The sequence below is a fragment of the Thalassobaculum sp. genome (assembly GCF_040219215.1).
Classification (GTDB): Bacteria; Pseudomonadota; Alphaproteobacteria; order Thalassobaculales; family Thalassobaculaceae; genus Thalassobaculum_A.
Genome location: NZ_JAVJSX010000031.1, coordinates 56,957 through 172,299 on the forward strand (window position 1 = coordinate 56,957; position 115,343 = coordinate 172,299).

At 62.6% G+C, this 115,343-nt stretch carries 98 protein-coding genes and 1 pseudogene (1 of these 99 cut by a window edge); 67 read left to right on the forward strand and 32 right to left on the reverse strand.

Annotated elements, in window-relative coordinates; all coding sequences use genetic code 11:
• The first annotated feature begins 206 nt into the window (after positions 1–206).
• The 20 genes from RIC54_RS20095 (at position 207) to RIC54_RS20190 (ending at position 23,522) form a co-directional block, all read left to right on the forward strand.
• Complete coding sequence (locus tag RIC54_RS20095) at positions 207–1,469, forward strand: ABC transporter substrate-binding protein (RefSeq protein ID WP_350091448.1); 1,263 nt, start codon at positions 207–209, stop codon at positions 1,467–1,469.
• Between the two features lie 105 nt (positions 1,470–1,574).
• The gene (locus tag RIC54_RS20100; RefSeq protein ID WP_350091445.1) at positions 1,575–2,705 is read left to right on the forward strand and encodes an iron-containing alcohol dehydrogenase; all 1,131 of its coding nucleotides are present in this window, start codon (positions 1,575–1,577) and stop codon (positions 2,703–2,705) included.
• A gap of 239 nt (positions 2,706–2,944) precedes the next feature.
• Positions 2,945–3,772, forward strand: a complete 828-nt coding sequence (locus RIC54_RS20105; RefSeq protein ID WP_350091442.1) for a helix-turn-helix domain-containing protein — start codon at positions 2,945–2,947, stop codon at positions 3,770–3,772.
• Positions 3,773–4,016: 244 nt separating this feature from the next.
• The gene (locus RIC54_RS20110; protein ID WP_350091438.1) at positions 4,017–5,030 is read left to right on the forward strand and encodes a branched-chain amino acid ABC transporter permease; all 1,014 of its coding nucleotides are present in this window, start codon (positions 4,017–4,019) and stop codon (positions 5,028–5,030) included.
• Positions 5,031–5,116: 86 nt separating this feature from the next.
• Positions 5,117–6,085, forward strand: coding sequence for a branched-chain amino acid ABC transporter permease (locus RIC54_RS20115; RefSeq protein ID WP_350091435.1), 969 nt, complete (start codon positions 5,117–5,119; stop codon positions 6,083–6,085).
• The gene (locus RIC54_RS20120) at positions 6,082–6,873 is read left to right on the forward strand and encodes an ABC transporter ATP-binding protein (RefSeq protein ID WP_350091432.1); all 792 of its coding nucleotides are present in this window, start codon (positions 6,082–6,084) and stop codon (positions 6,871–6,873) included. The genes RIC54_RS20115 and RIC54_RS20120 overlap by 4 nt, the downstream gene beginning before the upstream one ends.
• 61 nt (positions 6,874–6,934) lie before the next feature.
• Positions 6,935–9,040 (forward strand): ABC transporter permease, encoded by a 2,106-nt coding sequence (locus RIC54_RS20125; protein WP_350091429.1) that lies wholly within the window; start codon positions 6,935–6,937, stop codon positions 9,038–9,040.
• Between the two features lie 3 nt (positions 9,041–9,043).
• Positions 9,044–9,871 carry a phosphoenolpyruvate hydrolase family protein gene (locus RIC54_RS20130; RefSeq protein ID WP_350091426.1) on the forward strand — a complete coding sequence of 276 codons (828 nt, stop codon included), beginning with the start codon at positions 9,044–9,046 and terminating at the stop codon, positions 9,869–9,871.
• Positions 9,872–9,893: 22 nt separating this feature from the next.
• On the forward strand, positions 9,894–13,013 hold the full coding sequence (locus tag RIC54_RS20135; protein ID WP_350151366.1) for a flotillin domain-containing protein: 3,120 nt from the start codon (positions 9,894–9,896) through the stop codon (positions 13,011–13,013).
• Positions 13,014–13,451 (forward strand): SRPBCC family protein, encoded by a 438-nt coding sequence (locus tag RIC54_RS20140; protein ID WP_350091420.1) that lies wholly within the window; start codon positions 13,014–13,016, stop codon positions 13,449–13,451.
• A gap of 3 nt (positions 13,452–13,454) precedes the next feature.
• Positions 13,455–13,898, forward strand: coding sequence for an SRPBCC family protein (locus RIC54_RS20145; RefSeq protein ID WP_350091417.1), 444 nt, complete (start codon positions 13,455–13,457; stop codon positions 13,896–13,898).
• Between the two features lies 1 nt (position 13,899).
• Positions 13,900–14,703: an FAD binding domain-containing protein gene (locus RIC54_RS20150; protein WP_350091414.1), complete on the forward strand. Its 804-nt coding sequence runs from the start codon at positions 13,900–13,902 to the stop codon at positions 14,701–14,703.
• Positions 14,700–15,182, forward strand: a complete 483-nt coding sequence (locus RIC54_RS20155) for a (2Fe-2S)-binding protein (protein ID WP_350091411.1) — start codon at positions 14,700–14,702, stop codon at positions 15,180–15,182. Before RIC54_RS20150 ends, RIC54_RS20155 begins: the two co-directional genes overlap by 4 nt.
• Positions 15,182–17,116 (forward strand): xanthine dehydrogenase family protein molybdopterin-binding subunit, encoded by a 1,935-nt coding sequence (locus RIC54_RS20160; protein WP_350091408.1) that lies wholly within the window; start codon positions 15,182–15,184, stop codon positions 17,114–17,116. The genes RIC54_RS20155 and RIC54_RS20160 overlap by 1 nt, the downstream gene beginning before the upstream one ends.
• Before the next feature lie 2 nt (positions 17,117–17,118).
• The gene (locus RIC54_RS20165) at positions 17,119–18,141 is read left to right on the forward strand and encodes a xanthine dehydrogenase family protein molybdopterin-binding subunit (protein WP_350091405.1); all 1,023 of its coding nucleotides are present in this window, start codon (positions 17,119–17,121) and stop codon (positions 18,139–18,141) included.
• On the forward strand, positions 18,141–19,022 hold the full coding sequence (locus RIC54_RS20170) for an AAA family ATPase (protein WP_350091402.1): 882 nt from the start codon (positions 18,141–18,143) through the stop codon (positions 19,020–19,022). Before RIC54_RS20165 ends, RIC54_RS20170 begins: the two co-directional genes overlap by 1 nt.
• Positions 19,019–20,119, forward strand: coding sequence for a vWA domain-containing protein (locus RIC54_RS20175; protein ID WP_350091399.1), 1,101 nt, complete (start codon positions 19,019–19,021; stop codon positions 20,117–20,119). The genes RIC54_RS20170 and RIC54_RS20175 overlap by 4 nt, the downstream gene beginning before the upstream one ends.
• Entirely contained in the window at positions 20,116–20,991 is an 876-nt protein-coding gene (locus RIC54_RS20180; RefSeq protein ID WP_350091396.1) for an amidohydrolase family protein, read from the forward strand. The genes RIC54_RS20175 and RIC54_RS20180 overlap by 4 nt, the downstream gene beginning before the upstream one ends.
• A gap of 38 nt (positions 20,992–21,029) precedes the next feature.
• On the forward strand, positions 21,030–21,878 hold the full coding sequence (locus tag RIC54_RS20185; RefSeq protein ID WP_350091393.1) for an N-acyl homoserine lactonase family protein: 849 nt from the start codon (positions 21,030–21,032) through the stop codon (positions 21,876–21,878).
• A gap of 42 nt (positions 21,879–21,920) precedes the next feature.
• Complete coding sequence (locus RIC54_RS20190; protein ID WP_350091389.1) at positions 21,921–23,522, forward strand: isochorismatase family protein; 1,602 nt, start codon at positions 21,921–21,923, stop codon at positions 23,520–23,522.
• 474 nt (positions 23,523–23,996) lie between these two features.
• Here the strand turns inward: RIC54_RS20190 and RIC54_RS20195 are convergent, their stop codons facing one another.
• From RIC54_RS20195 to RIC54_RS20230, 8 genes and pseudogenes are all read right to left on the reverse strand, one after another.
• Positions 23,997–25,568 carry a sulfotransferase family protein gene (locus tag RIC54_RS20195; RefSeq protein ID WP_350091386.1) on the reverse strand — a complete coding sequence of 524 codons (1,572 nt, stop codon included), beginning with the start codon at positions 25,566–25,568 and terminating at the stop codon, positions 23,997–23,999.
• Positions 25,569–25,716: 148 nt separating this feature from the next.
• Positions 25,717–26,751 (reverse strand): FkbM family methyltransferase, encoded by a 1,035-nt coding sequence (locus RIC54_RS20200; RefSeq protein ID WP_350091383.1) that lies wholly within the window; start codon positions 26,749–26,751, stop codon positions 25,717–25,719.
• Between the two features lie 35 nt (positions 26,752–26,786).
• Entirely contained in the window at positions 26,787–27,521 is a 735-nt protein-coding gene (locus RIC54_RS20205) for a phytanoyl-CoA dioxygenase family protein (protein ID WP_350091380.1), read from the reverse strand.
• Positions 27,522–27,534: 13 nt separating this feature from the next.
• Positions 27,535–28,299 (reverse strand): TylF/MycF/NovP-related O-methyltransferase, encoded by a 765-nt coding sequence (locus RIC54_RS20210; protein ID WP_350091377.1) that lies wholly within the window; start codon positions 28,297–28,299, stop codon positions 27,535–27,537.
• A complete protein-coding gene (locus RIC54_RS20215; protein ID WP_350091375.1) occupies positions 28,296–29,051 on the reverse strand; it encodes a phytanoyl-CoA dioxygenase family protein in 756 nt (251 codons plus the stop codon). The genes RIC54_RS20210 and RIC54_RS20215 overlap by 4 nt, the downstream gene beginning before the upstream one ends.
• Positions 29,052–29,141: 90 nt before the next feature.
• Positions 29,142–29,525 (reverse strand): annotated as a pseudogene (locus tag RIC54_RS20220) (DDE-type integrase/transposase/recombinase); the annotation flags it as partial.
• 93 nt (positions 29,526–29,618) lie between these two features.
• Positions 29,619–30,785: a TIGR00180 family glycosyltransferase gene (locus RIC54_RS20225; protein WP_350091372.1), complete on the reverse strand. Its 1,167-nt coding sequence runs from the start codon at positions 30,783–30,785 to the stop codon at positions 29,619–29,621.
• Positions 30,786–30,868: 83 nt separating this feature from the next.
• The gene (locus RIC54_RS20230) at positions 30,869–31,858 is read right to left on the reverse strand and encodes a GDP-L-fucose synthase family protein (RefSeq protein WP_350091369.1); all 990 of its coding nucleotides are present in this window, start codon (positions 31,856–31,858) and stop codon (positions 30,869–30,871) included.
• A 97-nt stretch (positions 31,859–31,955) separates the two neighbouring features.
• On the opposite strand from RIC54_RS20230, the gene RIC54_RS20235 reads away from it, so the two are divergent.
• The 10 genes from RIC54_RS20235 to RIC54_RS20280 all read left to right on the forward strand — a co-directional run bounded on the left by RIC54_RS20235 (position 31,956) and on the right by RIC54_RS20280 (position 43,029).
• A complete protein-coding gene (locus tag RIC54_RS20235; protein ID WP_350091366.1) occupies positions 31,956–33,032 on the forward strand; it encodes a GHMP family kinase ATP-binding protein in 1,077 nt (358 codons plus the stop codon).
• Between the two features lie 4 nt (positions 33,033–33,036).
• Positions 33,037–33,972, forward strand: coding sequence for a thiamine pyrophosphate-dependent dehydrogenase E1 component subunit alpha (locus RIC54_RS20240; protein WP_350091363.1), 936 nt, complete (start codon positions 33,037–33,039; stop codon positions 33,970–33,972).
• A complete protein-coding gene (locus RIC54_RS20245) occupies positions 33,959–35,023 on the forward strand; it encodes an alpha-ketoacid dehydrogenase subunit beta (RefSeq protein WP_350091360.1) in 1,065 nt (354 codons plus the stop codon). Before RIC54_RS20240 ends, RIC54_RS20245 begins: the two co-directional genes overlap by 14 nt.
• A 25-nt stretch (positions 35,024–35,048) precedes the next feature.
• Positions 35,049–36,332, forward strand: a complete 1,284-nt coding sequence (locus tag RIC54_RS20250) for a DegT/DnrJ/EryC1/StrS family aminotransferase (RefSeq protein WP_350091357.1) — start codon at positions 35,049–35,051, stop codon at positions 36,330–36,332.
• 12 nt (positions 36,333–36,344) lie between these two features.
• Positions 36,345–37,364 (forward strand): GDP-mannose 4,6-dehydratase, encoded by a 1,020-nt coding sequence (locus RIC54_RS20255; RefSeq protein WP_350091354.1) that lies wholly within the window; start codon positions 36,345–36,347, stop codon positions 37,362–37,364.
• 22 nt (positions 37,365–37,386) lie between these two features.
• Complete coding sequence (locus RIC54_RS20260) at positions 37,387–38,151, forward strand: sugar phosphate nucleotidyltransferase (RefSeq protein WP_350091351.1); 765 nt, start codon at positions 37,387–37,389, stop codon at positions 38,149–38,151.
• 80 nt (positions 38,152–38,231) lie between these two features.
• Entirely contained in the window at positions 38,232–40,229 is a 1,998-nt protein-coding gene (locus tag RIC54_RS20265; RefSeq protein WP_350091348.1) for a B12-binding domain-containing radical SAM protein, read from the forward strand.
• Entirely contained in the window at positions 40,213–41,241 is a 1,029-nt protein-coding gene (locus RIC54_RS20270) for an aldo/keto reductase (RefSeq protein WP_350091345.1), read from the forward strand. Before RIC54_RS20265 ends, RIC54_RS20270 begins: the two co-directional genes overlap by 17 nt.
• Positions 41,238–41,987 carry an SDR family NAD(P)-dependent oxidoreductase gene (locus tag RIC54_RS20275; RefSeq protein WP_350091342.1) on the forward strand — a complete coding sequence of 250 codons (750 nt, stop codon included), beginning with the start codon at positions 41,238–41,240 and terminating at the stop codon, positions 41,985–41,987. Before RIC54_RS20270 ends, RIC54_RS20275 begins: the two co-directional genes overlap by 4 nt.
• Positions 41,988–42,075: 88 nt before the next feature.
• Positions 42,076–43,029, forward strand: coding sequence for an NAD-dependent epimerase/dehydratase family protein (locus RIC54_RS20280; RefSeq protein ID WP_350091339.1), 954 nt, complete (start codon positions 42,076–42,078; stop codon positions 43,027–43,029).
• Positions 43,030–43,116: 87 nt separating this feature from the next.
• Here RIC54_RS20280 and RIC54_RS20285 read toward each other — a convergent pair whose 3' ends face one another.
• Genes RIC54_RS20285 through RIC54_RS20305 form a run of 5 tightly spaced genes read right to left on the reverse strand, consistent with a single transcriptional unit; the run spans position 43,117 to position 48,332 of the window.
• Positions 43,117–43,917 carry a class I SAM-dependent methyltransferase gene (locus RIC54_RS20285; RefSeq protein ID WP_350091336.1) on the reverse strand — a complete coding sequence of 267 codons (801 nt, stop codon included), beginning with the start codon at positions 43,915–43,917 and terminating at the stop codon, positions 43,117–43,119.
• Positions 43,881–44,672: a phosphocholine cytidylyltransferase family protein gene (locus RIC54_RS20290; protein ID WP_350091333.1), complete on the reverse strand. Its 792-nt coding sequence runs from the start codon at positions 44,670–44,672 to the stop codon at positions 43,881–43,883. Before RIC54_RS20290 ends, RIC54_RS20285 begins: the two co-directional genes overlap by 37 nt.
• Positions 44,669–45,298 carry a gamma-glutamyl-gamma-aminobutyrate hydrolase family protein gene (locus tag RIC54_RS20295; RefSeq protein WP_350091330.1) on the reverse strand — a complete coding sequence of 210 codons (630 nt, stop codon included), beginning with the start codon at positions 45,296–45,298 and terminating at the stop codon, positions 44,669–44,671. The genes RIC54_RS20290 and RIC54_RS20295 overlap by 4 nt, the downstream gene beginning before the upstream one ends.
• Positions 45,295–47,706 carry a PEP/pyruvate-binding domain-containing protein gene (locus RIC54_RS20300; RefSeq protein ID WP_350091327.1) on the reverse strand — a complete coding sequence of 804 codons (2,412 nt, stop codon included), beginning with the start codon at positions 47,704–47,706 and terminating at the stop codon, positions 45,295–45,297. The genes RIC54_RS20295 and RIC54_RS20300 overlap by 4 nt, the downstream gene beginning before the upstream one ends.
• Positions 47,703–48,332 (reverse strand): adenylyl-sulfate kinase, encoded by a 630-nt coding sequence (locus RIC54_RS20305; RefSeq protein WP_350091324.1) that lies wholly within the window; start codon positions 48,330–48,332, stop codon positions 47,703–47,705. Before RIC54_RS20305 ends, RIC54_RS20300 begins: the two co-directional genes overlap by 4 nt.
• Before the next feature lie 349 nt (positions 48,333–48,681).
• Between RIC54_RS20305 and RIC54_RS20310 the strand changes: the two genes are divergently transcribed.
• From RIC54_RS20310 to RIC54_RS20385, 16 genes are all read left to right on the forward strand, one after another.
• On the forward strand, positions 48,682–49,488 hold the full coding sequence (locus tag RIC54_RS20310; protein ID WP_350091321.1) for an amidohydrolase family protein: 807 nt from the start codon (positions 48,682–48,684) through the stop codon (positions 49,486–49,488).
• A 12-nt stretch (positions 49,489–49,500) separates the two neighbouring features.
• A complete protein-coding gene (locus tag RIC54_RS20315; protein WP_350091318.1) occupies positions 49,501–49,911 on the forward strand; it encodes a FixH family protein in 411 nt (136 codons plus the stop codon).
• Entirely contained in the window at positions 49,908–51,077 is a 1,170-nt protein-coding gene (locus RIC54_RS20320; protein ID WP_350151369.1) for a cytochrome-c peroxidase, read from the forward strand. Before RIC54_RS20315 ends, RIC54_RS20320 begins: the two co-directional genes overlap by 4 nt.
• A gap of 997 nt (positions 51,078–52,074) precedes the next feature.
• Positions 52,075–52,887, forward strand: a complete 813-nt coding sequence (locus RIC54_RS20325; protein WP_350091312.1) for a peptidoglycan-binding domain-containing protein — start codon at positions 52,075–52,077, stop codon at positions 52,885–52,887.
• A gap of 278 nt (positions 52,888–53,165) precedes the next feature.
• On the forward strand, positions 53,166–54,206 hold the full coding sequence (locus tag RIC54_RS20330; protein WP_350091309.1) for a response regulator transcription factor: 1,041 nt from the start codon (positions 53,166–53,168) through the stop codon (positions 54,204–54,206).
• A 109-nt stretch (positions 54,207–54,315) separates the two neighbouring features.
• On the forward strand, positions 54,316–55,800 hold the full coding sequence (locus tag RIC54_RS20335; RefSeq protein WP_350091306.1) for a mannose-1-phosphate guanylyltransferase/mannose-6-phosphate isomerase: 1,485 nt from the start codon (positions 54,316–54,318) through the stop codon (positions 55,798–55,800).
• Positions 55,801–55,803: 3 nt separating this feature from the next.
• The gene (gene galE / locus RIC54_RS20340) at positions 55,804–56,859 is read left to right on the forward strand and encodes a UDP-glucose 4-epimerase GalE (protein WP_350091303.1); all 1,056 of its coding nucleotides are present in this window, start codon (positions 55,804–55,806) and stop codon (positions 56,857–56,859) included.
• 20 nt (positions 56,860–56,879) lie between these two features.
• The gene (locus RIC54_RS20345; protein WP_350091300.1) at positions 56,880–57,464 is read left to right on the forward strand and encodes a polysaccharide biosynthesis/export family protein; all 585 of its coding nucleotides are present in this window, start codon (positions 56,880–56,882) and stop codon (positions 57,462–57,464) included.
• Positions 57,464–59,734 (forward strand): GumC family protein, encoded by a 2,271-nt coding sequence (locus RIC54_RS20350; RefSeq protein WP_350091297.1) that lies wholly within the window; start codon positions 57,464–57,466, stop codon positions 59,732–59,734. The genes RIC54_RS20345 and RIC54_RS20350 overlap by 1 nt, the downstream gene beginning before the upstream one ends.
• Positions 59,734–60,975, forward strand: coding sequence for a glycosyltransferase (locus RIC54_RS20355; RefSeq protein WP_350091294.1), 1,242 nt, complete (start codon positions 59,734–59,736; stop codon positions 60,973–60,975). Before RIC54_RS20350 ends, RIC54_RS20355 begins: the two co-directional genes overlap by 1 nt.
• On the forward strand, positions 60,972–62,246 hold the full coding sequence (locus RIC54_RS20360) for a glycosyltransferase (RefSeq protein ID WP_350091291.1): 1,275 nt from the start codon (positions 60,972–60,974) through the stop codon (positions 62,244–62,246). Before RIC54_RS20355 ends, RIC54_RS20360 begins: the two co-directional genes overlap by 4 nt.
• Positions 62,247–62,374: 128 nt before the next feature.
• On the forward strand, positions 62,375–63,814 hold the full coding sequence (locus RIC54_RS20365) for an undecaprenyl-phosphate glucose phosphotransferase (RefSeq protein WP_350091288.1): 1,440 nt from the start codon (positions 62,375–62,377) through the stop codon (positions 63,812–63,814).
• 19 nt (positions 63,815–63,833) lie between these two features.
• Positions 63,834–65,024 (forward strand): glycosyltransferase, encoded by a 1,191-nt coding sequence (locus RIC54_RS20370; protein ID WP_350091503.1) that lies wholly within the window; start codon positions 63,834–63,836, stop codon positions 65,022–65,024.
• On the forward strand, positions 65,021–66,394 hold the full coding sequence (locus tag RIC54_RS20375) for a hypothetical protein (RefSeq protein ID WP_350151371.1): 1,374 nt from the start codon (positions 65,021–65,023) through the stop codon (positions 66,392–66,394). The genes RIC54_RS20370 and RIC54_RS20375 overlap by 4 nt, the downstream gene beginning before the upstream one ends.
• Positions 66,391–67,644 (forward strand): glycosyltransferase family 4 protein, encoded by a 1,254-nt coding sequence (locus tag RIC54_RS20380; protein ID WP_350091282.1) that lies wholly within the window; start codon positions 66,391–66,393, stop codon positions 67,642–67,644. The genes RIC54_RS20375 and RIC54_RS20380 overlap by 4 nt, the downstream gene beginning before the upstream one ends.
• Positions 67,641–68,906, forward strand: coding sequence for a glycosyl hydrolase family 28-related protein (locus RIC54_RS20385; protein WP_350091279.1), 1,266 nt, complete (start codon positions 67,641–67,643; stop codon positions 68,904–68,906). The genes RIC54_RS20380 and RIC54_RS20385 overlap by 4 nt, the downstream gene beginning before the upstream one ends.
• 11 nt (positions 68,907–68,917) lie before the next feature.
• On the opposite strand, the gene RIC54_RS20390 is transcribed toward RIC54_RS20385, so the two are convergent.
• A complete protein-coding gene (locus RIC54_RS20390) occupies positions 68,918–70,231 on the reverse strand; it encodes a glycosyltransferase (protein ID WP_350091276.1) in 1,314 nt (437 codons plus the stop codon).
• A gap of 197 nt (positions 70,232–70,428) precedes the next feature.
• On the opposite strand from RIC54_RS20390, the gene RIC54_RS20395 reads away from it, so the two are divergent.
• From RIC54_RS20395 to RIC54_RS20445, 11 genes are all read left to right on the forward strand, one after another.
• Complete coding sequence (locus RIC54_RS20395) at positions 70,429–71,358, forward strand: glycosyltransferase family 2 protein (protein WP_350091273.1); 930 nt, start codon at positions 70,429–70,431, stop codon at positions 71,356–71,358.
• A gap of 76 nt (positions 71,359–71,434) precedes the next feature.
• Positions 71,435–72,823, forward strand: coding sequence for a glycosyltransferase (locus RIC54_RS20400; protein ID WP_350091270.1), 1,389 nt, complete (start codon positions 71,435–71,437; stop codon positions 72,821–72,823).
• Positions 72,820–74,274: a lipopolysaccharide biosynthesis protein gene (locus RIC54_RS20405; protein ID WP_350091267.1), complete on the forward strand. Its 1,455-nt coding sequence runs from the start codon at positions 72,820–72,822 to the stop codon at positions 74,272–74,274. Before RIC54_RS20400 ends, RIC54_RS20405 begins: the two co-directional genes overlap by 4 nt.
• 29 nt (positions 74,275–74,303) lie before the next feature.
• The gene (locus RIC54_RS20410; RefSeq protein WP_350091264.1) at positions 74,304–75,323 is read left to right on the forward strand and encodes a sulfotransferase family protein; all 1,020 of its coding nucleotides are present in this window, start codon (positions 74,304–74,306) and stop codon (positions 75,321–75,323) included.
• A 98-nt stretch (positions 75,324–75,421) separates the two neighbouring features.
• A complete protein-coding gene (locus tag RIC54_RS20415) occupies positions 75,422–76,615 on the forward strand; it encodes a glycosyltransferase family 4 protein (RefSeq protein ID WP_350151373.1) in 1,194 nt (397 codons plus the stop codon).
• 44 nt (positions 76,616–76,659) lie between these two features.
• Positions 76,660–77,721 carry a GDP-mannose 4,6-dehydratase gene (gene gmd, locus RIC54_RS20420; protein ID WP_350091258.1) on the forward strand — a complete coding sequence of 354 codons (1,062 nt, stop codon included), beginning with the start codon at positions 76,660–76,662 and terminating at the stop codon, positions 77,719–77,721.
• A complete protein-coding gene (gene fcl / locus RIC54_RS20425) occupies positions 77,714–78,688 on the forward strand; it encodes a GDP-L-fucose synthase (RefSeq protein ID WP_350091255.1) in 975 nt (324 codons plus the stop codon). The genes gmd and fcl overlap by 8 nt, the downstream gene beginning before the upstream one ends.
• Before the next feature lie 49 nt (positions 78,689–78,737).
• Entirely contained in the window at positions 78,738–79,610 is an 873-nt protein-coding gene (locus RIC54_RS20430) for a class I SAM-dependent methyltransferase (protein WP_350091252.1), read from the forward strand.
• Between the two features lie 210 nt (positions 79,611–79,820).
• On the forward strand, positions 79,821–80,975 hold the full coding sequence (locus RIC54_RS20435; protein ID WP_350091249.1) for an outer membrane beta-barrel protein: 1,155 nt from the start codon (positions 79,821–79,823) through the stop codon (positions 80,973–80,975).
• A 341-nt stretch (positions 80,976–81,316) separates the two neighbouring features.
• A complete protein-coding gene (locus RIC54_RS20440; protein WP_350091246.1) occupies positions 81,317–82,141 on the forward strand; it encodes a UDP-2,3-diacylglucosamine diphosphatase in 825 nt (274 codons plus the stop codon).
• Positions 82,142–82,201: 60 nt separating this feature from the next.
• The gene (locus RIC54_RS20445) at positions 82,202–83,227 is read left to right on the forward strand and encodes a glycosyltransferase family 4 protein (protein WP_350091243.1); all 1,026 of its coding nucleotides are present in this window, start codon (positions 82,202–82,204) and stop codon (positions 83,225–83,227) included.
• 40 nt (positions 83,228–83,267) lie between these two features.
• On the opposite strand, the gene RIC54_RS20450 is transcribed toward RIC54_RS20445, so the two are convergent.
• Complete coding sequence (locus RIC54_RS20450) at positions 83,268–84,770, reverse strand: B12-binding domain-containing radical SAM protein (RefSeq protein WP_350091240.1); 1,503 nt, start codon at positions 84,768–84,770, stop codon at positions 83,268–83,270.
• A 307-nt stretch (positions 84,771–85,077) separates the two neighbouring features.
• On the opposite strand from RIC54_RS20450, the gene RIC54_RS20455 reads away from it, so the two are divergent.
• Complete coding sequence (locus tag RIC54_RS20455; protein WP_350091237.1) at positions 85,078–86,187, forward strand: cyclic nucleotide-binding domain-containing protein; 1,110 nt, start codon at positions 85,078–85,080, stop codon at positions 86,185–86,187.
• A 64-nt stretch (positions 86,188–86,251) separates the two neighbouring features.
• Here the strand turns inward: RIC54_RS20455 and RIC54_RS20460 are convergent, their stop codons facing one another.
• From RIC54_RS20460 to RIC54_RS20490, 7 genes are all read right to left on the reverse strand, one after another.
• Entirely contained in the window at positions 86,252–87,751 is a 1,500-nt protein-coding gene (locus tag RIC54_RS20460; RefSeq protein WP_350091234.1) for an amidase, read from the reverse strand.
• A gap of 20 nt (positions 87,752–87,771) precedes the next feature.
• Entirely contained in the window at positions 87,772–89,241 is a 1,470-nt protein-coding gene (locus RIC54_RS20465; RefSeq protein ID WP_350091231.1) for a M81 family metallopeptidase, read from the reverse strand.
• Positions 89,242–89,283: 42 nt separating this feature from the next.
• Positions 89,284–90,312 (reverse strand): ABC transporter ATP-binding protein, encoded by a 1,029-nt coding sequence (locus RIC54_RS20470; protein WP_350091228.1) that lies wholly within the window; start codon positions 90,310–90,312, stop codon positions 89,284–89,286.
• Complete coding sequence (locus RIC54_RS20475; RefSeq protein WP_350151375.1) at positions 90,309–91,325, reverse strand: ABC transporter ATP-binding protein; 1,017 nt, start codon at positions 91,323–91,325, stop codon at positions 90,309–90,311. Before RIC54_RS20475 ends, RIC54_RS20470 begins: the two co-directional genes overlap by 4 nt.
• A gap of 39 nt (positions 91,326–91,364) precedes the next feature.
• A complete protein-coding gene (locus tag RIC54_RS20480; RefSeq protein ID WP_350091223.1) occupies positions 91,365–92,228 on the reverse strand; it encodes an ABC transporter permease in 864 nt (287 codons plus the stop codon).
• Between the two features lie 10 nt (positions 92,229–92,238).
• Positions 92,239–93,180 (reverse strand): ABC transporter permease, encoded by a 942-nt coding sequence (locus tag RIC54_RS20485; RefSeq protein WP_350091220.1) that lies wholly within the window; start codon positions 93,178–93,180, stop codon positions 92,239–92,241.
• A 144-nt stretch (positions 93,181–93,324) separates the two neighbouring features.
• The gene (locus RIC54_RS20490) at positions 93,325–94,902 is read right to left on the reverse strand and encodes an ABC transporter substrate-binding protein (RefSeq protein WP_350151377.1); all 1,578 of its coding nucleotides are present in this window, start codon (positions 94,900–94,902) and stop codon (positions 93,325–93,327) included.
• 284 nt (positions 94,903–95,186) lie between these two features.
• Here RIC54_RS20490 and RIC54_RS20495 point away from each other — a divergent pair, with 284 nt between their 5' ends.
• Complete coding sequence (locus tag RIC54_RS20495) at positions 95,187–95,747, forward strand: carboxymuconolactone decarboxylase family protein (protein ID WP_350151379.1); 561 nt, start codon at positions 95,187–95,189, stop codon at positions 95,745–95,747.
• 62 nt (positions 95,748–95,809) lie between these two features.
• Here the strand turns inward: RIC54_RS20495 and RIC54_RS20500 are convergent, their stop codons facing one another.
• Positions 95,810–97,678: a dihydroxy-acid dehydratase domain-containing protein gene (locus RIC54_RS20500; RefSeq protein WP_350091211.1), complete on the reverse strand. Its 1,869-nt coding sequence runs from the start codon at positions 97,676–97,678 to the stop codon at positions 95,810–95,812.
• 267 nt (positions 97,679–97,945) lie between these two features.
• Here RIC54_RS20500 and RIC54_RS20505 point away from each other — a divergent pair, with 267 nt between their 5' ends.
• Both RIC54_RS20505 and RIC54_RS20510 read left to right on the forward strand, forming a co-directional pair.
• A complete protein-coding gene (locus RIC54_RS20505; RefSeq protein WP_350091208.1) occupies positions 97,946–98,491 on the forward strand; it encodes a PAS domain-containing protein in 546 nt (181 codons plus the stop codon).
• A 103-nt stretch (positions 98,492–98,594) separates the two neighbouring features.
• A complete protein-coding gene (locus tag RIC54_RS20510; RefSeq protein ID WP_350091205.1) occupies positions 98,595–99,218 on the forward strand; it encodes a class I SAM-dependent DNA methyltransferase in 624 nt (207 codons plus the stop codon).
• A 40-nt stretch (positions 99,219–99,258) separates the two neighbouring features.
• Here RIC54_RS20510 and RIC54_RS20515 read toward each other — a convergent pair whose 3' ends face one another.
• Together RIC54_RS20515 and RIC54_RS20520 are read right to left on the reverse strand one after the other, a co-directional pair.
• Entirely contained in the window at positions 99,259–100,026 is a 768-nt protein-coding gene (locus RIC54_RS20515) for an aspartate/glutamate racemase family protein (RefSeq protein ID WP_350091202.1), read from the reverse strand.
• 3 nt (positions 100,027–100,029) lie between these two features.
• The gene (locus tag RIC54_RS20520; RefSeq protein ID WP_350091199.1) at positions 100,030–100,794 is read right to left on the reverse strand and encodes an aspartate/glutamate racemase family protein; all 765 of its coding nucleotides are present in this window, start codon (positions 100,792–100,794) and stop codon (positions 100,030–100,032) included.
• Between the two features lie 256 nt (positions 100,795–101,050).
• Between RIC54_RS20520 and RIC54_RS20525 the strand changes: the two genes are divergently transcribed.
• Positions 101,051–101,536: a GFA family protein gene (locus tag RIC54_RS20525; RefSeq protein ID WP_350151381.1), complete on the forward strand. Its 486-nt coding sequence runs from the start codon at positions 101,051–101,053 to the stop codon at positions 101,534–101,536.
• Between the two features lie 114 nt (positions 101,537–101,650).
• On the opposite strand, the gene RIC54_RS20530 is transcribed toward RIC54_RS20525, so the two are convergent.
• Complete coding sequence (locus tag RIC54_RS20530; RefSeq protein ID WP_350091196.1) at positions 101,651–102,658, reverse strand: sensor domain-containing diguanylate cyclase; 1,008 nt, start codon at positions 102,656–102,658, stop codon at positions 101,651–101,653.
• 195 nt (positions 102,659–102,853) lie between these two features.
• Between RIC54_RS20530 and RIC54_RS20535 the strand changes: the two genes are divergently transcribed.
• A complete protein-coding gene (locus tag RIC54_RS20535; protein ID WP_350091193.1) occupies positions 102,854–104,455 on the forward strand; it encodes a TIGR04372 family glycosyltransferase in 1,602 nt (533 codons plus the stop codon).
• Positions 104,456–104,492: 37 nt separating this feature from the next.
• On the opposite strand, the gene RIC54_RS20540 is transcribed toward RIC54_RS20535, so the two are convergent.
• Positions 104,493–105,230 (reverse strand): GntR family transcriptional regulator, encoded by a 738-nt coding sequence (locus tag RIC54_RS20540; protein WP_350091190.1) that lies wholly within the window; start codon positions 105,228–105,230, stop codon positions 104,493–104,495.
• A gap of 154 nt (positions 105,231–105,384) precedes the next feature.
• On the opposite strand from RIC54_RS20540, the gene RIC54_RS20545 reads away from it, so the two are divergent.
• Entirely contained in the window at positions 105,385–106,806 is a 1,422-nt protein-coding gene (locus RIC54_RS20545; protein WP_350091187.1) for an MmgE/PrpD family protein, read from the forward strand.
• A gap of 21 nt (positions 106,807–106,827) precedes the next feature.
• On the opposite strand, the gene lipP1 is transcribed toward RIC54_RS20545, so the two are convergent.
• Positions 106,828–107,763 (reverse strand): LipP1 family hormone-sensitive lipase, encoded by a 936-nt coding sequence (gene lipP1, locus RIC54_RS20550; protein ID WP_350091184.1) that lies wholly within the window; start codon positions 107,761–107,763, stop codon positions 106,828–106,830.
• Positions 107,764–107,994: 231 nt separating this feature from the next.
• On the opposite strand from lipP1, the gene RIC54_RS20555 reads away from it, so the two are divergent.
• The 3 genes from RIC54_RS20555 to RIC54_RS20565 all read left to right on the forward strand — a co-directional run bounded on the left by RIC54_RS20555 (position 107,995) and on the right by RIC54_RS20565 (position 111,694).
• Positions 107,995–109,662 (forward strand): flavin-containing monooxygenase, encoded by a 1,668-nt coding sequence (locus RIC54_RS20555; protein ID WP_350091181.1) that lies wholly within the window; start codon positions 107,995–107,997, stop codon positions 109,660–109,662.
• Between the two features lie 56 nt (positions 109,663–109,718).
• Positions 109,719–110,486 (forward strand): SDR family NAD(P)-dependent oxidoreductase, encoded by a 768-nt coding sequence (locus RIC54_RS20560; RefSeq protein WP_350091178.1) that lies wholly within the window; start codon positions 109,719–109,721, stop codon positions 110,484–110,486.
• A gap of 92 nt (positions 110,487–110,578) precedes the next feature.
• Positions 110,579–111,694 (forward strand): isocitrate/isopropylmalate dehydrogenase family protein, encoded by a 1,116-nt coding sequence (locus RIC54_RS20565; RefSeq protein ID WP_350091175.1) that lies wholly within the window; start codon positions 110,579–110,581, stop codon positions 111,692–111,694.
• Positions 111,695–111,759: 65 nt separating this feature from the next.
• Here RIC54_RS20565 and RIC54_RS20570 read toward each other — a convergent pair whose 3' ends face one another.
• The 4 genes from RIC54_RS20570 to tssM form a co-directional block, all read right to left on the reverse strand.
• Positions 111,760–113,661, reverse strand: coding sequence for a serine/threonine-protein kinase (locus RIC54_RS20570; protein WP_350091172.1), 1,902 nt, complete (start codon positions 113,659–113,661; stop codon positions 111,760–111,762).
• Complete coding sequence (locus RIC54_RS20575) at positions 113,658–114,407, reverse strand: PP2C family protein-serine/threonine phosphatase (protein ID WP_350091169.1); 750 nt, start codon at positions 114,405–114,407, stop codon at positions 113,658–113,660. Before RIC54_RS20575 ends, RIC54_RS20570 begins: the two co-directional genes overlap by 4 nt.
• Positions 114,395–115,108: a type VI secretion system-associated protein TagF gene (tagF, locus tag RIC54_RS20580; protein ID WP_350091166.1), complete on the reverse strand. Its 714-nt coding sequence runs from the start codon at positions 115,106–115,108 to the stop codon at positions 114,395–114,397. Before tagF ends, RIC54_RS20575 begins: the two co-directional genes overlap by 13 nt.
• Before the next feature lie 99 nt (positions 115,109–115,207).
• Positions 115,208–115,343 carry the final stretch of a type VI secretion system membrane subunit TssM gene (tssM, locus tag RIC54_RS20585; RefSeq protein WP_350091163.1) on the reverse strand. The gene runs 3,452 nt beyond the window's last position, so only the last 136 of its 3,588 coding nucleotides appear in the window; its start codon lies off the right edge, out of view — the gene reads right to left on this strand; the stop codon is at positions 115,208–115,210.

Consider the following 115,343-nt stretch of genomic DNA (forward strand, 5'->3'; position numbering starts at 1 on the left):
AATACCCGGAGGAAACCCAGGCTCAGGTCAGGAGCAGACCAGACACCACATCGTCCATCGGGCCGGTACGAAAATCAGACTGGACGTTATGCGAAGCGAACGCCGTGGGATCGGCATCTCTGTGATTGAGCGCAGGATTGGCGGGTTCGATGTCGCGGCTTGGGCGGCGTCGGCCAAGACCAAAAACGATCCCGTGGGAGGGTTTCATGGCTTTGAACTACTTGAAGACGGTCTCGGCCTCGGTCGCGGTGCTGTTGGCCGCAGGCACATGCGCCTTGGCTGCCGAACCATTGAAAGTGGGCGTTCTCGCGACGCTGGAAGGCACGTACACCGTACTGGGTGAAGACGGAGTTCGCGGGCTTAAGACCGCACTTCGGGTGATGGGCAACAAGGGTGGCGGCCGCGAGGTTCAGCTCACCATCGGTTCCACAGATGCCAGCCCTGACAGCGCGGTCCGGGCCGCGCGCAAGCTGGTGGAACAGGACAAGGTGGATATCATCATCGGACCGTTGTCCGGGTCGGAGGGTATCGCGATACGCGACTACTCGAAGACCCAGCCACAGGTCACATTCCTGAACGGCATCTCAGGCGCGCAGGAAACGACCTATGTCACTCCGTCCGAGAACTTCTTCCGCTTCAACACCGACGGCGCACAGTGGTCCGCCGGTCTCGGAGACTACGTCTACAACAAGAAGGGATACAAAACGGTTGCGACGGTCGGAGAGGACTACTCCTTCATCTATACGCAGGTGTTCGGGTTCGTGACCGAGTTCTGCGCGGCCGGCGGCACCGTAACGGAACGCCTCTGGGTGCCTCTGGGGACCAAGGATTTCGGTTCAATCATCGCGTCATTGCCGGACAATGTCGACGCGATCTACCTCGGCCTCGGCGGTGGCGACGCGGTCAACTTCCTCAATCAGTACCAGCAGGCCGGTGGAAGCGCGAACTTGATCGGCGGCTCGATCATGGTCGACGGCACCGTTTTGAATTCCAAGGGCAACGCGAAGAAGGCGCTGATCGGCACGCCGTCGTCGGGCCCGCAGGCCGATACCTGGGACGACCCGAAGTGGCAGGCTTACGTGAAGGCTTACCAGGACAGCTTCCCGGCGGATCAGCGCTTCCCGAGCCCGTCATTGCTGGCGACCGGCTACTATAACGCCACAACCGCGGCGCTGACCTGCATGAACGAGATTGGCGGCGATCTGTCCGACGGTCAGGCCAAGTTCCGCAAGTGCCTGACGAACCTGAAGCTCGATGCGCCGAATGGCACGATCGTGCTCGACAAGAATCGCCAGGCAGTCGGTGCGAACTTCGTCTCGGAAGTCGTGGAACTCGCCGATGGCACCCTCGCGACCAAGCTTGTGTCGATCAAGCAGGGTGTGAACCAGACCCTCGGAATTGACGAGGCGGCTTTCGCGAAGATCGGCCTGCCGAGCCGGGAGACCCCGGCCTGCAAGAAGTCCTACTGAAGACTTGCGGTACTCCGGTGGACCCGGACGACATTCGTCGTCCGGGTCCACTACATCCCACCCTTTGAGCAGACAGCGGCTCGCGCCGTCGGCGGCGGAGATCCGATGACTCTGATCACCTATCTGAACCGCGTGCATTTCGCCGACGGCGTCCTTGAAGAAGCGCTGCGGTCGGAAATAGAGCGGAACCGGCATCATCGCCCGCTCATCATCGCGGAGTGCGGCGATCTTTCGGGCAATCTGGCTGACCGCCTGTTCGCCAGCTTCCCGATACGAACATCCACAGAAACGTTCGCCGACGTCCCATCATTACCAACCGAGGCGGCGGCGCTGCAGATTGCCCGCACGTATCGGGAAACCGGGCGCGATCATCTGGTGGCTTTCGGGAGCAATCGTGCGATCGACCTGGCCAAGGTGGCGCGCATTGCCATTGCCTACGACGAGCCTCTAGCGGCGCTCTCGAGCGCGGAGGGCGGTACCCAACGGATCGGCAACGGCTTGCCCGATCTGTTCGCTGTGCCCGGCATTTCCGGCTTCGCTTCGTCGGTCAGCGATTATGCGAGGGTGAAGGTCAGCGGCGCGCACCAAGTTCTGATGTCATCACGTCACTTGATACCGACGGTTACGATATGCGACCCGACGTTGACCTTGAGCAGCACGGTCGCCGCCAGTGCCAGCGCTGCGTCGGGAGCCGTCTCCCGCGGGATCGACTCGTTCCTGTCCCGTGGCTACAACCCGCCGGCTGACGGACTGGCGCTTGACGGTCTTTCGCGAACTGTCCGGTTTCTCCGCCGAGCGATGGAGGATGACGAACTCGAGGCTCGGCGCGAGATGATGGCGGGCAGCTTGAACAGCGCCTTATCGCTTCAGAAGGGCGTGTGCGTCGTCCACGCGATCACCAACGCGTTGGCATCGGTTTCGCGCGTCCAGATCGATCCAAGCGCCGCCGGTAGGCTTCTGATGCCGGGACTTCTTCGGTTCTATGGCGATCGGATTGATCAAAAGTCCGAAGCACTACGGAACGTTTTCAATCTTCGAGATGATGTCGATCTCGCGGACGGGATCGCGGGATTTCTGGCCGACCTGCCGCTTCCAAATCGGCTGGCCGATATGGGGCTGGACGGTGAGGACATCGATGCTGCGGCTTCGATTGCCGCTCGGGATCGGGCGATTGGCAGAAGCCCGAGAGCAATCGGAATGGCCGACATACGTTCGATCATCGAGGCGGCGCACTGATCGGCGGCAGTCCGTGCTGTCATCTCGGGCCCTATGCGATGTCTGGCTGACCCTCTGGGGTCGAGACCACCGATCGATCCGGCAACCCCGTGCCAACCCCGTGCATGGATCGAGCAACGTAACTTTCCGTCTCATTCTTGGTCCGGTCATCTTGCCTGCGGCGGACCGTCTCACGGATACTGTCGCGTTGAGCGCATATGCCGCCAAGAGCAATGCCTCAAACAGGGGAGGGAAGGCGTATGAGTGGCGCTATTTCCGTTCATCATGGCGATTTTGGCAGGGCTGCGCTGTACGAACTCGACCGGCCAATCGTCACGCACGCCCATCGCGAAGGGCACCTGATTTTCTATGTTGACGGCGGTCATGGCAAAGTGACGGTCGGAGACCAGGTCTTGTCGGCCGATGAAATGTCAGGGGTGGCCATCAGTCCCTGGGAGCCGCACAGCTTTGCTCCGAGCGAGCAACTTGTCCCTTGCTTGTGCCTGGTGCTGTACATCAAGCCGATGTGGTTCCTCGAAGCGAGCCAGTCAGGCGAATTCGTGCTGGGTTTCGGGAACCCGAAAGTCCCGATGACACCGGATGTCGCCCAATGGGTGACGCGGTTGACCTCCCTGTTACTGGACAAACAGGCTTCGACCCGGTTCGACGGATTTCTGTTCGAGACCACTCGGCTGTGTTTTGACGAGTGCTGGCGTGGTGTGGAAGCAAGGTCGAGGCTGCGAAACCGGCATTTCCGGTTCAACGATTACCGGGTGCGCCGGTCACTACGGCTGATGCAGGAGAGCTTCACGGAGGATGTCGAGATCGACAATCTGGCGCGGGACGTTGGGCTCTCGCGGCCACATTTCTACAAACTCTTCAAGATGCAGATGGGGATCACTCCAAACATCTTTCTGAACACTCTGCGCGCCGAGCAAGCCATCGAAGATCTCATGGGGACCAACAAATCCGTGACGGATATCGGCTTTGATCTTGGATTCTCATCTCAGGCCAGCTTCACACGATTCTTCGCGTCAAACGTGGGAATTCCGCCATCTGAGTACCGGCGGGTGGCCCACTTCACCTGATGCGGCGTTTTGGCGATCCGGAGCCAACCGAAGAGACTGAGAGGTACGCGTTTTCCGCCAATGATACGTAGCCTCGTTTACCGAACGGGTTGCCATGTTCCGGCGGATGAAGGACGCGGTCGACATGATCAAATCAAAGTTGTGCAAGGAAGTATTAGAATCCGCCTTGCAATTGTTTGGCATCCCAATGGCCGTCCGATCGGTACTTGTCGATCGATGTATCGATTGCCGATAAGGCTACGCAATGCGATGGTTTGTTAATAAACATCCAGTCTGGGCCGGTTTTATAATCATATTGGCTGCAATAGCTTTGTGGCTGATTTTTGCTGTGTGGCCGGAGTGGTTGGTTGATGCTGTTGGACGAAAGAAAATATTCCTCAACGCATTATTCAATGGAATCACTTTAGGCGGGCTTTATTTTTTAGTTGCCAGTGGATTTACGCTGATATTCGGGTTGATGCGCAATGTGAATCTTGCTCATGGGTCGTTGTACCTTTTGGGCGGATACATCGGGTATGGAGTCGCGGAGTGGACAGGGTACTGGCTCCTGGCTTTCCCTGCGGCGTTCATCGTCGCCGGGGCCTTCGGAATCCTGCTTCAACTCGTCGTCTTCAGGCGCATGGAGGGACAGGATCTACGTCAGACGCTGGTGACGATTGGCGTGTCGATCGTCATGGCCGATCTCATGCTGTGGATATGGGGAGGAGATTTCTACAACATTCGCGCCCCAAGTTGGCTCAGCGGGCCGATGGAGACCTTCTTCGTCACCGACGTGCGAACATCCACGGGCGATCTGATCTTTCTCAAGTACCCGATGGTCCGCGTCGTCATATTCGCCGCATCGGTGGTTGTCGGCATTGGGATGTGGCTGCTTCTCAGCCGGACGCGGGTCGGCATGATGATCCGGGCCGGTGTGGATGACAGCCAGATGCTGGCGGCAACCGGAGCGAGGATCCAACTGGCATTCTTGGGCGTGTTTGCGTTCGGCGCGGGATTGGCCGGGATGGCCGGCGTCGTCGGAGGTACATTCCAGTCGGTGGCGCCGGGCGAGGACATCCGGTTTCTGCTCGCGTCGCTGGTGGTTGTGATCGTTGGTGGGATGGGCTCGATCCCCGGAGCCGCGATCGGCGCTCTTCTGATCGGCCTGGCAGAACAGTTTGGCTCGGTCTACTTCCCCACCTATGCCGTGGTGCTGACGTTCCTGATCATGGTGCTGGTGCTCGCCTTCCGCCCTCAAGGCTTGATGGGTAGGGCGTGATGGCGTTGGTTGAAAGCCGCCCTCGTGAAACGCGCCGGATCGGCTGGCTCGAGCGGCTCCCCGCCTCGTACTGGGCGTTGGGTGCCGTGCTGCTGCTGATGCCGGCTTTCGCAAGCGATTTCGTTATTTTTCAGATCATGGGCTGGACTTTCATCCTGGGCATCATCGCGCTCAGCCTGATGTTCCTTGCTGGTTACGGCGGGATGGTCAGCCTGGTGCAGATGTCGGTCGCCGGAGTGGCCGGCTACATGATTGCGATCTGCGGCGACAGCGCGATCGAGACGATCAGCCAGGGCTGGCCCTGGTACATCGCGATCCCATTGGCTTTGATTATCGCGGTGGCCGCTGGCACGGCGGTCGGCTGGCTGGCGGTCCGTACCGAAGGCATCTACACGATCATGATCACGTTGGCCATTGCGTCGGCGTTCTTCTACTTCGCTCGCCAGAACTACGTCATCTTCAACGGGTTTTCTGGCTTCAACGGAGTGCTTCCTCCCGAACTTTTCGGCGTGGATTGGCGGGCTCCGGGCGCCTTCTACTACCTGACCCTGTTCTGGGCGACGGCTGGCTATCTGGCGGTTCTCTACCTGTCGCGCGCGCCGTTCGGTCTGGCGCTTCAGGGCGTTCGAGATAACCCGCGCCGGATGGCGGCCCTGGGCTTCAACGTTACGGCGCACCGGGTTGCGGCTTACTCTTTCGCGGCTTTGCTGGCCGGGATCGGCGGCATTCTTCTCACGTGGCAATCGGCCCAGATTTCTCCAGGTACCGCGGGTATCGGGCCTGTTATCGACATACTCGTCATCGCTGTGATCGGCGGGCTGCGCCATCCGATCGGCCCGTTCATCGGTGCGTTCATCTACGTCCTGCTCAAGACCTTCGCATTGGACGCGCTGGTTGCCGTCGGCCTTGGCGGGGAGAGGTTTCAACTCCTGATCGGCGTCGGTTTCGTGCTCATCGTGTTCTTCTCGCCCGATGGGGTTCTGGGATTGTGGGAGAAAGTTCGACAGAACCGCGGCCGCGATCTGGTTCGGGACCCGTCCGGAGAGGCCCGATGATCGCCCAGTCCAGCGTCACTCAACGGCTGTCCGCAACCGGTACCGCCAATGCGCTCGAGCTCAGGGGCGTTTCCAAGCTGTTCGGGGCACTGGCTGCATTGTCGGACATCAACATCACCGTGCGGCCTGGGGAACGCCGGGCGGTACTGGGCTCGAACGGGGCTGGCAAGACCACGCTGTTCAATTGCGTGACCGGCGACTTTCCCCTGACGACGGGAGCGATCCGATTCTTCGGTGAGGACATTTCGGCGTTCCCTGCGCACGAGCGTATTCGGCGCGGGCTTCGGCGGACCTACCAGATATCGCTGCTGCTGAACGGGTTAAGCGTGATCGACAATGTCTACTTGGCGTGTCGAGGCGTCTCGCGGGGCCGGTTCTCCTTCCTTCGGCCGCGTCGCGACGATGCGCTGATGGCGAGTGCGGAGACCCTGGTGCGGGTGGTGTCCCTGGACAGCGTGCAGGACGCGTTGGTTTCGACACTGTCCCATGGCCAGCAGCGCCAACTCGAGATCGCCATGGCGCTGGCCGGCGCCCCCAGGTTCATCCTGTTCGACGAACCGGCAGCCGGGTTGAGTCCGACCGAGCGGCGTGACCTGATTCAGATCCTGACCGGGCTGCCCAGCCACATGGGGTTCATCATCATCGAACACGACATGGACGTGGCGCTTCGCGTCGCGGAAAGCGTGACGATGATGCACAACGGTCGCATCTTCAAAGAAGGCAAACCAAGCGAGATCGAGGACGACCCGGAAGTTCAGGCCCTTTATCTGGGAGGCGGTCCTGACTAGTCGATCCGCCCCGGTCCTCGCGATCCGCGATCTGAACGTCCTGTATGGTCAGAGCCATGCATTGCAGGGTGTCGACCTGGAATTGGGAAGTGGTGTGCTGTCGGTCGTCGGCCGGAACGGCATGGGCAAGACAACGCTCTGCAATGCGATCATGGGGATGGTCCCCGTCGCGTCCGGCACCATCGCCGTGTTCGGACAGTCGGTTGTCGGGGCGGCGCCGGCCGACGTAGCCAACCTTGGGGTTGGCTACGTGCCCCAGGGGCGCAGGCTCTGGCGATCGCTGACCGTCGACGAGCATCTGAAGCTGGTCGCGCGGCGGGGCGGCGCGTGGACCCCCGAGCGGATCTACGCAACGTTTCCCAGGCTGGCGGAACGCAAGACCAACGGTGGAGGCCAACTCTCGGGCGGCGAGCAGCAGATGCTGGCGATCGGACGGGCCCTGCTGTTGAACCCTCGGCTTCTGGTGATGGACGAACCCACCGAAGGCCTGGCCCCGGTGATCGTTCAACAGGTCGAGGAGATGCTGGTCCGGCTTGGCCAGGAGGGCGACATCAACGTGCTCGTGATCGAGCAGAATATTGGTGTCGCCTGCACCGTCTCCGAGCGTGTCGCGATCATGGTGAATGGCCGGATCGAGCGGGTGATGGACGCCGGCGTCCTTGCCGCCGATCGGGATCTTCAGCAGGCACTGCTCGGGGTTGGCCGACACGCTCACGACGAGACGCCGGCGACCAGCCCGGCAACACCAGTGGCGATGCATAAGGTCAGGCCAGCTGGGCCGAACCGGATCTACATGTCCAACCCGGGGACCCCGACCCGCTGGTCGCAGCCGGTTCCGGTGCGGATGATCGAAGAGGCTGCACGCACGGTTACGACGCCGGCTGTCTTTGACCGCTCGACAGAGACGGTGGTGAGCCGCGTAAGGTCGAGCGGGAGAAGCGGCACCGTACTGGTCGCCGGCACCCTCGATACCAAGGGACCCGAACTTCGCCTGTTGCGCGACGTCCTGCGGGCGCATGACCTGCCCGTGATCCTTGTCGATCTGTCGACCAGCGGGAAGCTGTCCGGTGCCGACGTCCCGCCGCACGTGGTGGCGGCGTTTCACCCGCGTGGAAGCGCCAGCGTGATGACCGGGGACCGCGGAACCGCTGTGGCCGGCATGACCGTCGCGTTCGAGCGCTGGATGCGAGCGCAGGAAGGCGTGGCCGGCATCATTTCCGCCGGAGGTACCGGAGCTACCGCACTGGCTAGTCCGGCGATGCGGACGCTGCCGATCGGGGTACCCAAGATCATGATTTCAACGGTCGCCAGCGGCAATGTCGGTCAGTACGTCGGACCGTCGGACATGCTGATGCTGCATTCGGTCGCCGACGTCCAGGGGATCAACTCGATTACCCGTCAGGTGCTGACGAACGGCGCCAACGCGCTGGCCGGTATGGTCGAAGGACGACGGGCCGCCCGGCCGGCCGGTCCGTCGGACAAGCCGGCTGTCGGGCTGACCATGTTCGGGGTGACCACGCCGTGCGTCCAGAACGTGGCCGGCCAACTCGAACGCGACTTCGACTGCCTGGTTTTCCACGCGACTGGCACTGGTGGCCGCGCGATGGAGAAGCTGATGGACAGCGGCATGTTGGCCGCGATCGTCGACCTCACCACGACTGAAATATGCGACATGATCGCTGGTGGCGTGTTTCCCGCGGACGACGACCGGTTCGGCGCGTCGATCCGGGCGGGGTTGCCGTACATCGGCGCTTGCGGCGCGCTCGACATGGTCAACTTCAACGCACCCGAAACGGTACCGGAACGGTACCGGTCGCGCACTCTGTACGAGCACAATCCGCAGATCACCCTGATGCGAACCACACCGGAGGAGAACGACCGGATGGGGCGCTGGATCGGCGAGCGTTTGAACCAGATGACCGGACCGGTCCGGTTCTTCCTGCCAGAGGGTGGGGTGTCGCTGCTCGACGCGCCGGGCGGGGCGTTCTGGGATCCCGCGGCCGATCGCGCGCTGTTCGACGCGCTGACGGCAACCGTGCGTCAGACCGGAACGCGGCAGTTGATCCGTTCGCCGCACAACATCAACGACCCCGCGTTCGCGGATCTGGTGGTCAAGACATTCCATTCGCTTCACGACATTCGGCCACGCCGGGCCGCCGGAGGATGATGCATGTTCGAGCGCAGTGAGCTCCTGACGAAGTACCGCGCGATGATCGCGCGCCGGGAGCCGATCATCGGTGGCGGTGCCGGTACCGGCCTCAGTGCCAAGTGCGAGGAGGCCGGCGGGATTGACCTTATCGTCATCTACAATTCCGGCCGCTACCGGATGGCCGGCCGCGGTTCGCTCGCGGGGTTGATGCCCTATGGCGATGCGAACGCCGTCGTGATGGAGATGGCTGGCGAAGTTCTGCCGGTCATCAAGAAAACCCCGGTTCTGGCCGGTGTCTGCGCCTCGGATCCGTTCCGGCTGATGCCCCAGTTCCTCGATCAGGTGAAGGCAGCGGGGTTTTCCGGGATTCAGAACTTTCCGACTGTCGGGCTCATCGACGGGACATTCCGGGCGAACCTGGAGGAGACCGGGATGTCGTACAGCCTGGAAGTCGATCTGGTTCGGATGGCCCGCGACAAGGATATGCTGACCACTCCGTATGTCTTCTCGAGCGACGACGCCAAGGCGATGGCCAAGGCGGGTGCGGATATCATCGTCTGCCATCTAGGCCTGACGACCGGTGGCAGCATCGGCGCTGAGACCGCCCTGACGTTGGACAGGTGTCCGGCGCTGGTCGACGAATGGGCGGACGCGGCCCTGTCGGTCAATCCAGACGCGATCATACTGGTTCACGGTGGTCCTGTGGCGATGCCCGAGGACGCCGCCTTCGTGCTGGCGAACACCAGGAACTGTCACGGCTTCTATGGGGCATCCTCGATGGAGCGCATTCCCGTGGAAGTGGCGCTTACCGAGCAAACCAGAAAATTCAAGGCGATTGGTCGCGGCTGAAGCGGCGGCGGAGGAGGGCATCATGACTGGGCAGCTGATCGGACAATTGATCCTGTGGTTGATCCTGGCGGTCATTGTTATTTTTATCACCTACTGGGTGATGCACTGGCTCTATCGCCGTTCGACCAAGGAAATCGCGTTCGTGCGAACCGGCTTTCTTGGCGAGAAAGTGGTGATCGATGGCGGCGCTTTCGTCTGGCCGATCATCCACGACATCACTCCGGTGAACATGAACTCGCTCCAACTCGCGGTCACCCGCGAGAAGGACGACGCGTTGATCACCAAGGACCGGCTCCGGATCGACGTTGATGCCGAGTTCTATGTTCGGGTCAAACAGAGCCGGGAGTCGGTCAGCCTCGCGGCGTCCACGCTGGGTCGCCGGACCTTGGAGCCGGAGCGGATCCATACGTTGCTGTCGGGCAAGTTCGTTTCTGCGCTGCGGACCGTTGCGTCCGAGATGACCATGGAGGAGTTGCACGAGAACCGGAACGCCTACGTTGCCCGGGTCCTGGAAGCAGCCCAGAGCGGCCTCGACAAGAATGGGCTGGAACTGGAAGGACTGGCGGTCACCGACATCGACCAGACCGACATCCAGTACTTCAACCCGTCGAACCGTTTCGATGCCGAAGGCCTCACCACCGTGATTGAGGCGATCGAGAACCGCCGCAAGCTTCGGAACGACATCGAGCAGGACGCGATGATCAAGATCCGCGCCCGCAACCTCGAGGCGGAAAAGCAGGCGCTGACCATCGAGAAAGAGAGCGAGCACGCGCGGCTCGATCAACAACGTGACATAGAGTTCCGTCGTGCTCAGCAGCGTGCCGAGTTGGCCCGCGAACGTTCCGAGCGGGAGGCGGAGCAGGCGACTCTGTTGAGCCGCGAAGCGATCGAGACCGCCCGGATCAACAACGAGCGTCAGATTTCCGAGGTACGCATCGAGTCCGAGCGCAATGTCAGGCGGTTTGAGATCGAGCATCAGCGCGTGATCGACGAGGCTGAGATCACCACGCGGGAGTCCGTCGAGAAGGCGCGTATCGTTCAGGAGAAGAGCCTCACTGAAGAGCGTATCCGGTCCCGACGCGAGACCGAGGCGGCCGACATTGCGGCGAAGGAGGAGATCGACAGGGCACGGATTGCCCAAGAGCAGACGGTGACCGAGGCGAGGATTGCCTCCGAACGGCTGACCCGGGAACGTGAGATTGCCCGCAATCTGGCGATCCAAGAGGCCGAGATCGCGGCACACGAGGGTGCGGAGAAACTGCGCATTCTCCAGGAGAAGGCGCTCAGCGCCGCTCGGATCGGTTCCGAGCAGGAAGTTCGGGCGATGGAGATCGCCCGCCAACGGGTGCTTGAGGAGGCCGAGATTGCCAGCCATCAGGCGACCGAGGCTGCCCGCATCGCGCGCGAGAAGGCGTTGTCGGCTGACCGGATAGCCGCTGAACAGTACACACGGACCCTGGAAATCGAGCGCCAGCGGGTGCTGGACCACACCCAGATCGCCGCAGCCGAGGAGACATCGAAGGAGCGGATCGCCCAGGGCGAACGGATCCGCGCGCTGGAGATCGATCGCAACCAGGCCATCGACAAGGCCGAGATCGCCTCTCGCGAGGTGATCGAGAAGGCCCGGATTGGGCAGGACCGGCAACTTTCACTGGAGCGGATTGAGGCCCAGGAGACAACGCTGGCGCGCGAGGTCCTGAAGGCGAGGACAATCGAGGAAGCCGAGATTGCCAAGGCGGAAGCGACCGAAGCGGCCCGCATAGCCAAGGAGAAGAAGGTCGCCGCCGAGCGCATTGCCTATGAGCAGGACCTGCGCGAACGAGAGATCGCACGCAACCGATCGGTCGACACCGCCAACATCGAGGCACAGGAAGTCGTCAGTGCCGCCCGGATCTCCGAGGAGGCCAAGACCCGCGCTGCCGAGATTGCCAAGGACGCGGACATTCGCGCGGCCGAGATTGCACGGAACGAGGCGGTAGCGGCGGCGGAGATCGCCTCCCGTCGGACTGTCGAACACCAGCGCATCGAAACCGAAGCGGAAACCGCGGGTGAGCGGATTGCCCGTGACAGGGAGATCAGGGGCCTGGAAATCGCTCGCAACAAGGCGAACGACGAGGCTCAGATCGCCGCGGATGAAGCCATCGAGGCGGCTCGTGTCGCACGCGAGAAGACGATCGAAGCCGAGAAAATCCTGGCCGAACAGGAACTCGACGCCCGCAAGCTCATGCGCAAGAAGACCTTGGAACAGCTCGAGATCCTGCGGGTGCAGGCACTGCGCGAGGCGGAGATCTCAAGTCAGGATGAGGTGGAGCGGGCCCGGATTGCATCCGAGACCGGCCTTGATGAGGTCCGCATCGGTCACCAGACCGGGCGTCGCAAGCTTGAGATCGAGCGCGAGAAGGTCGTCGAGGCCGCTCAGATGGACAAGGCCATCGAGCTCTACAAGAAGTCCCTGGCGGAGAGCGCAGCGGCAACCGAGGCCGATGCTGCGCGGGTCCGGGCTGCCGAGGCTGCCGAGAAGGTCACCACTGCCCGCGAGACGGAGGTCGCCTCCCGTCGCAAGTCCATCGACGTCATTCTGGCCGAGAAGGCGGCATCGGAGAAGAGGATCGCCGCCGAAGCCGAACGGGTGCGCGCAGCGGTCCAGGCCGAAGCTCAGAAACTCATCAACGAGGCGGAGAACATCCTGTCCGACGGGGCGCGCCAGTCGCTCTTCAAGCGGAAGATGCTGGAGCACGTCGAGGGCATTGTGTCGGCGTCCGTCCGACCGCTTGAGAAGATCAACGAGATCAAGATCATGCAACTCGGAGGCAGTGCCGCGTCCGGTATGGGCTGGGCAAACGGCGGCCAGCCCGGTGGAGAAGACGGCGGCTTTGGCGGAGGTGGCTCAAGCCCGACCGACGAGGTCATCAACTCGGCGCTCCGATACCGGGTTCAGGCACCAATGATCGATAGCCTGTTGCGGGATATTGGCATCGACGGGGCCAACATCGCCGGACAGGGCGGATTGATTCGAGAAGCATCCGATCTGACGCGGACCGCCGCTGAGTTGAAACGCCTCAATGCCGGGGACGAGAAGCGCCCGCGTGGCGGTAAGTCCGGCGGACGCGCGAGTGCGGAGAAGTCCGAGGGAAACAAGTAGATGGCCCGCGTATACGTCTCGTCAGTCATTGGCGCCCCGGCGACCAAGGTTTGGGATCGGGTGCGCGACTTCAATGGGTTGCCGAAGTGGCACCCGCGGATTCGCGACAGCCGGATCGAGGACGCGCTGCCGTCGGACAAGGTCGGTTGTATCCGCAACTTCTTCCTGCAGAACGGCGACAACATCCGGGAGCAGCTTCTGGGGCTCAGCGACTACGACATGTTCTGCACCTACACGATCCTCAACAGCCCGATGCCGATTACCGACTACATCGCGACTTTGCGCCTGACCCCGGTAACCGAGGGCGATCGTTGCTTCGTTGAATGGTCCGCCGAGTTTTCCTGCGATCCGGCCGACGAGGCAGACCTTGTGGCGGGGATCGGGATGAACGTGTTCCAGGGCGGGTTCGACGCCCTCAAGCGGCATTTTGGAGGCTGAACTGTGCCGCAGATCAAACGCAGCACCATTCTCAACGCGCCGGTGGATGCCGTGTGGGGGGTGCTTCGCGACTTCAACGGGCACGACCGGTGGCACCCGGCAGTGCTCGAAAGCGCGATCGAACGCGCGCGCAGCGCCGACGAGGTCGGTTGTGTGCGGCGCTTCAAGCTCCAGGACGGAATGCAACTCCGCGAGCGGCTGCTGACGCTGTCAGACCTTGAGCAGTCCTTCAGTTACTGTCTGCTGGATACGCCGATCCCGTTATTCAACTATGTCGCGCATGTCCGGCTGGCCCCAGTGACCGACGGTGACCGCACGTTCTGGGAGTGGGAGAGCCGCTTCGACACGCCAGCGGGGCAGGAGTTGGAGCTTGGGGCGATGGTCGGGGAACAGATCTACAGCGCAGGGTTCGAAGCGATCCGGGCGCATATGGGCTTGGAGGTGTGACGTGCTGACGGTGGAGACCTACCAGACGATTCAGCAGGCGGCCGGCGCGCTGCACGGCCGCTCCCGCTACCTCGGCGGCGGAACGCTGGTCATGCGGGCGGTCAACTATGCGGATCAGGACTTCGATCACCTAGTTCGAACCCGGGATCCCAACCTGCGTGCGATCCAGATCGAGGGCGCGCGGATACGGATCGGCGCCGGATGCACGATGGCCGATATCATCGGCGCGGCCGACACGGCGTTCCTGGCGCCGGTTGCCCGCGCGATTGGCGGGCCGGCCATTCGCAACATGGCGACCGTCGGGGGCAATCTCTTCGCGCCGCATCCGTACGGTGACCTGGCAACGGCGCTTCTGGCGCTGGATGGCATCGCCCGTCTCACCGATGGGTCGGAGCAGCCGGTCGAGGCGCTGTTGGCCACACGAAACCAAATCCGTGGGCTGGCGACGTCGATCACGGTGGTCCGGCCGATGGGAGATGATTTCCGGTTCCTGAAGGTCAGCCGAGTGAAACCCAAAGGAGTGTCGGTGATGTCGATAGCCGTCTGGACCCCACGCTCGGGTGGCCGGATCTCTGGCGCCCGGGTCGCGTACGGCGCCATGGGTCCGACACCGCTTCGTGCCAAGGCGGCTGAACGTGCTTTGGAAGGCGCTACTCGGGATCGATCCGGCATAGCGGCGGCGCTCGCGGTCGCAACCGACGGCTTGTCGCCGGCCGACGACTCCCTCGCTTCCGCCTGGTATCGGCGCGAAGTGGCGCCCGTGCACCTGCGGCGCGTTCTACTCGGTGAGGACGACACCCGATGACCAAGACACCGGTACGCTTTGTCCTGAACGGGACGGATACTGGCGTATTCGTCGACGGCGGCGCCAACCTCCTGGACGTCCTTCGCCGCAGTGTTGGCGATCTGTCGCCCAAATACGGCTGCGGCCAGGGAACATGCGGCGCGTGCACGGTTCTCGTCGACGGTCTGCCGCATCTGTCGTGCCTTGTCCTGGCCGAGGCGATAGACGGGCGGCGGATCGAAACGACCGGTGGATTGAGACAGGGCGCACAACTGCATCCACTCCAGCGCCACTTCATGGACGGTTTTGCCGCCCAGTGCGGCTACTGCACGCCGGGTATGCTGATGTCGGCAAAGGCGCTGCTCGACCGGGTGCCAAATCCCTCGCGCGACGAGGTGATCGAGGCGATCTCGGGCAACCTGTGCCGCTGTACCGGCTACGAGCCCATTGTCGACGCGATCCTGTCTGCGGCTGCTGAACTCAGAGGGAGGGTCGCCTGATGTCCTCGATCGAGTTCCGCAAGGATCTGTTCGCCAACGAACGCGACGACAACCTGAACGAGGTCGGCAAGCCGACGATCCGGCAGGACATCCTCGGGCATGTGACCGGCAGCTCAAAGTACTATGACGACCATCTGTTCGACGGGCTGTTGCACATGCGCTGTGTGCGCTCGCCCCATCATCACGCGCGGATCCGCAGGATAGACACTTCGGCGGTGGAGCGGATGGAAGGCGTTGTTCGCATCGTCCGGCCATCCGATATTCCGCGAAACCTCAACACCTTGCTCTCGCTGATTAATTTCGGTCGAGACGACGAGGAACTGCTGGCAACCAAGAAGGTCGCCTACAAGGGCGAACCGGTACTGGCGATCATCGCGACGTCGGAACGCCTCGCACGTGATGCAGTGTCGGCGGTGCGGGTCGATTGGGAGGTACTACCCCATGTCCTCGACGTCGAGGAAGCGCTGCAGCCCAACGCGCCGGTGGTCAACGACGAGTATCCCAACAACACCTTCGACTATCACGAACGCTACGATCACCAGAAGCTCCGCTTCGGAGATGTGGAAACGGCGTTTGCGAACGCCGACCACATCGTCGAGGGCGAGTACCAGATGTCGCCCATCGAGCAGGCGCCGATGGAAACCTGCGGTGCAATTGCTGCGCCCGAAACCAATGATCGCATCGTCTGCCATACATCCACCCAGGCATTGTTCTTCTCACTCGGGACAACGGCAAAGCTGCTCGACATGCCGTCGTCACGGTTGCACTTCGTAGGCGGTACGGTCGGCGGTGGTTTCGGCGGCAAGGTTGACAGCCTGGTAGAGCCGATGGCGGTCCTCGGAGCCATCCTCACGGGACGTCCCGTCAAGTTCATGTGGGACCGTGCAGAGGAGATGCAGGTCGGTGCCCCCCGAGGCGCCGAACGATGGCGGATCAAGGACGGGGTGATGTCGGACGGCCGGATCGTCGCCCGCTCGTTCACCGGGTTCTTTGACTCCGGCGCCTACACCCGTCTGTCCTCTTACGCGATCATCAAGGGGACCGGCCATCTTCCGGGGCCCTATTCGATCCCGAATGTCGCTGCCAACGTTTACTGCGTCTACACGAACCGGACACCGGCGACCGCTATGCGAGGCTTCGGCATCACCGGGGTGGATTTCTCGATCGAGTGCCAGATGGACAAGGTCGCCGAAGTGGTCGGAATGAATCCGATCGACCTGCGACTGCTGAACGCCTACCGCGATGGGGACATGAAGGCCCATCGTCGAGTGGCGAAGAACACCGCCCTCATCGAGTGTTGTCAGGTTGTCGCCCAGAAGGCCGGCATTGCCATCCGTCCCGATCTGGCCAAGGCGTCGAGCCTGATTGGCGGAGGGGGCGATCGCGCGGTGATTCCGGAGACGGTTACCGACCAAGCCTCGCGCATCGGAGATCGCCGGCGCGGCGCAATTCCGACCGAGCCCTTGGCGGGTGCAACGTCCAAGGGAAGAATCCCGGCTGGAACCTCGGGCGAACCGGTTGTCGCTGCGGAGCCCCAGCGGGAGGACATGCGGATCGATCCGGCCCGTGTCGGCCACGCAGTCTCGACCGTACCGAAGAGCGCTTCGACCTCAGGCCCGGTGACCACGCCATCCGTCGTTTCAGCATCGGCGACGACGCCGGGTCCGTCCGGTGCGGTCCGTCCGGCGCCGGTACCCACGGTCTCGCCGGCCTCCACGACGCCGGCGCGGCCCTCGGCATTCGCAGCGCCGATACCCCCACGGCCGACAACCCCTGGCTCGCCCGCTCCAGCGGCGGCGGTGCCTGCTGATGAAACCCCGCCTCCTTCGCCGTCGACGCCGGGCGGCAGTCCCCACGATCCGGGAAAGCCATTCCAGCAGGGCGTCCGGCGGCCGGGCGTCTCGCGGTTTCTGTCGGGCACCAGGAGGCGCTGATCATGGCAATTCACAAGGGCCGCGGTTTCGCCTGCATCAACTACCCGATCGGCATGAACCTGGGCGGAGACCCCAGCCAGGCACTGGTACACGCCACGCCCGATGGGAAGTTCATGGTGACCTTGAGTGCCATCGATCTGGGCCAAGGCATGAAGTCCGTTACCCGGCAGATTGCGGCGGAAGCCATCGGCGTGCCGATCGCCGATGTCTACGTCGATACGGCCGACAGCGATACCGGCGCTCACGACATGGGCAGCTTCGCGTCACGCGGCACACATCGGGTTGGCAATGCAGTGATCCGGGCGTCGATCGAGGCACGCAACCAGATGCTGGAGGCGGCAGCCGAGGAACTGGAGGTCGACCCAGCCGACCTCGATACCGATGGCAAAGGCAATATTCACGTCAAGGGCGCTCCCGGCCGCTCGATCACGGTGGCGGAAACAGCGATCGCCGCGCAGTTCAAGCAGGGCCGCACGTTGTCCGGCCGTGGCATCTTCCTGATTCCGCCCAGCGGGGCCGACCCGGAGACCGGAGAGATGACGCCGGTGACGTGCTTCGCGCACGCCGCACTCGTCGTGGACCTTCAGGTTGACGACGAGACCGGGGAAGTCACGGTCAACGAGATCAACTCCGCCTATGAAGTGGGCCGGGCACTCAATCCCAAGATGGTCGAACAGCAACTGATCGGCGGGGCGTGGATGGGTGTGAGCCACGCGCTGTATGAGACAACGGAGCCCTACTATCCGGCGCGCGATCATGGTCCGGTGGATTTCAACGCTTACCTCATGCCGGGTCCCGGCGAGATCGTGCCCCATAATATCGCCGTGCTGGAACGCCCGGCCGAGGACGCACCGTATGGCGGGAAAGGTCCCGGCGAGATGTGCGCCAACCCGGTGCTGCCCGCGATCGCGAACGCCGTCTACGATGCTGTCGGCGTGCGGTGCGACACGCTGCCGATCACGCCGGAGAAGGTGCTTCGCGGGATCCGCGCCAACGGTGGCGTCCGTCGACGGGGCGCTCTCTAATGCCGGTTCGGCCGATCATCGGCGGGATCGGGTCACCCGAGGCGCTTCAGGCGGCCTTGGTGGGCGCCCAGTATCTCGCCGACGAAGGGCTCGCCACAGCGGCCTATCTGGCGCTGGCGCTGGGCAAGCCGTTGCTGCTGGAGGGGGCGCCCGGAGTTGGCAAGACCGAAGCGGCAAAGGCGATCGCTGCGGTGCTGTCCCGCCGCGTGATCAGGCTGCAATGCTACGAAGGGATCGACGCGGCGGCGGCACTGTACGAATGGAACTATCCGCGACAGATGCTGGCGATCCGACAGGCGGAGCAGGATCACGTCAATATCTACGCCGACGAGTATCTTCTGGAACGTCCACTGCTCGCGGCACTGCGCGACCCTAACCAGAACCTGCTGCTGATCGACGAGATCGATCGTTCGGACCAGGAGTTCGAGGCATTCCTGCTGGAGTTCCTGTCCGATTTCGCGATTTCGATTCCCGAGATCGGCACCATTCGCGCGAGCCGTCATCCGATCGTCGTGCTGACCTCGAACCGCACGCGGGACCTCCACGAGGCATTGCGTCGGAGGTGCGTCTATCACTGGATCGACTATCCATCGCCCACGCTGGAAGCGGAGATCGTCATGGCGCGCGCCAGCGCGGTCGCCCGGACGACGGCGGATGCGGTCGTCGCGGCGGTCGGCCGGCTCCGGGCCGAGCCATTGGCCAAGCCGCCGGGGGTTGCGGAGACCGTGGAGTGGGCCGAGGCCGCCACCTTGCTGCATTCCCAGGGCGGCAGCTGGCCGGAGGCATTCCGGCGGGCGATTGGGGTGGCGCTCAAGGACCAGGACGACCTCACCTACATGGCGCCGAGGCTGGACACGGTGATCCCGGGGGAGGCGGCATGACAATCCCGAACGCCGCCCGCCCGTTTATCGAGTTCCCGAGCGTTCTGCGCAGGCACGGTTTCTCGGTCGCGCCGGACCAGACGATGGGCTTCATCGAAGCCGTCGGCTTGCTGGGCCCCCGCGGCATGGACGACATCCGCCGTGCGGCCATCGCCATGCTGGCGGTTCCCCGAGAACGAGAGACCGAGTTCGACGCACTGTTCCGGGCGTTCTTCCTTGGCCAGACCATCGCGACGCCGGTTCCGTCGCTGGACGAGGACGAAGTTGAAGCACACGAGCCCGACGGCGCTGTCTCCGAGGTCGAACAGGGCGACGAGCTTTCCGATGTTGGCGTCAGGGCAACGGCTGCGGAGCGTTTGACATCCCGAACACTTGAGGTTGGCGACCGGTCCGATGTGCTCGTCCGGTTCGAACGGCTCGCGCCGGTCAGGCTGCCGCGCCGGCGAAGCTACCGATATGCCCCAACCAAGCGAAGCGGCGTCCTGGATCTGCGCCGCACGTTGCGCGAGGCTGCCCGCCGCGGTGGTGAGGCAACGACCCTGAAGACCCGCCGGCGCAGGACGCGGCAGCGACGGGTGGTGCTCCTGATCGACATCTCGGGTTCGATGCGGGAACGCACCGATGCGTCGCTTCGCTTTGCCCATGCCCTGGTCCAGTCGGCGGAGCGGGTTGACGTGTTCACGCTGGGGACCCGGCTCACCCGGATCACTCGGGATCTTCTCCCCCGAGATCGAGAACGCGCACTCGCCCGCGTGGGTCAACTGGTTGCAGACTTCGATGGCGGCACCCGGATCGGTGAGGCGCTCCGAACGTTCCTCGACGTACCGCGATACGCCGGTTTCGCTCGTGGAGCATTGGTCCTGGTCCTCTCGGACGGTCTCGAACGTGGTGGACCGGAGGCGATGATTGACAGCGTGCATCGCCTTGCTCGTGTGGCCTGGCGGCTCGACTGGTTGAGCCCGCTTGCCGGTGACCCTGGATACCGCCCCGAAACCTCCGCGCTGTCGGCAGTGCTGGGCTCGCTCGACGCGCTTGCCGATGGTTCCGGGCTGGATGCGATTTGCGATCACGTGCTCGGCCTGGGGAGAAGCCGATGATCGATGCGCACCATCACATCTGGCTTCAGAAGGATCTCCCCTGGCTGCTGGGACCGGAGCAGCCTCGGATCTTCGGACCCTACGCAGCGATCAAGCGCGACTACGAAATCGAGGAGTTTCTCGGGGATATCACTGGCCTCGGCATATCGAAATCCGTCTACGTGCAGGCCAACTGGCCCGTGGACCGGTTCGAAGACGAGGTCGCCTGGGTCCAGTCGGTCGCTGATGCCCGAGGGTGGCCACACGCAATTGTCGGCTATGCGGATTTCACCGAGCCGGACATTCGCCCTCAACTCGAGCGGTTGAAGGGTTACCCGCTGATGCGAGGGATACGCCAGCAGTTTCACTGGCACCGGAACCCGCTGTACCGGTTTGCCGCCCGTCCCGATCTCGCGTCCGACCCGACGGTGAGGAAGAACATCGCGCGCCTCGCCGATTATGGCTGGTCGTTCGATCTTCAGGTGTTCGCAGACCAAATGCAGGGGGCCGCGCGGCTTGCCGCCGCATGTCCCGAGGTGACGTTCATTCTCCAGCACGCAGGCATGCTGGAGGACACGACCGAGGCCGGGATCTCGGCCTGGTCCGACGGCATGGCGCGACTGGCGGATTGTCCGAACGTTGTGTCCAAACTGTCCGGCTTCGGCACCTTCATTCACCGGAACGACCCGGGTTTCATCGCCCGGATGATCGCCGAGACGGTCGGGATCTTCGGCGCCGATCGATGCCTGTTCGGGTCTAACTTCCCGATCGAGAAGATCTGGGTGACCTACGACGACCTGCTCTCTGCCTTTCAGGCTGGAGCCGCCAGGCTCACCACCGACCAGCGCAAGGCGATCTTCGAGGAAACCGCACAACGCATTTACCGGATTTGACGATCAAGGGGGCAGACCCCCGGACCAGGGAGAACAACATGGCACTCACCATCCACGTTCTGGACTACGGCGACATCGAGTTGGAGACGAGTTTTCTGGTGCTGGGCCACGAATGCGGACGTGCGCGCCGGGTACCGGTCTATGGCTTCCTGATCCTGGGTGGCCGCTATCCGGTCGTGGTCGACACCGGATACCGCGACAACGCGATCATGGAATCCCTCGGCATGCGTGGGCTGCAGTATCACGACAACATGATCGAGAATCAGTTGTCCCGGCACGGCGTCAAACTGGGAGACGTCCGCTACGTCCTTCACACCCATCTCCACATCGATCACGCCGGCAAGGACGACAAGTTCCCCATGAACACGACCGTGGTCATCAACCGCCGGGAGATGGAGTTCTCGGTCTCCGGGATCATGTATCCGCAGTACCCGAAGCCCGACATTCTCCACTTGGTCGAGCGGATCTACGAGCCGGAAGCGATGCGATTCCTTGATCTTGAGATCACAGGCGCCGAGGAAATCATCCCCGGGGTCTGGTGCGAACCGGCCGGAGCCCACACCGAAGGCTCGATGAACGTGATTGTCGAAACCGCTGAAGGCCTCGCCTGCATCTGCGGCGACGTGATCTACGACTTCACCGATCAGGTCGTGAATCACGTGATGACCAACAACTACATGGAGCCGAGAGTCACCGGGAACCATTCCGGCTCGAAGCGCGAGGAGAAGGGAGCGATCAAGAAGTTGCTGAACAACTATACGTTCCTTCTGCCCGTCCACGATCGGCCGGCCCGGATCGAGAACGCGCAAGTGGTCGGGCGCCTGGGCATGACGGTTCCCGGCCCGATGACCGAGTCCCTGCCGGCTCGCCACTGGTTCCCGGCCTGATCCACTGCGCCCAGCGGCAGGGCCTGAAGGAGAACGCGCGACATGTCCCATACCGCGATCGACGGCCGCTTTGCGGATCTGATCAACCTGAATACGCCGGTCAATCGACTTGGCACCGGCTTTGTGTTCACCGAGGGACCGATCTGGCATCCGACGGAGCGGCATCTGTTGTTCTCCGACATGCCCGGGGATGTCCGCCGCCGGTGGACATCCGACGGAACGGTGCAGGAAGTCATGCGCCCGTCCAACAAGGGCAACGGAATGACCTATGACGCGGACCTCAACCTCCTGGTCTGCGAACACTCTACGTCGTCGGTCGTCCGGTTTCGGCCGGACGGGGGGCGGGAGGTGCTGTGCTCGCATTTCGAGGGCAAGGAGCTCAACTCGCCCAACGACATCTGCGTGCGATCCGACGGTCGAATTTACTTCACGGACCCCACCTATGGACGCCGGGAGCATTTCGGTGTGCCACGCCCGCTCCAGCAGGGATTCCAGGGTGTCTACATGCTCAAGCCGAGGCACCGGCCTGGGGACGAGCCGACGCTGGTTTCCGACCGGTACATGTTCCGACAACCGAACGGGCTCTGCTTCAGTCCGTGCGAGCGATGGATGTGGGTCAACGACACTGAGCAAGCCAACATTCGAATGTTCGATGTGGCGGAGGATGGGCGCCTGATCAACGGCAAGGTCTTCGCGTCGGGCATCAAAGACTCGAACCGGCCGGGTGTGCCGGACGGAATGAAGGCCGATGTCGACGGCAACATCTACGTGACCGCGCCCGGTGGTGTGTGGGTGTACTCGTTCCAGGGCATCAAGCTCGGCGAGATCGAGGTGCCGGAGATGGTCGCCAATCTCCACTGGGGTGAAGACGACTGGCATACGCTTTTCATGTGCGCCTGCACCTCACTCTACTCGGTCCGTCTGAAGACACGTGGCCGGAACGAACCGTTCATGCAGTCAAGGCCGACGGTGTCGCCGAGTGTTGCGACGCCGGCCCCACTGCCGCCGGCCGCCGACCCGTCGGCGTCGCCCGACAGCACCATCCGGATCGACCCGTCGCGAACCGTGCTCATCCTCCAGGACCTGCAGAATGACGTGATGATGGAAGGCGGTGCGTTTGCGTCGACCGGCGCCCCGGATCACGCCCGGGCTCAGAACGTGGTCGAGAACGCCAAGTCCCTGGCCGAAGCCTGTCGTCGGGTGGGGATCACGGTGATTCATGTCTGGATGGTCTGCGAGCCGGGGCATCCGAGGCTGGCCCAGCACGCGCCGCTGTTCCAGGGTCTCAAGGGGGAGAACGCGCTGGTTCGGGGTACATGGGGAGCCCAGCCGGTTCCGGGACTGGAGCCGAAGCCGGGCGACCTGGTGGTCGAGAAGATGTCGATGAGCGCCTGGGAGACCAGTCGTCTCGAGAGCTATCTCCGGCACGGCGGCACGGACACGATCATCAACTGCGGGGCCTGGACGAACATGTCGGTGGAACACACCGCGCGCACCGCAGCGGACAAGGGGTACCGGGTTATCGTTCCGCAAGATGCCTGTTCAACGATGAACGCCCAGTGGCATACCGCATCGGTCGACTACGCGCTGGGCAACGTCGCGACAATAACCTCGGTCCGACATGTGATCGCAGCGCTTGTTTGAGTGGTCTGACGGCCTGTGACACACACAATTAGGATGAGATTGTGTTTCGATCGGTGGGCGAAAGATGTTCTTGGCTCCGCACACGGCGATCGTGATCAATTTCAAGAGATCCATTTTAGAGCAGTTTCTCAGCTGACGGAATCGTAGGGGATTCCCGCTGAGGTAGGTTTGTGATTCAAGATACAGGCTGGTGAAGGAGGCCAGCCTGTATTACGCGACCTCGTTCGATGGGTATCCGCAGTCGGCTGGTCAGAGCAGTTGCGGACGGCATGACGCGGCGCTCGGCAGCCAAGCGCTTTGGGGTAGCGGCCTCTACGGCGGTCCAGAGAATGGTATCGGAGCACAACCGCCGAGGCTCTAATCACAACCGGATGAAAGTTCGGGGGCAGGCCACAGACAACCGGGCCGCCTGCGCCACCGAGACACTCCGGTCTGTTCAGCTGAAAACTGGTAGCTACGAGTGGGAATCTGACTCTATTCCCGGGGAAACGCCAGGGGAGCCACGACCTGTCCTCTCATGGACGCCGCGTGGCGGCGCGAACGCCAGAGTGATGCACGAACGCTCAGATAGGCTATGACATGATTAAATGCGAGCACTGAGCGTATTGCCAAGTCCAGTACTCTCCTTCGCAATAATGGGATTGCCGTGTCGTAGCCGTAATCGTCGGCTAAAATTAATACTTGTCTTTCTGGTCGATCGGAACGACCCACGGGAGCGTAAGCCATGGTGAAATGGGATGGCCTGACGCTCCACCGTCTTTTCCAACCGATCCCCGGGTTCAAGGCTTCCTCGACAAGGCGCACCCGCCAATGCTTTAGCAGCCAGAATCCGTTTCTACGTCGGCGCGTCAACTCGCAAACCCGGTTCACGACATAGATCTTCTCCTGATCGCTGAGGTCAAACCCGAGCGAGTTGATGTCCGCTATTATCTCTTGATTGTTGATCGGTTGCCAAAACTCGGCCTTAAGAGGAATCAGAAAAGTCAGAAAGGCAAGGAAACCGGATCGTATCCACATGCTTGGCCACGCGATCTCTCTATAATCGGCAGCTTTGAGGTGAGCGATCGCTCGCACCCGCGCGACATCGAAACGCCACATGAAGCCCGGTATCTGCGAGGTCGGCTGAGCTTTCTGGAGTCCAGACATCAACGAACTTCCAGGTCGATTCCACCATTGCTTACCATCAAAAGTGCTCTCCAACAGGCAGTTGTGCCAAGGAAGCCCAGTCCAGGCGCACACCGCGCGCATGACAGCTTCTCCATGGGCATGGAGGTCTTCCAGATAGATAGAGCGGCTGTCGTCCCGCTTGAATTCAGATATTGCAACATCAGCACACAAGTGCTGTGGCCCGTCGTTGTAATCCGATGTCCACAAACAATCTTCAAACAGTTGTCCAAGCACTCTCTCTACGCCCGGACGGCTACGCCGTCGCTGTGCTGATAGCTGTCGGCGTGGAGCGATCAGTTCAGGGAACACGTGTCGAATGCCTGAATCAAACAATGCTTCGGGTCTGCGAATCATATGAATAATTTTTGAATCGGGGAAGTCGTCTTGAAAGTACTGACGCTCGACAACACTAGAACTGTGAATGTCCCAAATGAAAAACAGAGTGTTGTTAATTTTTTGATTTGCAGTATATTTATAAGCTAAACATAATAGTAAAATGGCCCATTTTCTGTTAAGATTACTAAAGTTTTCTTTCATTAAATGTGCATAGTTTCTCGCAAACTCACTCTTGTTAACGCCAATGCGCTGAGATCTATTGGGTCCCAATCGATCGAGGGAGTTTTGTTGAATGGATCGATCGTTTATTTCAATATTTAGCTGAGGAAATTGATCGACAAAATTAGATGGGTTCATCTTTCCATCTTTTATGGAACTGTAGAAATTTCTATACAAAAGTCGACTGTACAATCCTGGGAGAGTTAGAATAGATGGATGGCTGTCAAAAAGGCTTCCAAGAAGCATGGTGCCGGAAGAAAGATAATTTTGAATAGCAATTGTCCCGGATAATTCAATTTCTCGGTTAAAGTATTTAATAATCATATCGCACTCAATTTTTACGGCTGCGGTAGTATGCAATGCTAAAATACACTAGCGCTCACTGAGGCGGTAAGTGTGATTACTCTGTTTCTTATCGTTCGTGCAGAATATCAAGGTTTCGCTGAACCGAATTGGTTTCGAGGTAGCGATATTATGTTTCTGGACTGGTCGTTACGGCCCAGGAAACGTCACCGCGCTTGCGTCTGCTGTCGACGAAGGTCCCGATTCCAATCGCCGCGGTCTCGGGCGCCGCCTTTGCTTGAGACAGCACGGCTTCAACATCTCGAACTTCCGAAGCGAGGTCCAGGCGAGAAGCCGTGTCGATCCAACGCCGCAGCAGATCGGCCTCTGTCGGATCGGATTCGAGGGCGTCGACCAGTTCACGCGCAAACTCAAAAAACTCAAACAGCACCGAAGAAGCAATTAACACATCGTGCTGCCGCGCTGACAGCAATGTCTCAGCCGCGGTCATGAGTGGATCCTTGAAGAAGACTGCATCGGCCTGGATCACACGTTCCCGCGACCAATGATTGCGACGGTCCAGTCGGTTGTGTGATCTCAAGCGCATCGTGTCGAAGCCATAAAACGAGAAGCCCAGCGCCCGCAGCCAGCGCTCGACCTCGGAGAACAATCCCTGCCCAGCATACAACTCAGCAAACGATACCTCGCAGATCACAGCGACAGTGCGCTCTCGCAAGGTGCGCTCGCCACCTTGCAGGATCTCAAGCTCAGTGCCCTGGGTATCGATTTTAAGGATTTCCCCATCGGTGTTGGCGCTCCCGTCGAATATCACCGAGTCGAGCTTTCGCACTGGAACAGCCAGCTCACCGACTTTTCGCCATTTCTCCATTCTGTAGCGATCGACGAACTGAGTGTTCGGCGGTCTAAGTGAGTCATTCGTTGGTGCCGTGAACCGGTGCAGTGTCGCCCGTCCATCGAAGCCGGCGAGGCCGATGGACTCAAACCTCAGGGACTGGAACGGAGTACCCTCGCGCTTTACCTGCGCCTGAAGAACCGCGCTTTCATTCGGATCGGGCTCGAAGCAGAGCACGCTTGCATAGGGTGCGAGCGGCAATACCGTCTCGTGCACGCCCCCACGGGCACCTATATCGACGAATCCAATCGGCTGCTCACGAAGCCGGGCTGCGAGGGCGCTTTGCGAAAATGGATTCATCGGTACGGTCATATCTGAGGGCCGATCAGGGAGTGCGGGATTCGGGCCTAGTGCAACGGCACTTCGGTGCGCTTGGAGTAGCTACCAGGGCGGAAACGTTCGCCGGATACGATGTAGGTCGACAGCAGCGCGTTCCGAGTCAAGGTCGTGCGATTCTGGTGTGATCCATGAACCAGATGCCCGTGCAACACCACTACCGCACCGCGAGGCAGCGAGACGTCAATCGGAGTATAGGCGGGAGGCACGACGCACTCTTCGTTGGCTGCGTTCGGATCCTGGTTGTGATCTGCAGTCCTGACCGGCAAGCGTCGCGTCGGCAGGATTGGCTCACGATTGGTACCTGGATAGATCACTAGTCCACCTTTTTCCGGTGACACATCGGTCAGAGCGCTCCAGACCGACGCGAACACTTCCGGTTTGGCCTCGATGTAATAGTTATCTTGGTGCAGGGAGAACCCACTGGTGCCCGGGACACCGAAAAAATACTCGGTCTGGAGGCCCGACAGCGGAGCGCTCATCAACCCCTCCATCAGAGCGACGACCTTGTGGCTACGCAATGCCTCAAGGAAGATCGGATCGGTCCTGTGAGGGTGCATAAGCGGGGTGAAATCGCCCTGCTCAGGGCCCGGAAACGCCAGCGCCGCTGCGTTGAGGCGCTCGCACTCGGCATCCGACCAGACATCGAGTTCGATCAGGAAACCGTGGCGTAGATAGAACGCTCGTGCCTCTTCCGGCTCAATCCCGAACTGGGGCGGTGCTGTCATATCAATGTCGATCGGCATTTCTGTTGAAATCCTAATCTTTGACCAGATAGGCGCCCGGATTGCTGCTCCAATCGAAACGTTGGAGTTTGACCTTCTTGTCCGCAAAAAACTCATCCACCGCCCGGCTTTCGCCCTCCCAGGGTGGTATGCCGTATTCGTCAAACGCAACGATTCCGCCAGGTACCACCAGGGGCCAGAGAATCTCGAGGGCAGAGAGCGTCGGGCGATACAAATCCACGTCGAAATGCAGCAGTGCGATCCGGATGCCCGGATTGTTTTCCACGAAATGTGGAACCGTTTCCTCAATGTTGCCCTTTACCAGTTCGACGCGAGCCTTGTAGGGGATAAACCGGTCGGCATCGAATATTGCGATAGCGTCACGCAGGGCGGTTTCAAAATCCTCACTGTCGAAACCACCGTCCCGCTTGCCGACCTCGGGAACCTCTTTGCCGTCCTTTGCCTCGAGGCTTCCGAAGCCGCGGAAATTATCGAAACCGATGACGCGGCGTTGGCGGTCACCCATGTTGCGGATCTCCATGAAGTTCGCGAACGCCATAAGCGAACCACCGCGATACACCCCGAGCTCGACCACATCACCCGGCAGATCCATGACTTGTCGGTATAGCTCGTAGAGAGCCAGAAAACGCTTCATGAACACGCGACGGGTGTAGATTGCGAAGTTTCGCCAGATCTCACGGTGAGTAATACCGTGCTTCGCGAAATGGTCCTCAAGCATCCGCTCGATTTCATCGTCGGCTGCGAAGTTCTTCCTGCCGTCGAACTGGCGTTCGTTCATGGGTGGTAACGCTCACTTCCATCGAGTCTCACGAATCGACCCCTGTTGAGGTCGAAGTAGTCTTTGCCGTCGAGTCCATCGTCCGGGTGAACAAGCCGAAATTCAAAGGACCGTCGGTCGATCCTGCCGTCTGGCCCGGGTACGGTGCGGTGGATCGCATGATCGCCAAATAGAAGAGCATCGCCCATTGTCAAACTGAATCGTGATGAGGATTGCGGTACAAACTCGGCGATTCTGGCGCCGTGGTCACCCTCTGCTGTGTGGGCGAGACTATCGGTGTTGCTATGACCGTATGCAAACTCGAGGGTAGATGCTGCAGTTGGATCGAACTCCAGGGGAACGAAACAGGTTATCACGCGCAAATGTGCCCGACTGCCAAGAAGCCGCTGATAACCGATGTCCTGGTGCCAGGGGACAAGTTGGTGCGTTTGGGTGATGTGGCGGATCTGAACCGGGAAGATCACCCAAGTGAAGGGGCCAAGCATATCACGGCTGGCAGGTGGCAACTCACGCCAGAGATCGTACCAGAATGGATCGAAGCGAAAAGAGTCCAGACCGGTTCCAAGGCGAACCGCCCGGGCGTCCCGGTCGTTGTCGGGATCTGGACGATGGGAAGCCTCGACGGCGTCAAAATGCCCTCGGACGCGACGTATTGTTGCGACATCGAAGAACGACCGCGCGTGATGAAAGAAGGCTCGATCGAGTGTCTTCGATACGCTCTTCACCTTGTCTCCAGCTTCGGCCTGAATCATCCACGGTGTCGGTTGAGTTTGAATACGGAATAACTGCCGCTAATGGAAGCCCCGGCAGACTGGCCCGCTGCCGGTTCCGTGGACGCGTGGTTAGGCTAACATGACGCGCCTCGCGAACTCGATAGGGCTGAGGCAGCCGATCGTCGAGTGCGTTCGCGTCGTGTTGTAAAACCGCTCGATACAATCGAGCATGTCGCCCCGGGAGGCGTTACGGGTGCGGTAGACCTTCTGGCGGACGCGATCGGTCTTTAGCGACGAGAAGAAGCTCTTCATCGAGGCGTTGTCCCAGACGTTTCCGGACCGGCTCATCGAGCAGGTGACGCCGTATTAGGCCATCAGGCGCCGGAACGGCCCGTTGGTGTATTGGCTGCCCCGGTCGGAATGGTGCAGCAGCGCGCCGTGGCTGCCACGGCGCCAGGTCGCCATGAGGAGGGCGTCGGTGACGAGTTGGGCGGTCATCTCGAACTTCGTCGAGGATAGATTCTGAGGCGCGCAGGTCAGGGCATAAGTGCACTGTAGTGTAAATCTGATCCGCCAGTTATCGTACTTGGATGTTCTTAAATATATTTAAGTTTTACTAATCTTGGAAATAGTGGATAGGAGAAAATTGATCGCGTGTGGTTGTCTTCGACACGCATCGACCCAAGAATCTACATTGGATGCCTGCACTAAAAGGTCCCTGTTTAATGAGCGAAATATCAAGCTCCTGGAATCAGATCCAAGTAATATTGCTTTACAAACGTCGTCGATAATATGCTCGGCAAACTCTGCAGTAATTTTTGAAAATTTTTGTGTCAAAGTTTGTAGCATTTTTGAGCGAAACTTAAGAAAATAAGCGTACTCACTCTCGTCAAAAAGTTTGTAAATCAAGTCTCTCTTCTGATGGTTTTTATTAGTTGAAATGCGAGATTGACCTGTTCGACGTATCATAAACAAGTCGTCAGTCATGTGCGAGTTGCCGTGCATCGCTATATTAAGAGAAAAGGCAATATCAACAAGTTGATCCATCTTTGTTGATTTCAAGTACATTATATTATTCATGCTATTTTTATATACATTTACTCTAGTTAAATTATACCATGTCATAGCTGTTGCCACTGCTAAAATAACTAGGCGATCATGAATTCTAGTTTGATTAAAATCAGGCGTAAAATGGCCTCCAACCAAAATATCACTTTCAGGATCTGGTGAGTTTCTAAATATATTGATGGATGGCCCGTTTACCGATACGATGACATCGTCGTTGTCCATGGTTTGTATTCCAGAATTGATCGCTATAGGATTATAAAAATCATCATCATCCCATTTCAGAAAGTACGGAGTTTTGGCATTTTCTACAATAAATTCAATTGGCTCAAGGCTTAGCGCATTCTCTGGAAATAATTTATGTTGTATGTCTAAATTGGAAAATTTATTACAGTATGTTTGAATCGCTTTCCAGTGTAGTTTCTTGTTTTTTTCATTACTTGAATCGGCAACAATCAATTTTGCTCCTGGAAAATGTTTTGAAATATATTGTATGCAAGACTCAAAATATACTGGCCTGTTAAATAGTGACATGCCAATTGTGAGTTTACTGAAGTCAAAAATCTCATCATACGTAAATTCAACGTCGTATACTTCTGATTGTTTGAACTTCCATCCCTCTCGTTTAATGTAGCTCTTTTGAATCGCCTTGCGAAACTCCACTAAATGGTCTATTGTTAATATTTCTCCAGGTATTATCGGCGTCATTTGATTGCCAATCCGTTGGTTCGAGGTGAGTTTAAGTGAATGTTATATTTCAATAATTTGAACATTCGTGACAATTAGATTGATCAGTGAATTGTATCAATGACACCATCTAGATTTTTCTTCGAATTAAGTGTCGATCGGTACCATTCGTAAGTGCGTTTTAGTCCGTCCTGGATTGAGGTTGTCGGAACCCAGCCAAGATGACGGATTCTTTCGCCATCCAGTGCCTTCTGCATCATTCCGTCCGGCTTCGTAACGTCAAACACAAGGTTTCCTTTGTAGCCAATAGTCGATGCAATTGCTTTGGATAATTCATATATTGATACTGAGTGTCCAGATCCAATGTTGATAGGTTCAATATCAGAGTAGAAATCTAAGGCAGTCAACAACCCAACCGCTAGATCATCGATATAAAGGAATTCTCGTGTCGGTCGACCCGAGCCCCAGACGGTTACCGTCTCTGCGCCGGTCTCGTGAGCGTGATGAATTCTGTTCATTAGGCCGCCGCATACATGGGAAGCGGCCGGATCCATGTGCTGTCCTGGCCCGTAGATGTTTGGCGGGACGACAGAGATGAAGTCTACCCCGTACTGTCGGCGATAGGCGCTGCACAGCTGAATTCCGGCGATCTTGGCGACGGCGTATGGTTGGTTCGTTGGCTCCAGTGGGCCGGTGAGCAAGCTCGATTCTCGGAGCGGTTGTTCCGCATCGCGCGGATAGATGCACGAAGCAGCAAGGTATGCGAGCTTCCTGCATCCGACGCGGCGTGCTGCCTCGATCACCGATGTGGCTATCGCAAGATTGTCGAATATGAAGTCTGCTGGCCGTTCTAGATTTGCCGCAATTCCACCGACGGTGCCCGCCGCGACGATGATTCGGTCGGGCCGGTGTGTGCCAACCCAGGCCAGAACAGCGGCTGCGTCTCGAAGGTCCAGATCCGATCGTGCAACTGTAAGAACGTCAGTCCCGCGTGCCTTCAGATGGCGGGCCACGGCGCTTCCGACCATCCCGTTGTGACCACAAACCCAGACTCGCTCCGCAACTTGGCCGTCAAATTTAGCGCTACCGGACATCTATAACCTACGAGGCTAGCTTGTGCACATAGTGCATGTAGTGGAATGGTCTGCCGCAGCCGTATATATGGCAGGTGACCTTCGCTGGAGGATAACGTTGATTATCACGCGTACGCCATACCGCGTCTCCCTGTTCGGCGGCGGGACCGACTTTCCAGCATGGTACCTGAAGCACGGGGGGAAGGTCGTTGGATTCTCGATATCCAGGTACGCCTACTTAACAGTACGCTTGCTTCCTCCATTCTTCGAGCACAAGCACCGAGTTGTCTATTCTTGCGTAGAGACGGTCAACTCGATCGACGAAATTCAGCACCCCGCTGTACGCGCGGTCCTGTCCGATCAGAGAATCGAGACAGGGCTCGAGATCCATCACGACGGTGACCTGCCGGCGCGTTCTGGCCTCGGCTCCAGTTCATCGTTCACCGTGGGGCTTCTGCACGCCATACACACGCTTCAGGGACGCAAAATTAGCAAGCAGGCGCTTGCCGGCGAGGCAACTCGGATCGAACAGGACATTATTGGCGAGGCTGTTGGCAGCCAGGACCAGTGCTGGGCGGCTCACGGCGGCTTCAACAGCATCACCTTCCAACCTGACGGTCGGGTTGTCGTCAAGCCTGCCACCCTTTCGCGGACTCGATCATCCATACTGCTCAACCATCTGATGCTGTTCTTCACCGGACTCTGCCGATTGGCCCCCGCGATCGAAGCGGAGAAGATAGTCAACATTGAGCGACGAATAGTCGACTTGCGTGAGATCGGTGCCCTTACCGACGAGGCGATTGCTATTCTAGAGGGAAATGGGGATCTTGCCCCGCTGGGGGACCTGCTGCATGAGAGCTGGCGCGTCAAGAAAGGACTTGCAACTCAAGTAACCAGCGTCTCGATTGATGAAATCTATGATCGGGCCAGGTCGGCTGGCGCGACAGGTGGCAAACTGCTCGGTGCTGGCGGCGGCGGCTTCATGCTGCTGTTTGCTCCGCCCGAACGCCAAGCCGCAATCAGAACGGCATTAGAAGGGTTGATTGAGGTTGATTTTGGTATCGACTATTCGGGAAGCTCGGTCATCTTCGATGAGCCTGAGCAGTTGAGCCGTTGCAATGCTCGCACTGTGGACGTGTTGAACGATGTGGGATCGCCTCGGCGTGGATCTGATTCTATTTTAGCGGAAAGATAGTCTCGTGGATTGGGAGGATTTTTACTTCAAAATTTTGAGAATTCGACGTACCGAAGAGAAAATTGTACAATTGTACCCAACGGATGTCGTTAAAAGTCCGGTGCATTTGTCGATTGGACAGGAGTTTATCTCGGTTGCGATCTGCGCGGCGCTGAATGTGGATGATATCGCATTTGGAACCTATCGGTCGCATGCCCTTTTCTTAGCGAAGGGTGGTGATATCCGGGCGATGTGGGCCGAATTGTTCGGCAAGGTAGGGGGAATGGCACGCGGTCGGGCCGGTTCCATGCATTTGGGAGATCCGGCTGTCAACATGGTCGGAACATCCGCGATCGTTGCGACTAGCATTCCGAACGCGGTTGGATACGCGTTGGCGGAGAAGATCCGCGGGTCTGGGCGGATCGTCGTCGCATTCTTCGGAGATGGAGCGACTGATGAGGGCGTGTTTCACGAAAGTTTGAACTTCGCCAGTCTGAAGAAACTCCCCATCCTGTTCGTCTGTGAGAACAACTCATACGCTATCTACTCTCATGTCCACGATCGGATGCCGGCCGCGAACTTTATCGAACGCGCCGCCGGTTACCTGATTCCTGGAACGAAAGTGGATGATGGCACGATCGATGCCGTCTACTTTGCCGCGCGTGATGCGATCGACCGGGTTCGAAGGGGGGCCGGCCCGGCGTTTCTGGAGTGCGCCTGCAGCCGTTGGCTGGACCATGTCGGCCCGGGTTCTGATGTTGAGCTCGGCTACCGTTCATTGGCGGAACTGGAGAGTTGGCAGCGGCGTGACGAAGTGGCGCGAGTGGCGGGAATGCTCGACGAGTCGTCTCGTCGGCAAATCGAACGCGCGGTGGACGATGAACTTGCCGATGCGCTCATTTTCGCTCATGAAAGCCCTTTCCCCGATCCGACGGAAGTGGAACGGCATGTCTTTGCCTGAAGGCGCAGGCCGGTCACTCAACTATGCGCAGGCCATCCTGGAAGGCACGCGCCAGGAGATGGAACGTGACGACAATGTCTTCGTCATGGGGCTGGGCGTTGATGACCCCAAGGGGTTGCACGGCACCACGATAGGGTTGAACCGGCTGTTTGGCGCTGACCGGTGCTTCGACACACCGATTGCCGAAGACGCCATGACGGGAGTTGCCATCGGCGCGGCGCTCAACGGGATGCGGCCGATCCATGTGCACCAGCGCATGGATTTCCTGATGCTGTGCATGAACCAATTGGTCAATGTAGCAGCCAAGCAGCATTACATGTTTGCGGGAGCGTTGAAGGTCCCGATGGTTGTGCGGGCCTCGATCGGGCGCAGTTGGGGCCAGGGCGCGCAGCACAGCCAAGCCTTCCACAGTTTCTTCATGCATGTGCCGGGGCTCCGCGTGGTGTGCCCGACCACCGCGTTCGATGCCAAGGGCGCACTGATCGCCGCCATTCGCGACGACAACCCGGTGATGGTCGTTGAGCATCGCATGCTGTATGCCCTCAAGGGGATCGTTCCGCTGGAACCTTATGCCAGCGTGATCGGCAAAGCGCGGATCTTGCGTCCGGGCACTGACCTGACGATTGTAGGCGTGTCGCATATGCTGGCGGAGTGCTTGCGGGCGGCCAACCGGCTTGAGGACATTGGGCTCTCGGTCGAGGTCATCGACCCGATATGGCTCGCGCCGCTGGACATCGACACCATTGCGGCTTCGGTGGCCCGCACCGGGCGGCTACTGGTGGTAGACAACGGCTGGACGAATTGCGGCGCGAGTGCGGAAATTATATCCCAGGTGCTGGAGTGGCTGCCCGGGGCGGCACCGGTGGTCGGGCGCATGGGGTTCCTGCCGACACCCTGCCCAACCACTCGGGTTCTGGAAGAGGCTTTCTACCCGACCGGACGGACGATCGCGTTGCGCGCCGCTCGACTATGTGGCCACGGACAGGCCGACACGTGGGACCCCGGGCCGGTTCCCGCCAGCGAGGTCACCGAGTTCCGCGGGCCCTTCTGATCACCGCTAATCGAGAGAGCAGACAATGGTGTCGCCGTTTGACGAGGTTCGCGAAAGCGTTCGCCGCTACTGCGAAGCGAATCACGACTTCAGCTTCGATCCCGAACAGCCAATCGTGCGTCTGCACGAACCCACCTTCGGCGCCGACGAGATCAGCGCCGCGCTCGAATGCATGTTGACGACCCAGGTGACAATGGGTCCCAAGGTGAAGGGGTTCGAACGGGAGTTCGCCGGCCACTTCGGCTGGTCAGATGGGATCATGGTGAACTCGGGGTCCTCGGCCAACCTCCTCGCCCTCGCAACCCTGTCAAACCCAGCGTTCGCAGACCGTCTCAAGCGCGGCGACGAGGTGATCGTGCCAGCACTGTCCTGGTCGACTACCGTGTGGCCGGTGGTTCAGATGGGGTTGATCCCGGTAATGGTCGACCTCGATCCGGCAACGCTGAACATTGATCCAGCGCAGATTGAGAGCGCCATCGGACCGCGCACCCGGGCCGTAATGATCGTGCCGGTTTATGGCAACCCCTGCGACATGGACGCCATCACCGACATCTGCGAGCGCCACGGGCTGATCCTGATCGAGGATTGCTGCGAGGCATTAGGCGCCACATATGATCAGCGGCCCGTCGGGCAGTTCGGCGCTGTCGGGACCTTTAGCTTCTACTACTCGCACCATATGACTACCCTCGAAGGCGGGATCTGCGTCACCAACGATCCGGAGTTTGCTGAACTTGGACGGATATTGCGTGCTCATGGCTGGATCCGCGAGACCGAGAACCGCCAGAGCTGGATCGACAAGTATCCCGACATCGACCCGCGCTTCTTGTTCGTCAACACCGGATTCAATCTGCGGGCCACCGAACTGCAGGGGGCCATGGGCTCCGTACAACTCCCGAAACTGGCCGGGTTTGTCGAAACCCGCCGCTCTAATGCCGCTTGGTTCCGCCGCGAGCTCGACAAGTTCGAGCGAGTCCTTGAGTTCCAGGACGAGACGCCGAAAGGCCATCATTCCTGGTTCGGTTTTCCAATCCGCATCCGCCCCAACGCGGACTTCACGGTCGCCGACATCTGCACCCATCTCAACCGCGCTAACATCGAAACCCGGCCGATCATTGCTGGCAATATCGCTCGGCAACCCGCCATGAAGACCATTGAACACCGGGTCTACGGCGACCTGCCTCACGCAGACCATGTCATGCGCAACGGCTTCGCGTTCGGCAACCACCAGGCGATTGACGAGGCGGCGCGCGCGTATATCGTCGACCACATCAGCTCGTTCATGGCGGAGCGCCAAATCGGCGCGGCATAAGGGAACGGCACCATGGCAGCGCCGCGTGCTCTGATAACGGGCATCACCGGAATGGTGGGCTCCCACCTTGCGGAGCGGCTCCTCGAGCACACCGAATGGGATATCCATGGTCTGTACCGGTGGCGCAGCCCCATCGACAACATCCGGGCGTTGATCCCCCGGGCGAACCGCGGTGACCGAGTCTTCCTGCACTATGGCGAATTGAGAGACAGTCAGTCGATCAACCAAGCGGTTGCCGAGGTGAAGCCGGACTACGTCTTTCACTTGGCCGCTCAGAGCTTTCCGCGCACCAGCTTCGACGCACCGCTGGATACGTACGATACCAACATCAATGGGACGACGAGGGTGCTGGAGGCGGTGAGGCTCCATTGCCCTCAAGCAATCGTTCACGTCTGTTCATCGTCGGAAGTGTTCGGTCGTGTTAGCAGGGACAAACTGCCAATCGATGAGGAGTGCTCGTTTCATCCCGCGTCGCCATACGCGATCTCGAAGGTCGGGACGGACATGGTCGGGAGATACTATGCGGAGGCGTTTGGTCTAAGGACGCTGATAACCCGGATGTTCACCCATACCGGTCCGCGTCGTGGTGATGTCTTTGCGGAATCGAGCTTCGCGAAGCAAATCGCGATGATCGAGATGGGATTGATGGATCCGGTGATTCGTGTCGGAAATCTTGACTCTCTGAGAACCATCGCCGATGTGCGTGACGCGGTACGGGCGTACCATTTGCTTGTCACAGTCAATCCGGTTGCTGGATCATACTTCAACATCGGCGGCTCCCATGTCTGCAAGATCGCGGACGTCTTGGACACGCTGTTGTCCATGTCGACCTATGCCGGTCAGATTTCGGTTGAAGTGGACCTGAAGCGGTTGCGGCCCATCGATGCGGATTTGCAGGTACCGGACACGTCGAAGTTCGCCGCCCATACCGGGTGGTCCCCGCAGATACCGTTCCGGAAGACGATGTCCGATTTGCTCGACTTCTGGCGGCGGGAGGTCACGGAGCGGAGCAACGGGCATCTCAATCGGTGACTGGCGTGGATCGCAATCAGATTTGACAGATCGGCCAATCACACAAGTCGCGATCCTGGTCGGAGGCAAAGGGCGCCGTTTAGGCGTTCTGACAGAAACAACTCCCAAGCCACTGCTCACTGTGGGTGACCGACCGTTTCTTGACTACCTTCTGGCACGATGTCGGGTGCATGGACTTTCACGAGTTCTCCTGCTTGCCGGACACTTTTCTGAGGCGGTTCATACCTATGCCGTTGGTGCCCGCGAGAGGTTTCGCGACCTCGATGTCAGTATCGTTACCGAAACGGAACCGATGGGTACCGCCGGAGCGGTCGTGAATGCGCGCGATCATCTGGATGAAATCTTCTATGTTCTGAATGGCGATAGCGTGTTCGATTTCAACTGGCGGCTGTTGGGGGGGCATCTGGCCAAAAGCGATTTGGCGGCGATCGCGCTTCGGAGGCTTGATCATACCGGTCGCTTTGGCACGGTCGACTTACGCCGCGACCGCGTTGTGGCGTTTCGGGAAAAAATGTTCTCAGATGAGTCGGGTCTGGTAAATGCTGGCGTCTACCTGATGCATCGCGCAGCGATTGCCGATTTGCCACGTGCACCGTGCAGCCTTGAAACCGAGATCTTCCCGGTTCTAGCGAAACGTGGGACGCTGGTTGGCGTGGAAGATGAGGGAAATTTTCTGGATATCGGGGTCCCGACGGATTTCCAGGAGGCCAGTATGCGACTACCAGACTGGACTGTTGACTACCTGCGTCGGATGTCCCAAGTCGAGACTGGGAATCGAGACGGTTAGGTGCGAGTTTCTTAGCTAGGGGTGTGGTTTGTGGGAATCGCAATCCTGCGTCTGCCGTGTGCTATCGTCTCCCTGGAGGTATGAACGCGTTCGTTATGCAGACGTATGCAAAAACCCGTGTTGGCATGGTCCAGATAAACAACAGTTTTTCTGGTCAGAGCTATTTGCCGTATTCGGTTGCCGTTTTGGAGTCTTATGCCCGCAAGCACCTTGTTGATCCCGATCGGTTTGAGTTTGTGCTCCCGATTTATGCGCGAGCGCCGATTGCTCAGTCGGTCGACCAACTTGCGGAGTGCGACGTAGTCGGCTTCAGCGTCTATGTGTGGAACTTCGAGATTTCGCTCGAGATCGCGCGTCGCCTCAGGCGGGTCCGGCCTCAGGTGCTGATACTTTTCGGCGGCCCGCACGTTCCTGACGCAGGCCTCACATTCCTGGCAGAGCACAAGTTCATTGACATCGCTGTCCACGGTGAAGGGGAGAAGACCTTCACCGAGATCTTGGATCACGTTGACGACCAGGACTGGAGCTCGATCGCTGGCCTCACTTACCGAGGTGTGGATGGCCAACCCACGCGCAACCGGCCACGTGAACGGTTCCGCAGTTTGAACGATGTCCCGTCGCCATTCTTGGACGGGACGTTTGAACGACTTATGTCGGCACGTCCGGATGAGACTTGGATTGGCTTGTGGGAGACCAACCGCGGCTGTCCGTTCCGATGCACCTTCTGTGATTGGGGCTCGGCGACGGGTGACAAGGTATCGGTCTTTGAGGAGAATCGGTTGCGGCGCGAGATCGACTGGTTCGCCGAACATCAGATCGAGTTCATTTTCTGCTGTGACGCGAACTTCGGGATCAAGAAGCGCGATGTGGATTTGGCTGAATACGTCGCCGAGGTCAAGCGGATGACCGGCTATCCGTCGGCCCTGTCGGTGCAGAATACCAAGAACGCGACGGAAAGAGCGTATCGTACCCAGAAGATACTGTCGGATGCCGGCCTGAACAAAGGCGTCGCTCTGTCCATGCAGAGCCTCGATCAGAACACCCTGAAGCACATCAAGCGGGACAATATTTCGCTTGATACCTACTTCGAGCTGCAAAAGCGCTTCACCGAAGACCGGGTCGAGACCTATTCCGACTTGATCCTTGGGATGCCCGGGGAAACCTACGACAGCTTCGTCGGCGGGACCATCCAACTCATCGAGAACGGGCAGCACAACCGCATTCAGTTCAACAATCTGTCGATCCTTCCGAACGCAGAGATGGCGGATCCGGAGTATCGTGCCCGGCATGGGACTGAGACGGTGCGTTCGCGGATCATCAACATCCACGGTGTTCGCACTAACCTGGAGGATGATGTCCCTGAGTTTCAGGAACTAGTCGTGGCGACCAGCACCATGCCGCCGTACGACTGGCGTCGGACACGAATCTTCTGCTGGACGGTCGCGCTGCTGCACTTCGATAAGCTGTTCCAGATTCCGATCGCCCTGGCCAACGCGCTGGGAGGAGTTGGGTACCGGGAGGTGTTCGAAGCTTTCATGGATGTGGACGCCGGAAAATACCCCATCCTGGCTTCGATTCAGGCTTTCTTTGAGGACGAGGCTCGCTCGATCCAAGGAGGGGGTAACGAGTACCATTTTGCGGAAGAGTGGCTTGGTATCTATTGGCCGCAGGATGAACTCGTGTTCATTCGTCTGGCTACAGATGGTAGAGTTGAAGCTTTTAACAGTGAAGCAAACCAGCTGCTCAAAGAAGTATTGCGCCGACGGGGCACGCGTGTTCCGGACGGCCTTATTGATGATGCGATCGAACTGAACTCGGCGCTTATCAAACGGCCGGGACCGGTGAACGATGTCGTCGTGCGGACACGGTTCGATATTTTGAGTTTCTACGACGAGTGGCGCCTGGGCCGGCCAACCGAGCTTCGATCAGTTCCGACCGATGTCCGCGTGGATCGGGCGACCGCGCAGTATCTTGATCTTCAACAGTGGTGCCGTGAAGTGGTCTGGTGGGGCAATAAGAAGGGTGCTTACCTGTACTCTGGCTCGTCACACGAAAAGCAACTTGCCGGGCATTTCTAGGGCGATGCAGCCGCGCTGCACCATCGGCGCCAGTGGATCGATCGTTGGGTTCGGCGGCTGGTCGATCGGCGGGCGGACGCCAGGTGAAACGTCCTATGGAGACATGGACGAGTCGGTGTCCATTGCCGCCATCGAGGCCGCGCTTGCTCAGGGCATTACGCATTTTGATACGTCACCGGCCTATGGCAATGGTCGCAGCGAGCGTTTGATCGGCGCGACCACGAAGAGCTATCAGGACGACGTAACGGTTGCGACGAAAGTAGGAATCGGCGGATGGGACGAACCCGCCGACTATTCCGAGCGAGCAATCCGGACGTCCATTGACATGAGCCTTAAGCGCCTCAACCGGGACTCGATCGACATTGTTTATGTTCACAGTCCGCCAGCAGCGCTGTTTGACGAGAAACCCGAGGTGCTCTCGACACTAAAGAGCCTCCAAAGGGCGGGCGTGGTGCGGTCGGTCGGCGTATCCTGTCGAGCACCAGAAGATGGTTGCTCAATCCTAGAGCGGCACACGGTGGATGTCTTCCAGGTGAACTTGAACATGCTCGATATCAGGGTGGTAACAAGCGGCTTGTCGCAGCTAGCGGCCGAACGCGGCGTCTCGTTGATCGCGCGCACCCCGCTTTGTTTTGGGTTTCTGAGTGGCTCAGTCACAGCGTCTAGTGTTTTCAGCGAAGGTGACCACCGTCGTCGCTGGTCTCGAGAGCAGATCCGGTTGTGGTCTGAGGGAGCGGCGATGGTCCACCGAATGTTGGAGGTCCAGCCGGGCAGAGAGGCTGTACTGGCATCGTTGCGTTTCTGCCTAGCGATTCAAGGGGTTAGAGTAGTGCTGCCGGGTATATCGTCACCGGACGAGGCGTTGATCAACGCCGAGGCTGGCCACCTTGGACCGCTTGACAAGGCGTCCGTCGAGAGGGTGATCGATATGAACCTGCGCACCTCCTTCTTTAAACCGCATGGGAACCCGTCCTCGCCGAGCGTCGAGCGTCCGATGACGTTAACGGAATGACCGCCCAGATCCAGCACGCTGCGGGAAGCTTGCTCGTGACGGGCGCAGGACGAGGTATCGGCCGTGGAATCGCGTTGCTCGCAGGGAAGCGTGGCTACAGGGTGGCTGTGAACTACGGCACTTCGGCGGAAGCGGCCGAGGATGTGGTCAGTCTGATTCGAGAACACGGTGGTGAAGCCTGCGCCATCCAGGCTGACGTTGCCGACAAGCACGCCGTCGCGGCGCTGTTCGACGAGGTAGAGGGTACTCTTGGCATAGTAACCGCTCTGGTCAACAACGCGGGCACGCTCCCCACCCGACAGACTTTCATGGACACCGCTCCGGAAGACATCGAGCGTTTGTTGATGGTCAATGTGGCGGGCCCGCTGAACTGCATCCGACAGATGGTTCAGCGGTTGCGTTCCCGATCCGACGCGAAACCGATCGGGATAGTGAACATCTCTTCGCAGGCAGCGGTGTTCGGGGGAAGCCTCATCGCGGGATACGCTGCGTCAAAAGCCGCATTGAACACGTTGACGGTTGCGTTGGCCAAGGAACTCGGACCCGAGGGGATTCGGGTGAACGCGATCTCGCCGGGGGTCATCTCCACGAACTCGCGAGGGCCTGCCTCGCAGGAGTTTCTCCAGCAGATCCCTTTGGGGAGGGAGGGGTCGCCCATTGATGTCGCCGAGGCAGTTCTCTGGCTCATGTCGCCGCAAGCGGGCTACATCAATGGCGCTATAATACCGGTTTCCGGAGGAAGATAAGCGCTGTCGGGATGCGGGCCGGACAGGCGTAGCGGCACGGTTGCCCGCTGACAGCATGTAGCGACCCCCTGCACCCAGGAGAAATGGCTTGTCGGCAAGAACTGTTCTGGTCTGCGGGGCGACTGGGTTCATAGGCCGCAACGTTGTCGAGCGGTTTGCGAACCGGCCGGACCTGCGAGTTCGGGCCGTGTGCCACCATCGTCGACCGTTCCATATCAATGGGGTCGATTGGGTATCGGCCGACTTGACGAAGGTTGATGATGTCGAGCGAGTGGTTTGCGGCGTGGACGTCATCGTCCAGATGGCAGCGGTGACGTCCGGTGCCCGGGACATCGTTGAACGCCCGTACATTCACGTAACTGACAACGCGGTGATGAACAGCCTGCTGCTGCGGGCCGCGCACAACCAAGGTGTCGAGCATCTCGTCTTTCCCAGTTGCAGCATCATGTATGCACCCAGAGAGGGCCCCCACGACGAGGAGTCGTTCCACGAAGGTGAGGGGATCGAGGCCCGGTACGAACCGGCGGCGCGTACGAAGCTCTACATCGAGCAAATGTGTCGGTTTTTCGCTGGGCTGGGGCGTACCCGATTTTCGGTGATCCGTCACAGCAACGTTTACGGCCCACACGACAAGTTTGATTTGGAACGTAGCCACGTGACAGGTGCAACGATCACCAAAGTCATGACGGCCCAAGATCATGTTGTGGTCTGGGGTGATGGCACCGAAGGGCGTGATCTGCTGTTCGTGGAGGACATGGTGCGGCTGATCGAACGGCTCATCGACCACCAAGACGTTGCGTTCGAACTGCTCTGTGCCGGAACCGGCAAGGCAGTTCCCGTCAAGACTCTGGTCGATCGGACTATCGCGCTGTCCGGTAAGCCGTTGTCGGTGCGGTTCGATCGCTCGAAGCCAGGTATTAATACGACGGTGTCTCTGAGCAGCGCACGCGCCGAGCGCCTCTACGATTGGCGTCCGGCTGTCGGCCTTGATGATGGGCTCACACAAACGCTCTTGTGGTGGAAAACCAATCACCAAGGGTGATCCATGTGGCCTGTAGCGGTTGAAAGGTGGGCGGCAGTCGAAATTTCTATGCCATCAGAGCAGATGGGCATTTCAGTGCGGCGGAGGTCAAATGGCTCTGAGGATCCAAGCCCGTGTCTGATAGGTTGCGTCGATCCACTCGATGTCTGATGTACGGTTTTCAACATAGGTCATGAACGTCTTGAACTTCTCGGCCCCTGCTTGAACTTGTATGTCATTCACGGAGCGCCAGGCAGTCAGATAACGTTCTCGCGACATTCGCTCGACGTGATATCCTTCTATGTAAAGGAGGCCGTCGAAGCCATCGGTCGTCATCATTCGTTCATTGAGTCCTTCCGTAAAATCAGACCGGCCGGACGATATTCTGTTAAGAGTGGGGACGGAATCTCGAAGGGCTTCCTCGATTTCGTATAGCAAGGGATTTTCTTGCAGATACCGAGTGTTCCAAACTGCTGCGAAGACACCCTTGGGGCGCAGGATTCTACGAAACTCCAACATTGCTGCGTTGTAGTTGGTCCAGTGAAATGACGAAGCCATGGTTACCAGATCAACGCACGAATCCGGTAGACCAGTGTCTTCGCCGCTGCCGGCGAGCCACACGATAGATCGGCTATCATTGCCGGCTTCTCCTTCCGCACGCATGGCGTCGTTGGGCTCCACTGCACGCATGTCGGACATTCCAGCGTCGTACAATTGCCGGGTCCAAATGCCGGTACCAGCTCCGATGTCTGCCGCTGCTGGTTTCCTGTAACGTTGATCGACAAGTGCGAGAATGGTTTCAGCGACGACCGGCGCATAGCCGGGCCGCGATGCCGCGTAGTCTCTCGCGAGACTGGTGAAGTCACCATGCTTCATAAGGTCTTTACTTTCTCTTCGTACCAGCGCCAATCATGTCTCCATGATCGATCGAGATTGGTCAGCATTTGTTCATACACGCTGAGATCGTCCGGCGTGTCGACTTCCACCCAACGCCCGCTACCGGCAACTGTGGTCACCGTGGTTCCCCGGGCGATCAACAAAGCGAGCAAGCTGGTCATATCGATTGACGCCCGAATGGTTGGCTCGAGGTCGTCCAGCGCTGCCGCCATCGCACGCCACCCGTCCGGCAGGATCCGCAGTAACCCCATGTATTGGCCCCTAACGTCGTCGATCGACGACGCTCGCCCTCCGATCTCCAACAGCGTCCCCGCCGCGTCAACTCGGAACGTCTCGGCGTCACTTAACGGATCATCCGAACGCATTTCCCAAAGCCGTCGCCAATCTTTGTCGTAGGTTAAGGTGACGGGCGCGGGCGGTGCTTCAACAAGTCGGCGTACCCAGTCAGGGTGGTACGCGATATCTGAGTACGAGACGATGGCGCCAGTCGTGGCAAGCCACGAGGCGCCACACGCCAGAGTCGCTACCATGTTGGTTCTCTCCCAGTTGGCATTCTCGAATGCAACAGGAATGACTTGCTCCACTTGGTACGCCTGATAGCCGGCAATAGCAGCGATTGGGTCGAGTGACGCAGACGCCAGAGCCAGTCGTTGCCACTCTAGGAGTGGGCGGCCCGCGAGGCGGGTCATTCCCTTCGGACTGTTGGCCGTCAACTCGCCGAGCCGGCTTCCGCGACCGGCCGCTAGAATGAGCGCTGGTAAGGTCATTGGTTGGTCGGCAGGAAATGGCGCCGAAACAGCATGATGTCGTCGTTGCTTGGGGTCGACTCGCGCTCCGGATGCCACATGATACCAACAGTCCGTCCACCATCGGCCGATATGGCCTCGATCGTTCTGTCATTCTGTTCAACAGCCAGAATGTTCCAACTTGCGGGCAAGGGCGGGATGATTGTCATCGTGTGGAAGGAGTTGACGACACTGGGCATCGCGGCGTCGTGGTGCGTGATCTGCAATTTGTGACGGGTGGCAGCATGGCGATCAGGATCGCATACGGCCAATCCGCAACCATTGTGAACAGCGAGCATCTGGAGGCCACGACAAACGCCCAAGATCGGCAGGTCGTAATCCCGCGCAAACTCGATCAACATTGACTCCGTTTTGTCACGGAGAGGCGCCTCACCGGGCGTTTCCCCACCCGACAGAATGAGCCCAGTCAGATTCCAGGAACGAGCGAATTGTACAATGTCCGACCCGAGATTTGGGAGGGGCAGCCAAGGAACATCTGGAAGTGCGGCATTCATGTAATGGGCCCAGTCCTGAGCAAGGGCGTCGCGCGGCTCCAGGTAGGTAGACGCCTGCACGATCCTCTGCGTGATTCCGATCCGCACGCTCATGCCACCACACGAACGCTGCTTAATGCCCCATCGATCTCGGCCTTTCGAGCGTTTGCGATATCGTGGAACAGCAATTCTCCGCATCCAATCGCGGCCGGAATTCCAAATTCCGCACAACGAATTGCCATATGTGAGTTTGCTCCCCCGAACTGCGTGACAAGACCAACAATGCCACGTGTGAAGATCCAATCGAATCCGGGATCGGCATTCTCGATGCACACGATCGATCCGTGGAGGCTGACGCTTGGTCCATCATTGGTGATAACAACGACCGGTCCCTCAACTCGTCGAGTCCCAACGAAGTTCGGTAGGGAGCGGTGCACGGGCACTATGTAGAGTTCGTCAATTGACCGGATTAGATAGCTGAGCCTGAGCGCGTGAGTTTCATTCCACGAAGAGCGCGCTATCTCGATGCGGGCAGCAATAGCCGAGCGATCAACATGGCCGTTTTGCTCGATAAGGTCGGACAAGGCTTCAATCGACAGATGGGACAGATTCTCGCGATCGAAACCATGGAGTTCGCCCCACGCGGCCAAACCTTCCAAGAAATCAGACAGATTCCTCGTGAACACGAACTTCCCGAACTCTCGACCAATGATTCCACGCTGTGCATACTCAAGTAGGGTGCGGGTGTCGATGCCGAGATTAGCTTCTGCCAGCAGCCTATTGAGGGCTGCGGTCTCTCCCGCCGACGCTTCGAACGGCTCGGGCGTGGACGTTTCGGCTGAGGCTGCGCTGTTAAACAGATCCGACCTATCGTCAAGTCGACGTGAAAGAATATCGTAGGACCCGGGGCGGACATGACCAAAGAGATGGAAGAAGTCCTCCGGCGTGCAGCGTCCTCTCGCAACGTCGAATAGCGAATTGGTCAGGTCGCCTGCGATTGTCCGAATTGATTTCTTGAATTGTTCAACACGTTCGGGAGCGACTGCGCCACGAGCCACGGCACTCCGCAATATTGCCTCGGCGCAAAAGCCATGCCGCGCCAGAATCGCAAATGCGAATGTGCCGCGTTGCGCTGTATCCAAAACACCAAGCAAAGTCCGGGGTCTTGCCCAGTTTTCTGAGCTCAACCACGGCTTATGAGGGCCGGCGGATTGTTCAGCGGCGAGGTTCCGGATCATCTGCTCCGCCCGCGCGAGCGTTCCCCCAGCCGCTGGATCCAGCATCGCCCGAGTGAGTCCATGGAGGAAAACAAGGAGCAGATCACGGTCATCTTTGCGTAGTGCATGACCATAATTTGTCGACAACTGAAGGGGGGTCGTGAAGTCGAGGACTGTCGGCGCTACTTCGAACTCGATGCGATCGTGGAGTTCCGGGTGCGCGTCCACCCGCTGGATCTCTGCATCGACAAGGCGCTCGGCAATACCGTCATCAAGGTCGCGTGGGAGGAAGGAGTTCAGTGATGCCCGGATGTCGATGTACGGCCGCCCGGCTAGGCTGGCCATCAACTCAGTATTCGCGGGTAGTTGACGGTAGCCCATCGATCCTCGCGATGATCTCCAGACCTCTTTGGTAACAAGGCGTTGATAGACCGAGAAAGCAAGCGCTCGCGGCGCCATCCCGATCATCTCTGCTGGATTCCAATCTGTCATGTTGCCGAGAATGCTGCGTCGCCCGACGATGCCTGGCTTTGGCTCGAGCCAGCGCTCGGTAACGGGCTCGATCTCACTCAGGATCTCGGTGATCCGCTGGCCGCCAACGCCGTTCCACTTGGACACGGTCGGCATCCGGCGAGCTTGCAGAAGGACGGGCTCACCGTCGGTCGGAATCGCAAACTCAATATCGATGGGGACGCATCCGGTTGCATGCTCGACCGCTCGCACCAACCGCAACATCGACTGTACTCGTGTTGACCGTAGGGCATGCTCGGTTACGCTGTGGTGCAAATACAATGCCTTGTGCGCTCCGAACCCGCCCGTCACAGCATCCGTGCGCTTGCTTTCGTCGTCATAGGCGATGGCATAGTACGGAGCGCCAGTAGACAGGTCGCGCGAGAAGATCACTCCCGCCGCTTCCACATCACGCACCATTGATTGCACCAAGACCTCGTTCGCCGGACTTGGCGACGGACCGTATGAAGAAATCACCCGGTCAATGGCCGCACTGACATCCGAGTCATCTCCCAGACATACATCCAACGCGCTGTCGTACGCGCCAGCCATCGACATGCTCCCGCCGTCTTCATCCAAGGCGCTCGATCGGACTGCAACTGTTGCTCGGTCTTTCAGTACTAAGCGGAGGCGGTCAAGTACAACCGTGCGGGATCTCTCCCAATCGGCAACGGTAAAATAGTCGAAGTCCGGCACTTTGATATGAGGAGCGTAGGTGCGAAGCGCCGAGAGGGTCCCGGCCTTGGTGCCGAACGTAAAGCCGTCATCCACAGTCTCAGTCGGATTGTCGTTCATGAATGAGCAGCCTGATAGCGCGGATCGAGAGATATTATGTCGGTCACGATCTGTTCGATCGAACGTGTTCCATCATTGACGATCTCAATATCGGGACGCTCTGGCCATTCGACCTCAAATTGAACCCCCGCGACATGGCCCGTATTGGTGGTGCCGGCATTGGCGTAGAGACCTTTGCTGTCGCGTTGCCGCAGGACGGCCATCGGAACCTGCAGCACCACCTCTCTATACTGGTGGACATGTTCGCGGTTCCACTCCTGCACCGCGCGAAACAACGAGATCGTCGAGCACACAACGTCCACGCCTTGCGACACAATGAGTTGGCAAAGCCGAGCGTACTGTGTGGCCAAGGCTCGACGTTCATCGGGGAGAAGCCGGTCGGTCGCATCCATTACGCAACGCAACTCATCCCCGTCCAGATGGATCACCGCTATGCCATTCGCTCGTAGTCGGGCAGCCAGCATCCGACCAACAGTGGTTTTCCCCGCTCCGGACAGACCCGTGATCCACCAAAGCGTACCTGGATGCAGTGACATTAGGGCCCCCATCGAACGCTTGTCATATACGCCAACCGCGATCGAAACCACAGGATGGGCTGGTATGATCCAGAAGAACCATTGCAGCACTTCGATTTATCGGTCGTCCGGACTCTTCCACACTGGTCGTGCTGGGCAATGTCATTGATCTGCTCCTCGTTGGTCCCTCACCGGTAGTGGGAGTCCGAGTTGATCATGCCTGGACCGCCGCCGCGATGGTAGCCGGGGACTGGGCCGAAGGGGGCGCAACCGGCCTCCTGTGGACCGGATGAGTGCTGCTTGCGGGATCGGCCTTAAGCTGCGACAGCTCGGACTCTCATTATCCGTGAGCGACCAACGGGGAGCACGTCATGGCCGACCAGGTGCCGTGGGAACTAGGTGTAGCTCGGCGCTTGCGAGCTGCCCGCGCCGACCGACCGCAATTACAAGGATCGATCCGATGAGAGCCATCGTTGCAGGTGTGGTGATCCTCATGTCAGGCCCGACGCTGGCTGAGCCCATGCCGTTGTTCGACGCCCATATCCACTATAGCCATGACGCGGTGTTGCAGGTCCCTCCCGCCGAGGCTGTGGCGATCCTGAGATCCGCTGGCGTGGCGCGCGCCCTTGTCTCAAGTTCAGATGACGACGGCACCCAGAAGCTCGTCGAGGCCGCACCCGACATCGTCGTGCCGTCCCTGAGGCCATACCGGCGACGGGGCGAGATATCGACCTGGATGCACGATCCATCCGTGATCGACTATGTCGAGGCTCGGCTCGCACGGTTCAAATACCGGGCGCTGGGTGAGTTTCACGCCTACGGCGACGACATCGAGACGCCCGTCCTGCAGCGCATGATCGCACTGGCGAAGGAGCACGACCTGCTGCTCCATGCGCATTCGGACGCGGACGCGGTGGAACGAATCTTCAGAAGCTACCCTGGTGCCCGAGTGCTGTGGGCGCACTCCGGGTTCGACCATCCGGACCAGGTGCGTGCACTGCTGCGCCGGCACGCGAACCTGTGGAGCGACCTTGCGTTCCGGTCCGAGCACGGCTCCAGCGGCAGGGTTCCGCCGGAGTGGCGGGCGGCGTTCGAGGAGTTTCCGGACCGGTTCATGATCGGCACCGACACCTTCGCGCCCGAGCGGTGGTACTATATCGGATCGCATGCGGAGTTCTCACGTGCCTGGCTTTCGGATCTGCCCGCCGAGATTGCAGAACAGATCGCCTATCGGAATGCCGAGAAGATGCTCAAACTGTTGGACTAGTTCCTTGAGCCGATGAACCGGATCCTGAACGTCGTTGGCGCGGGCGTGTTCCTGCTGTCCGCCAGCACGGCACAAGCCTGCGAGATCCTGCACGGCTGGACCGAGATGGACCGGGCGCGGGATGTACCGACCCGGATTCTGCTGGACCTGGACCACGATGCGGTGACGGTTGGCCAGCCGTTCGACGTCCGGCTGGTCATTTGTTCGCCGGACACAGAGGCGGTGGATCGCGTGGATGTCGACGCCATTATGCCTCTGCACCGACACGGCATGAACTATCGCCCGGCTGTCCGGCTTACCGCGCCCGGGGCCTACACGGTCGAGGGGCTGTTCTTTCACATGCCTGGAACGTGGCAGATCGTTGTCAGAGCCTATCGTGGGGGCGGATCTCAGAAATTCACACTGGATGTCGAGGCGCAATGAGGCGCTGGCTCGCCATCATCGCACTGTTCGCTGCCATGCTTCCGGCCGGGTCACCGCCGGGTTCGACCGCCGAGATCCTGCTGACTGAGAGTGAGATCGCCAAGGCGCTGTCCCACGGGCCTTGGCCGCTGCCCGGAGCCAGGGACATGAGCAATCGGGCGTCCGGCGATCCGAGCGCGATCATGCTGGGTCGCCAACTGTTCTTCGATGCGGCGTTGTCGCTCTCCGGCCAGATCAGCTGCGCCTCGTGCCACCGTCCGTTGGACGGCTTCACCGAGCGAAAGCCGCGGGCCATGGGCTTCGAGTTGCAGGACCGCAACACCCTGGCACTGCTGAACCTGCGCCATCAACGATGGTTCGGATGGGGTGGCCAGAACGACAATCTCTGGGCTCAGAGCATTGCTCCGCTGCTGAAGCCGGACGAGATGGGGTTCCGCGAAGATCGGCTTGTCTCGATCCTGGCATCAGCCGAGTTCGTCGAGCCCTACACCGCGATTTTCGGCCCACTGTCCACACACTCGGTGACCGAAAGCCTGGTGAATGCCGGCAAGCTCCTGGCCGCCTATCTGGAAACCCTCGAAACAGGGAGAAGCCGGTTCGACCTATTCCGCGACGCGCTGGCGGAGGGTGATCTGGTTGAAGCGGCGACCTATCCGCAGGCGGCCCAGCGCGGTTTCAAGCTGTTTGTCGGCCGCGGCCGGTGCAGTCTCTGCCATTCCGGACCGTTGTTCTCAAACGGCGAGTTTCACGACGCCGGACGCCCATACTTTGTCGAGCCCGGGCGGGTGGATCCCGGCCGGCACGGTGGGATTGAAGCATTGAGGCGCAGTCCCTTCACGCTGGACGGCCAGTACTCCGACGACAACGAGAGATCCGAAGCCTGGGCCGTGCGAACGGTGGTTCAGCAGCACGCCAACTTCGGTTCTTTCCGTGTTCCGGGACTTCGCAACGTCGCACAGACCGCCCCGTACATTCACGACGGCAGCCTCCCGACGCTGCACGACGTGGTCGATCACTACTCCAACATCGATCTGGAACGCCTGCACGCCGACGGCGAGGCCATTCTGGTTCCCCTTCGCCTGACGGAAGCAGAAGCCGCCGACCTTGTCGCCTTCCTGGAATCGCTGTCCGGCGCGCCGGTCGGTGGCATCCCTGGCCCGAACTGAGGAATACTCGACGGATTGATGACCCGCCCGAGCGCGTTCGGTCAGGACGAGGGCGCCACCTAAAGTGCTCCCGCCGGCGCAGCAATCGTGTTGGAGCCCGCAGGCGAAGCGCGTTGCCGACCAGTTACCGAATGGCCTTATACAATTCAATAGGCTACGAGGCCGTCCGCGTGCCCTCGCGTCGGCCGAAGGCCCTGGAGGGCACCAGGACCGACAGTCTGGTTTATGCGGTCGATCTTGATATCGCCCGGCAGGCGGTGGCCTGGGCAGTGGGGCAGTAGTCTCGGTTATCGCGAGAACTCTAAGCCTGTCCCCAGGCAACACTGGTGCCCGGACCCGGCAGTGCCGGATTCTCATGTCGGCTGGTTCGGCAAGCAGTCGATAGTGCTCCCGTATGTGGATGTGCCGATCCGCAACCGGCCGACATCCACAACCTCGCAACTTGATGAAATTGCGCGGCGTCTCTCGCCTCTCATTGCCGTTCACATCCGGTTTTCGGCTTCAGGCTGGCCCCCTGCAAGGCGGCCGTCGAATGCTACCGATTGATCACAACGATGCCACCGCAGCCCTGCCATGTTGATGAAGCGGGTTTGGTTAACGGTCGATCCACTGGTCACCTAGCTTCCGGTGGAGCGGACGGTCGTTAGCCCGAAGCACTGGTCGGTCGACCAGAATTTTCAGCGCTCAGAGGTAGCGACCGATGCTGATCTATGGACACAGAAGCGGCGCAAGACGAGCAGAGCACGGGGGGGCGAAAAGGTGCTGGTCCTGCGACGAGATGGTGCCGCCGCACGCCGTGACGTGCCGGCACTGTGGCAGTTCGCTCACCCCCCGCAACTCAGCAGGCGGCTTCGCCGACGGACGGCTCGGTGCACAAGGTTCTCACCGTCCGAGCGTTGAGGATTCCGTTGCGTCAGAAAGGCCGCGTGGCGCGTCCGGGCGATATCGGGGATCATCGGAGAAGGCGGCGCCGAACCCGCCGGGAGACCGTCCCGGCGTGAACGAAACCTGGGATGAGGCCGATTTCGAGCGGATCTCCGCGACAGCGTCGCCCCTGAACGAGCGCCGACCGGATCCGGACACGGACACCGAAGCCGATTCAGGCGATCAGGCATTCTCAAGAATCAGCAAAACCGAGCCGTCACGGCGGGACCGGCCGCGGATCGTTCCCGAACCCCAGACAGTTCCCCGGCCGAGGGCGAAGGCTTTCACGACCGAGAGGTCGATCGCCTGGGGCGGCGCGGGTCTCGCGATCCTCGCGATCGCGGCAGGCTCCATCGGGTGGTGGAGGGCCACGGACATCCAGCGCACCGACGTCTCACCAGCCCTCGTCGCAACCACCGAGCATGGAGCGCGGGATCCGTCAGCTGCGCCGGCTTCCGGCGAACCACCGACACGGGGCACCGGGGGTGTCGGCCGCTACGACGGGTCGCTGGACCGCCCGACCCGGCCTGATGGGGTGCCTGGCGTTGTTGTCGATCCGCGTCCGGTGGCAGCCCCAACGGCCAAGGGCCCGGCGGAGCCGGCAGAACAGCCGGCCACACCGCGTCGCTGGACCGTCCGGGAGGTCCAGCGGGCGCTCTCGGAACTTGGCTACTATGAAGGCGCCGTGGACGGCAAGGTCGGCCCGATGACAAGGGCCGCGCTGCGAAGCTTCCAGAAGCGCGAAGGTTTGGATCCCACTGGTCGGATCGGATCGGATGTCACCCGGGCGCTCGAGCGGAAGAGCTTGGCGACCACCGAGGGCCGCGATGTCGGAACGTCCCGCATTGTCCTCGCGCGTGGACCGGGTTCCCAGAACAGACGCTGAAGGGTCGCAACACAAGCGATCCACGCACCCGATGCCGTGCCCTCCATCGGAGGAGGGCACCGGCGGGCAAGATAATCGTTTCAAGGGAGGAGTGGCTCCAGAGGAGATCTCACGATGCTCTGTACTCAGATTGACGTGTACGGACGAATCCCTTGCCGGTGTCGGCAATCGACGGACCGTGATCGCGTGCCGTCGTCCGGATCCTCGCTTGGCGTGGTGTCGCTGGTTGTCGGCGGTCGCCGGGGCGTCATCACCATGGCAACAGGGGAGACCCTCGGATGAGTTCGCCAATTCAGCTGACGAATTTCACGACCGACCGCAGCGACGGAAGCGAAACCCGACGTGATGAGCGGCTGCGCGTCCGCCTGCTGCTGGTTGACGACGATGAACTGTTTCGCGAGGCCCTCGCGGGCAATCTGATGGACGAGCAGTTCGAAGTGGTCACCTGCGAGAACGGCAAGGCCGGACTCGACGTCCTGATCGAAGACCAGCAGTTCGACCTCATCCTGCTCGACTGGCGGATGCCCGAACTGTCCGGGATCGAGGTGCTCCAGCAGATAAAGGCGGCCGGCATCGAGATTCCGGTGGTGTACCTGACAGCCTTCGCGACTGAGCGCAATGAAGAGAACGCGCTGGATTGCGGTGCGGTTGATTTCCTCGACAAATCGCGCAGTCCAGCCGTTCTGGCTCGTCGAATCCGGATCCTGGTCGGGAACGGACGGGGAGGGGTGGCAGAGACGGGGGAGCCTCCCGAAGCGCTGCGAGTCGGGCCGTTGGACATCCATTTTCGGGTCAACCGGGCCTACTGGAGTGGCCAACTCGTGCCGCTGACCGCCACCGAGTTCCGGGTGGTGCAGTTGCTGGCAAGCCGGATAGACGAAGATGTCACCTACCGCGCCATCTACGATGTCGTGCACGGGCGTGGATTTGTCGCCGGAGACGGCGCGGACGGGTATCGGACCAATGTCCGATCACTGATCAGGCGGGTCCGGCAGAAGTTCCACGAGATCGATCCTGCCTTTGAGGAGATCGAGAACTATCCGGGCTTCGGATATCGGTGGCGGAGCCCGCTGGCCGCCCCGTTGGATGCCGAACGAACGCCCGGCGCGTTGGCGGCGGCGTCGGTCGAGCGGTCCGTCGGGGACTGGCAGTCGCTGTCCAAAGGATCTCGCGTGACCCGCGAGCCCGGTTCGCGACTGCTTAACGGGACCGCGGGCATCGTGCCGCTGACACTCCAGGGTGCTGATGTTGCCCCGGGTGGTCCAGCCAGAGGTGAACCACGCCACGATCACAGCGGAGACGCCGGCGACACAACTTGATCACTGTGCTGCTGGGCCGTCTCTCCAGTAGTCGTGGAGGGCAAGCTGCGGTCCGTCACTGGCGCAGGGACGATGTCGCTGCGGATCGCCAGGCAAGGAGAACAATCCCATGAACGATCAGGCGATAGCGCGCGAGGCCGAGAGCGTCGCGGCTGACAAGGCTCGCAAGATCCGGCCTGTGCTGTTGTCCGGTGGCGCCGGAACACGGCTGTGGCCGCTGTCACGCAAGCGCTACCCGAAGCAGCTTCTGCCATTGTTGTCCGACCACAGCATGCTGCAGGATACCGCAGCGCGCACCCGCGATCTGGAGGGAGCGGCTGCTCCGATCGTGATCTGTCACCAGGAGCATCGCTTCCTGGTGGCCGAACAACTCAAGGCCTTCGATATCGCGCCACACCGGATCGTGCTCGAGCCGGTCGGGCGCAACACCGCGGCGGCGCTCGTCGTCGCGGCGCTCCTGGTTGAGCAGGAAGATCCCGATGCGGTGCTGCTGGCCGAGCCGTCGGATCACCACGTTGGCGACCTGCCGGCTTTCCAGGAGGCGGTGGCATCGGCAATGGCCGCTGCCCGCCAGGGCTGGCTGGTGACCTTCGGGGTTACGCCGACCCGTGCCGAGACCGGCTACGGCTACATCGAAGGCGATGCCGCGCTGCCCGAGACCGACGGCACGCTGGCGGTCCGCCGTTTCGTCGAGAAGCCGGATGCCGAGACGGCTGCCCAGTTCGTGGCAAGCGGCCGGCACTACTGGAACAGCGGGATGTTCCTGCTGCCGGTGGGGCCGTTCCTCGCGGAGGTCCGGCGGTTGCAGCCGGAGTTGCTGGACGTATGCCGACAGGCGCTCGACCAGGGTACCTCGGATCTCGATTTCTTCCGACTGGACGAGACGGCATTTGCCACCGCGCCCAACGTGTCGATCGACAAGGCGATCATGGAGCGCAGCGATCGCGTCGCGGTTCGGCCGGTCGAGATGGGATGGCGCGACGTCGGCTCCTGGCAGTCACTGCACGAGGCGCTTCACGAGTTGCGGCCGTCGGACGACCGCGGAAACATCCTGGACGGGGATGTCGAGATCGACGAGGTGCGCAACTGCCACATCCACGCCGACGGGAAGCTCGTTGCGGCGATCGGCATCGAGGGTCTGACCGTGGTTGTCACCGACGATGTGGTTCTGGTGGCGCGCTCCGAGAGTGCGTCGCGCGTCGGAGAGATCGTCGAACGGCTCGGCCGGCGCAACCGGCAGGAGGTGCTGGAGCATTCAACGGTCTACCGGCCGTGGGGCAGCTACCAGTCGGTCGACGCCGGCGAGCGGTTTCAGGTCAAGCGGATCGTGGTCAACCCCGGCACCCAGCTGAGCCTGCAGATGCATCATCACCGGGCCGAGCACTGGATCGTGGTGCGTGGGACCGCCCGGATCCACTGCGACGGCGATGAGCGGCTGCTGCACGAGAACCAGTCGACCTACATCCCACCCGGCGCGACCCACCGGCTGGCCAACCCGGGGCTGCTCCCGCTTCATCTGATCGAGGTTCAGTCCGGGGCCTATCTGGGCGAGGACGACATCGTCCGGTTCGCCGACAGTTTCGGGCGGGCATGAGCGATGGCCCCGACAATCCTGGTTACCGGCGGAGCCGGTTATATCGGAAGTCACGCCTGCAAGGCGCTGGCGATGGCCGGCTACCGACCCGTTGCCTTTGACAACCTGAGCTCCGGGCATCGCTGGGCCGTTCGCTGGGGGCCGCTCGAGGTGGGGTGCCTTGAAGACGCCGAGCGGCTCGATGCCGTGATCGCTACCTATCGTCCGGTGGCGGTGATGCACTTCGCGGCGTTCTCGGCAGCCGGAGAATCGGTCGTGGATCCGGCAAAGTACTACGAGAACAACGTGGCGGGTCTGCTTTCCCTGCTGGCGGCGATGCGCCGGGCCGGTCTCGACCGCCTGGTGTTCTCATCAACGGCTGCGGTCTACGGCTCTCCCCTGAGCACACCGATCGATGAGGATCACCCGCAGCAGCCGATCAATCCCTACGGCGCCACCAAGCAGGCGGCGGAACGCGTCTTGGCCGACTTCGCATCGGCCTACGATATCCGGTCCGTGGCATTGCGGTACTTCAACGCTGCCGGCGCCGACCGCGACGGTGAGATCGGCGAAGCCCACGACCCGGAAACCCACCTGATTCCGATCGTCCTGGAAGCGGCGGCCGGCCTGCGGCCCGAGGTTGCGATCTTCGGCGATCGGTATGAGACCCCGGATGGTACCTGCATCCGGGACTACATCCACGTCGCGGACCTGGCGGACGCTCATGTCCGGGCGCTGCGATGGTTGGCGGACCATCCCGGCGCGCATGCCTTCAACCTCGGCAACGGCGAGGGCTTCTCGGTTCGGGAGGTCATCGATGCGGCACGCCGGGTGACCGGTCGGCCGATTGCAGTCCGGGTCGAGGATGCGCGCCCGGGCGACCCTGCCGTGCTGGTGGCCGACGCCCGGTGCGCATCCGACGTTCTCGGATGGCGCCCGGATTCCGCGGAACTGGACACGCAGATCGCCGACGCCTGGCGGTGGCTGACCGGCCGATACCGGACGCTGAACACCCGTCCGAACTCTACTTCGTCCCGTCACAGGCAACCAGCGCCTTCCTCAGTGGTTGTGGCCAGATAAGGCAAGATGAGGCGAGGACGATGTCCAGTTGCAGAACCCTATCGAACTATCGCGTCGCTCTGAGTGCCATGCTGATCGGAGCGCTGGCCCTGCTTACTGGTTGCGGAGCCAACAAGCCGGTGCTGCCCGACCTGCCGATCACCCAGACCGAATATCGGCTCGACCACGGCGATCACCTTCAGATCACCGTCTACGGCCAGGATGAACTGACCGGCAGCTATGTTGTCGACGGTTCCGGAGAGATCTCGATGCCGTTGATCGGGGCGGTGTCGGCCGGTGGCGGAACGACCGACGATCTGGAGGCCCGGATCGCCGACAAGCTCAAGCCGAAGTACCTCAACGATCCGAATGTCGCTGTGCAGGTGACGACCTATCGCCCGTTCTACATCGTCGGCGAGGTCAAGAACCCCGGCAGCTACCCGTATGTCGACGGCATGGTCGTCATGACGGCGGTCGCGCTCGCTCGAGGCTTCACCTACCGGGCGCGTGAGGACCAGTTCTACATCACGCGCAGCCTCGATCCTGACCGTCAGCTGCGAGCCGCGAACCCGGATTCGCCGGTCATGCCCGGCGACCTGATAACGGTGCGGGAGCGGTATTTCTGATGCCTTCCGACTACTCGCCCTACGCCCAGCTCCCGTACCGGCCGGGCCTGCCCGCCGCGCCACGGTTTGTGCCGCACTACATGCCGCTCCCCAACGGCGACGGTATGGACCTGTTCCGCAAGCTGTGGCGCCACAAGTCGATGATCGTGGCGATCACGGTCGCCGGCGGGGTTCTGGCCGGGGCGGCGACGCTCATGATGACGCCGCGGTACAGCGCGGAGTCGCAGGTGCTGATCGGCGTCGACCTGCCGAACGTCACCGACATCCCGTCACTGCTGCGCGACATGACGGCGAACCAGGAGGTCGTTCAGAGCCAGGGCTACGTGCTGATGTCGCGCGGCCTCGCCGCCCAGGTCGCCAACCGGTTGGCGCTCGACCAGGATCCCGAGTTCAACCCGGCGCTGCGCGACCCACCGGCTTGGCGCGAGTATATCTACGAGGCCAAAGCGTGGCTCCGTGACCTCTACGCCGGCATCACGCAGCAGGAAGAGTCGGCCGAACCGGAAGGACCGCCACTCTCCGAGGAGGAGCGCAAGAAGCGGCTCGACCAGATCGTGGTCAGCCAGCTCTTGGCCAAGCTCGATGTCTATCCGATGCAGCGCTCGCATGTGCTGTCGATCAACGCTCAGTCCGAGAACCCGGAAACGGCTGCCCGGATCGCGAACACGGTCGCGAAGGCATACATCGAGCAGCAGCTGATACGCCGGGCCAAGGTCACCGAGAACGCCAGCACCTGGCTCGACCAGCGGATCGCAGAGTTGCGCGAGAAGGTCGAAACAGCCGAGCGGGAGACCGAGGAGTACCGGCGGGAGAATGGCCTGTTCGAGACCCGCAATGACCGCGTGACCGCCCAGCAGCTCGCGGAACTCAATACCCAACTGATCATGGCGGAGACCGAGCGTGCGTCGGCTGAGTCACGGCTCGCGCAGACCCAGGCTGCCGGCGGCCGGGTGGAGTCCCTGCCGGCTGTCGTCAATTCGCCGCTTATCCAGGCGCTGCTGCAACGCAAGGTCGAGACCGAACGCCAAGTGGCCGAACTCGGATCCACTTTTGGACCGCAGCACCCCCGGATCCGGGACATCAAGGCGCAGCTGTCCGACATCAAGGGCCGCATCGCCCACGAGATGTCGAAGATCACCCAGTCGCTGCAGCATGAAGTCAACGCGAGCCAGGCGCGTGTCGCGACGTTGCGCGGCAACCTGCAGAAGCTGGAAGGCCAGCTTGGCCAGGACAACGACAAGTCCATCCACCTGCGTGAACTGGAGCGGCGGGCCGAGGCCAACCGCCGGCTGCTCGTCACGTTCCTGGATCGGGCGAAGGAGGCCGAGGCTCAGCCGAACAGCGAGGAGGAGAACGCGGTCGTCATCTCCGAGGCGGTGACGCCGTTCGGCCCGAGCTATCCGCCGAGCACGATGCTCACGATGCTGGGTGTGGTTGCCGGTGCGCTCGTCGGGATGGTCATAGCCTTGTTCCGGGAGAACCTGGACCGGACGTTCCGAACCGCCCGACAGGTCGAGGAAGCCACGAACCTTCCCGTCCTCGGAGTGCTGCCTGCCGAGAACCGGTCGATCTCCGGCATGACCAGCAGCCTGGACCGGCCGAACTCGTTGTTCGGCCAGGCGATGGGCAACCTGCTCGAACGATTGGTCTTCTCGCCCGAGGCCCAGGGTCGCAAGGTCCTGATGCTGACATCGGCGACCCCGCAGGAAGGCAAGTCCCAGATCGCGGTGGCGCTGGTCCATCTGGTCGCACGTCGTGGACTCCGGGTGATCATCCTGGACTGCGACTGGCGTCGTCCGACGATCAACCGCTACTTCTCGCGGCCTGCGACGCCTGGCCTTGGCGACCTGCTGGCCGGGACTGCAACGCCTGACGACGTCGTTTACCGGGACCCGGAATCCGGCGTCCATGCGATCTTCGCCGGTGACATCTCGCTGTTGTCGAGCAACGCCGAGCGCTTCGCCCGCCTGAAGCTCCTGCAGACGACCTTGGCACGGCACTACGATCTGGTGGTCATCGACACGCCACCGGTGCTTGCCGGACCCGATGCCCTGGCGCTGGCCCGGTCGGCGGAGGAAGTGGCCTTCGTGGCACGCTGGGGACAGGTGTCACGCGATGTGAGCATCGAGGCGATCCGCAACCTCGCGTTCAACGGCGCGAAGTTCAGCGGTGTGATCCTGGCCGGCGTCGATCCCAAGCGCTATCGGCGCTACGGGATGGGCGACGTCGTCTATCCCTACCCAGCCATCAACGTACCGCGAGCAGCCTGATGAAGCGATCGGCCCCGACCGTGCTGATGGTCACGCAGTTCTACTGGCCCGAGATTGTGGGGTCGGCGCCGTACTGCACCGATCTGGCCGAATGGCTGGCGCGCGAAGGCTGGCGCGTGCGGATCCTGACATGCCGTCCGCACTATCCTGAGGGCGTTGTGCCGGTGCAGTACCGTGACGGGCTGCTGGATCGGGAAACCCGTAGAGGTGCCACCATCGACCGACTGCCGCCGTGGCAGCCGGCCCGTCGTGGAGCGCTTGGCCGGATGCTGGGCGAGTTCGCCTTCCTGGGCAGAGGGCTGTGGGCGCTGGCCACGGGGCGGGTCTCCCGCAGCGACGTGGTGATCTCTTTGTGTCCGTCCGTGCTGGCAGTGGTGCTCGGCCGGCTCTCCTGCCGATGGGGCGGGCACCATGTGGCGATGGTGCACGACATTCAGTCCGGTCTGGCTTCCGGTCTGGGCATGGTTGGCGGCAGTTGGCTCCTGCGGCTCATGCGAGCCCTGGAACGGTGGGCGCTGAACGGTACCGACGGCATTTTCGTCCTGTCCGAGAACATGCGCGAGCGTCTCAGGAACCAGGGCATCACCACTCCGATCGAAGTGATGCCGATCTGGGTTGATGCCGACTTGATCCAGCCGGTCGAACGAACGTCGGGCGCGCCAACTACGGTGCTGTACAGCGGGAACCTGGGGCGGAAGCAGGCGCTGGATCAGGTGATCGAACTGGCGGAAGTCCTGCAACGCCGCGGCAGCACCCTGCGTGTCGTGGTCCGTGGCAAAGGCGGCGAAGCCGACCGACTGATGGCAGAGGCGGCCAACCGGGGGCTGCGGAACATTGAGTTCCATCCCCTGGTGCCCGCCGACCGGTTCAGCGAGAGCCTGGCCGAAGGCGACGTCCACTTGGTGCCCCAGGACGCGGCAACCGCCGACTTCGCCGTGCCGTCGAAGATATACAGCATCATGGCGGCGGGCCGACCGTTTGTCGCCACGGCGCTTCCGGACTCCCATCTCTGGCGTCTACAGCAACAGACCGGAGCGTTTCAGTGTGTCCCGCCCGGTGACGCAGATGCCCTGGCAGACGCCGTCCTTGCGCTCGGCGCGGACTCCCGCCGCCGGGAGGATCTGGGCGCGCGGGGCAGGGCGTTCGTCGTTGCCCGCCATGACAAACCGGTCGTCCTTGGGGGCTTCGAGGCGACGCTGCGGAAGTTCATCCGGGTGCCGATCGTCAAGCAGCCGGCATGACCTCCGGCGCTTCAATAGCCGACCTGCTGGTCCTGGAGCCGGCCGAGCGCGGGCACGGTCACGAATGGCTGATGCACCTCGCTGCCTCTGCCCGTCGGCGCAGGCTTGGAGCGCGACTGGTGTTCGCGGTGCACCCTGGACTGGCCGAGCGGCTGCGTCGCGAACTGCCGCAGTATCCTGATCACCAGCCGATCGTGCTCCCGATCACTCCGCGGGAGGTTGAGCTCTGCAACCACCGCCGGTTGGCGGTCAGTGGGCTTGCGCGGTGGTGGGTGATGCGACGACTCCTGAAGGTGTCGGGCATTCGCCGTGGCCTGTTCCTTGAACTCGACCATCTCACTCTACCGCTGGCCCTGGGGCTGCCGGTCGGCAGCGGCCGCTCGGTGTCGGGCATCCTGTTTCGTCCATCGGTGCACTACGACCGGGAACCGGGTCTCCGGCTGGCGGAGCGCCTGCGCGATTGGCGCAAGGACCTGCTGTACCGGCTGATGCTGCGCCGAGGTGCGGTGCACCGCGTCCATACCCTCGACGATGCCTTTCCGGCCTTCGCCCAAGGTCGGTACCGAAGCGGTGACAAGGTGGTCGAACTGCCCGACCCGGTGTTCCCGCTGGTTGACGCGACCGATGCCGACCGAGAGCTGGCCAGCCGGGCCCCGGCGGACCGGGTCGTGCTGGTTCTGTTCGGCGTCTTGACCGCGCGCAAAGGCATCCTTGCCTTGCTGCAAGCACTTGCACAGGTGGATTCCCCGGCTTCCGAGCGGCTTGCGGTGTTTGTCGCGGGCCGGGTTGATCCTGCGATCCGGGAGACGGTTCACGCGGCGTGCGCGGCTCTTGCAACTGCCCGGCCCTCCCTCTGGTTTCACCTGGAGGATCGCCACCTTGGTTCCGGCGAGATCGCCGGGCTGGTTGATCGCTCCGACGCGGTGCTCGCCCCCTATCAACGGTTTGTGGGGTCGAGCGGGGTACTGATGTGGGCTGCGGGACGCGGGCGGCCGGTCATTGCGCAGGACTATGGGCTGGTCGGCCGCCTAGTCCGCGAACACGGTCTCGGCACTACGGTCGACACCACCGATGCGGCTGCGCTGGCCGGGGCCATTTCGGCGGTCGCCACCCATGGTGCGGCCGGTATCGCCAAGCCGGAACGGCTGTCCGGGTTCGCAGTGCGCCGGACCCCGGAAGCCTTTGCCGCCGGCATTCTCGATCCGTTGGAGCGGCGGTCGGAGGCGCCGCGAACCCTGGAAAACCGCCATCCCGAACCGGTGACAGAATAGCCACATGCGGTCGCGGCCTGGTCACGTGCCTTGGCCGCCGACCCGTGGCTGTATCGGGAGCGGTGTGCGCCTTCCGGCGACCCGCTCGGCGAGAAATCCACTGGAGACGCGCGATGCAGGATGCTGTTGTGTCAAACAGACCCACCGACCCGACGAACGGAGCAGGGTACAGGCAGTCCGGCGCTCCGACCTCGGTGCTTACGCCATCGGTGCTGGGCACCATGCTGATGTGCGTCGACGCGATCGTCATCATGGGCGCCAGCTACCTTGCCTACCTGCTCTGGCTGCAGAGCGATCCATACACTGACGGGTCCCGTTGCGCGGTGGTGACGGCGCTCGGCACGATCGTCGCCCTGAACTGCTTTGGCATCCTGCGACTGTACAGCGTCGAGATGATGACCCGGCCCGGTACGGCCATGCTGCGGCTGCTCGGGGCGGGCGCGCTGGTCGCGGGAATACTGATCGCTCTCAGTTACGCCACCAAGACCTCGGCGGACTACTCGCGCGGCTGGGCGGGCCTGTGGTTCATGGCGGCCATGGCCGGGATGATCGTGAACCGGATGATGGTCCTGGCGTCGTCCCGGTTGGGTTGGCTCGATCAGACCCTGAGCAAGCGGGTCGTCGTGGTTGGTGAGAAGGATCAGATCGAGCGGTTGCTGAAGCAGCTGGATGTGGACGGCAGCAACTGGGTGAACGTGGTCCGCACGTTCTCCGCGGAAACGTCGGGCGAGTTCGATCTCGCCGGACTGGAGCGCTGTATCCGGACCGACCAGATCGACACGGTGGTGATCGCGGTGCCTTGGGTCGAGGAGGACTGGGCGCTCAAGACCCTGGACGCCATCTACCAGTTTCCGGTCGACGTGCTGCTGTGTCCCAGGGGCATCGGCCTGTCACTGATCCGGCCTCGGGTCCGCTACGTGGCCGACGTGCCGATGCTGACGCTGGCGGACCGGCCGCTGACCGGCTGGCGCTACGTCATCAAGGAGGTCGAGGACCGGGTGCTGGCCACGATCATCCTGCTGCTCATCCTGCCGGTCCTGCTCGCCATCTCGGTGCTGATCAAGCTCGACAGCCCCGGCCCGGTTCTGTTCCGGCAGAAGCGCTACGGCTTCAACAACCAGCTGATCGAGGTGTGGAAGTTCCGCACCATGTATCACGACCGCACCGATGCCAACGCCGAGCAGCTGACGCGCCGGGGCGATCCCCGGATCACGAAGCTCGGGCGGTGGCTGCGGGCCACCAGCCTCGACGAGTTGCCACAGTTCTTCAACGTTCTGCGCGGCGAGATGTCGATCGTCGGTCCGCGTCCGCACGCGATCTCCGCAAAAGCTGGAGGCCTGCTCTATCAGGAGGCGGTCGGACGCTACGCCGCCCGTCATCGGGTGAAGCCCGGCATCACGGGATGGGCGCAGGTGAACGGCTGGCGTGGCGAGACCGAGACGGTCGAGCAGATCCAGCGGCGTGTCCACCACGACATCGCCTACATCGAGGACTGGTCGTTGTGGCTCGACCTCAAGATCATCCTGCTGACGATCGTCACGGGCTTTACCGGCAAGAACGCCTACTGAACCGGAGAACCGGGTGACTATGCGTTGTCTTTGGCTGACATGGGTCGATCCGCTGCCCGAACACGACGGGCAGCGGATGTATTCCGGGCGCCTGATCCAGGCGATGGCCGGCGCCGGGGTCGACGTCCATGTATTGTGTACGACCAGTTCAGGCTCGCAGCGCCGCGATGGCGACCGCGAGGAAGGCGTTACCTGGCATCTGGTCCAGCATCCTTTCCCGCCGGTCTGGATGAGCGTCGCCTCGTCGCTGCCGCACATCGCACATCGCTCGGCCGCACCGGCAATGCAGGCCCGACTGGCATCCATGCTGTCGGAGGCACGTTGGGATTGCATCGTGTTCGATGGACTGGGCACCGGCTGGGCACTCGACCCGGTCCGTGAGGCGCTGGACGGCGCGTCGCCGCGCAGCCGAGTGGTGTATCTGTCCCACAACCACGAAACGAGCATGCGCGCGAGCATCGCGACCGGGGTGCGGCGCCGGCCGATCCGGGCGGCGTTGATGCACCGCGACGCCGAGAAGGTCGCCCGGCTGGAACAGCGCCTGGTCGACATAGCGGACCTGGTAACCGCGATCACACCGGACGACGCCGAACGGTTTGCGGAACAGGCCACGGACAAGCCGATCCTCGTGCTGCCGCCCGGCTACAACGGCAGACGCGTGGCGGTTCGGCGGATCACCAGCGACGTGCCTCGGCGGGCGATCGTGGTCGGCAGCTTCGAGTGGATCGCCAAGCAGATGAACCTCCGCGAGTTCCTGACGGCGGCCGATCCGCTGTTCGCGGCGGCCGGTGCCGAGCTCGAGATCGTCGGTGCCGGCGATCCCCGATTCTTCGATGAACTGCGCGGCGGTCTCGGGGCGACGCGGCTGGTCGGCCGTGTCGACTCGATCTCCTCCTACCTCGACCAGGCGAGGATCGCCGTCGTCGCGGAGCGTCTCGGCGGCGGCTTCAAGCTCAAGGTGCTCGACTACGTTTTCAACCGCCTGCCGATCGCCGCCCTGGCCGGCAGCGTTGCCGGCACCCCGCTCGCCGCGGATGCCAGCATGCTCACCTTCGACGATCATACGCCGCTCGCGAAGGGCGTTCTGTCCGCGCTGGACGACCTCGACCTGCTGAACCGGCTGCAGACCGCGGCATACGAGGCCTGCGCCGACCGGTTCGATTGGAGCGATCGGGGCGAGCGGCTCTCCGGTTCGATCGCCGCCCTATGAGGACTCTCGAGCACAGCGGCAGCGGCCAGCCCGCCGACGCCTTCGACACCTTTCTGGTGGTGCTGTACCTGCTCGGCATCTACCTGGGCGTCGAGATCCGATTGAGCGCCGGAACGCCGGTGCCGACCGTGCTCGCCGGGCTGGCCGGCGCCATCATGCTGTTCAAGCACATGCACCACCTGGACGAAGGACAAGTCGGACACCTGCTGGTGGTGATCGCGTTGTTCCTGGCGACCGTCCTCGCCGCCAGCGAGGTGGCGTATGTCGGCAAGCGAACGACAGGCCTGCTCCAGCTCAGCTACTCGTTCATCATCGGCTACGGCCTTTATCTCACCATGCTGCTCTGTGACCGCCGGTCGCTGGCGCGGATCTTCGGCTGGTTCTGCGTGGCAATCATCGTCGGTTGCGCTCTCGAGAACTACGTCGCGCCATTCCGGGCGCTGAGCGACGCCGTGCGCGGCGTGATCTTCGACTTCGGCGTGTACGCAGCCGACCGACGTGACGTGCTTCTGTACGGTCAGGTGCGGCCGAAGCTGTTCACGTCGGAGCCGTCAGCGGTCACCTTCGGGTTCGTCCTGCTGGCATTCTGCTGGTACGTGCTGTCGGAGTGGCGCTGGAAGCTGGTCGCCTACGGGGCGATGTTCGCGGCGGCGTTTCTTCTGATCCGCGGTCCGACCCTGTTGCTCGGCCTGCTGCTTCTGGTTCCGTACGAGCTGTTCCTGGCGCCGCGTCGGGAGACCGCCAACGGCGTCGACTATGACATGGGGCGAGGAACCCTAGCCGTATCCTTGGCGATAATTCTCGCCGGCGTGGTGCTGGTCGTCGGCTTCAACTTCTACGCCGAGCGCATCGAGGCAATCCGGGAGGGAACCGATCCGAGCTTCTTCTCGCGAGTTACGGCCCCGTTCCTGGTGGCCGTCGAGGTCATCCGCGAGAAGCCGCTGGCGGGCATCGGCCTGACGGCCGAAAGCCTCATCGACGGGCTGGTCAGCCAGATCTACGCGCAGAGTGGCGGGCTGGTCAGCCAGTACAGCTTTCAGAGCGCGAAGTACGCACTTACGAACTACTTCTGGACCCACTGGATCTATTTCGGATTGATCTGGGGGCTCGTCATCTTGGTTGGATTGAGCTTCTACCTGCGGTCCCTGCAGGCCCCGAGCATCCTGTTCTGCTGGAGCATGTGGGCGGTGCTTGGGCAGGCATCCGGTGCCTACGTCTCTCCCAAGACTTGGACCGTGCTGTATCTGGCCTGCGTGATCTCGATCCTGCACCAGCGCGCGACATTGTCCGGCCGGTTTGCCGCGTCCGAAGACGGCGCAGCCATGCCCGGGATGATGTCGGCAACCCCGACGGAGTGGCGACGAACATGAGAATCCTGCACCTGAGCACATTCGACATCCGCGGTGGCGCTGCGCGCGGCGCCTATTGGCTGCACCGTGGGTTGTCAGAGCGGGGAATCGACTCGCAGATGCTGGTTGGCCGGAAATACGGCTCCGACCCGGACGTGCTGGAGTCGCCGCACATGTTCGGCCGGCTGTCGAACGCGGTGCGCGGCCGGCTCGATTCACTGCCGCTCAACGGCTATCGCAAGACCGAGGAATCGTACTGGACCCTTGGATGGCTGCCGGACCGCGTGGACCGTGCGGTGGCCGCGCACGATCCGGACATCGTCCATGTCCACTGGACCGGCGGCGGGTTCCTGTCGATCGATTCCCTTCGTCATCTGCGCTATCCGGTGGTGTGGACGCTGCGCGACATGTGGGCGTTCACCGGCGGTTGCCATTACACCGCCGGCTGCGAACGGTTCACCAAGAAGTGCGGACGCTGTCCGCAGCTCCGGTCGGACGATGAGAATGACCTCAGCCGCCGGATGTGGTCGCGCAAGCAGGCGGCGTGGCAGAACATGGACCTCTGGCTGGTGCCGATCAGCTCCTGGCTGGCGGACTGTGCGCACAGCAGCGACCTGTTCGAACACACGCCGATCCAGGTCATTCCCAACGGCATCGATACGGCGTCGTTCCAACCGATGGATCCCGCGCAGGCCAAGCTGACCTGGGACCTGCCCCAAGACAAGCTGCACATCCTGTTTGGCGCGATCGATGCCACCGACGACACCCGCAAGGGCTTCCATCACATGGTCGACGCTATCCGAATTCTGGTCGAGCAGGGGTGGTCGGATCGCATCGAACTTGTGGTTTTCGGCGGCGGCGCCGTCGACGATCTCGCCACTCTCGGCGTTCCGGTCCGATCGGTGGGAGAACTGAGCGACGACACGGCGCTTGCCCGGCTCTACAGCGCCTGCGACGTGATGGTGGTGCCTTCCGAGCAGGAAGCGTTCGGAAAAACGCTGGTCGAGGCGATGGCGTGCGGCACGCCGGTCGTGGCGTTCGGATCGGGCGGACCGGTCGATATCGTCGAGCATGAGAAGACCGGGTTCCTGGCCCAGCCGTTCAGCGTGCAGTCGCTCGCCGACGGCATCGTGTGGTGCATCGAAGACGAAGGCCGCAAGCGGGAACTCGGACGCTCGGCGCGCGACCGCGCCGAGCACGAGTTCGAGATCACCAAGGTCGCCGACCGGTACCACAGCCTGTACCGACAGATTCTGTCGAGGGCACCGTGACCGACTTGCACCGTCGCGGTCTGCTGGCGGGCACGGTTGGTGCCGGCTTCGGGCTCGCGAGTGCCGCCGCCATGGCGCAGTCCGGCTCCGACCACCGCCGCTACCTGGCCGGCACAACGCTGGATGCTACGGACTACGGCGCCGTCGGAGATGGCAAGGTCGACGACACCGACGCCTTGCAGCGCGTGCTCGACGACGCGGTTGGTCGGCGCAACGGCGGCCTGATCGTCATTCCGCCGGGCCGCTACCGGATCACCCGCACGCTGCGTGTCGAAACGCCCGGCAAGCCCAAGGGCAACGTCACGCATGGCTGCATCATCCGTGCGTACGGCGCGCGGCTGGTGTCGGCCATCGACGAGCCGGAGCCGGTGCTGGAGTTCGTCAGCAACTCCGTGGTGCGGTTCCTGACGATCGAGGGCCTGGAGATCCAGGGCAGTGGCCGCGACGGGCACGGGCTGGTGTTCACCTGCGTTGCCCGCGGCCGCTACATCTACAACTTCTGCCTGCGTGACGTGATCGTCCAGCGTTGCGGTGGTGACGGCTGCCGAATGACCGGCAACATCTTCGAAGGGCAGATCTTCAACAGCTATTTCCGGGACAACCGGCTGAACGGAGCCACGTTCTCGCACGGCCCGGAGAACACGGTCCTCTCGGCCGTCCATGTCTTCGGATGCGTGTTCGGCGGCAATGGGGTGCATGGCGTCGAAATGATCGAGGGGGCAGAGGATATCGGCTTCCAGGGCTGTTACTTCCTGGAGAACGGCAAGTTCGGGCTGAGCGCCTCGCATGGCTGCACCCTGCTGTCGCACTGCGGTTTCGAGAACAATCATGAGCGCGCGGCGAGCTTCTCGGAGGGCGATGCCGGCATCTATCTGATGGTCAAGGGCACCCTGGTCGGCTGCACGGCGTATTCGATCCGGCGCCAGACCCACCTCATCCGATCCTACGTTACCCAGAATCTGGTGATGGTCGGTTGCACCGGTTCAGGCGACGGCAAAGCTGATGGAGCCGGCCTTGCCCGTCTGTCCGGGGGCCATGGCCATGCCGTGCTGCTGGGGACCCAAGGTACGGTGAGGAATGAAGGCGGTGTCACGATCGCCGATGCCGGCAGGGCCGCAGCGGGGCGGTTTCCGTCGAACTGGGACGCGCCAGATCTGGCGCGGCTCGGGTCCTATCGGCTGTGGGTCGACAACGACGGCAGCTTGCGGATCAAAAAGGGAAAGCCGACCTCGGACAGGGACGGCAATCCGGTGGGCGCATGATCGTCTCAGGTTCAAGCGGCGCGGGCATGCAGTTCCCGCAGGCGCAGATCGAGTTCGTCGTCGAGCGCCTCGGCGTCGTAGCCGGCAGCGACCTGGCGGCGGGCCGCGGCGCCCATCGACCGGACCAGCGCCGGTTCCAGGGCGAGTTGTTCCAGGGCTGCGGCCAGGGCCACGTGATCGCCCTCTTCGGCAAGCAGACCGGAGACGCCGTTCTCGACGAGTTCGGGGATGCCGCTGTGGCGGGTCGACACGACCGGCATTCCGGTTGCCATCGCCTCCATGAGCGTGACTGGAATCCCCTCCTGGTCGCCGTCCGGAGCGGTGATGCTCGGTGCCAGCAGGGCGTGGTGCTCGTACAGGGCTTCGATGATCGCATCGTGCACCTGCCAGCCGCGAAACTCCACGATGTCCGCGATCCCGAGTTCGCCTGCCAGCCGCTCCAAAGGCTCACGCAGCGGTCCGTCGCCGATAATCGTATAGGCCAGGTTGATCCCGTTCTGTCGTGCCATTGCGACGGCGCGCAATGCGTCGGCGACGCCCTTCTTGTCGATCAGCCGTCCGATGGTGACCAGCCGCAGCGGACCGCGAGCGGGCATCTCGCGCAGGCGCTCGGCGAACCGGCCGAGGTCGACGCCCATGCGCAGCACCGCTATGCGGTCCGCGGGGCAGCCGAGGGTTCGCAATCGGCCGGCCATGTAGTCGGAGATCGGCAGGAACAGGTCGCCGGATCGGGCAAGCCGTCGATAGCGGTCCGGATCGCTCTTCAGGTAGGACGTGAGGTCCGCGCCGTGAAAAGTGGTGGCGAGACGGCCCCGGACGGCGCCGAGATCGCGCAGGGTCGCAACCATCTCGCCGACCGGGCCGAAGTGGCAGTGCAGCACGTCGAAGGGCGCTTCGTCGGCCAGGCGCAGGACCCAGTACAGCATCCGCAGGTTGACCGCATCCCGACCGTGCCGGAACGGATTGACAGTACGGGCCAGCATCGCGCGACGGTCGGTGCGGCTGAACAGGGCGCCGGCAGCGGCGATTGCCCGCCGCACGCGGTTCCGGGGCATTCCCAGATAACGGGTGCGGTCGCGCAGACCGTAGCGCTCGAAGTCCGGGTGGGTCAGCGGCTCGGCGCGGGGACGGTCGGCGAACACCGTCACCTCGTGGCCTCGATCGATCAGGCCGACGATCTGGCGAAGCACGAAGGTCTCGCTCAATGCCGGAAATTCGCTGACGAACACGGCGACGCGCAGGCGCCGGGTGGCGGCCGACATCCGGGATTCCGGCTGGAGGTCCTCGAGGGCTCGTCGACGCGCCGTGTGCTGCATGGTCGTCATCGCGATCGTTCCTGTTCCGTTGCTCTGCACCGCCCCTCTTGTAACCGGCCACCCTGGTGCGGTGGCGTGATCGATCCGTGGCAATTCGAGGACCGGGAGGCGGGTCGGTTTGGCGACGTCCCAGCGGGCAGTCGGAATATCGGGCGATCCGGCCCGGTCATTGAACTGGTCAAGTGCGCGCCGGGATCGGAGGGAACGTGACGGATTTCGACAACAAGCTGGTCAGTGTGGTCATCCCAAGCTTCAACCGTGCCCGCGTGCTGGAGCAGGCGATCGACAGCGCGCTGAAGCAGACGTATCCGCACATTGAGATCGTGGTCGTCGACGACGGCTCGACCGACGACACGCTGGAACGCCTTGAGCGGCTCCAGGAGCCGCGGCTGAAGGTCCTGTCGACGCCCCGCAACCTCGGGCCGGCGCGCGCGCGCAACCTGGGGATCGAGCACTGCGCCGGCGCCTATATCGCGTTCCTGGACTCCGACGACACCTGGACGCCATGGAAAATCGAGACCCAGATCGCCTGCTTCAAGCGCGGCGAGCCTGAACTCGGGGCGGTGTACTGCGGGCGCCGGGTGCGCCTCACCGATGGCAGCACTCTGGATGTCCGGCCGGGATGCCGCGGCGACATCTTCGCCACGCTGCGCCGTCGGAACACCATTCCCCTGCCGACCTTGATGGTGCGGCGCGAGGTGCTGGAGAAGGTGGGCACGTTCGATCCCGAACTGCCGGCCTGCGAGGACTGGGATCTCGTCCTGCGGATCGCCCAGCGATACACCTTCGATTTCATCGAGGGATTGGCCGTCGCTTACGACGGAGCCGGGTCCGACCGGATGTCGGCGCGGGCGCGTTCCGTATTCATCGCCAATCATGTGATCTTCCGACGCTTCAACGGCCGCGGTCCCCGGCCGGACATCCTCGCCGCGTACCTGGCGTTGCAGTCGCGCGAACTGCTGCATTTGCGGCGTCCACGGCGGGCGGCGCGCTATGCATTGCGATCGCTGTTGCTCGAGTTCGACGACGAGGAGCGGCTGGCGCTTCGGACGCTGCGCCAGTTGTTGGCGCGTTGGTCGCTGGGCCGGTTTCTGGTCCAGGCGTTCGGATGGCGGGGCGCGTTGACATGGCGATGACCGTTTCTGTCGGGCCCGCAGTCGGTGGCGGCAGGCCCCGACCAGTCCGTAGGCGAAACCGCCGAGGGAGTCCTTCGTGACCGTACAGACCTCCGAAGTCGGCGTGCGCCGACGTGTCGAGCCACGCCTGCTGCGGATTGCGACGGCGATCCGGGATACATCGATCGGGTATGGACATTGGCTTGGCGCCGAGGTCCGGGCGGCGGTGCCCGGCCGACTTGCCCCCGCTGCGACGGAGAGGCCGCACGCGCTGGTAATCGCCACCTCGTTGCCGCCGCGTTTCGACGGTGGCGTGTTCCGGCCGTTGTCCTGGCTGCGGTACGCGTCGGAGAACGGGTGGCGGATCTCGGCGCTCACCCGGGCCGCTGCTGGCGATGAGACAGACGGCGGGCGGCAACTCGCGGCAACCATCCCGGACGACGTGGCGATCCACGAGGCCAAGCCGTTGGACCTCGAGCCGAGCCAACGTCTGTTCTTCCAGGTGGACGGAGGGTTTCTGACCGCGCTCGCCATGTACCGGGCAGGGCTAGAGGCGTTTGCCGGAGCGCCGCCGTCGGTGGTCGTCGCAACCGGCCCGCGCTTCTCCTCCTTCATCGCCGGCTACCTGCTGGCTCGACGCTTCGGTTCACAGCTGGTTCTCGACTACCGGGACGAGTGGAGCGAGAACCCCTTCGGCTTCGTGCAGCAGGGACGCGATGATCGCTGGTGGGAGCGGCGATGTCTCAAGGCGGCGGACGCGGTCCTGTTCACCACCGACGGTCAGTTGGCGCACGCCAGGGCCAGGTTTCCCGGTCTGCTCGATGGGAAGGGCGGAGTCCTGCTGAACGGCTGGGAACCCGATCCGCGTGTCGAGGCGGCAGAGACCGAATCGCGCGACGATGGGCTGCTGATCATCGCGTTCAGCGGCGTGCTCGGCACGATGGCATTGCCGGGCGCATTCCTTGAGGACCTGGCTGGTGCACTGGAGATCGACCCGCGGCTGAAACATCGGGTGCGGCTGCGTTTCATCGGTCGGCGCCTGCCGCCCGCGGAACGCGAGCTTGAGCGGTTTCCACACCCGGAGATGCTCGAGCTGATCGATCAGTGTCCACGAGCAGACGCAGACCGGTTGGTGCGCCAGAGCGACATCCTGTTGCTGCTCTCGAACGCCGACATGGCGCGCTACCTGCCGGGCAAGGTGTTCGAGTACCTGGCGACGGGTCGGCCGATCCTGGTGCACGGCCATCCGGGGGAGGCGCCGACCCTGGTGGATCGGCTGGGAGCTGGTCTGCACGTCGAGGCCGGTGACGAGAACGGACTGGCCGATGCTCTCGGCGCCTTGTCGCGAGCATCTGCCTCAGACTGGAACACCGAGCATCGCCGGGCCTGGGCCCATGACCACACCCGCCGGCGCATGGCGCGGGCATTCTTCGACCGTCTTGCGGAGCTGGTCGCCGAGGGTGGCACGGAGGCACGTCCACGATGAGCGTCCGGCGGTCCGCCTATTTCTCGTTTGGCACCCGCAACGCTGGCGTGCTGATCAACTTCGTCGCCACGCTGGTGATTGCCCGGCTGCTGACGCCGGACGAGATCGGCGTCTTCGCGGTAAGCGCGGCGTTCGTGATGATCAGCCAGATCATCCGGGACTCCGGGATCGGCAGCTACATCATCCAGGAACGGGACCTTACGCGCGAAAACCTTCGGACCGCCATGGGCGTCAGCCTGCTGATCGGCGCGATGCTGGGCGGGATGATCTTCGTCCTGGCGGAACCGCTGGCACGGTTCTACGCCGAACCGGGGGTGGAGGACGTTCTGCTGATCCTGGTGTTCAGCTTCGTCCTGGCGCCAGTGAACGCGGTCGGCCTCGCGCTGCTGCGGCGAGATCTGGCGTTCGGTACCGCCTTCTGGATCGAAACGACCAGCAACCTTGTCTGGTCGAGTGTTGCTGTGGCCTTGGCCTATGGCGGCTACAGCTATCACAGCATGGCCTGGGCCTCGGTGGCCGCGACGTCGACCATCTGCCTGCTCTTTGTGATCGTCCGACGCGAACTGATTCTGATCCGGCCGTCTCTGAAGCAGTGGCGGCGGGTATTCCGCTTCGGCTCGATCGTGACGTTGACCCAGTTGCTGTCGCAGGTCGGGGTCCTCGCACCAGCGCTCGTGCTTGGACGGGTGGCCGACTTCAGTGCGGTTGCATTCTACAACCGCGGCAACAGCCTGACCCGGATGTTCCGCGACACGGTCGAGCGCGGGGCCGCGGTGGTAGCGCTCCCGGCGTTCTCGGCGGAACTCCGCCGCGGTGCCTTCAACAAGCCCGGCTATTGCTACGCGACCGCGTTGATGACTGGGATTTCGTGGCCGTTCTTCGGTCTCATCGCAATCCTGGCCTATCCGATCGTCCGGATCCTGTTCGGCGATCAGTGGGACGCCGCGGTGCCGGTCGTCCAGCTTCTGGCGATCGCCCATATGATCCGCGGACCGGTGGCCCTGGCTCCCGAACTGACCACCGCACAAGGGGCGGTCAGGCTGGGCCTGCTGCGGGAAATCATCGTTCAGAGCGCGCGCGTCGTCATCATCGTGCTGTGCGCGTTTCACGGCGTTGTCGCAGTGGCAGCGGGGCAGATCGCCGCGACGCTGCTGGCCCTGATTGTCAACCAGACGATCGTCAATCGTCTGGTCGGCCTGACGGCCGGCGAACTCGCCGAGGCATGCCTGCGGAGCGTTGCCGTCGCTGTGGCCACGGCTGTGGGACCGATACTGGTGGTCGTGTTCCTCCCGCCGACGCCGACGTTCCTGTGGGAGCCGCTGCTGCTCGGGTTGGCAACCGGTGGTCTCGGGTGGCTGGTGGGCATCGCCGTGACGGGACACCCGCTTCGAGGCGAGATGTCCATCGTGTTCAGGAAATCCCGGGCGGTCCTGTCGCCTCGCCGCGCGTGACGCTCCGGACCGAATCGGGAGAACTGACGGTGACTGCGCAATCGTCGACGAGCCATCAGCGAAGGCCCAATCTGTTCGTGGTCGGTGCACCGAAATGCGGAACGACCTCGGTGTGCCACTATCTGGACCAGCATCCAGAGGTCTTCATTTCGACACCGAAGGAACCGCTGTTCTTCTGCACCGACCAGCAGCACGATGAGCCATGGCGGGTCTCCGACCCCGACCGGTACCTGGCGTTGTTCGAGGCCGGAGCAGGGCGGCGGTGGCGAGGCGAAGGGTCGGTCTGGTACCTGTCGTCGACGATTGCCGCGCGCCGGATCCACAACTTCAGCCCCGACTCCCGGATCGTCATCATGTTGCGCAACCCGGTGGACATGGCGGTGTCGCTGCATGCCCAGTTCCTGTTCAGCGGCAACGAGAACATCCGGGACTTCGAGAAGGCCTACTCGGCTCAGGCGGCGAGACGTCGCGGACGTCGGATCCCGTGGCGTGCCCACATGCCGGAAGGCCTGCTGTACGCCGACGTCGGCCGATATGCGGCGCAGGTCGAACGCTACCTGGACGTCTTCCCACGCGAGCACGTGAAGGTCCTGATCTTCGAGACGTTCTTCAGGGACGTTGCGGCCGGCTATCGTGAACTTCTGGAATTCCTCGATATCGACGTTGAGTTCGCACCCGATCTGGCGGCCAAGAACGAACGACACAATGTGCGCAGCGCATTGCTGCAGCGATTCCTGACCAAGCTGCCGGAACTGTGGGGACAGCCGGAAAGCGCGGCAGCCGGGGGGAGCCGGTCGACCATGCGACAACGGCTCGAACGTGCCCGGGCAAGGCTGCAGCACTTCAACATGCAGGGGAGCAGCTTCCGACTGACTCCCGATATTCGCCGCCGGCTGCACGCGGACTTTGCCGACGACATCGCGCGCCTTGAGGCCCTGATCTGCCGCGATCTTTCAGTGTGGCGTCACCGGAACCTGGACGGGATCGCGCCGGGATTTCCGTCCGGCCACAGCTTGGTCACTGGCCGCACAGCCCATACCGAAGCCTAACTGGGGTCGATCTCACGTGGGATCGGACGGGCACCGTAGTGCTCGGATCAAGTGACGTGTGCCCGGTCGCGATGGCGACGGGCCGGCAAGAGGTCGTGATGACATTGTCGGACGTATCGGCTGAACACCGCGCTGAGAGCCAGCGAATGTCTGCGGTAACGCCTGGGCCCGGGACCTTGCGGATCGCGCTCACCAGTGTGTTCGGCGACCCGCTGGAGGCGTCGACCTGGTCGGGTGCGCCCGCCAATTTGGCGAACGAACTCCGGGCATTGGGTGCGGACGTGCTCAGCATTCATCCGCGATCAACGCGCGGTCACGACCTGTGGGATGCGCTGCAGCACTTCATTGGTCTGGGCGGAGCGCCGCTGAATCGAGAGGCGACGATGCGGATACCCTCGGCGCGCGCCCGCCGCGCGCTTGCGGTTTCGCAGGCTGCGCTTCGCCTTGGCGTCGATCGAGTTCTGCATACCGGTACCCTGGACATGCCGGCCGACGCGTCAGACCGGGCCGTAAGGCATTACCTGTACTGCGACCACACCTGGGATCTGGCAAAGCGCTACGCCGTGCGCGGCCGTCAGCGCTCGGCCGGCCGAGCCGAGCCCTTTGAGGAGCTGGAGCGGTCGGCCTACGCCGCGTGCCAGCACATTTTCACGTTTGGCGGCTACGTCCGGGACAATCTGGTGGATCATTACGGGATCTCGCCGGACCGGGTGACCGTGGTCGGGTCCGGGATGGGCAGGATCCGGCCCTATGACGGACCGAAAGACTACGCGCACGGCGCCATGCTGTTCATCGCCAAGCACCTGTTCACCGAAAAAGGTGGGCAACTCGCGCTGAAGGCATTCCGGATCGCCCGTCGACGCCGTCCCGATCTGCGCCTGATCGTGGTCGGCAATGATCGTTGGCGTTCGCTGGTCGGGGCCGAGCCGGGTGTGCACGTGGTTGGCCACGTCCCCTGGGATGCGCTCGAGGAGCTTCTGCGGTCGGCGGCCCTGCTGCTGCAGCCGATGTTCAATGATCCCTGGGGACAGGTCTATCTGGAGGCGCTGGCTTCCCGAACTCCTGTCATCGGCCTGGACCGGAACGGATTGCCCGAGATCACCGATGGCGGACGCCATGGTTTCCTCGTGCCTGTCGCCGACCCGGTCGTGCTGGCCGAAACCATTATCGACGCAATGGCCGACCCGGACCGCCTGGCGGCCATGGGCGAGAGCGGCCAGCGACATGTGCTGTCCCGCTACTCGTGGCGCCGTGTCGCGGATTCCATCAGTCGAACGTTCACCACGCAATAGTCCGGCGCACCCGGACTTACCCGTCATTCACCGGAGATCGAGTCATGTCCGAGAAGGTTGCTTTCATTACCGGCACCACAGGTCAGGACGGCGCCTATCTCGCCGAACTGCTGCTCGATAAGGGCTACAAGGTTTATGGCATCAAGCGCCGCTCCTCGTCGCTCAACACCGCGCGCATCGATCACCTTTACCAGGACCGTCACGAGGGGGACGGTCGCTTCCTGCTTGAATACGGTGACATGACCGACGCCACCAACCTCATCCGGGTGTTGAGCGAGGTGCGGCCGACCGAGATCTACAACCTGGCGGCACAGAGCCACGTGCAGGTCAGCTTCGATTCGCCCGAATACACGGCGAACGTCGACGCGCTCGGCACGCTGCGCCTGCTCGAAGCAATCCGGATCCTCGGCCTCGACAAGGACGTGCGCTTCTATCAGGCATCGACCTCCGAACTGTTCGGCATGGTGCAGGAGACGCCGCAGCGCGAGACCACCCCGTTCCGTCCGCGAAGCCCCTACGCGGCGGCCAAGCTTTACGCGTACTGGATCACGGTGAACTACCGGGAGGCGTACGGCATGCACGCCTCCAACGGCATCCTGTTCAACCACGAAAGTCCGATCCGCGGCGAAACGTTCGTGACCCGAAAGATCAGCCGCGGAGTGGCCGCCATCGAGCTTGGGATGCAGCGCCGCCTCCGGCTCGGCAACATCGACGCCAAGCGCGACTGGGGGCATGCCCGCGACTACGTCGACGGGATGTGGCGGATCCTGCAGCAGGAAGAACCGGACGACTACGTGCTGGCGACGGGCGAGACCCATACGGTGCGGGAGTTCGTCGAGCGGGCGTTCGATGTGGTCGGCCGGCCGATCGAGTGGCACGGCAAGGGCGTTGCCGAGAAGGGACGTTGCTACAAGACCGGCGACATCCTGGTGGAGATCGACCCCAGCTACATGCGGCCGACCGAGGTCGATATCCTGCTCGGAGATCCCAGCAAGGCCTACAGCAAGCTCGGCTGGAAGCACGAGACCAGCTTTGAGGACCTGGTGGCCGAAATGGTGCAGTCCGACATGCGGTCGCTGCGGCGCGAGGTTCTGACCAATGCCTGAGATGCTGTACGATCTGTCCGGCAAGCGGGTGTGGGTCGCCGGCGATCGGGGCATGGTCGGCTCGGCGATCGTGCGAAGGCTTGCCGAGGAACCGTGTCAGGTGATCCTCGCCCCGCGTACCAAGGTCGACCTGACCCGGCAGGACCAGACCGAGACTTGGATGAGCCAGGCCCAACCCCAGGTCGTCATCGTCGCGGCGGCGCGGGTCGGCGGTATTCATGCCAACAACACCCGGCCGGCGGAGTTCATCTACGACAACCTGATGATCGAGGCCAATGTCGTTCACGCGGCCCGGCGCATGGGCGTGGAGAAGCTGCTGCTCCTTGGGTCGTCGTGCATCTATCCGCGTCTGGCGCCGCAGCCGATCCAGGAAGAGGCACTGCTGTCCGGCCCGCTTGAGCCGACGAACGAATGGTATGCGGTAGCAAAGATTGCCGGCATCAAGCTCTGCCAGGCGTATCGGCGGCAATATGGATCGGATTTCATCACGGCCATGCCGACCAACATCTACGGGCCGGGCGACAATTTCGATCCGCTGGGCAGCCACGTGGCGGCCGCATTGCTGCGGAAGGCGCATCTTGCCAAGTCGGAGGGGGCCCGGCACCTCGATGTCTGGGGCACCGGGCAGCCGCGCCGCGAGTTCCTGCACGTCGACGATCTGGCTGATGCGGTCGTGCGCCTGGTAACGCACTATTCGAGCGAGATGCCCATCAACGTCGGCACGGGCGATGACCTGACAATCAAGGAACTGGCGGAACTGGTCTGTGAAGTGGTCGGCTTCACCGGCGCCATTCGGTTCGATCCGTCAAAGCCCGATGGGACCCCGCGCAAGCTTCTCGATGTCAGCCGGATGAGGGCCCTCGGCTGGGAACCCCGGATCGACCTGCGTGAGGGTTTTCGCCGGACCTACGATTGGTTCCTGCGGAATCCCGGCGACATCCGGACTCCGGAGCACGCGGCGGCTTGACGTTGGCTGACCGCGTCAACGGCATCGCTCACGTTAGACAGGACCGGCCATGACGAACGCAGGTAACTTCGGGGAAGCACTCCTGATGGGGAGTGCTGCGCTGTCCTTGGCGTCGTGCGCCTTGGCCGTCTACCTGATCTACAAGGTTCGGCAGATCCACGTGACGCTCTACGGCACCGACCTGGAGGTCCGCAAGGTGTCGCTCGGGGTGACCCGGAACCTGCAGTTGATGGACCAGCTGTCACACGAGTTGGCGCTCGATCGGCCGTTGCCACCCTTGCGCGGCTGGGTCGCGTCGCCCGACGTACTGCTGCTGCTGGCACGCCGCATTCGCCAGACGGCACCGTTGACGATCGTCGAGTGCGGGTCGGGTGTGTCGACGATCGTACAGGCCCAGGCGGCAAAGCTGAACGGTCGCGGGCATGTCTATGCCATCGATCATGACGCTGAGTTTGCCGAGCAGACTCGCCAGGCGCTGGAGGAGTACGGCTTGGCGGATTGGGCGACAGTGACCCATGCTCCCCTGAGCAAATGCCGAATCGATGACACCGAGTGGGACTGGTACGAACTGAGGTCGCTGCCGAACGTCGCACCGATCGATCAGCTGTTTGTCGATGGACCGCCGGCCGATTTGCCTTGTCCGCTTGCCCGGTATCCGGCCGGTCCGATGCTGTTCCCGCGCCTTGCGCCGGGCGCTTCCGTTTTTGTTGATGACGCGGCACGGCCCGGCGAGACCGAGGTGCTGCGCCGCTGGGCCGTCGAGTTCGCGGACCTTGGCCAGTTGCGGCACTATTGCGAGAAGGGATGCTTTGAACTGCGACCGCTCCTGTCCCGGTTGGGGGTGCATGATCGCAACCTGCCGTCGAATACGGATGATTTGCGAACGCTTTCCGTAGACACGTCCGTGCCGATTTCGTCATAGTACTCGCGGTTTGTCGGCAATCTCCGGCGTGATGAGCGTGTGTCTCTGCCTGGGATCGCTTCGTGCATGAGTACAACGATCGGATTACGAGACGGAGCGTCCATCATGCGGGGACAATGCGCGCGGTTGGGGCCAATGCTGCTCCCCGTCGTCCTGGGGGTTGTTGTTTGTTCTGATCCGCAGCCTGCTCAGGCGCAGAATCCGGAAGATATGCCGGTCAAGTCGCGCCCCCATCCGGAGTACGATCCGGTTGGAATCAGGCATGGGAATATCTTCTTCTATCCGTCGCTTGGCGTGTCCGAGAGCTACAACGACAACGTCTTCGCGTCTGAGAGCAACCCGACCAGCGATTTCATCACCGTGTTCTCGCCGTCCCTTGATGTGCGGTCTGATGGGACCCGAGGGGGGTGGCATGCCGGATTGAGCGCCGATCTCGGCCGCTATCTCAGCGAGACCCGCGAAAACTACGAAGACCTGTCGGCGACGGCCGGGGTGCGGTACGACGCCTTGCCGGGCGGAACGATTACCGCGGACGCCGGCTTGGCCCGACTTCATGAGGATCGCAGTTCGCCCGACGACGCCGGCGGGACCGAGCCGACCGAGTACAATGTTGCCAAGGCCAGTGCCGGATATCTGCAGCGCTTCAACCGGCTTGCGGTGCGCCTGGACCTCTCAGCCCGGGATCTCACCTACAGTGACGTGTCTTCCGGAAGCGGCACGGTCGATAACAGCGACCGGGACCGGTTGGAAACCGACGAGTCGCTGCGGGTCTCGTATGATGTCATGCCGGGCTATTCGGTGTTCGCTCGCGGAACGCTCAGCCAGCGGACCTATGACCAGAATCGTGACGGCGGTGGCTTCGATCGGAATTCCGATGGCTATCGCGTCGACGCGGGCGTTACCGCGGACCTGACCGGGCTGCTGACGCTGGAGGTGAGCGCCGGCTATCTGACCCGTGATTATGAGGATTCCCGGCTGTCGTCGTTCGACGGGTTTGCGGCCGGCACGAAGGCGATCTGGAGTGTCACGCGCCTGACGACGGTGTCTGCAACGGTTGATCGGACGGTGGAAGAGACGACGGTGAGCGGCGCTTCTGGTCGCCTGGATACCAGCGGCCGGCTGGAGGTCGACCACGAACTGCGGCGCAATGTGATCCTGTCCGCGGAGCTGGGGTACCGGAACAGCGAGTTCCAGGACATTTCGCGAACCGACAACTTGTTTGACGCCGGGATTTCGGCTGACTACCTGATCGCCCAAGGTGCGAAAGTGTCGGCAAGCGCCAAGCATGTCGAACGGACGAGCGACGCAAGAGGCGCGGATTTCTCGCGCAACGTGGTGTCCGTTCGTTTGCGGTACGGCTTCTGATCGGCACTGTCGGAGCCGGGATCCGATCTCAGGTATGCTCCGTAGCGGCGGCATTGCGTTCGCAACAGATGACGGCAATTGCGGTCTTTGGGCATCCAAACCAATTCGTTATAGCCTGTGCAATCAGGCGTATGGGATGGTTTAGGTGGTGAAAGGGTAGTTAGTTGCAGCCGCTTCGGGGGCAGGCGGTTCTGTGACCTTGTTCGAAGAATAGGAAGAATCCATTGGCAGCAATTTCTTAGCAGCAGTCATGATTCCGGCCATTGGTGCGCTTCTTCGGGTGGGCCGTCAGGTATCCTGGTCCAGGTATCGGGCTTCAAGTGTAGAAACAGGCAGGTAGTGTGAGAGAATCGCCGGATATCTCCCGGAACAGAACGTTCCGATCAATATTTATTTCCGATGTGCACCTGGGGACCAAGCATTGTCAGGCAGATCTGCTCGTTGATTTTTTGGAGTCGCACAGTTCTGAAAATGTTTACCTGATTGGTGACATCATTGACGGATGGCGACTGAAAAAGAGGTGGTACTGGCCTCAGGCCCACGATGATGTCGTAAGCGCAATTCTGAGAAGAGCACGCCTCGGCGAGAAGATCGTCTATATTCCGGGCAATCATGACGAATTCGTACGCAAGTTTGCCGGCCAGAGAATCGAGAACGTGAAGGTGCTGGACCGCGCCGTTCACGAAACGGCGGACGGCCGCCGCTACCTCGTCGTTCATGGCGATCAGTACGACGTGGTGATCCAGAACGCGAAGTGGATGGCGTATGTGGGGGATCGGTTCTACGAGTTCGCCCTTACGACCAATACCTGGCTGAACCGGTTGCGTGGGTATATGGGCTGGGAATACTGGTCGCTCGGCGCATTTGCGAAGCGGCATGTGAAGAGTTTCGTGAATATCATCGGCTGCTTTGAGAACACTGTTTCGGAGGACGTTCGTCGCCTCGATCTGGACGGCGTGATTTGCGGGCATATCCATCACGCCATGAGCCGAGACATGAACGGGATTCACTATGTGAACACCGGTGACTGGGTGGAGAGTTGCACTGCGGTAGCCGAGCATCACGACGGAACGCTTGAGGTGATCCACTGGACCCAGCCGGCCCGACGAGGGCAACCACTGGCTCAGATCCAACCAGCCCCGGAACTCGACGACCGTGCTTCTTGAAATCTTTGACCAGCGCCATCACCGCCGTGGCGGTGCCCCGGATGCGCCGCGGATGAGCCGATGACGTCGGTGCTGATCGTCACCGATGCGTGGCTGCCGCAGATCAATGGCGTCGTCCGGTCGCTGGAGTACACCGCCAGGGCATTGCAGGGTATGGGCGTGCGGGTCGAGGTCCTGTCTCCGCAAGGGTTCATGACGATTCCGTGCCCAACCTATCCAGAGATCCGGCTTTCCCTCACGCATCGGGGTGCAGTGCGAAGGCGCATGGCCGAGTTCGGGTGCGAGCATTTGCACATTGCTACCGAAGGACCGCTCGGACTGCTGGCCGGCGCTGCGGCGCGCCAGATCGGCATGCCCTATACGACCAGCTATCACACGCGTTTTCCGGAGTATGTCGAGGCACGCTGGCCGCTGTCGGTCGGTTGGCTCTACGCGTGGTTCCGGCGGTTCCACAACTTCGGCGCCGGCTGCATGGTTGCAACCGAGACGCTCAGGCAGGATCTGCAACGGCGGGGGTTCCGCAACCTGATGAACTGGACCCGGGGCGTTCATGCCGATGTGTTCCGCCCGATCGAAGGTTCCGTTTTTCCACCGGACCTGCCGAGGCCGATTTTCATCAACGTGGGCCGCGTCTCGGTCGAGAAGAATATCAAGGCCTTCCTGGAGTTGGACCTGCCCGGTTCCAAGGTCGTGGTCGGCGACGGACCGCAGTTGGCAAGCCTCCGGCGGGACTATCCGGAAGTCTATTTCACCGGTGGGAAGTACGACGAGGACCTCGCGCAACACTATGCCAGCGCGGACGTCTTCGTGTTTCCCTCGCTGACGGATACGTTCGGACTCGTCCTTCTGGAAGCGCTGGCTTGTGGCGTTCCGGTGGCGGCATATCCGGTCATGGGCCCCCGCGATGTCATCGGCGACAGCGGGACCGGCGTTCTTTCCGACGATCTTCGTCAGGCGGCGTTGGACGCTCTTGATATACCTGCGGATCGATGCCGCGCCTGGGCGTTGCGGTACAGCTGGGAAGCATCGGCGCGCCAGTTCCTGGAGAATGCCCGCATCGCGCAAGCGGCCTACGCAATCGGATAGAGTTTCCCGTAGGCCAGCAACGTCAACGTGTTGCGGTGGTTCAGGCGCGGGCTTTCAGGAGCGCATCGGTAAGCCCGCCGTCGCCGTCGGTGACCCGAAGAGGTTCGAAGCACTTCGCGAATTTTGACGGCAGCGGCATCTGCGGCGTGTAGGCGGTCCGGAGCCGGTCGCTCATCGCGCAGTATGTGAGCGGCGGCTCCTTGAACGATTGGCGCATCTGCCGGATGGAGCCCAGGTTGACCTTGCCTCCGAAGCGGTGGAGCGGGCGGACCAGCGCCAATGCGGTCTGATCCCAGTCGAAGTGCCGGCGCCACCGCCAGGCGTGCCTGACGGCGTGGCGGGCAAGGGCGCGCTTGCGGCCGCGGAACCGCAGCAGATCGGCCACGTACGGCACCACTGTCTCCAACGGTTCCTTGGGCCATTCGACTACCTTCTGCCCATCCAGATCGCTCAGCAGCACGTTGGGCATCAGGCGGCCGGCATGCGCCGAACTGTCGAAGTAAGGCGTCCCCAGGATCGGGATGGTGAGGGTCAGCAACCCCGGCAGGGGGATGGATGGATCGTCCAGGATCGCGGACAACTGGTCGTCCACCTCGGCAACAGTCTGCTGGGTGAAATCGGCGATCATTCCGTAGTCGAAGAACATGCCGTTCTCGGCGCAGATCCGCGTCAACGCGCGTGGATCCGAGGTCATGCTCTGCTTCTTGTTGAAGGACCTGAGAACCGCCGGATCGAGCGACTCAACACCCGAGAACACCGCCTTGCAGCCATTCCTGGCCATGAGCTCCACATTCTCCGGGCGTTTGAAAAAGTCCCCTGTGACCAGGGCACCCCATCCGCGAAACTGCCCCTGCCGCCAGCGCTCCCCGATCAGCTCGACGCGGCGCTGGAAGCTTTGCCGGCTGCTTCCGTAGAAGTTGTTGTCCAGGACCATGACGCCCAGCACGCGTTTCATCGCATCGAGCTGTCTGGTGATCGACTGCTCGGAGTGTGCCACGTACTTTCGCGCCTCGCCGGTCAGCGAGCAGAACGAGCAGGCGAAGTTGCAGTTCTTCGTCGTCTCCAGGTAGCCGACTCCCATTGACGGCACGGCCAGATCGAACCGCGGCGCGCCTGTCTCCGATACACAGGAGGCATCGAACACGTCGCTGATGACCGATGAAATGTCCTCCACGTCTCCCTGGCAGGCATAGTCGAAGGCCTCAGCACACAGCGTGGGCAGCGCGCGCGGGATTGGGCCGCCAATCGCGGTGACGACCGACGGATTGGCGTGACGAAAATAGGCGGAAAGCTGGTGGGCCCGGTCGAACATGGATGTCAGGCCGGTGAAGATCACCAGGTCCGGCCAAGCGAACAGTCGGGGCTCCAGAAGCGCGCCATGGAACACTTCGTCCCAGACCCGCACGTCTACCCGATCGGGGTTGAAATGGCCGGCAAGGTAGAACGGCGCCATGGCGCGCGGAATGAACCAGCGCGTGGGTGTCGATGATCGCCAAGGGTCGAAGTAGGCGTTGACGATCAGCACTTTGTGGCGGCTTTGCAATCGCGTATCCATTCCAGGAGGAAGATTGGCGCCGGCGCAGCCACAGCCGGTCGCGGTCGGGGCCAGGCCAGATTCGAAAGGCAGCGTCGCTGTACGACTCAAGAGCAAGGTCGACTTGGGCAGGCCCGCCCGCCGGCCTCGTCTAAGACGTGAATCATCCTCCTTTCAGCTGTTTGGATCAACTCACCACCAGATTCGACCATGTTCTGCGGTGAGTTGGTCTAAGATCGCTCCGCTTGCCGTTAAGGTCCGGCGACCGGGCTTGCGCAAACCCGCCATTGTCTCACGCATTCAATCGACAGGTTCCATGGCAGACACTCGCCCAACCATCGCCGAAGAGCTGCGCTCCAACCGCGCGTTCGAGCAGCTCAGCCCGAAAACCATCGACTCCATGGCGACGGTCTCCAGAAGGCTGGCTGTCTCCCCGGGCGACTTGATTGTCAGAGAAGGGGAGGAGAACTCGGATCTCTTCCTGTTCGTTGCAGGCACGGCGGTGGCGGTCAGGAACTCCGAGGACGGGGGCCTCGTCGTGCTCAACGCCATCGCGCCGGGCGACTGCATCGGGGAGCTGACGTTTCTTGGCGGCGGTCGCCGATCGGCATCCGTCCGAGCCGAGACCGAATGCGATGTCATCCAGATCCCGGCAGAGGCGCTCCAGTCCATTCCCGATGCGCCGGCGGTGATCGGTGATCTGAAGGGCGCCCTTGCCAGCGTTGTCGTCAATCGGGCGCGCTCCATGAGCGACGAAATGCTGGCTTCGCTACGACGGCAGCTGGAAATCAAGACAATCCAGAACCAGTTCGGCCACTTCCTGATTTTCACCATGGCGATGTTCCTGATCGCCACGGCGCTCTTCTACCTGGTGGCCGAGGAGTATGTTCAGAATGTCTATGACCCCGGTTTCTCCTGGCAGGCGGTCATCTTCCTCGCGGTGCCATGTCTTCTGATCATCAAGATCATGAAGATCCCGATGGCCGAACTTGGCATCAAGAGGGAAGGGCTGGCGCGTTCCCTCGGCGAGGCAGTCGCCATCTGTGTGGTGATCACGATACCGGCCTTGATCTATCTCTTTGCTTTCAAGCCCAGGTCGACGGCCAGCGAGTTCGGGGTAACCGTCGATGCTTTCTTCCTCGTTCAGTACTTCTTCCACACGATTTTTCAGGAAGTTGGATCGCGGGGACTTCTGCAGGGTCTTTTTCAGAAATTTCTGGATGATACCAAAGGGCACAAGGCAATTCTGCTGACCAGCACGGTGTTCGCTTCATTGCACCTGGCGTTTGGTATTGACGCGGTCATTATCACCTTCGTCGCCAGTATTGTTTTTGGGTATGTTTATCTGAGGCAGAAGAACTTGATCGGGGTCACGGTACTGCACTACTGGCTCGGCGTTCTGGCGGCGACGATGGTTGCGTTCTAAGCAACGCCGGAGGCGGGTGCATGACGGCCGGTTGCCTGAGCGTCCGACAACGCTCAGTCAGCCCTTAGCGTTCCGCAAGACCCTTGTCCGGGGCCGCGGTAACAATGGATTTCAGAGCGGCTGTCGGCGTGGCCAGGAGGGCAGCGTCCGGGATCGGGCGGCCAAGGCCGGAAACACCGGCGAATGCCCGTTCCATCGCTTCGGAAGCATCCAGGAGCTCAATGTCGCCGCCGAACCGGCCGACCACCTGCAGGCCGAACGGCATCCCGTGGTCGTCCACGCCGCAGGGCAGCGCGATCGACGGGTTGGTCGCCAGGGTGATGACGTAGGTCAGTGCCAGCCAGTGGTAGTAGTTCTTCAGCGCCTCGCCTTCCAGCTCGGCGAGATAGAGTTCGCTCCACGGGAACGGCGACACCGGGGTGGTCGGGGCCATGACGAGGTCATAGTCCTGGAAGGTCTCCTGGAACCGGCGGAAGATGCGGGTCTGCTCGGCGTGTGCCCAGGCCGCGTCCGCCAGGGACATGGCCGCGCCGATCTCATAGTTCGCCCGGATGTTCGGCCCCAACTGTTCGCGGTCGCGCTCATAGATGTCGCGGTAGCGGGCCAGGAAGTTCTGGGCGCGCACGACGTCGAAGCAACGGTCGGCCTCGCCGAAGTCGAACGCGACCTCGTCGATGGTGAGAAACAGGTGCCGCATGGCATCCATGCGCTTCCGCATGACGGAGCGGATCTCGGAGCTGACGGGGCACTGACCGAAATCGGTGGTCCAGGCCACCCGCAGCCGGCCGAGATCGGCGGGCCGGCTGGCGACGATCGCGTCGGGGTTAATGGGCTGGGACAACGGATCCCGGCTGTCGACCCCGACCTGGGCGGCGAACAGCATCCGTGTGTCGGCAACGCTGCGGCCCATCGGCCCCAGCACCGAGATCGGTGTCCAGCCGAGCTGCCGGCCGTCCATCGGGACCAGGCCGGGCGACGGCCGAAAACCGACCACGCCGCAGATCGCAGCCGGAATGCGCAGGGACCCGCCGGTGTCCGAGCCGGTGCAGATCGGCAGCATGTCGCAGGCCAGTGCCGCCGCCGAACCGCCGGACGAGCCGCCGGCAATCCGGGTCGGATTGAACGGGTTGCCGGTCGCTCCCCACACCGGATTGCGTGAGTTGGCGCCGGCTCCGAACTCCGGCACGTTGGTCTTGGTCGTGACGATTGCCCCGGCGGCCCGGACCAGCGCGACCTGCGCTGAATCCTTTGCCGGTACATGGCTGCGGTACAGCGGCGAGCCGTGGGTGGTCAGCACGCCCTCGGTATCCTGCAGGTCCTTCACCCCGACCGGCAGGCCGTGTAGTCGTCCGAGTGCATCGCCACGCAACACCGCTGCCTCGGCTGCCTTGGCTTCCTGCCGAGCGCGTCCGTAGGCTTTCGCGGCAATCGCGTTCACCGCCGGGTTGACCGCTTCGATCCGCTCGATGCAGGCGTCGAGAAGCTCGACCGGCGAGATCTCCTTGGTGCCGATCCGGCGTCGCAACTCGACGGCCGACAACGCGGTCAGGGACGATGATGTCACGGCATTGGCCTCCGTCGGGGTCAGAAGATCAGGCCGGGCGAGGTTTCCGCGTCGAGCGGCCAGATGGGGCGCTGGATTTTGGTGTAGGTGAGCTTGGTGTAATCGCGGGCCAGGGGGGCATCGGATTCCACATAGATCACCTTCTTGGCGATCGGACCGAAGGCGGCCATGAAGTGGTTGGTCGACTTCACCACCAGGAGCTTGCGGGTCAGCGGGTCGATGCCGAGGTTGGTGAACAGCTCCAGGCCGAGCGCCTGGGTGCGGTTGGTGATCAGGACGATGTCGATGCCGCCGATGCGAACGGCGGCACAGTCACCAAGGGTCACCTTGGTCGGCCCGAAACTCTGCCAGCAGTCGCGGGCGAGGGCCGTGACCTCGACCATGGCGTCGACCGGCTGTCCGGAGGCGGGTCCGATCTTGCCGCCGAACCGTAGCGGGAAGCGGGCTCCCAGTCCGGCGTCGAAGCACAGCTTGACCGCAATCGGGTCCCAGATCGGGCCGATTGCCGCATCCTGAGCATCCGCTGCCATCAGTTCGCGCAGGATCGTGGTGTTGTCGGACGGCGCCCCGCCTCCAGCGTTGTCTGCCGGATCGGCGATGACCACCGGCGCGTCGTTGAAGTCGATACCGGTCCGTACGCCGACGCCGGGGCTGAAGAATTCCGGCATGGTCTTGCCACGCATCGACACGAACTCTTCGCCGAGCCGGGTCGCCAGCGCGTCGGCCTTGGTCTTGTCGCCGTCCGCCACCACCAGGATCCGCCCGGTGAGTTCTGCGACATCGGCATAGGGGAAGCAGTGGATCGCCGACACCGACAGAATGCCGTCCTTGCCTTCCAGCGCCATCATCCGGTCGACGAAGCCACGCATCAGCGGAAGCGTCGTTGGGTAGCTGCCGATCTGGCGGCAGTCGTACAGCGACATCACCGGCTTGACCTCGCCGCGCAGGGTCCGCAGCACGAGCGTCAGCAGATCCTCCGCCCGGTCGACCACGTCGGTGTGCGGGAACTCCTTGTAGCAGATGATGATGTCGGCGTTGCGCACCCGCTTCAGGGTCATGTGGCAGTGCGGATCGTACTCCACGCCGATCACGCATTTCGGCCCGACGATCGCGCGCGCTCGCTCCAGGAGGTCGCCCTCGACGTCGTCATAGCCGTGCGCGACCATCGCCCCGTGCAAGCCGAACAGGATGCCGTCGAGAGGCAGTGCGGCGCGCAGCTGGTCCAGCACTTCGTCACGCATGAACTCGTAGTCGGCGCGGTTGACGCTGCCGGCCGGGCTGGCTGCAAAGCAGCTGCCCTCGATCAAGGTGAAGCCTTCGGCTGCGGCGCGCTGGCGAGCCACGAACAGCGGGGCCGTGCACATGCGCGGGGCGTCCTCGGGATGCTCGCCAGGCCGCAGGAACACGCTCTCCTTGAAGCCGTCGATGCTGGTCGGCAGTGGCGAGAAGGTGTTGGTTTCGGTCGCGATGGTCGCTGAAAACAGGCGCATGGGGGGCTCCGGTAGGACTGGAGGACGTGACTGCGGCGCGTGCTAGGTCGTGCGGGAAAGCGGCCCGAACGGGCCGCCGACGGGGCGGAGATGGCAGGCCACCCAATGGTCGGGTGCAACTTCGGCAAGCGGTGGAGTCTCGCTGCGGCAGCGGTCCACCGCGTAGGGGCAGCGGGTGTGGAAGTGGCAACCGGGTGGCGGGCGCACCGGGCTCGGCACGTCGCCCTGGAGGATCAACCGCTCGCGCTTGACGGTGGGGTCCGGCAAAGGCGCCGCAGCCAGCAGCGCCTCGGTGTAGGGGTGCAGCGGGGTCCCGAAGAGATCGGCGTTGTCGGCGGTCTCCACGATCCGGCCGAGGTACATCACGGCAATCCGATGCCCGATGTGCTCGACTACGCCCAGGTCATGCGAAACGAACAGGTAGGCGAGGCCGAGTTCCTCCTGCAGGTCGATCAGCAGGTTCAGCACCTGCGCCTGGACGGACACGTCGAGCGCGGACACCGGTTCGTCGGCGACGATCAGACTGGGGTTGACCGCCAGCGCGCGGGCGATGCCGAGACGCTGGCGCTGGCCGCCCGAGAACTCGTGCGGGTATTTGGCAGCCGCCTCCGGTCGCAGGCCAACCCGCTTGAACAACTCGGCAATCCGCTCGGCCAGCGCGGCGCCGGTCGCGAGGTCGAAATTGGTTAGCGGTTCGGACACGATGGCCCCGGCGGAAAGCCTGGGGTTCAGCGACGAGTACGGGTCCTGGAAGACGATCTGCATCTGGCGTCGATGGGCTCGGAGCTCGCTCTCGCTCAGGTCCGAGATGTCGACGCCGTTCACCTCGATGGTCCCGGCGGTCGGCTCCAGCAGCCGCATCACGGTCTTGGCCACCGTGGATTTTCCACAGCCGGACTCGCCGACCAGACACAGGGTCTCGCCCTGGCGGATCGTGAACGATACCCCGTCGACCGCGTACACTTGGCCGACCACGCGCGACAGCACGCCGCGATGCACCGGGAAATGCTTCTTCAGGTCCCGGACCTGCAGGACGGTGTCTCGCTTGCTCATGGGGAGCTTGTCGGTCATTTCGGCGTCGCCGCGACACGCGCGGCCTCCCAGCAGGCGGCAATGTGGGCTGGACCCTGGGTCTGCAGAACGGGAGTTTCGAGGGAACAGCGGTCGACGGCAAAGCTGCACCGTGGGGCGAACGCGCACCCCTGGATCTCCTCGCGCAGAGACGGGACGATCCCGGCGATCTCCTGCAGTCGGCCACGGGATGTGATCCTGCGACCGAGTGTCGAGCGACGCGGGATCGAGTTCATCAGGCCGCGGGTGTAGGGATGGACGGGATTGCGGAACAGTTCCTCAACCGACGCCTCTTCGACCTTCCGGCCGGCGTACATGACGATCGCCCGCTGCGCGGTCTCGGCGACGACGCCCAGGTCGTGGGTGATCAGCACGATGGCAGTTCCGAGACGCTCCTTGAGTTCGAGCATGAGGTTCAGGATCTGTGCCTGGATCGTGACGTCGAGCGCCGTGGTCGGTTCGTCGGCGATCAGCAGCTTCGGGTTGCAGGCCAGTGCAATGGCGATCATGACGCGCTGGCGCATGCCGCCGGACAGTTGGTGCGGGTATTCGCCGGCGCGTTGCCGAGGGTCGGCGATCTTGACCACCGACAGCATCTCAACCGCCTGGTTCCAGGCGGCATCCCGGCCGAGTTTCTGATGGATCCGCAACGACTCCGCGATCTGCGCGCCGACCGTCACGACCGGGTTCAGCGACGTCATCGGTTCCTGGAAGATCATCGACATGCGGTTCCCGCGGATGCGGCGCATCTCGCTCTCGGGCAGGGTCGTCAGTTCCTCGCCCTCGAAGCGGATCGATCCGCCGACGATGCGACCGACGCCGTCGGGGAGGAGGCGCATGGCCGACAGTGCGGTTACGCTCTTGCCGCAGCCCGACTCACCGACAATGCAGAGGGTCTCGCCACGTCGGACGTCGAACGACACTCCATCGACGGCGCGGACCACCCCATCCCGCGTGAAGAACCGAGTCTGCAGGTCGCGCACCGAAAGGATGACGTCCGGGTCGGACGTCACGGCGGAGGCTTTGCTCGAGGTTGAACTATCCACGGCGTCTCACATGCGTCGGGCGATGCGGGGATCGAGGGTGTCGCGCAGACCGTCGCCCATGAGGTTGATCGCCAGCACCGTGATGGCCAGCATCACCCCTGGGAAAAAGATGATCCACGGTGCGATCTGGAAGTAGGTGCGGCCGAGCGAGATGACGTTGCCCCAGCTGGGTATCTCCGGCGGGGTTCCGGCGCCCAGGAACGACAGTCCGGCCTCGGTCAGGATCGCCGACGCGCAGGCGTAGGTTGCCTGAACGATCAGCGGAGCCAATGTGTTCGGCAGGATGTGGCGGGTCATGATGGTTCTGGTGCGGGTGCCGCTGGCAATCGCCGCCTCGATGTATGGCAGGCCGCGGACCTGCAGGACCACGCTGCGTACCAGCCGGACGACCCGCGGAATCTCCGGGATCGAGATCGCGATGATCACGATGGTCAAGCTGGCCTTCATCAGCGTGATCAGGGCAATAGCGAGCAGGATCGGCGGAATCGCCATCAGCCCATCCATCACGCGCATGACAACGTTGTCGACCTTCCTGAAGTAGCCGCACAGCACGCCGATGAACAGGCCGGCGACCGTGGCGATCGTCGCCACCGAAATGCCGACAGCGAGCGAGATCCGGGCGCCGTAGACGACACGGCTGTAGACGTCGCGCCCGAACTCGTCGGTCCCGAACAGGAACTCTGCCGACGGTCGACGCAGCCGCTCGAGCGGATCGAAGCCGAGAGGGTCGTCGGCGATCCAGGGGGCAATCAGCGCCAGCGTCGCGAGGAGCCCGAGAATGAAGGCACCGATGACGATGGTCGGGTTCCGCCGGATCCAGTCGAACCGCCGGACGCTTGCGGGAGGGGCGGCCTCTGCGAATGTTGCCATCGTTCCCCTCCTAGTACCGGATGCGAGGGTCGAAGAAGGTGTAGCTGATGTCGATGAGCAGATTCACCAGCACCTTCACGGCCGCGAACAGGATGATCAGCCCCTGGACGATCGGATAGTCGCGCTTGAGGATCGCATCGACGGTCAGCCGACCGAGGCCCGGAATGTTGAACACCGTCTCGGTCAGCACGACGCCGGAGATCAGCAGGGTCAGGCCGATACCGATCACCGTGACGATGGGCACGGCCGCGTTCTTCAGGGCGTGGTGAAGCAGCACGCCGGGTGTCGCGACGCCTTTGGCTCGCGCGGTGCGAATGTAATCCTCCGAGAGCACCTCCAGCATGCTCGCCCGGGTGATCCGGGCGATGAGCGCGGTGTAGACCATGCCCAGGGCAATCGCCGGCAAGGTGATCGACCGCAGAGTCTGCCAAGCGCCTTGCGACAGCGGTTTGTACCCCTGTACCGGCAGCCAGCGCAGCTCGATGGCGAAGACGTAAATCAGCAGGTAGCCGACCAGGAACACCGGGACTGCGAAACCCAGGACCGAGAAGCCCATCACCACCCGGTCGACCACAGTCCTCGCCTTCCAGGCAGCGATCACGCCCATCGGAATGGCGACGGTGATGGCAACCACCAGGGTCGAGACCGCCAGGACCAGCGATGGCTCCAGACGCTGCTTGACCAGGGTCATGACCGGCAGGTTGGAGAAGATCGACGTGCCGAGATCGCCCTTCAGCAGGTTCACGACGTAGATGCCGAACTGCTCCCAGATCGGCCGGTCGAGGCCGAGCTTCCGGCGAACCCCCTCGATGTCGGCGGGCGAGGCGTCATCGCCGGCGATCACAGCCGCCGGATCGCCCGGCGTCAGGTGCAGGAGCAGGAATACGAACAATGCGACGACGATCATGACCGGGATCGTCGCCAGCAGCCGCCGAACGATGTAGGCGGTCATCGATCACCCTCGTGGCCCGTCAAGCGCATGTGTGCCGCCTCGTTGAGGTGCAGTAGAGGGCTTCGGCCCAGGCTTCGGACCGATGCATGTCATCCGCGAATGGCTGCCGGGCCGGCTCGTGCCGGCCCGGCAATCCGAAGGCGGTTACTTCTTCTCGATGTTCCACATCGGCGGAACCGACGGTACCGACAGCACGCCGGAGATCAGGTCCGAGCGGTATGCCACCGGATTGCGCCACTGCGCGAACGAGATGTAGGGAACCTGGTCATAGGCTCGCTTGGACAACTCGACCGCCAACCGCTTGCGGGTCTCGAGATCCGGCGCGAACGCCCATTCCTTGCGCAGGTCCTCGAACACCGAGTCACAGGGCCAACCGAACCACGCCTTGTCGCAACCCATGCCGATCGAGGTATGGGTGATCGGGTTTGACGACGTCAGCACCGTGGTGCCGGTGATGAAGATGTTCCATCCGCCGGCCGACGGCACTTCCTTCTTGGCGCGCCGGGCCACCACCGAGCCCCAGTCCATCGCCTGGACGTCGAGGTTCAGGAAGCCGGCCTTCCGCAGTTGCTGGATCATCACCAGGTTGGCCGGATTGATGTAGGCGTGGTCGGTGGCGTGCAGGATGGTGATCGGCTCGCCGTTGTAGCCGGCTTCCTTGAAGAGCTGCTCGGCCTTCTTGTAGTCCTTCGGCCCGCTGTACGGCTCGCTGCCGGCCGTCGTCTCCATCGCGACACCGCAGCCGAAGTACGAGTAGCAGAGGGTCTGCAGCTTCGGATCGGCGGCGATGGTGTTCAGATAGTCGGCATTGTTGATGAGGTAGTACATCGCCTGCCGCGCCTTCACGTTGTTGAACGGCGGGTGCAGGTGGTTGAGCTGCAGGATGCCCATCGTGCCGGCGGCCGGATGAACCTCGAGCTTGATGTCGGGGTTGGCCTCCAGCAGGGACAGGAAGTCAGGCTTGGGGTTCTCCAGGTAGTCGATCTCGCCGGCCATCAGGGCCGACTGGGCGGTCTGCGGATCGGACATCCAGATGAACTCGACCCGGTCCACCTTCACGACCTTGCCACCGGCGTGACCGGATGCCGGCTCCTTGCGCGGCACATAGTCCTTGAACTTGACGTAGACCGTCTTGTTGCCCGGGACCCACTCGTCACGCTTGAACATGAACGGTCCCGAGCCGACCACTTCCTTGATCTGCTCGAAGGGGTCGACCATGGCCTCGGCCTCACGCATCACGAACGGGATGCTGGTGCCGGTCTTGGCGAGGGTGTCGATCAGCAGGCCGTAGGGTTCGCTCAGCACCCACTCGAAGGTCTTGTCGTCCTTTGCAGTGAGCGACGCGGTGTAGTTCATCAATTGCTTGCCGGCGCCGTCGCGCTTGCCCCAGCGGTTCATCGAGGCGACCACGTCCTTTGCCGTGACGGACGTTCCATCGTGGAACTTCAGCCCGTCACGCAGCTTGAAGGTGTAGGTCTTGCGATCGTCGCTGACGGTCCAGGTGTCGACCATCTGCGGCTGCGGCTGCAGGTCGGCATCGCTGGAGAACAGCGTGTCGTAGATCATCAGTCCGTGGATGCCGGCGATCGTCTGCGTGGTCCAGAACGGATCAAGCGTCCGGACGTCCGCGTGCATGACGGCGCGAAGAACCTTTTCTTGGGCCAGCGCCTGCAGGGACCCGAAAGCTGCGGTCGCCGTTAGAAGCGCAACAGCCAACCTCAAGCCCGACCGTCTCATGCGAGTGAGCATACTCGTCTCCCGTTGCTGTTATAACGGCGGTCAGGCTGCCACCAAGCTCCAGAAAACGATCTGGAATGGCCCTCTCCCGTGGGCCCTTGGTGTCCGATTTTTTCGGGTAACCCTCTTCGCCAGTGACGATTTTGTCAGATATTTTCAGTTTGGTTAGGGCAGACGAGTCAATGCTTTTCTTCGAAGGATAAGAATCAATTGCGAGTATTTGACAACGGTACGACCGGAAGGCGATCGCGATGAGTTCATGGATCAGGATGATACCCGACGACGAGGCCGACGACGCGCTGCTCGACGTCCTCAAACTCGCCCGCACGCCGCATGGCACGGTCGACAACGTGATGCGGGTCCATTCGCTGCGCCCGAGCACCATGCGCGGCCATGTCGTCTTGTATCGTGCGGTCCTCCACGACAGGGCGAACACCCTGCCGACGTGGTTTCAGGAAACGATATCGTCATACGTTTCAATCCTGAATGACTGCTCGTACTCCCTGGCCAATCACTGGGCAAACGCTCGCCATTTGATTGCGGATGATTCCCGTGCGGATCGGATCGAAGTGGCACTTCATACCAGGAGGCCGGAGGACGCATTTGATGGCCGAGAGCTTGCGCTGCTGCGGTATGCCAGCAAGCTGACGCTTGAGCCGGGCCGGATAAAGAAATCGGACGTGGATGCTCTGCGCATCGCGGGGCTCGATGACGGCGAGATCCTGGAGGCTAACCAGATCGTCGGGTACTTCAACTACGTCAACCGGTGCCTGAACGGGCTTGGGGTGACGACTGACGGTGACGTCGTCGGCTACTATGGCAGAAACTAGCGACCCCGCAGCCGGGCTATGTCCCGCCTGCGGGGTTCGATCGTGGCGGCCGCCGCCTGCCGTTAGAACGCCTTGTTCGTCTGGGGCCGATACTTGTTCTTCGGGTTGAAGCCCGAACGCTCCGCCGTGCGCTGCTCTCGGACCCAAACCTCGCGGTTGGGGTGCAGGCCGCCGCCTCGGGTCGCCGGCACCGCGGTATGGCGGGCGCGGTGCAGCAGGCGGGTGTCGGCGATGCCGCAGTTCGGATGGATGCCACCGTTGTCGGCCACGGCCTTCGTCCATGCCGCCTGGCGCTTGGCCAGCGTCGCGGGCTCGTTGAGAGCGGTGCAGGTCAACTCGTCGGTATTGAGGTCGACGACGATCTCGTCGCCGTCCTCGATGTATGCGATCGGCCCGCCCAGCGCCGCTTCCGGTCCTACATGGCCAATCACCAGACCCACCGATCCGCCGGAGAACCGGGCATCGGTCATAAGGCCGACCACGATGCCGCGCTCGCGGCAGAGGGTCGTGATGCGCGAGGTCGGATCCAGCATTTCCGGCATGCCCGGCGCGCCGCTCGGCCCTTCGTAGCGCACGATGATCATGTCGTTGTTCTGGAAGCTCTCGGGCGTCTCGTCGAGCGCCGTCAGCAGGCCTTTTTCGCCCTCGAACACGCGCGCCCTGCCGATGAAGGTGTTGTTCTCCAGGCCGCCTTCGACACCGGCGAGCTTCAGGATGGCGGAGAAGTCAGGCGACAGGTTGCCGCCGAGCACGCGCAGCCCACCGGTCGGCTTGTAGGGCTTTTCGACGGGATAGATCACCTTGCCGTCCGCCGGCTTGGCGCCGAGTCGGTCGACCTGGGCGCCAAGCGTCTCGCCGGTACAGGTCATGACGTCGCCGTTGAGCAGGCCGGCCTCCAGGAGTTCGCGCACGATCACCTGCACCCCGCCGACCCGATCGATGTCGACCATCGAGTACTTGCCGTAGGGCCGGGCGTCCGTGAGGACCGGCACGACGTGCTGCGAGAGGTGATTGAACTCCTCCGGCGTGATGATCTCTTTCCAGAAGTCGGCGAAGCCGGCGGCGCGCGCGATCTCGGGCGCGTGCAGGGTGACGTTGGTCGATCCGCCAATCGCCATCGCCACGATCACCGCGTTACGCAGCGAATCGCGGCCCACGATGTCGCGCGGCTTGAGGTCCGCGTCGATCATGTTGGCGAGATGGTCGACAAGCTCGGCCGGGAACTCGTTGAGCCGCCGCGGATCGTCGGATGCCGGCGCCACCATGTGCAGCGGCTGCATGCCGACGACGCCGATGAAGGTCTGCATCGTGTTGTAGGTGAACATCCCGCCGCAGCTTCCGAAGCCGGGGCAGGCATGGCAGGCGATGTGGTGTCGGTGCTCGGGGTCCGGGTGCCCGGCGACCTGGTAGGCGCTGACAATGTCCAGAGCCTCGCCGGTCTTCGGATCCTTGCCGGGGTGGATCGGGCCGTCCGACATGATGATCGACGGCTGATTGTGCTCCAGCAGGGCGGCAAGGGTGCCGACCGGCGGCTTGTCGCACGCGACGACCGCGATGGTGCCGGCGAGGCCGGTCGCCTCGAGATGCTCACACAGCGCATCGTGCGTCACCTCGCGGCCGATCAGCGAGTAGCGCATCTCGCGCGTGCCGTTCCGGATGCCGTCGGAGGTTGCGATCGTGTACTCGGGCTGGACCAGCCGCAGCCGCAGCTCACCCGGCCCCTGGCCGATGCGGTTCTTCAGGCAGGCGTGGATCGCATCCACCTTGGCCGCGACGCCGAGATAGCACTGACTGTCACCCTTGGTGCCTACAACGCCGACCGACGGCTCGTGGATCAGTTCCGGATCGGTGCCAAGCTCGCGGGCAAGCCCGATGGTCTGGGTCGATCGGCCCGGGTGGCGGTCGATGAGTACTGTCTTTGAGTTCGTCACGGAGGGTTCCTTCAGGCGGAGCGGGACGTTCGGCGATTGCTGGGCGGGCCAGCCTTGTTTCTGCGGAAACTATACGGCGCCCCGGCGCTATCACAAGATCCCAGGCTGCATGGATGCATTTCGGAATGCCCGGGCTCGTCATACAGGCTCCATCGTGAGTTGCCGGTCTGGCGAGGCAACGCCGCAAGGTCGCTCTATGCTTGCTTGTTCGCTCCGTGCATTGGCTCTAGCGTTGTTGCCGTTGATGTGATTTGGGACGCTCATGCCTTGGATCCGCGTCGCGCAAGAGAGGCGGTCGACTGGACTTACGGCGAATGCCGGCTGGACTCGGGCTCCGATAAATTTGGTCCGTTTCGGAGTTTGGTGGAATTATGGAATGACCGGCGGAACGGCAGCAGTGGGCTGCCGCCGCGCTCGGCCTTCGATTTCTATGATTTCAAGGACTGGCTGGGACGAGTGTCGATCGCCCGGATCGAAAGAGAACCGTTCCAGGTTCGGTTCGTTCTGTGGGGCACGAAGCTCGCCGAGTTATGGGGCGTCGACTACACGAACAAGCTGCTCGGCGAGTTATCGGAAACGCCCGAAGCCTGGCTGGACGTGGAACTCGCGTACTTCAAGAGAATGGCGAAAGCTCCGTTCATCGGCATTGTCCAAGGGTCCTTGATGGATCATCGCAAATCGTATGTTCACATCTTGGGAATCGACCTGCCGGTCGGCAGTGCCGCTGGTCTGACGCACGTACTTTCGGTGCATATGGCGATCGACAAAAAGGATGATCACCTTTCACGGTTTCCGATCTCAAGGGTCGTCTGACCGACCAGCGCGCCGGACTGAGTGCTGATCGGCTCCATCGGATGACGGTTGGCGGTTGGCCACGGGCGCAGCAGGCGAAGTACGGCCGGAATGGGGGCGACGCATGAGCTCAGCAACCCACGCGGGGCATCTCGGTGCTGTTTATGACGCCAGCACCACCGAAGAGGTAGCGGCCCTCTACGACGGATGGGCCGCCACCTACGACGCCGACATGAACCGCGCCGGCTATCGCCACCCAGCCGTGGGGCTGGCTCTGTTCGCCCGTCACGCCCCGCGTGGGACGGGGCCAGTGCTCGATGCAGGGTGCGGTACGGGTGTCCTTGGGGATTGGCTGGGTATTCTCGGTTTCGCTCCGGTAGTCGGACTGGACTTGTCGGAGGGAATGCTCGCCGTTGCTCGAGCCAGGGGCAGTTACACTGATCTGCACCGCCTCGCCCTGGGGTCACCGCTGCCGTTCGCCGACGGGGAGTTTGCCTCGGTGATTGCCATCGGCGTGTTCACCACCGGCCATGTCGGTGCTGAAGGCTTGCCCGAACTGGTCCGCATCACCCGCCCCGGCGGGGTGATTGTGATGACCGTCAAGACGACGCTTTGGGGCCAGGGCGTCGGTGCGGCGCTCAGCGGCGATCCCCGCCTGGGGATCGAGGAACAGACCGAACCCTACGTGTCCATGCCCGGAGAGAGCGGGACGATACCGTCACTGGCGGTGGTGGCGAGACGCCGGTAGGCCCGGGTGAAGTCATGGGACTCGACGACCGGTCAGTCCGTCACCCGTCGAGGTGGGCTGCACCGGCTCTGACCAGGTCGTGAACCAGCGCATCCTTCCGGACCATTGGTGCCGGATAGGCTTTGCGGCTGTGGGTGAGCCCGAGCCCAAGAAGCGTCTCCGCCAGCTTGTAGCTGAGGGGGCCGGGGTTGACCAAAGGCACCGGCAGACGCTCCGCCAGATACTCCGCGGCCTGATGCATGGTGGTGGAGCCCAGGCAGATCACGTCCGCTCCGTCCTGTTCCACGCACTGCATCGCAACCTGCAGCATGGTTGGAAAGGTTGCGTCTTCCTTGCCTTCCGTCAGGTTCACGAAATCGGGTTCCACGTCGAACGATCGCACGGACGCGCACTGGCGCTCGAACCCGTACTCGCGGATCACCTTGCGGTAGCGCGGCAGCGCCGGCTTCCACTGCGCCAGCACCGAGAACTTCGCGCCCAGCGTCATGGCGTAGAGCATTGACGCCTTGCCGGGGCCGATGACAGGTATCGACAGAACCGATCGCAAAGCCGCCATGCCGCTGTCGCTCATAGTGTCGATGACGACCGCGTCGAAGCCCTCGTGTTCCGCCGTTAGGCCCGCCTCGTAGATTCCGAGGTCCATCAGAAGCCAGTCGTGCGGACTCATGAATGAAATCGAACTGAACTTCACCGGCCGAAACACCAGTTCGGTGTCGGCGTCGAGCGTCACATGCCCGGTCTGCGCGGCGCGGCGCGCGACTCCTGCTTCGTCGAGCGGGAATGGGTTGATCACCAGAATCTTCGGCATGGTCTAAGCCTCGCTCGTCAGGACCGATGCGCCCATCGCCGCGATCGCATCGGTGCGTGGCGTCAGAGGCGTCGGATACGTGCTCTTGGAGTGACTCAGCCGCAGCCGGATCGCAGTATCGGCCAAACGGTAGGACAAGGGGCCAGGATTGATGACCGGGACCGGCAAGCGCTCGGCCAGATAAGCGTGGGCCTCGTGCATGGTCGTGGAGCCGAGGACGATGACGTCGGCACGGTCCTGTTCGACACACCGCGTCGCAACCTCCAGGAGAACCGGAAACACCTCGTCCTCGCGCCCACCCAGCAGTTCCTGATTGTTCGGCTGGAGGTCGGCCGATCGGATCGAGGCGCAGCGGCTCTCCAACCCTAACTCAGCCAATGTCTTGGCGTAGAGCGGGCGCCAGCGGTCCCACATGCAGACGATTGAGAAGCGCTCGCCCAGCATCAGGGCGGTCAGCATGGCGTGGCGGCCGGGGCCGATGACGGGAATGTCGAGGACCGAGCGCAGGGCGGACATTCCGGAATCGCTGACCGTATCGATGCACACGGCGTCGTATCCGTCGGCCTGTGCCGTCTGGCCGGCCTCGAGGATGCCGATGTCGGCCAGCAGTGCATCCTGCTGGCTGACGTAGTTGGCCGGGGCGATGCCGACTGCCTTGAAGTCGAATGCGATATCCGGCCCAAGCTTGACCGAGCGGAGCTGGGCTTTTCGCTTGCCGAGATTCTCAGCGTCCATCGGGAACGGGACGATTACCAGGACACGTGCCATTTGGGGATGCCTTTCCGATTGTAAGTCGGACCGGATGAAGCGATGAGGCTGTCGGATCGTCACAAGCCGCGGCCGCGGCGTCCAGGGCCAATGTGCAGTTGGCTTACCTCTGCAACGTCGCGTGCAGCGATGATTGCGTTGAGCTCAGAGCGGTAACGTGGCCGACACTGATGGCCCCCGGTCCTGCGCTGTGCTTGGCAATCCCCCCGGGATGTCGTCTCCTCCGGGTGGGCACCAACACAAAGGACTGCAACCGATGACAAGAAACGAAGGTGGATGTCTTTGTGGCGGCGTTCGGTACGCAACTCTCGCGAATCCGGGTCGAGTCACGGTTTGTCATTGCAGGTTCTGTCAGAAGGCCACGGGTTCGGCCTACATGGTTGAGCCGATCTTTGGCAAAGATGACCTCGTCCTGCTGGCCGGTTCGCCCAAGACGTTCGATCTGGTGTCCAAGGGGTCCGGAAAGGTGGTTCACGTTCACTTCTGCGGAAACTGCGGCACCAAGCTCTGGCTGAGCTTTGAACGGTTTCCCGACGCGGTCGGCGTCTATGCCGGCACGTTTGACGACCCGTGCTGGTTTCCGATCGAACCCTCTACGTCGAAGCATATCTTTTTGGGGGTTGCGCGGGCAGACACCATCATCCCTTCAGGCCTGCCGACCTTCGTCGAGCACACTGTGACGAATGGCGGTGTGACGCAGGAAACGAAGGTTTTCGAGGCACATCACAAGGTCGGATCTTGAGGGATCCAGTCTGCCTGATGAGCCAGGCGAACGACGGAATCCCCAGCGATCTGACACAGCGGGATGCACTCACAGGCTGCCAGGGTCGCTGGCGCTGCTATCCTCTGGTGCCAGTCAATGGGATCCGACCTTAGTGGGGGTATCCTGACGGACACGATTCCGGCCCGACGATTTGGCAGCACGGAGCGCCCAGTCGGCTTGCTTCAGCGCGTCCTCCAGCAGACCCCGTGGAGGATCTGCGGCCGGCGTGCATCCCGATACCCCGGCGCTGAACGTTACGATCCCGCTGTCGCTGAGGTCGTGGGCGATCGCGTACTCACGCAGTGAGGTCAGCGCGTCATCGAGCAGCCGGACGGCCTGATCCGGCGGAGTGCCGGGAAGGACGATGGCGAACTCCTGACCACCGTACCGGCAAACGATGTCACCTGGACGCCGGAATCGCTGGGCCAGGATGCGCGAGACCTGCTGTAGCGCCATATCCCCGTGTCCATCGCCATGATGGTCGTTCAGGCGCCTGAAATCATCCAGGTCGACCAAGGCGAAGCTGATATCTTCGCCATTCCGGGCCGCACGCCGCAATTCGGTGAACGCCTGATCATCGAAGTATCGACGGTTGTAGAGGCCGGTCAACGCGTCACGGATCGTCAACCAACGGTGCTGCAACGCTTCTTCAATGAACAACCCGTACTCGACCAGGGTTTCCAATTCGTCGGCCGCACTGTCGCGCGTACCTGGGTCGACGACGCACAGCACGCCGACAACCTGTCGCGACGGGCCAAACACCGGAACGCCGCTGTAGAACTTCAGGTTGGGGGCGTCGATCACCATTGGATGGCCAAGGAATCGAGGGTGTTCCGACAGGTCATGCACCGTGACGGGCCGCTGCTGTTCGACAACCATCGAGCAAACGGCAGAGTGTTTGTCGACAAAGCGATGATCCAGGTTGTGGTGCGCGGCCACGTAGAAGCGATCACCCAGGTCCAACAGAAATGCTGCGTATTGGGCTTTGAATGTCCGGGCGGCGAGGCGGGTTGCGCGGACCAACGACGGGTCGGCTGGCAGATCGACCAGATTGAACGGGTCGAATTGAGCCTGGGGTGCTGGCTGGGTTGTATTGAACACTCTGGCCCCTTGGATGATGAGGCGCGGAGCATAGGGAGGAACCAGTTAACGCATGGTTTACCTCCAAACCGCTCACGGGCGGGTTGGGCGCCATGGTTGACGGTTCACGCTGACGGTTGGCTTGTCGCGTAGGTTCAGCCGCGCAACGCCGAGTGACACCGGCATGTCTGTTGCCGGTATGCTGGAACCAGGGGCATGACCGACTGGGTCGGGTATCGAGACAAGGGGCATTTGCCGGTGAAGGTAAGCGAGAAAGCTCCGGGCTGCGCGGTTCGGCGCCAGTTGATCAACCAGCCGGAGAGTGCCGACGGTTGGGCGGACGGAATTCGTGGACTGACCGACAACCGGACGATCTTCCGCTGGTTTTGTCGACTGGCCACGCTGACGACCCAGCCTGACGGCGACGTGCTGCGCAAGGCGATCGGCGCCACCCGCGCCATCGGTGGCAAGGAACTCAGCCGGTTCGCGAATTCCGGCGGACTTTCGGACCGGCTGATCGTGCCGTTCGTAGCGGTGTCGATGATGGTCAATGCCCGGCTCGACATCCCCAAGATCACCGCCACGCCGTACCGGTTCGCTGACATGCACGACAACTTCGAGAAGGCAATCTCGCTGCTGTCGGAGGAGACCATCCCGTCCTCGGCGCGAGAGGCCTTCGAGATCATGGTCGGCAAGCAGTACATCCGGACCATCCTGTCGGACGCCGGGTATCTCGCCGAGGCCGCCCAGATAGGTCAGAACGTTTCCGCCTACACCCGCTGGATGCGCAAGACGGTCTACGGCGCGGAGGTGCGCGGTGTCACCGACCAGTGGACGTTCGCAATCGGCCACATGGTGGTGCTGGCGTATCTCATCAAAGGCCAGGACCTGCAGGTCTTTGACTTCAATAGTGTGAAGGTCTGGCGTGGCCGGATCGCCAACCGGTTTCTCTGGGATCAGATGCAGGGCCTGTCCCGGAACCTGGAGATCGTCGAACCCGGATCGGTGTTCGCCGACAACCACTCCAGCCAGAATCTCGAATGGGTCGATGGACGTTTCGTCGACTACTTCGAGGCCTGCGGGGTCGTGGCGGACCGGGCCGGGAATGTGGCCGGTGCGATCCTTGACCGGCCGGTGCCGTCCCACCCGGCCCTGGTGGCGTTTTATGACCGAAGTGGCATCGCTCCGGATGACCGGATCGTCACGGTGCACTGCCGGGAAGCGGGGTATCGTGTCAACGAGCGCCACGACCTGCGCAACGCCAATGTCGTCGAGTACCTGCCGGCGCTGAATGAGTTGGTCGAACAAGGCTACCGGGTGATTCGGCTGGGCGACCGCACGATGACGCCGTTGCCGGCGACCGATGGCGTCATCGACTACGCGACTTCGGCGCTGAAGTCCCCGGAACTGGATGTTTTGCTGCCGGCAACGGCGGCGTTCCACATCGGCTCCAGTTCGGGCCTGTCGCTGGTGCCGTTGCTGTACGGTACGCCCTGCCTGTTCCTGAACTGGTACCCGTTCGATCTGCTGCCATGGGGCAGGGGCAACTGGACGGTGCTGAAACCCATCGAGGCGCTGGCGGATCGCCAGCCGGTGATCGACCGGGTTTCGTATGCCGCGTTGGGGCGGATGCGGGAACGCCGGTTGCTCAACTCCTTCGGGTACGACGCGCGGGACCTGAACGCGTCGGAGATCAGCCAGGCCGTGGCTGGCTTCGCCCGGACGCTCGATACCGCAATCCTGGATCCGGACAGATCCGCAGACAACATCGGCCGGATCGTTGTCGCCGACCGTGCCGGCCTGCGGGATCTGGTGTGACCCCGCCGGACGCGCCGCTGGGTGTGGGAACGTCTGGTCAGACCCGCTGGCGGATCACGCTCCTGACCGAGTAGCGGCTCGCCGGGTAGAGGTTCAGCGAGACCTCGAAGGTGGCGCCGGTGTGGGCGACGTATCGGCGACTCACCATCAGTGCCGCGGTTTCCGCTTCGGCGGCAAGCAGGGTCGCATACTCGCCGGGAAAATCGGTTGCCGAGATGGTTTGCTCGACGTAGTCCAGCTTCAAGGCATTCTGTGCCAGAACCAGTTCGTACACGGCGTCGCTGCCGGAGTGGATCGCGTTCCGGTCCGGCTTGAACGGCTCGGGCACCAGGATCTCCGACCAGCACAGCGGCTTGCCGTCGGATCTGGTCGAACGCAGGCCGGCGATCCGGTACCACCGTCTATCCGGCAGATCGGTGAACCCGCCGATCGTGCCGTCGCTGATCGCAACGAAGCCCTCGTGCCGGATATCGAGGCGGGTGTTCTGCGCGAAGTCGAGCAGTCCCTTCAGGTCGCGCAGGCTGTGCACGTACGGCGCCACCGGGCGATCGGCCAGGACGACGGTGCCGGTTTTGCGTCGGCGGCCCAGCATGCCCTGTTCGGCCAGCAGCTTGAGGGCCTCGCGGATGGTGTGCCGGCCGACCCCGAAGCGATCCTGCAGTTCCATCTCGGTCGGAAAGCGGGTGCCGACCGGGAACCGTCCCGACCGGATCTCGTCCGTCAGCAGCTCCGCAAGGTCACCATGCCGCGAGGTCGAAGCCGGCCCATCGGTCATTGAGTTCGATGCCTGCGAAGTTCGTGGGTCGGTTCAGGATAAGCCAATCGGCTGAGCCGCGCAAAGTGCGACGCCGTTCTGCCTCCGGTTCTCATTATTAACTTCGAACAAATGTGCTAGTTTCATTCTGCGCAGCTGCTGATCGGAGGCCTCAATGTCCGTCACATCGTTGACCAGAGCAGATCCCGCCAAGGCCGCGCTGTCGACAACCGGGCGGCTCGCCTCGTTCGTGGTCAACGCGGCGGTTGATGCCGCCGTCCTGAAGCAGGCGACGCCGATCGTTCTGGACACCCTGGCAGTGACCCTGGCGGGCGGCGTTGAGCCTGGGGTCCGGGCTCTGATTCGCACGTTGGAGCCTCAATCCGGCCCAGGTGGCGTCCCTTCGTTCTGGACTGGGCAGCGCTATCGTTCCGACGATGCGGCACTGTTGATCGGTATGGCGAGCCATGTCCTGGACTATGACGACGTCAGCATGCTTGCCGTGTGCCATCCCAGCGCGCCGGTCCTCTCGGCACTGCTGGCGACCGCGTCCCGGGAGCGTACGTCCGGGCGTGCCTTGCTGGAGGCGGTTGCCGTCGGCACCGAAGTGCTGATCCGCCTGGGACAGGCCATGGGATTCCGGCACTACACACTCGGCTTTCACGCCACAGCCACGCTCGGCACGATCGGCGCCGCTGCGGCATGTGCGCGGATCATGGGCCTTGATCGTGGTCAGACCGAACACGCCCTTGCCATCGCTGCCAGCCTGGCATCCGGGCTGCGCGTCAATTTCGGTTCGATGGTGAAGTCGCTGCACGTCGGCATCGCTGCCTCCAACGGTCAGAAGGCCGCTCGCCTGGCGGCCGCCGGCATCGAAGGCACGGCCGAGGCATTCGATGGCGAGGGCTTCCTGAACGCGTTCTCCGGCGGGGAGGTCGGTGCCTGGCCGGACGGCCTGGGACTGGGGGCGCCGTTCGCGATCGCGGAGCCGGGCTTCGAGCAGAAGCGCTACCCATGTTGCTACCTGTTGCACAAGATCATCGAGGCGATCCTGGCGCTGCGGCGCGAGACCGGGATGACGCTGGCCGATGTCAAGTCGGCGCTGGTCCAGATGCCGAACGGCGGCACCAAGCCGCTGATCCATCCGCGGCCGAAATCCGGCCTGAACGCGTTGTTCAGTGCACCATACGCCGTGGTCGCCGGATTGGCCGACGGGCATATCGGCCTGAAGAGCTTCACCGACGAAGCCGTGCTGCGATCCGATGTGCAGGCCCGTTTGGCGGACGTGACGGTGGTTGAGGATGACAAACCGTCGAGGCACGGAGCGGACGTGGGCGCCGCACCGGTGTCGGTCACCCTGGTGCCGGCATCCGGCAGCAGCGTGTCGCGAACGATCACCGCGCTGCCCGGTTCGCCACAGGATCCGCTGACCGACAGCCAGCTGCGGGCCAAGTGGGACGATTGCCTGCAGCGGGCAGGGAGCAGCATTCCGCCCGATACGCTCCTTCGGCTGTTCGACGAAGGCAAGTCGATCGCCGACGCGCCCAGCATCGACGGATGGCTCGGACGGTTGACCGTGGCGGTCTCGGCCGATTGAGCCGGCTCGGTCTGTCGCGGCTCACGACAGTGCGCGCTTCAACGCATCGGCCACGTAGCGCTGGGCATTGATGGCATCGTCGATCACTGGCGCCATGCCAAAGAAGCCGTGGATCATGCCGGGATAGAGCTTGTAGTCGACCGGTGTCCCGGCGTTGCGCAAGGCGTCGGCGAAGCGGGCCCCTTCGTCGCAGAGGACGTCGCATTCAGCCGCGACGATCACCGCGGGGGCGAGGCTCGACAGGCTTGGCGCCTTGATTGGTGAAGCGCGCCAGTCCTCCGCGTCGCTGGTGCCGTTCAGATAGTGGGTCTGGAACCATCGCATCGCCGCGGTTGTCAGCACGCCGTACCCGGTTGCATAGCGCTCATAGCTGTCACCGATGAGGCTGTAGTCGGCCACCGGGTAGATCAGAGCTTGCAGCTTGAGCGCCGAGTCGCTCTCGTCGCGCGCCCGGATTGCGACGACCGCTGCCAAATTGCCGCCGGCACTGTCGCCGCAGACGGCGGTTCGGGTCGAATCGGTTCCAAGCTCCGAGGCGGATTTCACGACCCAGCGATACGCCGCCCAGGCATCATCGACAGCGGCCGGGAACCGATGCTCCGGGCCCATCCGGTAGTCGACGGACACCACCACGGCGCCGCTGCCGTTGCACAGGTTGCGGGCGATAGCGTCGTGCGTGTCCAGATTGCCGAGCACATGGCCGCCACCGTGAAAGTACACGACCGCCGGGAATGGACCGTCGCCGTTCGGCCAATAGATCCGTACCGGTACGTCGTCACCGGTTCCCGGCACCGTCCGGTCTTCGGCGCGGGCGATCGGCGCGGACGTGCCACCCCGTGCTTTCGCCATGGCATCGAATACTTCGCGCGCCTGCGCAGGAGCCATGGTCTCGATCGCCGGCAGCTTCGCGTCGGCCAGCGCCTTCAGAGCGAGCTGGATCTGGGGATGCAGCGCCATCGATCGAATCCTCCAATCAAACTGGCCAACGACCCCGACCGGTGCGAGCCGGGGATCGGCTGAACGCCGAAACGACGGTTTGGCCTGATGCATTCACGGCCCGTCATCGTCGTTGCATGTCGACAAACGTGACGGTGAGGGTATGTTCGAACAAATAAGCGCACAAGACGCAGACGAGGACTGAAGCCGAGTAACGTCGATACCCGTGCAAGCTTTCCAGGGGATGAAACGATGACCGACAGTGCAGCCAAGTCCGACGTTCGCCCGTTGGATCACGCCGACACGCTCGATGTCGCCATCGTCGGCGGCGGGCTGGCCGGACTCTATGCCATTCATCGGATGCGCGGCCTCGGCCTGACGGCTCGGGCCTACGAGGCCGGCAGCGGGGTCGGGGGAACGTGGTTCTGGAACCGCTATCCGGGCGCCCGGTGCGATATCGAGAGCCTGGAATACTCCTATGCCTTCTCCGAGGAACTGGATCAGGAGTGGAAGTGGCCGGAGCGCTATGCCACGCAGCCGCAGATCCTGGCCTACATCAACCACGTCGCGGAGCGCTTCGACCTGTTGCGCGATGTGCAGCTGAACACGCGGATCGTCGCTGCCGAGTTCGACAGGGCGACGGACCGGTGGACCTTGCGCACCGACAAGGGTGCCACCGTTTCGGCCCGGTTCTGCATCATGGCGACCGGCAACCTGTCCACTCCGAAGGTTCCGGACTTCAAGGGCTTGGAGACGTTCAAGGGCAACTGGTACCACAGCGGAATGTGGCCGGCCGAAGGGGTCGACTTCAGCGGCCAGCGGGTCGGAATCATCGGCACCGGGTCATCGGGGATCCAGATGATCCCGCTGATCGCCCGCCAAGCCAAGCATCTGCACGTGTTCCAGCGCACTCCCAACTTCAGCCTGCCGGCGCAGAACGGTCCGATGGAACCAAGCCGGGAGAATCCGCACAAGGCGAGCTATCCGGCGCGCCGCCAGGAAGCCCGAACATCCGGCTTCGGCGTGTCGGGATATCCGTCGCCGACGCATTCGGCCCTGGAGGTCCCGGCCGACGAGCGGCGACGCCGGTATGAGGAACTCTGGCAGCGCGGCGGCAGCATCGGCTTCCTGACCTGCTACAACGACTTTCTCGTCGACGAGAAGGCCAACGAGACGGCGGCCGAGTTCGTGCGCGAGAAGATCCGCAGCATCGTGCACGACCCGGCCGTGGCCGAATTGCTGGCGCCGACCGATCATCCGATCGGCACCAAGCGGCTGTGTCTCGATACCGGGTACTACGAGACCTACAACCGCGACAACGTCTCGCTGGTGGACGTGCGCCGTGCACCGATCCAGGAGATCACCGAGCGCGGCGTGCGAACTGCCGACAGGGAGTACGAACTGGATGCGATAGCGTTTGCGACCGGCTTCGATGCCATGACCGGCGCGTTGCGGGAGATCGATCTTCGGGTGAAGGGCGAAGCCGCGCTGGCCGACCTCTGGGCGGCGGGGCCGCGGACCTATCTCGGGCTATCGGTCGCCGGCTTCCCGAACATGTTCCTGGTCACCGGCCCGGGTAGTCCGGGCGTCAAGAGCCAGATGATCCTGTCGATCGAGCAGCATGTCGATTGGATCACCGACCTCATTGCGTACGCGCGGGATCGCGCGATATCGCGGATCGAAGCGGAACCCGAGGCTCAGGACCGCTGGGTGGCACACGTCAACGAGGTCGCCGACAGCACGCTCTACCCGGTGGCCAACTCCTGGTACGTGGGCGCCAACATTCCCGGCAAGCCAAGGGTGTTCATGCCGTATGTCGGCGGCGTCGGTGTCTACCGGCGCAAATGCGACGAGGTGGCGGCGAACGGCTACCAGGGATTCACACTGTCGGGCAGCCAGGGGCTGAAACGAACCGGCTAGGCCGACCAGCGCGGCTTAGCCGGCTATTCCAAGCGCGATCATCGAAAGGAAGTCCTGTGGGCAAGCTCGACGACAAGGTGGCGATCATCACCGGTGCCGCTGGCGGGATCGGGGCGGCTGCGGCGCGAATGTTCGCAGCCGAGGGTGCGAAGGTGATGCTGGTTGACCTGGATAGCGACCGATTGTCCGCGCTGGTACGGTCGATCGGAGAGGACAAGGCCGATCATGCCGTGGTCAACGTCGCCGACGCCGACGAGGTCAAAGGCTGCATCGCCCGGACGGTCGAGCGCTTCGGGGGGGTCGATGTAGCGTTGTTGAACGCCGGGATCGAGGGCAAGGTCGCGCGTATCCAGGACCAGGGCGACGATGATTTCGACAAGGTAATCGCTGTGAACGTCCGCGGAGTCTGGCTGGGACTGAAATACACCATGCCGGAGATGGCCAAGCGTGGCGGCGGCTCGATCGTGATCACCGCGTCGACCGCCGGGATCCGGGCGGTCCCGGGCATCTCGCCCTACATCTGCAGCAAGCACGCGGTGATCGGGCTGATGCGCTCGGGCGCGATGGAAGGGGCACCGTCGAAGATCCGGGTCAACACGGTGAATCCATCGCCGATCGAGACGGCGATGATCCATCGGCTCGAGGACTCCTACAATCCGGACCGGGGCAACCGCCAGCCGATGGCGGAGTCCACGCCGTTGCGCCGATACGGCCAGCCCGAGGAGGTCGCACGGATGATGCTGTTCCTGGCTTCCGACGACGGATCGTTCTGTACTGGCGGGGTCTACATGGTCGACGGTGGTGTATCGGCCGGGCGCAGTTGATCAGCGGTTCAACGACTTGCCGGCAGCATTAGTCCATGCATTAATGTATGCATTGTTGATTCTGTCCTCACATCACCCGCGGAACATCCCACATGCCCGAACGCCATCCTTCGGTAGGCCGTAACGGCTACCGCATCGCTGTTGTCCCTGGAGACGGTATCGGTCCTGAAGTAAGTGCTGCAGCGGTGCAGGTGCTTGAACAGGCGCTTGGAGCCTCGTTCCCGATCGAGTTCCAGGACTACGACGCCGGCGCCGAGTGCTTTCGACGGACGGGCACGGCGTTCCCCGAAGCGACCGAGATCGCTTGCCGGGAGGCTCACGCGGTACTCCACGGGGCGGCGGGGCTTCCCGACGTGCTGTTCCCGGACGGAACCGAAGCCGGCCAGGACTTCTCCATGAAGATCCGGGCGAGGCTGGATCTGTACGCCAACGTTCGCCCGATCCGACTTATGGAGGGCGCGCCGCGCCGCCTTGTCGGCAAAGGCCCGGACGATATCCGCTTCACCATCGTTCGTGAGAACACCGAGGGCCTGTACGCCGCGCGCGGCGGCGGTAACGTCATCCGCGGCCAGATCGCGACCGACACGCTGGTAATGACCCGCGAGGGCGTGGAGCGCATCGTGCGCTACGCGGCGGAACTGGCGCAGGACGGCCAGGGCGCGCCCGCCGACGGGGTCAAGCGCGTGACCATCGTCGACAAGGCGAACGTGCTGCGCAGCTACGCCTTCTTCCGTGAGATTGCCGACGGTGTTCTGGCCGAATACCCCGATGTCGAGGTCGAGCATGTGATCGTCGACGCGATGACCGTCCACATGCTCGAGCGACCCGAGCACTTTGATGTCATTGTCTGCGAGAACCTGTTCGGCGACATCCTGTCCGATCTCGGGGCCGCGATCATGGGCGGGATGGGACTGGCACCGTCCGGCGAGATCGGTCGGGACCACGGATACTTCCAGGGGTCTCACGGCTCGGCTCCGACCATTGCCGGGAAGGGGCTCGCCAATCCGATCGCCTGCATCCTGTCGGGCGCGATGATGCTGGACTGGCTGGGCAAACGCCATTCAGATCCGGCGTTGTCTCAGGCGGCGGCGCGCATCCGTGAGGCAACGGGCACGGTGCTGAAGGACGGCCGCGCGGTGACGCCGGACATCGGGGGAGGCGGTTCGACCGAGTCCTGCACGGCTGAGATCTGCTCGGTGCTTGGATGAAGCTGGATCGAACGGCGTTCCGGCCAACGATGTTCTGACAGCACGGCCGCACCGGGCGGTTCACCCTACGGTTCGGTGGGCCAGTGTGGCTCCCGGATCGGTGGTGGCACGATCGGGAACCGTTCGACAAGTATGGCGGCAAGCCGGTCGAACTCGGCGCGCTCGGCATCCGAGTTGAGTAAGTGCCGGCGTTCGTTCAGAAGATCGGTCAGATGGGTCGCAACGACGCGAACACCATCCGGATCGACCTCATGCAGCATCTCCAGAAGATGGGAGATCGGCTCGATTGGCAGCGGGGTTGACTGCTGGATCAACGTGGACAGCCGGGCCAGGATTGCGCGGGTGACCACCAGGGTCGCCGCGCTGTGATGGCTTGCCGTGTGCCCGGTCTCCCGCAGGGCGATGACGGCGCCGGTCGCGCGCTCGAGCGCAGCGTTGTCGCCGTCGTTGAGGGCCTCGGGCTGCAGCCGGTCCGACAGCCGCTGCACGAGGATGTCGCGCGGCGCGTCCCACCCGGTCGTTTCGCTCAGCCTGGTTGCGACCGAGAGGCTGTCGAGCGGCCGTTCGGGCAGCGGCCTCAGGCCCAGCAGATCAATGGTCAGTTCGGTGGCGCGACGCCCGGTCTCCCAGTGGTGGCTGGCTTCGTCGTGGTGGTGATGCGTCCAGGCAGCGACTGCAATCAAGGCCGCCAGGGTGATGGTACCGAGCGCGACCGTGATCGTCGGAAACGGCGTCCGCAGGCCCGCCACGAACGTGCGCATCTTCAGTGGACGGCGACCGCGACGCAGCGCCAGCCCTCGGCGGAGCGTTCGCCAGGCGTGTGCAGGTACGTTGGGTGGCCGCGTCGGTTGCAGATCCAGATGCCGTGCCCGGTCGGCAGTGTATCGGTCGTACGGATGCCGGCCGGCAATCAACTCGTAGCCGATCACCGCCAGGGAGAAGATATCGTCTCGGGGTTCCGCGGAAGCGCCCAGCAGCATCTCCGCGCTGGCGTACGCCGGTGTAAGGGCTCCGCCGCCAACGTCGCGATCACGTTCCTGATCGAGCTTGGCTTCGCCGTGGACGACTTGCGCCGCGCCCAGGTCGAGGATCCGAGGGTCTCCATTTTCGAGCAGGAAGATGTTTCCAGGCTTCAGGTCGGCGTGCACGAGGCCTTTGGCATGGGCATGGGCGATGGCGGAGCCAATTCGCGTCAGGATCCGGCGCGCGACCGGCCAAGGTGCGCCGGTCGCAAACTCCTGCCGCATCACCGTGCTCAGGCTTCGCCCTTCCAGGAACTCGAGTGCGAGGAACGGCTGGGCGTCTATCCAGCCCTGTGCCAGGACTTTCACGAAACCGCGATGGTTCAGGGACCAGGCGTTATCCGCTTCGCGGGCGAATGTCTCCACCATATCCTGGTCATCGGTCAGCGATGATCGCAGAACCTTCAAGGCGACGACCTGACCGTTGCGATTATCGATCGCCCGGTAGACCGTCGACATTCCCCCAACCGCGATCGGTTCCTCGATAACATAGCGGTTCGCGCACAGCGTTCTCTTGGGCAGCTCGACATCCGGGCTGGTCCCGGCCTTGTCCTCGTCCTCGCCTTTGCCTCCCGATGAGTTGCCAGGGTCATCGTCTGCGGCAGAATCGGCCGGAGGTTCATTGTCGGTTCCGCGCAGGACGGTCTCATCGACCTGATCCTGGTCGGGAGGAATGTCGAGCCATGCCGGGCTCACCGTATGCTGAGTGGACGTGCGCGCCACATGGATCGCGAAGGCTCTGAGCGAGGTCAGGGCGGCACGCGATATCGAACCGTCACCGGTCAGGCCCAGCAGTACCTCGTCAAACAACGCCCGGGCGCCCGGGCCGTAAGTCAGAAGCGAGGCGAGTTCGCGGCGTGCGGAGCTGTCGTCGGGCGCCGCTGCGAAGAATCGGACGGCTGACCCCATTCGCTCGCGGAACGCCTCGCGCATGGCATCGGTCATGACGCAGGCGCTCCGTCGGAGAGATTGACGGCAAGCGCCGTGACATCGTCCGTCGCTCCGCGTGCCTGGGCGAGATCGACGGCCCGCCGGACTGTCTGCTCAGGGTTGTCATCCACGAGACCGGCCAACTCATCCACAGCCACGTGACGGCTGATGCCGTCGGTGCACAGCATGAATCGGTCGCCCGCGTGTGCTTCGATCGCCAGACGGTCGATTTCAGCGACGTCGGAGACGCCTACGGCTCGGCTGATCATGTGAGAAGCCCGATGCGCTTTGGCCGCCGCACGATCGATCTCGCCCCGATCCAGCATCTCCTGCACAGGGGTGTGATCCCGAGTCAGCAGGAATGCCTCGCCGTTGCGGACCAGGTAGATCCGGCTGTCGCCACACCAGACGCACATGACGTACCCGCTGTGAACCAACAGCACTGCGGCCGTGGTGCCGATCACGATGCTCGGCTGCGCCGTCGCTCCGCGGGTGAAGAGTTCGGTGTTGGCGACGGCGATGGCGTCGTCTACGGCACGGGCAAGGTTGATCAGTGAGTTCTGCGCGGTGATGCGGCCAAGTTCGCGGCAGAGGGTACGGCTGGCGATGTGCCCGTCCGCGTGACCGCCCATGCCGTCGGCGACGGCCCACAGACCGAGGTCTGGACGATCGAGGCATGAATCCTGGTTCTCCCGGTGGCGCTGCCCGCAATGGGACAAGGCGGCCGATTGCCACGAGTAGGATGGGCTCAGCCCTGCCATCCCCAGTCCTTCCAGGAGCCTACCAGCATTCCTCGGGCGGCCTCCGGCGGAGGCAGTCCGGCGAACAGGATCGTGCTCGCCGGGCGGTCATCGTAGCTTGGATGCCACCAGATCGAGTAGCCGTCCACCGCATCGGCCAAAAGTGGAAGGGCAAGGGAGGTCGCAAGGCCGGAACTGCCGATCTGGTCGGACGGCGCCGTTTCCATCCGAACACCAAATCCGACCTTTGGATCCGGGTGCCAGCGCTGGCGGGCAGGGAGACTGTCGTCGACCACCGGCGACGGTTTCGGCAGGCTCTCGACATGGGTGACGAACGCTTCAGGGGCGAGGCTTCGTCCAATCGCCGCCAGGACCAGTGCCTCCGCCCGCTCAAAGCCCTCAGCCCAGGTCGTTGCCATGTCGATGGCGGTCAGGCCGTCCGGAATCTCGACCAGCACGGTCATTGGAAAGCTGCGACCGATGCGATCGACGCTTGGCACCATGACACCGGCTCGGCTGATCTCGCCCATTGCCGGAGCCGCGATCGCGAATCTCCAGACCGGTCCTGAGAGGTAGTGGTCGATCCAGTCGTCGTCGCCGTCACGGGCGCAGGCCGTCATGGCGGACCGCAGCCAACCGTCCCACGCTTCGACGAAGGTCCCGGGCAGGTTCCGGGACAGGAAGTCGCCCAGCGCGGGGATCTTGCCGTAACAGCCTGGCATCTGCCTCTCTCAATCAGCCATGTGATCAGCGGCCGGCACACGTTTTGATGCCGATCGCGATGGCGTGCAGGCGAAACGAACCCGGCGATCGTCCTGGCGTCAAAGGCCGGGCTGACAGCGGAACTGGGTTAATTCGGGTAGCTCGAACGGGTTGTTGATGCTGTCGGCACCCAACTCGAACGTCGCCTTCATGTCGCGGATCGCGATGGGAAGCACGAACTTGTCGGCAAGTCCG

Coding starts and splice junctions, on each gene's coding strand:
- RIC54_RS20095 (WP_350091448.1), top strand. CDS start 207: ATGGCTTTGAACTACTTGAAGACGGTCTCGGCCTCGGTCGCGGTGCTG.
- RIC54_RS20100 (WP_350091445.1), top strand. CDS start 1,575: ATGACTCTGATCACCTATCTGAACCGCGTGCATTTCGCCGACGGCGTC.
- RIC54_RS20105 (WP_350091442.1), top strand. CDS start 2,945: ATGAGTGGCGCTATTTCCGTTCATCATGGCGATTTTGGCAGGGCTGCG.
- RIC54_RS20110 (WP_350091438.1), top strand. CDS start 4,017: ATGCGATGGTTTGTTAATAAACATCCAGTCTGGGCCGGTTTTATAATC.
- RIC54_RS20120 (WP_350091432.1), top strand. CDS start 6,082: ATGATCGCCCAGTCCAGCGTCACTCAACGGCTGTCCGCAACCGGTACC.
- RIC54_RS20130 (WP_350091426.1), top strand. CDS start 9,044: ATGTTCGAGCGCAGTGAGCTCCTGACGAAGTACCGCGCGATGATCGCG.
- RIC54_RS20135 (WP_350151366.1), top strand. CDS start 9,894: ATGACTGGGCAGCTGATCGGACAATTGATCCTGTGGTTGATCCTGGCG.
- RIC54_RS20140 (WP_350091420.1), top strand. CDS start 13,014: ATGGCCCGCGTATACGTCTCGTCAGTCATTGGCGCCCCGGCGACCAAG.
- RIC54_RS20155 (WP_350091411.1), top strand. CDS start 14,700: ATGACCAAGACACCGGTACGCTTTGTCCTGAACGGGACGGATACTGGC.
- RIC54_RS20160 (WP_350091408.1), top strand. CDS start 15,182: ATGTCCTCGATCGAGTTCCGCAAGGATCTGTTCGCCAACGAACGCGAC.
- RIC54_RS20165 (WP_350091405.1), top strand. CDS start 17,119: ATGGCAATTCACAAGGGCCGCGGTTTCGCCTGCATCAACTACCCGATC.
- RIC54_RS20170 (WP_350091402.1), top strand. CDS start 18,141: ATGCCGGTTCGGCCGATCATCGGCGGGATCGGGTCACCCGAGGCGCTT.
- RIC54_RS20175 (WP_350091399.1), top strand. CDS start 19,019: ATGACAATCCCGAACGCCGCCCGCCCGTTTATCGAGTTCCCGAGCGTT.
- RIC54_RS20180 (WP_350091396.1), top strand. CDS start 20,116: ATGATCGATGCGCACCATCACATCTGGCTTCAGAAGGATCTCCCCTGG.
- RIC54_RS20185 (WP_350091393.1), top strand. CDS start 21,030: ATGGCACTCACCATCCACGTTCTGGACTACGGCGACATCGAGTTGGAG.
- RIC54_RS20190 (WP_350091389.1), top strand. CDS start 21,921: ATGTCCCATACCGCGATCGACGGCCGCTTTGCGGATCTGATCAACCTG.
- RIC54_RS20195 (WP_350091386.1), bottom strand. CDS start 25,568: ATGATTATTAAATACTTTAACCGAGAAATTGAATTATCCGGGACAATT.
- RIC54_RS20200 (WP_350091383.1), bottom strand. CDS start 26,751: ATGACCGTACCGATGAATCCATTTTCGCAAAGCGCCCTCGCAGCCCGG.
- RIC54_RS20205 (WP_350091380.1), bottom strand. CDS start 27,521: ATGCCGATCGACATTGATATGACAGCACCGCCCCAGTTCGGGATTGAG.
- RIC54_RS20210 (WP_350091377.1), bottom strand. CDS start 28,299: ATGAACGAACGCCAGTTCGACGGCAGGAAGAACTTCGCAGCCGACGAT.
- RIC54_RS20215 (WP_350091375.1), bottom strand. CDS start 29,051: ATGATTCAGGCCGAAGCTGGAGACAAGGTGAAGAGCGTATCGAAGACA.
- RIC54_RS20225 (WP_350091372.1), bottom strand. CDS start 30,785: ATGACGCCGATAATACCTGGAGAAATATTAACAATAGACCATTTAGTG.
- RIC54_RS20230 (WP_350091369.1), bottom strand. CDS start 31,858: ATGTCCGGTAGCGCTAAATTTGACGGCCAAGTTGCGGAGCGAGTCTGG.
- RIC54_RS20245 (WP_350091360.1), top strand. CDS start 33,959: ATGTCTTTGCCTGAAGGCGCAGGCCGGTCACTCAACTATGCGCAGGCC.
- RIC54_RS20250 (WP_350091357.1), top strand. CDS start 35,049: ATGGTGTCGCCGTTTGACGAGGTTCGCGAAAGCGTTCGCCGCTACTGC.
- RIC54_RS20255 (WP_350091354.1), top strand. CDS start 36,345: ATGGCAGCGCCGCGTGCTCTGATAACGGGCATCACCGGAATGGTGGGC.
- RIC54_RS20265 (WP_350091348.1), top strand. CDS start 38,232: ATGAACGCGTTCGTTATGCAGACGTATGCAAAAACCCGTGTTGGCATG.
- RIC54_RS20275 (WP_350091342.1), top strand. CDS start 41,238: ATGACCGCCCAGATCCAGCACGCTGCGGGAAGCTTGCTCGTGACGGGC.
- RIC54_RS20290 (WP_350091333.1), bottom strand. CDS start 44,672: ATGACCTTACCAGCGCTCATTCTAGCGGCCGGTCGCGGAAGCCGGCTC.
- RIC54_RS20295 (WP_350091330.1), bottom strand. CDS start 45,298: ATGAGCGTGCGGATCGGAATCACGCAGAGGATCGTGCAGGCGTCTACC.
- RIC54_RS20300 (WP_350091327.1), bottom strand. CDS start 47,706: ATGAACGACAATCCGACTGAGACTGTGGATGACGGCTTTACGTTCGGC.
- RIC54_RS20310 (WP_350091321.1), top strand. CDS start 48,682: ATGAGAGCCATCGTTGCAGGTGTGGTGATCCTCATGTCAGGCCCGACG.
- RIC54_RS20315 (WP_350091318.1), top strand. CDS start 49,501: ATGAACCGGATCCTGAACGTCGTTGGCGCGGGCGTGTTCCTGCTGTCC.
- RIC54_RS20320 (WP_350151369.1), top strand. CDS start 49,908: ATGAGGCGCTGGCTCGCCATCATCGCACTGTTCGCTGCCATGCTTCCG.
- RIC54_RS20330 (WP_350091309.1), top strand. CDS start 53,166: ATGAGTTCGCCAATTCAGCTGACGAATTTCACGACCGACCGCAGCGAC.
- RIC54_RS20335 (WP_350091306.1), top strand. CDS start 54,316: ATGAACGATCAGGCGATAGCGCGCGAGGCCGAGAGCGTCGCGGCTGAC.
- galE (WP_350091303.1), top strand. CDS start 55,804: ATGGCCCCGACAATCCTGGTTACCGGCGGAGCCGGTTATATCGGAAGT.
- RIC54_RS20345 (WP_350091300.1), top strand. CDS start 56,880: ATGTCCAGTTGCAGAACCCTATCGAACTATCGCGTCGCTCTGAGTGCC.
- RIC54_RS20350 (WP_350091297.1), top strand. CDS start 57,464: ATGCCTTCCGACTACTCGCCCTACGCCCAGCTCCCGTACCGGCCGGGC.
- RIC54_RS20355 (WP_350091294.1), top strand. CDS start 59,734: ATGAAGCGATCGGCCCCGACCGTGCTGATGGTCACGCAGTTCTACTGG.
- RIC54_RS20360 (WP_350091291.1), top strand. CDS start 60,972: ATGACCTCCGGCGCTTCAATAGCCGACCTGCTGGTCCTGGAGCCGGCC.
- RIC54_RS20370 (WP_350091503.1), top strand. CDS start 63,834: ATGCGTTGTCTTTGGCTGACATGGGTCGATCCGCTGCCCGAACACGAC.
- RIC54_RS20375 (WP_350151371.1), top strand. CDS start 65,021: ATGAGGACTCTCGAGCACAGCGGCAGCGGCCAGCCCGCCGACGCCTTC.
- RIC54_RS20380 (WP_350091282.1), top strand. CDS start 66,391: ATGAGAATCCTGCACCTGAGCACATTCGACATCCGCGGTGGCGCTGCG.
- RIC54_RS20390 (WP_350091276.1), bottom strand. CDS start 70,231: ATGACGACCATGCAGCACACGGCGCGTCGACGAGCCCTCGAGGACCTC.
- RIC54_RS20405 (WP_350091267.1), top strand. CDS start 72,820: ATGAGCGTCCGGCGGTCCGCCTATTTCTCGTTTGGCACCCGCAACGCT.
- RIC54_RS20415 (WP_350151373.1), top strand. CDS start 75,422: ATGACATTGTCGGACGTATCGGCTGAACACCGCGCTGAGAGCCAGCGA.
- gmd (WP_350091258.1), top strand. CDS start 76,660: ATGTCCGAGAAGGTTGCTTTCATTACCGGCACCACAGGTCAGGACGGC.
- fcl (WP_350091255.1), top strand. CDS start 77,714: ATGCCTGAGATGCTGTACGATCTGTCCGGCAAGCGGGTGTGGGTCGCC.
- RIC54_RS20430 (WP_350091252.1), top strand. CDS start 78,738: ATGACGAACGCAGGTAACTTCGGGGAAGCACTCCTGATGGGGAGTGCT.
- RIC54_RS20435 (WP_350091249.1), top strand. CDS start 79,821: ATGCCGGTCAAGTCGCGCCCCCATCCGGAGTACGATCCGGTTGGAATC.
- RIC54_RS20445 (WP_350091243.1), top strand. CDS start 82,202: ATGACGTCGGTGCTGATCGTCACCGATGCGTGGCTGCCGCAGATCAAT.
- RIC54_RS20455 (WP_350091237.1), top strand. CDS start 85,078: ATGGCAGACACTCGCCCAACCATCGCCGAAGAGCTGCGCTCCAACCGC.
- RIC54_RS20465 (WP_350091231.1), bottom strand. CDS start 89,241: ATGCGCCTGTTTTCAGCGACCATCGCGACCGAAACCAACACCTTCTCG.
- RIC54_RS20470 (WP_350091228.1), bottom strand. CDS start 90,312: ATGACCGACAAGCTCCCCATGAGCAAGCGAGACACCGTCCTGCAGGTC.
- RIC54_RS20480 (WP_350091223.1), bottom strand. CDS start 92,228: ATGGCAACATTCGCAGAGGCCGCCCCTCCCGCAAGCGTCCGGCGGTTC.
- RIC54_RS20485 (WP_350091220.1), bottom strand. CDS start 93,180: ATGACCGCCTACATCGTTCGGCGGCTGCTGGCGACGATCCCGGTCATG.
- RIC54_RS20495 (WP_350151379.1), top strand. CDS start 95,187: ATGATACCCGACGACGAGGCCGACGACGCGCTGCTCGACGTCCTCAAA.
- RIC54_RS20510 (WP_350091205.1), top strand. CDS start 98,595: ATGAGCTCAGCAACCCACGCGGGGCATCTCGGTGCTGTTTATGACGCC.
- RIC54_RS20515 (WP_350091202.1), bottom strand. CDS start 100,026: ATGCCGAAGATTCTGGTGATCAACCCATTCCCGCTCGACGAAGCAGGA.
- RIC54_RS20520 (WP_350091199.1), bottom strand. CDS start 100,794: ATGGCACGTGTCCTGGTAATCGTCCCGTTCCCGATGGACGCTGAGAAT.
- RIC54_RS20525 (WP_350151381.1), top strand. CDS start 101,051: ATGACAAGAAACGAAGGTGGATGTCTTTGTGGCGGCGTTCGGTACGCA.
- RIC54_RS20535 (WP_350091193.1), top strand. CDS start 102,854: ATGACCGACTGGGTCGGGTATCGAGACAAGGGGCATTTGCCGGTGAAG.
- RIC54_RS20540 (WP_350091190.1), bottom strand. CDS start 105,230: ATGACCGATGGGCCGGCTTCGACCTCGCGGCATGGTGACCTTGCGGAG.
- RIC54_RS20545 (WP_350091187.1), top strand. CDS start 105,385: ATGTCCGTCACATCGTTGACCAGAGCAGATCCCGCCAAGGCCGCGCTG.
- lipP1 (WP_350091184.1), bottom strand. CDS start 107,763: ATGGCGCTGCATCCCCAGATCCAGCTCGCTCTGAAGGCGCTGGCCGAC.
- RIC54_RS20555 (WP_350091181.1), top strand. CDS start 107,995: ATGACCGACAGTGCAGCCAAGTCCGACGTTCGCCCGTTGGATCACGCC.
- RIC54_RS20565 (WP_350091175.1), top strand. CDS start 110,579: ATGCCCGAACGCCATCCTTCGGTAGGCCGTAACGGCTACCGCATCGCT.
- RIC54_RS20570 (WP_350091172.1), bottom strand. CDS start 113,661: ATGACCGATGCCATGCGCGAGGCGTTCCGCGAGCGAATGGGGTCAGCC.
- RIC54_RS20575 (WP_350091169.1), bottom strand. CDS start 114,407: ATGGCAGGGCTGAGCCCATCCTACTCGTGGCAATCGGCCGCCTTGTCC.
- tagF (WP_350091166.1), bottom strand. CDS start 115,108: ATGCCAGGCTGTTACGGCAAGATCCCCGCGCTGGGCGACTTCCTGTCC.